The sequence below is a fragment of the Nocardia sp. CA-129566 genome, assembly GCF_050956075.1.
Classification (GTDB): domain Bacteria; phylum Actinomycetota; class Actinomycetes; order Mycobacteriales; family Mycobacteriaceae; genus Nocardia.
In genome coordinates this window covers 8,773,780-8,885,103 of the sequence record NZ_CP192085.1, presented here as the reverse complement: position 1 = coordinate 8,885,103, position 111,324 = coordinate 8,773,780, and the positions used below count along the sequence as shown (strand labels likewise).

Sequence of the window (111,324 nt, the reverse complement as noted above, 5' to 3'; positions counted from 1 at the left end):
TCGAGCGCGCGGTGCGCCGCCTCGAGATCGAAGAGGTCGCACTGGAGAAGGAGACCGACCAGGCCTCCGAACAGCGCCTGGACAAGCTGCGTCAGGAACTCGCCGACGACCGCGAGAAGCTCAACCAGCTGATGACCCGCTGGCAGAACGAGAAAAGCGCCATCGATCAGGTCCGAGTCCTCAAGGAGGAGTTGGAATCGCTGCGCGGTGAGTCCGAGCGTGCCGAACGCGATGGTGATCTCGGCAAGGCCGCCGAACTGCGGTACGGGCGGATCCCGGCACTGGAGAAGCAGCTCGCCGAGGCCGAAAAGGCCTCTGCGACAGCCGGTGACGGCGAGGTGATGCTCAAGGAGGAGGTCGGCCCCGACGATATCGCCGAGGTGGTCTCGTCCTGGACCGGTATTCCGGTCGGCCGCATGATGGAGGGCGAAACCCAGAAGCTGCTGCGGATGGAGCAGGAGTTGGGCAAGCGCGTCGTCGGCCAGACCGAGGCGGTGCAGGCGGTCTCCGATGCGGTGCGCCGGGCCCGTGCCGGAGTCGCGGATCCGAACCGGCCGACGGGTTCGTTCATGTTCGTCGGCCCGACCGGTGTCGGTAAGACCGAGCTGGCAAAGGCGTTGGCGGACTTCCTGTTCGACGACGAACGCGCCATGGTCCGCATCGATATGAGCGAGTACAGCGAAAAGCACGCCGTGGCTCGGCTGGTCGGCGCCCCGCCCGGCTACGTCGGTTACGACCAGGGCGGTCAGCTGACCGAGGCGGTGCGGCGCAGGCCGTACACCGTGGTGCTGTTCGACGAGATCGAGAAGGCGCATCCGGATGTCTTCGACATTCTGCTCGCCGTACTCGACGAGGGTCGCCTGACCGACGGCCAGGGCCGCACGGTGGACTTCCGCAACACCATCCTCATCCTCACCTCGAATCTGGGTGCGGGTGGCGATCGGGACTTCGTCATGTCCGCGGTGCGCGCGGCCTTCAAACCCGAATTCCTGAACCGCCTCGACGATGTGGTCATGTTCCACGCCCTCGACGAGGAGCAGCTGGAATCCATCGTCGACATCCAGCTCGACCAGCTGCAGAAGCGGCTGTCGCAGCGCAGGCTGAAGCTGGACGTCAGCGATTCGGCCCGGTTCTGGCTTGCGGTGCGCGGCTACGACCCGGTCTATGGCGCCCGCCCGCTGCGCCGCCTGATCCAGCAGTCCATCGGCGACACCCTCGCCAAGGAACTGCTCGCCGGTGAGGTCACCGACGGCGACACCGTCGCGGTCAATGTCACCCCGAACGGCGAGGGCCTGATAGTCGGCCGCGGCTGAACCTGCCCTGCGGCCCGGCTCGCGATCAACCCGCGAACACGCCGCGCCGCAGGCGCGGCAAAGTGCCACAGCCTACCCTGGAGGCCATGACGAATCCCAACGATCCTTGGGCACAGCGACCGGAGGATGCGCCGACGGAACATATCGGTCCGCCGGGTAAGCCGGGGTTCGGCCAGTCGTCGCAGACGACGGAGTACACCGAGGCGTACGGACAGGGCGGTGCGACGTCGGTTTACCCGTCCACGGAACAATTCGATCCGTGGGCGCCACCGCCCGCCAACGCCACCAAGGAATTCCCGCCGTACGCGAGCCAGCCGCAGTGGGGCGCGTACGGCGAGCCGTGGGCCGGCGGGCAGGATCCGACCCAGGTCGGTGGGTATGCCCAATCGAGCGCGCAGTACCCGCCGGGTCCGCCGGGCGCGCCACTACCGCCCGACCAACAGCCGCCGCGCAAGCGCAATACCGCCCTGTGGATTGCCCTCGGCCTCGGCGTGGTCCTGTTGATCGGCGCGGTCGCTGTGGTCGCCGGTGTGGTGCTCGGCGGTAAGGATTCCTCGTCGAGCACCGCCGCGAGCACCTCGGCGTTGCCGACCGCGGGCCGCCCAACCGGTACGCCCCCATCGGGTCGGCCGACGCCGACCCAGGTCATCCCGAGCATTCCAGGACTGGGCGGCATCGATAACCTCGGCGCGACCATGGGCACCATTTCCGCCAACTCCGGCGGCCAGCTGACCCTGGACACTCTCGGCGGCTCCAAGGTCACGGTGCGCACCACCGATAAGACCCAGGTGATCTCGCTGAAAGGCGGTAAGGCGGCCGATCTGCCGGTCGGTGACATGGTCATGGTGCAGGGCGATAAGGCCGCCGACGGCTCGATCGACGCGAAGATCATCATCAGCACCGCATTGCCAGGAGGAACGCGGTGAGACGGCAGCGGGGGAAGAATATGGGTGACCCGACAAACCCCGGGCAGCCAGTGACGCACAATCGCTCGATCGGCGAATGCCTCGCGTTCGCTCGGCCCGGCGCGGGGCTTATGGCGGACTTCGTCCGACTGCGCATATTAGGGTAGGCGACGATGACGGCAATGTGGTTCGGGTTGGCGGCGATCGCGCTCGTTGGTGCGATCGTGCTGCTCTATTTCGATCGGGTCCAGCGACGGCGGACCGGTCATGCGCGCCAGGTCTGGGCGAAGGCCCAGGGCTATACGTATGTCTCGGTGGAACCGGCGCTCGCATCGACCTGGCGCCGCGGTGCGCTGGCCAAACTCGGCTATCTGTCCGCGGTGGATGTGGTGTCCGGAATCCGCAAGGGCGAGAAGTTCGTCCTCTTCGATCTCGAGGATGCGGCGACACTGGTCGCGGTGCGCAGGCAGATCGGTTCGGATATCGATGTGGATATGCGGCTCAAGACCGCCTCGCCACCCAAGGACGCCGATCTGGAGCTACTCGGCGCGATCGGCGACCGGGTGGTGTTCGCGACCAATCCGGAGATCGCCAGGCATGCCGTCGACCAGCGCATGGTCGCCTTCATCGAATCGCTGGCCGATACCGTGCAGATGCTGTGGAGTGAAGGCAATTGGACCCTCGGCATGCTGAATGTCGGTACGGCGGCCAAGGATTGGGAGACCGCCATCGACGCGGTGCTGCGGCTGTCGGGTCTGTTGCATGTGCTGCCGCCGGTCAGTGATGCGCGCGGGGTGGATTCGGGTGGTCACGATCCCGGTCGGCCGCATCCGCGCAAGTCGCGCTCGGCCGCCTCGGACCAGGGCGATCCTGCGGCGGGTGCGACCCGGGGCCCCGCGCCCGAGCCGCGCACGGGCGACCGCGACGATCCGGAGTACGCCGACTCGGATTCGTCGTACGACGAATCGTCTTATGACGAATCGTCTTATGAAGACGGCGATTTCGATCAGCCGAAGTATCAGGAGTCGCAGTACTCCGACTACGACGACTACGACGACGAACCGGCCGCCGCGGCTCCCGAACCGCCGCGCCGTCCGAGCCTCGCCGTCGTCCCCGACTCCCGCTCGCGGGCCCGTGATGACCGCTGGGCAGCGGAGTCGGAGGACAACTGGCCGCCGGATGACCGTCCGGCCGCACGCAAACCCGCCCAGCCCGAGTCCATCCGGCCCGAGTCGGACGAGGGCGATTGGCCGTCCGCCGAGCACACACCGGAACAGCCCGGCGGTCCGTTCCACCCTGGATTCCGTCCGTATCAGGGACCCGTGCCGCAGTGATGACCGTAGCGATTGCTTGCAGGTCGCTCGAAAAGATCAGCCGTGGCGTCCCTTCGACTGGATTGTGCAAATGAACTCAGCATCGCATAGCGATTCGATCGGGGGCGGTGGTCGGGTGACGGGCGGGAGTGATAGTCCTGCGCGCCTGCCCGGCGCCATCCGTCCCGTCGCATTGATCACCGGACCGACATCCGGCATCGGGCACGGATTCGCCGAGCGGCTAGCCGCCCTCGGCTACGACATGGTTCTCGTCGCGCGCGACGAGGAGCGGCTGAACGCGCTGGCCGCGGAGTTGGAACGCAAATTCGCCACCCGTTCGGAGGTGCTGGTCGCCGATCTGGCCGAGGCCGCCGATCGGGAGCGGGTGGCGGCGCGCGCCGCCGACGGCATCGAATTCCTGGTCAACAATGCGGGATTCGGGCAGTCGGGGGAGTTCTGGACCCAGTCGCCCGCGGCGGTGCAGGCTCAGCTGGACGTCAATGTCACGTCGGTGGTGCAGCTGACCAGGGCCGCGCTACCCGCGATGATCGCGGCCGCCAAGGGTTCGGTCGTCAATGTCGCCAGCGTCGCCGGTCTGATCCCGGGCCGTGGCTCGACCTATTCGGCATCCAAGGCCTACGTCGTATCCTTCACGGAAGGGTTGGCGGGTGGACTGGCCGGAACCGGTGTTCGAGTACAGGCTCTGTGCCCCGGATTCGTGCACACGGAATTCCATGAGCGGGCCGGCATCGAGATGTCGTCGCTGCCCAAGCAGCTGTGGCTGAGCGTCGACCAAGTGGTCGCCGGTTCGCTGCGTGATCTGGAGAGGGACCGGGTGCTCAGCGTGCCCGGAGTGCAGTACAAAGTGCTCACCACCGCCGCCGGAATGATTCCGCGGACCCTGGCGGCCCGACTGAATCGCGGCATGTTCAACGCACGCGGAAGGACTTGATACAGATGATCGACCAGGCAAGCAATGCGGCCGTCGCGACAGACGACCGCGACAGATTGGCCGCGCTGGTGCGTGAACTCGCCGTCGTACACGGCCGGGTCACCCTGTCCTCGGGCAAGGAGGCCGACTACTACGTCGACCTGCGCCGCGCCACTCTGCACCACGGCGCGGGACCGCTGATCGGCAAGCTGCTGCGCGAACTCGTGGCGGATTGGGATTTCGACGCCGTCGGCGGCCTCACCATGGGCGCGGATCCGGTCGCGCTCGCGGTCATGCACGCGCCGGGCCGCCCGATCGATGCCTTTGTGGTGCGCAAGGCCGCCAAGACCCACGGCATGCAGCGCCAGATCGAGGGCCCGGATATCGTCGGCAAGCGAGTGCTCGTCGTCGAGGACACCACGACCACCGGTAATTCGCCGCTGACCGCCGTGCGCGCGCTGCGCGAGGCGGGTGCCACCGTGGTCGGCGTCGCGACCGTGGTGGATCGGGAGACCGGTGCCGACCAGGTGATCGCGGCCGAGGGGCTGGAGTACCGATCCATCCTCGGATTGAAGGATCTCGCACTCGGCTAAGCTGCGAATGCGGACCCGGGTCGCTATCGCTGGTGGTCGAAGCTTGCGATCAGCTGAAACGCCGGTGGCGGTACGACTCGATAAGGGGACGCATACGCCGAACGCAGTGAGGCGTTCGGAGACAGTGAAGGGTCGTGTGAGTTACCTGTGGTGAGCATTGCAGTCAATAAGAGCCGTGCGAATGTCGCGATGCTCGGAATCGGTGCTTACCGTCCGAAACGCCTGGTCAGCAATGAAGAGGTGTGCGAGGTACTCGACTCGACCCCGGAGTGGATCTACGAGCGCACCGGCGTGCGCAACCGCCGGTGGATCAGCGGTGACGAGACGCTGCAGTCGATCGCGGCGGCCGCCGGTGAGCGCGCGATCGTCAATAGCGGTATCGACCGTTCCAAGATCGGCGCGCTCATCCTGGCCACCTCGAGCTGGCTGACGCTGACCCCGCACGGCGCCCCGAAGGTCGCCAACGACCTGGGGATGAACGGTATCGCCGCCTTCGACCTGACCTCCGGCTGCGGCGGTTTCGGCTATGGCCTCGGTGTCGCCGCGGATCTGATCCGGGCGGGCTCGGCCGATTACGTGCTGCTCATCGGCGCCGAGACGATGACCGTCGGACTCGATCCCACCGATCGCGGCACCGCGATGATCTTCGGTGACGGCGCGGGCGCGGTGGTGGTCGGCCCGAGCGAGGAAAACGGCATCTCCCCGACGGTCTGGGGCAGTGACGGCGAGAACGCCTCGGCGATCGCGCAGGATGTCGACTTCCTCGAGTACATGGAGAAGGCGCAGACGCTGCAGGGCACCGATCCGGCCATCGAGCCCATCGGCCGGATGTCGCTGCGGATGGAGGGTCCGCGGGTATTCCGTTGGGCGGCGGTCACTTTGCCGCGTGCGCTGGCCTCGGCGCTGGAGGTTTCCGGGGTGTCCAAGGAGGACATCGAGGTATTCATTCCGCACCAGGCCAATGCCCGCATCAACGAGCTGATGAAGAAGAACCTGGGGCTGTCCGATGACATCCCGGTGGCCAATGACATCGAGAACACCGGCAATACCTCCGCCGCGTCCATTCCGCTGGCGATGGAGGAGATGTTGGTGACCGGTAAGGCCAAGGGCGGCCAGACGGCGCTGCTGCTCGGCTTCGGCGCTGGCCTGAGCTATGCGGGCCAAGTCGTCACCCTGCCACCCGCCCCGAAAGAGCCGAGCTTCTGATCATGCGTCCTTTTCGCGCCGGCTTTCTAGCAGCGGCGGCGGTGACCGTGTACGGCGCGGTCACCGGCCGCAACACCCTGCAGTGGATCGCCAAACCGCTGATGATGCCGCTATTGGCGGCCGATGTGGCGACCGATCGGGCGGTGCTCGACCCGGTCGACCGGACGGTTCTGCTCGGCGCGCTCGGCGCCGCGACCATCGGCGACGTGCTGCTGATCGAGCCCGATCACGATCGTCGTTTGATCACCGGAGCCACGTCGTTCGCCGTGATGCAGACCGGGTATTCGGCGCTCTGGTGGCGGCGCGGCGGGCGGCCGCGTCCGGAGATCGCGCTGCCACGAGTGGCGGCCTGGCTCGGGGCCGCGGCGCTGATGCGGGTCAAGGCGCCGACCGTGGCGGTCCCGCTGACGGCCTATGGTGCCACCCTGGGCAGCGCGGCGGTGCTCGCCTCCGATCCTGGTTTGGCTCCGGAGGCGAAAAACGTTGCCGGGCTCAATATTCCGGGTGTGGATCCGCGCAGTCGGCTCGGCCTCGGCGCGCTGCTGTTCACCGTCTCCGATGGGTTGATCGTGCTGCGTCGGCTCTTCGCGCGGGGTGAGCGTTCGCGGCGGATCACCGAAGGCGTCATTCTGTCGACCTATGCGGCCGCCCAGTACCTGCTCGCCGATCCACGCGCCCATGCGAAGGCCGACGGCTGAGCGTTCGAATGCACGCGAAAGTTATCGTCCCAGAACGAGAATGATCCGATCGCGATTGGCCGGATCGACCCTGATCGAAATCGTCTCCCCGACCGCGAGCCGCGGTTTGTCGGCCGGGGTGACGTCGAAAACAATGGTGCCATGGTAACTTTCGGATCCCGGCACCACGAGCTCTAGATCGAATTCGGTCAACTCGGTGTGATGATCGGTGCGCTGTAACGTGTGCGCGCCCTCGATGGTCGCCCATCCCTCCAGCCCGTGCCGCCACAGCTGCCGATCCGCGCGCGAGGGCCGGGCGGCCAGCAGCATTCCGATACCGCAGCACGAACCGAACAGACCGACCAGCGCGATGATCTGATAGGGCGCGGTGCCCGGTGGCGTATGCGGTAGCACCCAGCCGAGCCACAATCCGAGCAGCACCAAGTACCCGGCGCTCACCCCGAGCACTGTGCGGAGAATGCGTGCGTGGTCCATACCAGCCTCCACCCCGACTGCCCTGCACCTCCAGGATAGGTCCGCTCGGTCCGGTGTGAATGCGCCTCGACCAGAGCTGTGACCTGCTTGTATCCACTGCACTGTCATCGCGGTGATCGATCGGTGTCCGCTGACCTGACGGCGGTCCCCCCGCGTCGCCATCGGCGGCTCGGGCGACACCCGTCGTCGCCGCCGTGCTGCTTTCGGCGGCGTCGGTGGGCGACTCAGCCCCTCAACCGCAGGACCGCGAGCACCCGGCGGTGATGGGTATCCGAGGGCGGCAGATCGAGTTTGGTGAAGATATTGCCGATGTGCTTCTCGACGGCGCGTTCGGTGACCGTGAGTGCGGACGCGATCGCGTTGTTGGACAGGCCCTGTGCCATGAGTTCGAGGACCTCACGCTCGCGCGGGGTGAGCCGGGCGAGCGAATCCTGTTGGCGCGAAGCACCCATCAGCTGACTCACCACCTCCGGGTCGAGTGCGGTGCCGCCGGTCGCGACCCGGTCGAGTGCGTCGACGAAGTCGCGTACGTCGGCCACCCGGTCCTTGAGCAGATAGCCGACGCCGCTCGCGCCACCGGCGAGAAGTTCGGTGGCATAGCGGGTTTCGATCCACTGCGAGAACACCAGTACGCCGGTGAGCGGATATTTGCGGCGCAGTTCGATCGCGGCGAGCAGCCCCTCGTCGGTGAAGGTCGGCGGCATGCGGACATCGACGACAGCGACGTCGGGGTTGTAGGTGCCGACGACATCGCTGAGGGTGGTGGCATCGCCGACCATGGCGACCACCTCGTGGCCGCGCTCGGTCAGCAGCCCGGCCAGACCGTCGCGCAGGATGGCGCTGTCCTCGGCGATGACCACCCGCAACGGTGTGCTCATCGCGGTCCGGCCATCGGCAGCAGGATGGTCACCACGGTCGGCCCGCCGGTCGGACTCTGCACGGTGAGCGTGCCGTCCACCGCGCGGGCGCGCGCTGCCAGCCCCGAGAGACCGCTGCCCGCGGCATATTCCCCGTCCATCGGCTGCAGCACACCTCCGATTCCGTTGTCGCGCACCGAGACCGCGATGGTATGCGCATCGGTCGGCAGCGCCGACACCCAGGCGCTGGTGGCATTCGCGTGTTTGACCACATTGGTGAGGAGTTCGGCGACCGAGAAATAGGCGATCGCCTCGATCGCCGGATTCGGCCGCTGCGGCAGGTGCACCCGCAGCTGCACCGGAACCGCACACCGCGACGCCAGCGTCTCCAACGCGGGCTCCAAACCCAATTCGAGTGCGGGCGGATGGATTCCGCGCACCAGTTCGCGCAATTCGGTCAATCCCTCCTTGGCGTTGGCGTGCGCGTCGGCGATCAGATCACGGGCATCGTTGCCCGCGGCCAGCCGCTCCTCGGCCCGGCCGAGTGCCATCGCGATGGTGACCAACCGCGCCTGCGTGCCGTCGTGCAGATCCCGCTCCACCCGCCGCAGGGTCGCCGCCGAATCCTCCACCGCCGCACGCCTGCTCGCCCGCAACGCGACCAACTGCCGGTCCCGCGCGGTCGCGGAAAGCAACGCGATGGTGAGCAGCCCGTGGATCCAGCAGACCGCGCGCAGCAGCCACGGCAGGGCGAGGCAGCCGATGATGCCGACCGCCGACATCAGCAGCACCCTCGGCCAGGTTTCGATATAGAAGGAACCGAACTGGGCGAGTGAATGGTGTTCGACGCCGTTGTCATCGACGTTGATCGGATCGAAGAGCACCCATGGAAGGGGCGACAGGGCCGTGAATACGGTTACCGCGACCGTGACGAGCACGAAATAGCCACCGACCACACCGAGTACGGCCTGTGCGCACAGGAACAGGATGGCACGCCAGCTCGCGCGATCGGTGAACGCGCTCTTCAGGAATCCGAGGAAGCCCGGTTGTGAGATGTAGGGCGGCGGTCCGTCCACCGGTGTATCGAGCAGATCCCGGGCCAGCGCGCGATAGACCTTCCCCCAGATGCGTCCGCCGAGAATCACCAGCGCCAGCACCGGGATGCCGACGAGGACGATCGAGGCGTACAGGCCGCCGCCGAAGCCGACGAACAGGTAGCCGATGGCGAGTACGCCGATCACGAAAACCGTGAAGATATAGGCGAGTTGCTTCCAGGTGCGAGCCTGAAACGGTGCCCGCAGTATCGCGCGCAGCACATCGCGCGCGTCGGTACCGGACTTGTCGGTCGGCGCGTCGAGCACGAGGGTTTGTGTCTCGGTCATGGGCTCCATGGTTGTCGCGATCGCGGCGGCGTTCGATGGAGCTGACCGCCGAATCCGAGGTGTAGCCAGCCACACCACCAACTACCATCCTGCGCATGAACTACCCGCCGCCACCACCGTACGGTTCGCCGTACGGCTATCCGGCCTATGGACCACAGGATCACCCGCAGGCCGTCACGATCATGATTCTGGGGATTCTCGGCCTGCTGCTGTGCCAGTTCCTGGGACCGGTCGCGTGGGTGATGGGTAAGAAGGCACTCAACGAGATCGATGCCTCCGGCGGCGCGATCGGCGGTCGCAGCAGCGTCATGGCCGGATATGTCTGCGGCATCATCTCCTCGATGCTGCTGATCCTGACCATTCTGTTCATCATCGGCATGGTGATCCTGGCCGCCGTCGGCGTCCTGGGCAGCTCATCCTCGACCTACTAGCCGCGCCCGGGGAATTAGCATCATCGGCGTGAACCACCCGCCGGATACGGCCGAACAGCCAGGACCCACCGAATGGGGCGAGCACCCGCACGGGGTCGGGCCATGGGCCGACGAGCACGACGGGGCGCCGCCGAGCGATCCCCGCTACGACCCCGAGCTACTGGCGGGCGGCGACCGCCGCAATGTCGTGGACGCCTACCGCTACTGGTCGCGCGATGCGATCATCGCCGATATCGACCGGCGCAGGCACCCGTTCCACGTGGCGATCGAGAACTTCGGGCACGACGCCAATATCGGCACCGTGGTACGCACCGCCAACGCCTTCGCCGCGGCGGCCGTGCACATCGTCGGCAGGCGGCGTTGGAATCGGCGCGGTGCCATGGTGACCGACCGCTATCAGCACATCGAACATCACACCGATATCGGCGAGCTCGTCGCCTTCGCCGAGCGGGAGCGGCTGACCGTGGTCGCCGTGGACAACGTGCCCGGCGCCGTCCCGCTGGAAACCGTCGAGTTGCCACGGCGCTGCCTGCTGCTGTTCGGACAGGAGGGGCCCGGCGTCACCGAACATGCGAAGGGTGCGGCCGCACTGACGGTTTCGATCGCGCAGTTCGGTTCGACCCGCAGTATCAATGCCGGAGTCGCTGCCGGTATAGCCATGCACGCGTGGATCCGGCAACATGCCGATTTGACGTCGGCTTGGTAACGAAAAGATCCCTATGAACCGGGTCGAAGCTGGCACCATTGACCCATGACCTCGCGGAGCCCGGAGACCGGGCGCGACGCTGCACCCCCGTCCGCGCTGTGGTCGCAACGGTCGGATATGGCCGAAGCCGCGATCGTCTCCCGGCACCTGCGTGCCCTATGGGGTTGTCCCGGAACCGAATTGGGTGTGGTGGGCTGGCCCGCGACCCGCCCCGAGCGCGTCTTCGTCACCTGGCACTATTGGTGGCAGGCGCATCTGATCGACTGCGCGGTCGATGCCGCCAACCGGGTGCCGACTCCGCAGCGCCGCAAGCGCATCGCCGCCATCGCGCTGGCGCACCGCATCCGCAATATCACCGGCTGGACCAATAACTACTACGACGATATGGCTTGGCTGGCTATCGCTTTGGAGCGCGCCGAGCGAACCCAGGGCATCACCGAGGTGCGCGGCGGTCTGGTCGCACTCGAGAAGGAGCTGTACGGGGCATGGGATCCGGCGCGCGGCGGTGGCGTGCCGTGGCGCATCGGCTCGGACTACTTCAACGCACCCGCCAATGGACCGGCCGCGATCGCGCTGCTGCGCCTGGGCCGCCACGCCCGCGCGCAGGAGATGGCGGACTGGATCGATGCGACGCTGCGCGATAAGGAATCCGACCTGATCCTCGACGGTATCCATCTGCCCTCCGGTGAGATCGAGAGCTCGACTTTTACCTACTGCCAGGGTGTGGTGCTGGGCCTGGAGACCGAACTCGCGGTGCACACCGGCGAGCCGCGCCATATCGAACGGGTGCACCGGCTGCTCGCCGCGGTCGAGGAGCACATGACCACCGACGGGGTGATCAACGGTGGCGGTGGCGGCGACGGCGGTCTGTTCAACGGCATCCTGGCCCGCTATCTGGCGGTGGTCGCGCTGATGCTGCCCGGCGACGATCAGCAACAGGTGGCCGATCGGCGCGCCGCGGCGGCGATCGTGCGCGCCAGCGCCACGGCGGCCTGGGCCAATCGGCTCGATGTCGAGGGAGAACCGCTGTTCGGGCACGACTGGAACCAGCCCGCCCAGCTACCCGGCGGCCGGTCCGGCGCCGGATATCTCACCGCGGGCGGCTCGGTGACCTCGTCACGGGTGCCCGAACGCGATATGTCGGTACAGCTGTCGGGCTGGCTGCTGATGGAGGCGGCGTTCCAGGTCAGCGCCGCCGGACTATAGGAATCAGCACTCCGACTCGACCACGCCGGTCGGCGCGGCTTCGAGGTCGAAATCCTCGGCGGGCTTGGCGATCTCCTGCCGGTAATGCCGGATGCCCAGCGCCGTTCCGATGATCAGCCCGACCACCAGTGTCGCGATGACCCCCGGCATCAGCCACGGCACGCGCTCCAGGAAACTGCCCGCGTAGTAGCCGATGAGCAGGAGCACCGGCGCCCAGATGATGGCACCGACCGTGCTGGCCACGGTGTATTTGCGGTGGTCCATCCGCGCCGCGCCCGCGACCATCGGGCACAGCGTGCGCACCCACGGGATCCAGCGCGAAATGAGCACCGCGAGGAAACCGTGCCGCTGCAGCAATTCGGTGACCCGCGCCAGATTGCGGGTGTTGATATAGCGGCCGTTCTTTCTGGCCACCAGATGATGGCCGGTGCGGTGGCCGATGACATAACCCACCTGATTGCCCGCGATGGCCGCGATCATCGCGCCCACCGACAGCGCCCAGACATGGGCCTCGCCGGTCGCGTTGGAGGCCATCACGATGCCCGCGGTGATCAGCATCGAGTCACCGGGCAGGAACAGCCCGATGATCAACGCGCATTCGAGGAAGACGAAGGTGAGCACCACCGTCCACACGAGCGCGGGGCCCGCCGAGGTCAGCGGATCGAAACTGCCCACTGCTAGGGGCAACTGCGCCGTGGACACGGGCTCAGTGGGTCGGCTCGTTCGTCGAGGCGGTCAGCGCGGCGTCTTGCTGACCGGCCTCGTCCGCACCGCGGTTCAGGATCTTCTTCGCCACGGCGATGATGCCGGGCAGGATCGAGATCAGGACGATGAGCAGGAAGATCGGCTCGATGTTCTTGCGAATGAATTCGATATTGCCGAGGAAGTAGCCCAGTACGGTGACACCGCCGCCCCACAGGATCGCGCCGACGATGTCGAAGGTGACGAACTTGCGGTAATCCATTTTGGACACACCCGCGAGCACCGGCATGAACGTGCGCACGATCGGCACGAAGCGGGCCAGGATGATCGTCTTCGGACCGTGCTTTTCGAAGAAGGCGTGCGTCTCGGTGACGTAATGCTTCTTGAACAACCGGGTGTCTTCCTTGTGGAACAGCGCGGGCCCGATCGCCCGGCCGATCCAATAGGCGCACTGGTCACCGGCGAAGGCGGTCACCATGACGGCGGGCAAAAGCACCCAGATCGATACCGGAGGATTGTCCGTCGCCGAGAGCAGGCCGCCGGTGAACAGCAACGAGTCGCCGGGCAGGATCGGGAAGAGCAGGCCGGTCTCGATGAAGACGATCACCAGAATCGCCGGGAGCACCGCGTTCTTCAGCCACGTCTCCGTAAGCAGGTGCATCGGGTCCAGCAACTGGGTCAATGCGACGTTGCTCGTCACCGATTCTGTCGCTGCCAGCAGAATCACGCGGCCTCCTGTCCGGGTACGGCTGGCTGCATTGCTTGCCACCGCATCGGAAGCTGCCAGCGCAATTACGCGGCCAACAGTACCGGGTCCAACTGAGAAACCTCTCGCTGTGCGAAAAGTTCGCCTTGCCCGACCGGCCGGTTCGTATGGTCCCGCCGCCGCGCAGGAAGGTCCCCTGACATCGTGCGAAAGCGCGCTGCCCTACTCTGAGGGCTGACAGAATTGTCTTTTTCCGCACAACACGGAGGTCTTCACAGTGCCCATCGCGACTCCGGAGGTCTACGCCGAGATGCTCGGTCGGGCCAAAGCGAACTCCTTTGCCTTCCCGGCCATCAACTGCACCTCCTCGGAAACCGTCAATGCGGCTATCAAGGGCTTCGCCGACGCGGGCAGCGATGGCATCATCCAGTTCTCCACCGGTGGCGCCGAGTTCGGCTCGGGCCAGGGTGTGAAGGACATGGTCGTCGGTGCGGTCGCGCTCGCCGAGTTCGCGCACGTGGTCGCCGCGCGCTACGACGTGACCATCGCGCTGCACACCGACCACTGCCCGAAGGACAAGCTGGACGCCTTCGTGCGTCCGCTCATCGCCATCTCCCAGGAGCGGGTGAACGCGGGGCGCAACCCGCTGTTCCAGTCGCATATGTGGGACGGCTCCGCGATCCCGATCGGTGAGAACCTCGAGATCGCCAAGGAACTGCTCAAGGCGACCAACGCGGCGAACATCATCCTCGAGGTCGAGATCGGCGTCGTCGGCGGTGAAGAGGACGGTGTCGAGGCCGAGATCAACGAGAAGCTCTACACCTCCCCCGAGGATTTCGAGCAGACGATCGACGCGCTCGGCGCTGGCGAGAACGGCAAGTACCTGCTCGCCGCGACCTTCGGCAATGTGCACGGCGTGTACAAGCCCGGCAATGTGGTGCTCAAGCCCGAGGTGCTGGCCGAGGGCCAGCGCGTCGCGGCGGCCAAGCTCGGCCTGGCGGCCGACGCGCAGCCGTTCGATTTCGTCTTCCACGGCGGTTCGGGCTCGCTGAAGTCGGAGATCGAGGATTCGCTGCGTTTCGGCGTGGTGAAGATGAACGTCGACACCGACACCCAGTACGCGTTCACCCGGCCGGTCGCCGGGCACATGTTCACCAACTACGACGGTGTGCTCAAGATCGATGGTGAGGTCGGCAACAAGAAGGCCTACGATCCGCGCAGCTACTTGAAGAAGGCCGAGTCCGCCATGGCGGCACGTGTCGTCGAGGCGTGCAATGATCTGAAGTCCGCGGGTCGCTCGATCAGCGCCTGACCCTTATTACCCTTCGGGGGGCATTGAGCACATGAGTCTGGATGTGCGCGTGCTCGGGCCCGTACGACTGCTGGTCGGTGGTGAACCGGTAGCGGTCGGCGGGCCCAAGCCGCGAGCCTTGCTCGCCGCGCTGACCGTCAATCGACGGCGCGCGGTGGCTTCGGCTGCACTGGCCGATATGGTGTGGAATGAGGATCCGCCCGACTCCTACGCCGCCAGCCTGCAGGTATTCGTCTCGAATATCCGTAAGGCGCTGCGTAATTCGGGTGTGGATCCGGCCATGGTGCTACGCACCGAATCATCCGGCTATCGGCTCGAGATCCCGGAGGATGCCTGCGACCTCGGACGCTTCGAGGCGGCCAGGGATGCGGGTGCGCGCGCCGCCGAAGTCGGCGATCACGTGGGTGCGGCGCAGTTGTTCGGGAATGCGTTGCGTGAGTGGAGCGGTCGGGCCCTGGCCGATCTGGCCGGATTGCAGTTCGCCGACGGTTTCGCCACCGCGATGGACGAGGAGCGGCTGCAGGCCGCCTCGGCCCGCATAGATGCCGAAATCGCCTGTGGGCGTGCCGCATCGGTGGTCGGCGAACTGGTCGCGATGACCAATGAGCATCCGCTGCGCGAGCCGTTGTGGGGTCAGCTGATCACCGCGCTGTATCTGTCCGGTCGGCAGGCCGACGCGTTGGACGCGTGCCGCCGGGTGCGCACGGTGCTCGCGGAGGAACTCGGCATCGATCCGGGGCCGGTGCTGGTCGATCTGGAACAGCGGGTGCTGCGCCAAGAGCCGCTGAGCACAATGGAACTCAAGCGCACCGAGCGGCTGGCCGCGGCGATGACCGAGACCGTCACCGAGATGCCGCGTGCGGTCCGCAGCGGACAGCTGCGCATGCCGGACGGCCGGGTCATGGCAATCGCGCAGGGCGGCATGCGAATCGGCCGGATGACCGATAACGATCTGGTCCTCGACGATCCGAAGGCCAGTCGCTATCACGCGCACATCATGCCGAGCCGGGCCGGACTGCTGATCAAGGATCTGCATTCGGCCAATGGCGTATACGTCAACGACGGCGCGATCGACAGCGGTGCGCTGCTCGCCGACGGCGACATCATCCGCATCGGTGCGACGGTGCTGGTGTTCCAAGCGATTCAGTAGCGAGCTGGGTGGGCAGGCTCGTGTCTGCTCTCAGTCGCAGGCGATACCGTCGCCGTCCGGATCGAGGTACGGTGCGTAACCGGGCTGGCCACGGTAGAGCGGGAGCTTTCCTTCGGCGCGCACCTGATCGCAATCGGTGTAGTACCTCGGCGACTCCTCCTTCGACGTCTCCGGCGGCGGCACATTCGACCCCTTCGGACCCGGCCGATAGCTCGGCACCGGAAGCGAACTATCGGGCCCGGCAACGAATTCGACGGTGGACGAATCGGCGGCGGCGATCGGCGATGCGATCGCGAGGCCGCCGATCACCAGACAGGCGGCACCGAGCGCGGGCACAGCGTGGCGACAGATCAGTGAAGCTTTCACATGCTCCATCCTGCTCCGCTTTGCGCCCCGATGTCAGTGCCCTTTATTCGCAGGCGATTCCGTCGTTGTCGCGGTCCAGGTGGGACGCATGGTCGAATGAGAACCCACCGGAGGCCCTTTGCTCCCCCGGTGGACGGCCACTCACCCCGACTCGAGTTGTCGTGCCGTGGACGCTAGCAGGGCGGTTGCGCTCCGGCCTAGAGAATGGAGCAAGAGTTTCCGGTTAATTTCTCTATGTAGGCGGTGGACGGTGACTCGGTCGGTAATTCGGACGGGCAGAGGGGGCAGGACAGGTAGGGTCGGGCGCTGGGGCACGGCATCGCGCAGGGCTTCGATGCTGCGCGATGGCCGGAGACGGGTGTCCATTTTGCGCGAGATATCGAGGGGTTGCGGATGACTCGGCGGTGGGTGGCGATGCTCGGTGCGGTCGTGTGCGCGGCCGGGGCGTTGACGTACGCGGGTCGACCCGCTGGCGCCACGCCGGAGGAGATCGGCCCGGTGCCCGGTCCCTGTGTGAGCGATCCGCCCGCGAAGCATGAGGGACTGGTGCCCAAGACGCTCGAGGTGCCGGTCCCGTATCCGGTGATCACCGTGCTGCCGCCGGATCGGCCCGAGCCGGCGCCGACGCGGACCGAGATGCGGTTGCCGTCGAATCCGTGCACCAATCCGTGCCCGGATCTGACCGATGCGCCGACACCGCCGCCGAGTCTGGCCAGCCGACTCGGCATTCCGGAAATTCTCTCGAGTCCCAAGCCCTTCCACTTGGCGATCCCCGGACCGGGACCGGATCCGGGTGCGGTGCCGCCGCCCCCGCCGCCGGTCGATCCGCCGACCGAACCCGCCCCACCGTCCGCAACCCGGCCGACGCCGCGCATCGGTTCGGTCACCGAGGTGGCCAAGCAGACCGGCGCGAATTCGGTGAATCGCACCGATAAGCGTTGGCAGGTGGACGGCACCGACCTCGGGATCATGTGGGAGAGCGCGCCAGGTGAGATCGCCACCGCATTCGGTGACACCGTCGGGCGCGGTTTCCATCCACCCGGCGGAATGGGAATGGATTGGCGCAGCAATGTGCTGGCCTTCAGCACCGACCGGGATCTGTCCGACGGTATGACCTACGACCGGATGGTGACCGACGACCGCTGCCACGCGGCGGAAGTGCTCTCCAGCCGCAAACTCGACAATGTCGAGGTCACCACGATTCCGACCTCCGGATTCGCGCTCGGCGGGCGGCAGTACCTGAGCTATATGTCGATTCGCACCTGGAACAGCTTTCCCGGTACGTTCTTCACCAATTACGGTGGCATCGCCTATTCCGATGACCACGGCCAGACCTGGACCAAGGACCCCTACGCGCGCTGGGACAACATCTTCGGACTCGCGAATTTCCAAGTGAGCGCAATGGTTCCGCAGGGTGATTATGTATATATGTTCGGCACGCCCAATACTCGGCTCGCGGCGGTCGGCCTCGCCCGGGTGCCGAAGGATCAGCTGCTCAACACCACGGCCTATCAGTACTGGCGCGACGGAAGCTGGACTCCGGTGGGCGGATTCGGCTCCGCGAGCGCGATCGTCGACGGGCCGGTCGGTGAGCTGTCGGTGCGCTTCGATGCCGCCCGAAATGTTTGGCAGATGAGCTATCTCGATACCGCGATGGCGGCTCTGGTTGTCCGCGAATCGAATTCACCGCAGGGGGTGTGGTCCGATGCCGCGCCGACGGTGCGGGTGTCCGATTACCCGGAGCTGTACGGCGGATTCATCCACCCCTGGTCCTCGGGTTCGGATCTGTACTTCACTATGTCGACCTGGAGTGACTACAACGTGTATCTCATGCACGCGACCATCGAATGAGGTCGCGCCGCTAGGCGAATCGGACCTCGGCGATGGCCCGGCCGAAGAGCTTGCGGCCCTCCGAGGCGCCCGCGAGCAGGATGGTGGCGGTGCGTCTTCGCGGATCGAGCGATTTGATCTTCCCGCTGAACTCGACGGTGCTCGGCGCCTCGGACGTCACCGGGACGAATCCGGAGAACCGCACGCTGAACTTCTCGATGGCCGTCGGATCGCCGAGCCAGGAGGTCAGATAGCCACCCGCCAGACTCATGGTCAGCATGCCGTGCGCCACCACCGTCGGGAGTCCGGCCAGTTGGGCCGCACGCTCGCTGAAGTGAATCGGGTTGGGATCGCCGGAAACTCCCGCATAGTTGGCCAGATCACCACGCGTCACCTGCGCGGTTCCGGCCGGGAGCTGATCGCCGACGGATAGTTGGTCGAAGTCGGGGATGGTGTGCACGAATTCGCTCGCCACCGCGGGCGCTCCGGGGGCCGGGGCATCCGCGGCCAAGGCGACCAGTGGCCCGCTGTCGGGGACGGTGATATCACCGACGGTCACCGGGCGCGAGTGCATCATGATGTTCTCGACGGCGTCGGCGATATTCGGGTCGACCTCGACACCGCGGCGCGCCACGATGGTGGTCGAACCCGACTGCACGATCTCGCCGTACTGGTTGGTCAGCGAGAACGTCACCAGGATGAAGTCGTTATCGCCGAACTGCCGGATCGATTCGATCACGATCTCGGTGCTGAGCCGATCGCCCGCCACGATCGGCCGGGTCAGCTCGAAGACCTGGTCGGTCTGCAGGATCTGGGACAGGTCGTAATCGGCCAGCACCGTTTCGAGTAGTGCCCGGGTCGCACTGATGCCGATGACCGAGGCGAATGTCGGGGGCGCGACGATCGTGTCGTAGCCGAACTCGCGCGCATCGTGTTCGAAATGATGCGCGCCGTGCTGACTCTGCGTTGCGCGGGCGAACTCGCGGACCTTCTCCCGGCCGACCGCATAGTGCTCGCGCACCCGGAACCGGCGCCCCGCCATTGTGTCTGTCTGCACAACTACATCGTTTTCCGGCTGTGCGATTGTCTGCTCCCTGACCATGATCCGGGCCATGCTACTGGCGAACCGGTCCCTTGACCAGGTAAATGTGACGTTCACTACCGGTTAGAGGGCTTGCCTTTTGGTTATGGCGGGGACCGTCTAGGGCGTCCCCGCGGTCGGCGGGTCGCAGACCTTCCAGCCGTCGTCGGTCCGCTCCAGATCGAAGGTCCTGGCCGATCGCTTCGACGGATCCGCGTCGGTGTAAACAGTGGCCTGTGCGATCGCGGTCTTATCGGTGATCCGGATCGCATCGACACTCGCGACCACCGGAATATTCTTGCGATCCAGCGATAGCCGGTGCACGCCCGCGAACTGGTCCTCCGGAATGCCCTGATAGAAGTCGTGCAGCTGCCCGCACGTGGACTTGCGCAGCGCCGCGAGATCGCCGGACTTCAATGCCTCGGTGTAGTCGGTGATGCTGGCGCGCACCTTGGCCTCCGGGGAGTTGTCGCCCCGATTCCCGATCAGTACGACCGCCAGCGCGATCACCGCGATGACGGCGACCGCGGCCGCCCCGAGCACCACGTACAACCGGCGCTTCGACCCGGCCGGTGCTTCGGCAGCGGCGGCCTCGGCCTGTTGGTCGGGCGGCGTGATCCGCTGTGGTTGCGCCATCGGCCGTGGCTGCGGCGGCCGCGGCTGGACGGGCTGTGCGGGCCGGGTCAGTTGGGTATCCGCCGGTGACGGCGCCGACGCGACCTGACGCTGGCGAGCTGGCGGGCGCAGGGGCGACGGCGCGGTCTCCTCGACCCCGGGTCCCTGCGGAGGTCCTTGCGTTCCGGCCTGCTTCGGCCCGGCCGCCGGACGCGGCGTACTCGGCGGCTTGGCGACCGGCCCGGGGCGCGCCGCGGGTGGTACGACCCGATCGGTGGTACCTGCCTTCGCATCGGTCCGCATCCGCTGCGTCGCGTCTTTATCGGCCGGCTGCTGAATCGGCAGTGCCATGGTCTTCTCGGCATCCAGCCTCGAAACCACCGGCATGGCGACGGTCTTGTCATCGGCCCCGGCCAGATCCGGCTCGTCGCCGCCGGTCTCCTCCGGGGATGTCGAAGCGGTGGCCGTGTCCTTGGTACCCGCCGACGGCTTCACCAGTTCGATCCGCGGCATCACCGTGGTCGCCGCATCCGCTCCCGCGTCATCGACCTGATCCGCACTCGCATCGACGGATGCCGCGGACCCGCTCGCCTTCGAATCGCGCCGAATCACAACGGTTTCCGCAGCTCCTGCGGGCGGTGTGGCAGCGGATGCGGCTGCGCCGGATGGCGTGGCGCGGCCGGACGATCCGGCGGCATCGGCCGGGGTCGTGCGGCCCGACGATGCGCCAGCTGGGGTTGCACCGCTGGCCGGAGGCGGTGTGGCACCGGCGGGGGTCGTGCGGCCCGACGATGCGCCAGCTGGGGTTGCACCGCTGGCCGGAGGCGGTGTGGCACCGGCGGGGGTCGTGCGGCCCGACGATGCGCCAGCTGGGGTTGCACCGCTGGCCGGAGGCGGTGTGGCACCGGCGGGGGTCGTGCGGCCCGACGATGCGCCAGCTGGGGTTGCACCGCCGGCCGGAGCAGGTGTGGCACCGGCCGGGGTGGCGGTCCGGCTCGACGCTGCGGTGCCGCCAGCCGGTGCGGCGGTGCTGCCGGACGGTCCCGCCGGGCCTGCCGACTCGGCACCCGCCGTAGCGCCGGGTTTCGTGGCAGCGGTCGCGGTGGGTTCGTTGGGTGAGGATTTGGCGGCGGCCGGGGCGGATCCCTTACCTGCATCGGCCGGTCGACCAGCTGCGGAACCGCCCGTGGCGGCGGATGTCGCTGCCGAGCTTGCGGATTGGACCGCAGGACCGCCCTGCTTGATCGCAACAGTCGGTGCGTCGGGTCCGGTGGCAGCCTTGGTTGGTCCGTCGGTGGTGCCGCCAGCCGTTGGCGTCGATTTGCCGGATGCGGCGGCGGTCGGTGTGTTGGTGGGGCTGCCGGTCGCTGGTGTCGGTTTGCCGGTGGGAGGCGCGGGCGGTGCGGTGGTGCTTGCGGCGGGGGGTGTGCCCGGTCGGGCCGCAGCGTTGGTCGGTCCGCTGGTGGGGCTGCCGGTCGCTGGTGTCGGTTTGCCGGTGGGAGGCGCGGGCTGTGCGGTGGTGCTTGCGGCGGGGGGTGTGCCCGGTCGGGCCGCAATGTTGGTCGGTCCGCTGGTGGGGCTGCCAGCTGCCGGTGTCGGCCTGGCGGAGGGAGTCGCGGTGTCCGGTGCGCCGGGGCGGGCCGCAATGTTGGTCGGTCCGCTGGTGGGGCTGCCAGCTGTTGGTGTGGGCCTGCCGGTGGGAGTCGCGGTGTCCGGTGCGCCGGGGCGGGCCGCAATGTTGGTCGGTCCGCTGGTGGGGCTGCCAGCTGTTGGTGTGGGCCTGCCGGTGGGAGTCGCGGTGTCCGGTGCGCCGGGGCGGGCGGCGGTGTTGGTCGGTCCGCTGGTGGGGCTGCCAGCTGTTGGTGTGGGCCTGCCGGTGGGAGTCGCGGTGTCCGGTGCGCCGGGGCGGGCGGCAGCGGTGGTCGGTGTGTTGGTGGGGCTGCCAGTCGCTGGTGTCGGCTTGCCGGAGGGGTTCGCGGCGGACCCGGCGGTGCTCGCTGCGGTAGCTGCCGTCGTGGTGGGAGCCGATTCCTTGGCGGTCGGCTTGGCCTCGCTGACGCCGCGCGGGATCGCGACGGTCTTCGCTTCGGAAGTCGGCTTCGCAGCCGGGGGACCACTCGGTGTGCTGCTGCCAGTGGACGGCTTCGTGGAACCCGGGGCGGGTCGGCCCGGGCCGCCAGCGGATCGGCCTGCTGCGGAAGGCTTGGTGGTGCCGCCGCTAGCGGATGCGGGCGGCTGTGCACCAGCGGATCGGGCCGGTTGGCCGGGTGCGGCGGCGGAAGGCTGCGCCGTTCGGGGGGCCGCGGCTTCGGCTGGCTTGCCGAGCGCCGCGATATCACCTGTTGAGGCATCCGGGACGCGCGTCGGCGCGGTACCGGCTGGTTGCTTCGGAGCCGGCGGTGTCGCGATCGGCCGGGTCGGCGCGGCGGCCGCGCGTTCCTCGGTGGTTGCGCCAGATTCCCCGGACGTGCCTGGTCCCGGCGATGGCTTCGAACCGGATGGCGTTGATCCCTGCGACGGTGTCGAACCGGTCGATCCCGTCGATCCCGACGACGGCGTCGGACTCGACGGTGGCTTCGAACCGGGCGGGGTCGGAATCGGCCGGGTCGGCGCGGCGGCCGCGCGTTGGTCTGCGGAAGCACCGGGCTGGGATGCGCCGGTCGCCGCGGACGAGTTGGGGTTCGACGCGGGTGTCCGGTCCGCGGGCGCGCCAGGGGGCGCGTTATCGGCCGCTTCGGCGGGTCGGCCGGTATCGCGTGCCGGGCTCTTCTCGTCGTTCGGGTCGGACACCTACTACCCCTCGGTCGGGCGGAACAGTTGAACTCGACGGCCAGCCTAATCAGCAATTCGTCCAACTGTGAGGATTCCCCCGCGCCGCGGTCCGGGCGGTCGGTGCACAATGAACCGCATGACCTCGTTCGGTGACTTGCTCGGACCGCAACCGGTACTCCTGCCCGAAGACTCCGAAGCAGAGGAGGCGCTGCTCGAGAAGGCCGATCCGGTTCAGGTCGCGGCCGCGCATCCGGCTGCCTCGATCGCATGGGCCCATCTAGCCGAGGCCGCGTTGGCGCGTGGTGGGGCCGAGGGCGATGCGCAGGTGGTCAACCACGACATCGTGGCCGCATACGCGTTCGCGCGCACCGGCTACCACCGCGGCCTCGATCTCTTGCGGCGCAATGGCTGGAAGGGTTTCGGCCCGGTGCCGTGGAGCCATGAGCCCAATCGCGGCTTCCTGCGCAGCGTCGCCGCGCTCGCTCGCGCGGCCAGAGCGGTCGGCGAGACCGAGGAGTACGCGCGCTGCCTAGATCTGCTGGAGGACTGCGACCCACGCGCGGCTGCGGAGCTCGGGCTCGACTGAGACACAGTGATAGCAGCATCGCGTAGCGATTCACTGGGGGGCGGCGGTCGGGCGACAGGGGGGTTCGACCCGAATTCCCCGGTTGGCATTGCCCGCGCCAGCAGTATGGAGAAGCTGCGCAGCTCATGGGCGCGGTTGCGGCTGTCCGCGCTGCCGATTCTGCAGTGCGCGGTCGGTGCGGCGCTGGCCTGGTTCATCGCGCACAAGCTGGTCGGGCATACCCAGCCGTTCTTCGCACCGACCGCGGCCGTGGTCTCGATCGGCATTTCATTCGGTGCGCGACTGCGCAGGTCGGTGGAGTTGGTGGTCGGCGTCGCGGTCGGCATCGGCATCGGCGACCTGTTCATCACGCGTGCGGGCACCGGCGTCTGGCAGATCGCCTTCGTGGTCGCGGTGGCCATGGCGCTCGCGGTTTTCCTGGACGGCGGGTCGATCATCACCATGCAGGCCGCCGGTTCGGCCGTGCTGGTGGCCACCCTGCTGCCGCCCTCGGCGGGCGGCGGCTTCTCGCGCATGATCGACGCGCTGGTCGGCGGATTGGTCGGTGTGGTCGTGGTCGCCGCGATACCGCTGCACCCGGTGCGCCGGGCCCGCGAGCAGGCCGCGGAAGTGCTTGCGGTGCTGGGTAAATCGCTGCACGAATGCGCCGACGGACTGCTCGAACAGGACCCGGAGAAGATCCGCCTCGCCCTGACCGCCGCCCGCAAGACCCAGCCGCAGATCGACGGCCTGCGCTCCACCCTGGAGGGCGGTCGTGAGATCAGCCGGATCTCTCCGCTCTACTGGAATTCGCGCGCGCGCCTCGACCGCATCCGCGCCACCGCCGATCCGCTCGATAACGCGGTCCGCAACACCAGGGTGCTGCTGCGCCGTTCTCTGACGCTGGTCCAGGACGACGAAATCCTCGATCCCCGGCTCATCGAGGAACTCGAGCGCCTGGCCCAAGCCGTCGATGTGGTGCGCCGAATGATGCTCGCCGATCCCGGCCAGCAGCCGGATCAGGCCGAGGCCGCCAGGGTGCTGCGCGGCGTCGCCAAGGCCGCGCGGCCCGAACTCGTTGACGGTGCGGGACTTTCGGCGCATGTGGTCTTCGCGCAGATGCGTTCCATGCTGGTCGATCTGATGCAGGTCTGCGGTATGCGGCGCATCTCCGCGATGGCGCTGCTGCCCCCGACCGTCCCGAATCCGCATGTGCCGCCCGAGCAATAGCCCAACTACTCAGCGGATTTCAGCCATTTCCATCGTGCGGTACCGCCTGCGCGACCTCCGGCGCGCGAACCGGCGATCATCGCGTAGTCCGCTACTCGTGTTCGCGCGTCGCCGCGGTCATAGCCTCGAGAGGTAACCGCGGTAACGAGGGGTAGCGCGGTTCGGCGGCTTCGCACGACGGCGAAACGCCCCACCGGCCATATGGTGTGGTGGCCGGGCGGGTAGGGGCGCAGCGTGGTCGAGCGAAGAGGTCGCCCGGTCCGGGAGGCCGGACCGGGCGACCGATACCCGCGATTCAGTCCACCGGGGACAGGCGTTCCGGACTGCCGTGCAAGGTGAAGCGGCGACGATCGAAATCCCACAGCCGATAGATCGGCCATTGCACGGTGTGCCCCAGCCAGGCGAAGCCGGCGTAGACCCGGGTCGCCCTCAGGAGGGGATACCCCCGATTCGTGATGGCGTTGAGTCCGCGCAACTGATAGGTCCAGAATTCACGGGGATTGGTCCGGCGCCGCCGGGCCGAGATCCGCACCCGCTGATCGGGGAGCTGCTGAATGCGCAGCCCTTTTATCGACAGGCACAGCGCCAGATCCAGATCCTCGTGGATATCGGTCCGAGTGGTGGTGTCGCCCTTGACTTCGTCCCATGCGGTGCGGCGGATGGCCATATTCGCGCCGTGCATATTGCCGACCGGGCCGCCGAACATGCCGAGCTTCAGCTTCGCCCACACGCCGATGTTCAGGAAGAACGGGACCGGCGAGTCGTGGTAGGTGAAGATGCCGGTCGTCGCGGCGACATCCGGATGTGCGGCGGCATAGTCGCGGATGGCCGCACCCCAGTACGGTTCGACGAAGGTGTCGGCGTCGATGCGGGCGATGAAATCACCGCGCGCCTTTGCCAGTCCGGTATTGCGTGCCGGGATCAGACCCCGCGTCTCCTCGTAGACGAGTTCGACCTTCGGATGTGCGGCCGCGTATTCGCGCACGATCGTGTCGGTGCCGTCGGTGCTGCCGTTGTCGACGACGATGATTTCGCTGATCGCTTCCTGGTCGACGAGTCGTTCCAGGCACTGCAGTATGAGCGCCGCTTCGTCGAGAACGGGGATGACCACCGACAAGGTGATGGGGGATGGCGTGCCAGTCATGGCATAGCTCCAAAGGGTCGAGCACAGATGGAGATGAAGACCGTCCGGTTTGTTTCGGACGGTCCGAGGCAGGACAGCGCTGTCTACCGGGGGATGCGGGCGAGTCGGAGGGTGCCGTCGCCGTGGTGTTTTGTCGGGCGAGAGTTGAACGCGCCGCTCGTCGCGATCGATCGGTGAGTTCTTTCTCGAAACCTAACCGCTCAAACTTCTCGAGCGAGTGTCCTGGACGATAGTTGGCGAAGATGAACGGCGAGACCCCAATGCTGGGAATAGATCGGACCGACCGGTTCGCAAGTGGCTACGTCCAGAACCGGGTCAGCCAGCTGCCCAACCGCGACCAATCCGCGTCGACCCCGGACAGCTCGTACAGCGAGTAGACCGCGTCGAAGAACACCTTGTTGATCGACGGCGTGAACAGCAGCGCGAACAGGATCAGCATGCCGAAGGGCTTGAACTGATCGAGCGCACGCCGGGTCTGATAACTCAGCGACGGCTCGATCACGCCGTACCCGTCCAACCCGGGCACCGGCAGGATGTTCAAAAGCGTTGCGGTGATTTGCAGAAACGCCAGAAAACTCAGGCCGTACCAGAACGCGCGATGCGAAGTGTCACTGCCGAAGTACCGCACGACCACCAACAGCAGCACCGCGCACACCGCGTTCACCGCGGGTCCCGCACCGCTGATGATGCGCTGCATCCGCGGGCTGACGTTATGCGCGTGCACGTACACCGCACCGCCTGGCAATCCGATACCGCCGAGCGCGATGAACACCATCGGCAACACGATCGACAGCAGCGGATGGCTGTATTTCAGTGGGTTCAGTGTGAGATACCCCCGCAATTCCACCTCGCGATCACCCGCCCGCCAGGCCATGAACGCGTGCGCGAACTCGTGCAGACACAGTGTGACGATCCAGCCGAAGACGACCAGCAGAAATACCCCGAACTTCGCCCGCGTGGACTGCACGTCGGCACTCCAGGCCAGCGCCCCTCCCGCCACGGAGATCGCGATCACCAGCAGGAACACCGGGCTCGGCCGCACGGCCCCGAGTCCGGAGCGGCCCTTCGGGAATGGAATCGTCATCGAACCAGTAGCCAGTTTTCGTGATGCCGATAGAACGACGAGCGCGGCAGAATCCGCTCATTCGCAATCCCGTCGCGGGTCACCACCGCTCCCGGTGTGCCCAGTTGCGCGGCCCGGCCCGGCAGCCAGCGACGTCTGCGCAGGCCCCTGGGCACGGTGGCCCGCACACCGGGCAGTTCGAGCGTCGGGGAGACGAGCATTGCGTCGACCTTGCCGGAGAACAATTGGGCGTCGTCCACATAGGCTTCACCCTCGAGTTTCTCGCCGCCGGGGCCGGTGATCACGGCCCGTCCGACCAGCACCGTTCCGGTGTCGTCACGGATCAGCGGGACTTCGGATGCCCGGCCCTCCACCGCCCGCTTGGCGGCGGCATTGCCGGTGCCGGTCTGGTAGACGCGCGAGCCGTAGGTCTTGTCGACGGGCACGTAGCCGATCTCCAGATGGAGTCGTTCGGTGCGCATCAGATGGGTCAGCACCACGGCCAGCGCGGCGTCGTCGCCGAGCACGATCAGCCGGGGCAGGCTGTCGGCGGCGAGGATGGGCAGCAGCTCATCGATGACACTGGTGTTCGGTATGGCGCTCGTCCGCGAGATCGGCAGTGACGCGAGGGCGATGGGTACCGGTGCGCCGTCGCAACGGAGAACATGGGTACTCAAACTGCGGTACACCCTCCTTGGTTCGGCCGACATCCCGTCGGCCACCCTCGCCACTTTCCCGGTCGGACCCCTGCTCGTCCGCCAGTGCCACGCAACCATAGTCCTGCCCGACTACGGCCACACGGTTGTCGAGCCTACGGTGCGATCCGGTTCGATGCCGCCTCGAACGCTTTGGGTAGACTGTGCTTCCGGCCACCGCCTCAGTACGGCAGGTAGCTGCAGCACAGGTGGTTACCCACCCGGTCGGCCGTGCCGACTGCCATCTCCCGGGTGTTGCGCGTCGAACCGTAGGAGACACGACCATGCCGGCAATCGTCCTGATCGGCGCCCAGTGGGGCGACGAGGGTAAGGGCAAAGCAACCGATCTGCTCGGTGGCAGGTTGCAATGGGTGGTTCGCTACCAAGGCGGCAATAACGCCGGTCACACTGTCGTGCTGCCCAATGGCGATAAGTTCGCGCTGCATCTGATTCCGTCCGGCATCCTCACCCCGGGCGTGACGAATGTCATCGGCAACGGTGTCGTGGTCGATCCCGGCGTCCTGCTCGCGGAGCTGGCCGGACTGGAGGAGCGCGGCGTCGACACCTCGGGCCTGCTGCTCTCGGCCGACGCGCACCTGATCATGCCGTACCACGTGGCCATCGATAAGGTCACCGAACGCTTCCTCGGCAATAAGAAGATCGGCACCACCGGCCGCGGTATCGGTCCGTGCTACCAGGACAAGGTCGCCCGGGTCGGCGTGCGGGTCGCCGATGTGCTCGACGAGAAGATCCTGACCCAGAAGGTCGAAGCGGCCCTGGAGTTCAAGAACCAGGTGCTGGTGAAGATCTACAACCGCCGCGCGCTCGATCCGCAGCAGGTGGTCGACGAGGTGCTCGGGCAGGCGGACAGCTTCAAGCACCGCATCGCCGACACCCGCCTGGAGCTGAATCTGGCGCTGGAGCGCGGCGAGACCGTGCTGCTGGAGGGTTCGCAGGGCACCCTGCTCGATGTGGACCACGGCACGTATCCGTATGTGACATCGTCCAATCCGACCTCGGGCGGTGCGGCGGTCGGCGCTGGCATCGGACCCAACAAGATCAATACGGTGCTCGGCATCCTGAAGTGCTACACCACCCGCGTCGGCTCGGGTCCGTTCCCGACCGAACTATTCGACAACTTCGGTGAATTCCTGGCCAAGCAGGGCGGCGAGGTCGGTGTGACCACCGGCCGGGCTCGCCGGTGCGGCTGGTTCGACGCGGTCATCGCGCGCTACGCGACCCGGGTCAATGGCATCACCGATTACTTCCTCACCAAACTGGACGTGCTGTCGAGTCTGGAGCGGGTGCCGATCTGTGTCGCCTACGAAATCGACGGCAAGCGGGTCGAGCAGATGCCGACCACGCAGACCGAATTCCACCACGCCAAGCCGATTTACGAGGAGATGCCCGGCTGGTGGGAGGACATCTCACAGGTGCAGACCTTCGAGGAACTGCCCGCCAACGCGCAGGCCTATGTGCTGCGTTTGGAGGAACTGTCCGGCGCCCGGATTTCCTGCATCGGCGTCGGACCCGGTCGTGACCAGACGATTGTCCGCCACGACGTACTCGGCTAGGGCCGCAACAGCGGAATCGGTGCGCCCGTTCATCGTTCGTTGTCATCGATCATGATCCGTGACGAACTAAAGTAAGAGCTATGGCTCGGAACTGGCCGATGATCGAGCGCGAGACCGAGTTCGAAGCGATCCGCGCAGCACTCACCGGTACCGAATATGTCGGTGCGGTACTGACCGGAGACGCCGGTGTCGGAAAGACGACACTGGCCAGACAGGCGACGGCCGCCGTAGGCGGCAATATCCGGTGGGTTGCGGGTACGGAATCGGCCCGCAGCATCCCGCTGGGCGTATTCGCCCATATGGTCGGCGTTTACACCGCACACGATCCGGTGACGTTCATGTCCGCGGCGCGCGAGGCACTGCTCGCCGACGGGCACGCGATCATCGGTGTCGATGACGCGCACCTGCTCGACCAGCTCTCGGCGACACTATTGCTGCAGTTGGCGATTGATAAGGCCGCGCATATCGTCGCAACCGTGCGCAGCGGGGTGCAGGTACCCGATGCGGTCACCTCGCTGTGGAAAGACGGCCACCTGCTGCGCACCGACCTCAACCCGTTCACCCAGCAGCAGAGCGTCGATCTGGTCGAGCAGATGCTCGGCGGACAGCTCGAGGGCTTCACCGCCAATCTGATGTGGGAGTCCTCCGGCGGAAATGCCCTGTTCCTCAGGCATTTGGTGGAGGGCGCGCTGGAGGCGGGTTCGCTGCGGCAGGTGAACGGCGTCTGGCAACTGCGTGGCCGGGCCGCGGTGACCTCGGAATTGGCTGCGCTACTCGAGGATCGGGTCGAACAGCTGCCCGACTCGGTGCTGCGGGTGCTGGAACTGCTCACCTTCTGCGAGCCCATCGACCTCGACGTACTCGCCGAAGTGGCGGGTGAGGAGGCCGTGGAGGCCGCCGAAACCCGTGGTCTCATCCGGGTTGTCGAGAACGCCAACCAGTTGATCGTGCGCTACAACCATCCGCTGTTCGGTGAGGTCATCCGGCGCAGGCTCGGCATCGCCTCGGCGCGACGACTGCGCGGTCGGCTGTACTCCTCGCTCAAGGAGCGGCCGATCAATTCCGCGCCGGATCGCATCCGGTTGGCCGAATTGGCCTTGGACAGTGATAAATCCGCCGATCTCGAACTCTTCGAGGCGGCGGCCGCCGATGCGATCGGGCTGGCCAATCTGCCGCTCGGTGAGCGATTCGCCAGGGCCGCGGTGGAACGTCGCGGCGGGGTGGAGGCCGCGGATCTGCTGGCACGCGCATTGCTGTGGCAGGGCCATCGCATCGAGGCCGAGCGCACCCTGGCCAGCTTCGATCCGGATCAGATGAACGAGGTGCAGCTGGCCCGCTGGGGCAGCACCCGGGTGTCGAATCTGTTCTGGGCCATGGGCGATGCCGAGCGCGCCGATGAGGTGCTGGCGATGCTGCGGAACAAGGTGCGGCATCCGAAAATCGTCGCGACCTTCGATGGCCTGGCCTCGGCATGCGCGGTCAATGAGAATCGGCTCGAGGACGCGTTTTCGGCGGCCGAGGCGGTGATGGAGACCAATGGCGCACCGCCGTGGGCGGTTTGGTGGGCCTCCTTCGGCGGTGGACTCGCACTGGCGCTGATGGGCAAGGGTGAAGCGGCGCGGCAGTACGCGGCCCGCGGGCATCAGGTGGAGTCGCATATCGACGGGCTCAACCGGTACATCTCGACTCACGCCGAGGTGCTCGCGCTGACTTTAACCGGTGATCTCGAGGCCGCACGTCGTTGTGCCTCAGGGGATTTCGGCTATTCGTCGGCAGGGCAGTACCTCGCTTGGGGCATGTCGAAGATCCTGCAGGGGACCGTCGACGTGGCACAGGGCCGCTTCCTGGACGGGATCGAACATCTCGAACAGGCCGTGGCCGCGCTCACCGCGGAGGGCGCCGCGGCTTGGCACATTCCGGCGAGAATCCGTTTGGCCGAGGCGTATTCGGCACTCGGCCGGGCGTCGGAGGCCGCCGAATCCATTGCCGAGGCTATCGCGCGCGGCGGCAGGCACAGTGCGGTCTACGATCCGCAATTGGAGATCGCGCGGGCCTGCGTCGCCGCCGCGGAGGGCACCGTCACCCCGGCCATTCGACTGGCCATGGGCGCCGCCGATGCGGCGGCCCGCTCACATCAGCACGCGATCGAGGCCATGGCGCTGCATGCGGCCGCCCGCTTCGGCGACCACTCCGCGGCCGGCCGACTCGCCGATCTGGCGGTTCGGGTCGACGGCGGTTTGGTGCAGGTGCAGGCCAGCCATGCGGTGGCCTTGGCCGCACACGACGGGCCCGGCCTGGATGCGGCCGCCGCCCAATTCGAGCGCATCGGTGCCTTGCTCTCGGCCGCGGACGCCGCCGCCCAAGCGGCATCGGCCCATGAGCGCGCCGGAGACCGCCGCCGCCTGCTGGAATCCGCCGCCACCGCGAACCGCCTGGCCGCGGTGTGCGGCGGCGCCAGCACTCCCGCCCTGCGCCAAGCCGCCCAGCCGTTACCGCTCACCTCCCGTGAACGCGAAATCGCGAATCTCGTTGCGGCGGGGCTGTCCAACCGGCAGATCGCTGACCGTCTGACCGTCTCGGTCCGCACCGTGGAGGGTCACCTCTACCGTGCCTGCATCAAGATGGATGTGACGGACCGGGAATCCCTCGGAGCGCTCATGCGCGGCGAGTCCTCCGGCGGAGCCAGCTGAGGAAGATAAGGGTGGACATCCTCAGCGAGACCATCGCGGCCATCCGCACGGGCAACCCGACCTCCGGGCTGTTCGTCCGGCACGCGCCGTGGGGCCGTGCCTACCCGGTGGTTCCCGGCGCGGGTTTCCATGTGGTGCTGCAGGGTTCGTGCCTGGCGGTGCCGTCCGGCGCAGAACCGATCGCGCTCGGTGTCGGCGATGTCCTGTTCATGCCGCGCGGTGCCGACCATGATCTGGTCGACCGTCTCGACAGTCCGGTCACCGAGCAGGCGCAGCCGGGTGAACCGCGTGAGATCATCGGACCCGGCGCCCGCACCGCATTGCTCTGCGGCGCATATGAACTCGGCAGGCAGCGCAGTCACCCGCTGCTCGACGAACTCCCCGAATTCATCCATCTCCCGGCGCGTCCCGGCCGGCATCCGTCCTTGCGCGCCGCCGTCGACCTGCTCGCCGCCGAGGTCGCCGAACCGAAACAGGGCAGCGATGCCGCTGTTCCCGTCATTCTGGAGACCCTGCTCCTGTTCATCCTGCGCGCCTGGTTCGACGAACAGGCCACCGGGGAACCGGCAACCGGTTGGGCCGGTGCGTTCGCCGATCCGGCGGTCGCCGCCGCCCTGCGCGCCGTGCACGAAGAACCCGCCCGTGCCTGGACCGTTCCCGACCTCAGCGATATCGCGGGCGTATCCCGTGCCACCCTGGCCCGTCGCTTCGCCGCCACCGTCGGCGAACCGCCCCTGGCCTACGTCACCCGCTGGCGCATGCTCACCGCCGCGCGCCTGCTGCGCGATACCGACAGCCCCCTCGGCGCCGTGGCCCGAAAGGTCGGCTACACCTCGGAATTCGCCTTCGCCAAAGCCTTCAAACGCGAATACGGCCTGCCGCCGGGCCAATACCGCCGCGCCGATGACCAGCCACCGCTGATCGCGGTCTGAACTTCAGTCGAGCTGGCTCATCGTCCCGGCGCGCTGGCCGCCGCGCGGGGCTTTTGTCGAGCTGTAGCTATATGAGCTACATCGGGCTACGCTCGCCGCCAACCACGCTGACCATGGCGGCGAAACGTGATCCGAAACCCCGCCGGGTGGACCTGCTGATCGCGGCAATAGCCTCGTCCCGAGGGCTGCCGCTGTACACCAGGAACAGCAAGGATTTCCGTGGTCTCGAGAGCATGCTCGAGATCGTTCCGGTCTGAAGTGGTGGCGCGTCAGCTGAATGGGGTGTGGGGGCGGGGCTGGAGTTCGCCGTCCACGTAGATATCGACCTTCTCGTTGTAGAAGCAGGCCAGGCCCGCGATCTTCTGGCTTTCCGGCAGTGGGGTGCGGTAGCCCCAGACGATGTCCGGGTATTCCTTGTCCGCGATGTGGACGGTCCAGTATTCGGCGGTGCCTTTGTATGGGCAGCTCGTGTGGGTTCGGGAGGGGCTGAGCAGGTCCATGCGGACATCGGTCAGCGGGAGGTAATACCGCGCGGGAAGGCCGGTTTCGAAGAGGATGCGCGGGGCGTGGGAGTCGGCGACGGTGACGCCGTCGATTTCGACGCGGACGTGGCGTGAGCTGGCGAGGATATCGACCCGCGAATACGGATCGCGCGGGTGAACGTAGACCGGCTCGTCTTCCTCGAACCACTCGTCCATCGAATTCCAGTCCAGCCGCACCAGCTCGTCGAGTTCGGGAATCGGCGAATCATGGTGGCGCAGTGCGGCACCCGGCGCGGTCACACCGTCGAGCACCACATCGTATTCGGTCGCTTCACCGCGACTGGGGGAGTGTTTGGTCTTGCCATTGGGCTCGAGCTTCGCGTGCAGATCCGCGACCGGCAGGTAGTAGGTCGGATAGTGCGGTCCTTCCCATACCAGCACCGGCCGTGTGGTGTCGGCGACCAGCTGTCCGCGCAGGTACACCCGCACCCGTTTCTGCCCGGTCTCGACCTTCACCCGGCCCCGCGTCTGATCAGTCATACCTCCCGACCGTACTCCGCCCGGGTTACCGGGCAGGTCAGTCGCCGACGGTGATCGCCTGCGCCTCATCGACGCCGTGCGGCGCTGGGGCGTGGTCATCGAACTGGACCAGCGCGAAACGCCCGGTGAGCAGCATGAGCACCGTCGCCGCGGTGCACGCCGGACCCCCGGAACGGCAGGCCGATGCTGTGTTCGCTGAGCTTGCCCGCCAGTTACGGCCGCAGCGCCGCCAGCGAAGCGGACGAAACTGTACGCGGCGGATGGCGGTCGCGCGTTCCACCAGCGCCGAGATTATGACGGCCTCGGTGATCGGCGTGTCGTTGATGGCGAGGAACAGGCCCGCCAGGACGGTCCCGACGATCAGCACCGGCTTGTTATCGGCGAATAGCGCTATAACAGGCCAGGTCGGCGGCGAACAGTGCTAGCGCGGCATGCGACGCTCATCCCAGATACGGCGTCGAGCGTTGTTCGGCGTGGTGCTGCAACCGGAGCCGAACCGTCTGGTGTACCGGCAGTGTCTCGAGTTCTTCGAGCCGAAGGAATTTCACTTCTGTCGACTCGGAACTGACCGCGATTCGGCCACCGATCACCCTGCCGTAGAACGTGATGTTGAACTCTTGGCGGATCTCGCCGTCCGCGTAAGCGATCACATGCTGAGGGTCGGTATAGATACCGAGTATCCCGGTGATCTCGATATCCAGTCCGGATTCCTCTTTGGTTTCACGGATCACGCACTGTTCGAGCGTTTCTCCGATCTCCATGATTCCTCCGGGGAACGACCAGTTCCCGGAGTCGCTTCGCCGTTGCATGAGGACGGCCCCCCGGTCGTCAACGACCAGTGCCGAACCTCCGGGAACCAAGCTGTTCGGCCTGGGTGCGTTCGGATCTCGGTAGTAGTCACGCCGTGAGCCCATCGGGATTCACCTCTTGCAGGTACGGGGTTACGGTTCCCCAGATCTGTTCGAATTGGTCTTCGAACGATGCGAACAGCCCGTACGGGGAGAGCTTTCGGAGGTAGAGCGCGGGGTGCTGATACCCCCTCGCTCGAACCAGGTACGGCGTCACCAACATCAGGTCATCGAACCTGAACACCGAGTTGTACAAGTGCGTTGTGTGTAGCCCGATTCGGCATCCGGGGGTCTCGGCAAGGGGGCCGATCATGCTCAGCGCGTTTCGTATCCGTCCGGGCAATGTCCCTTGCATCTGTTCGAGCGCGTCACGCTCGGCTACGTGTGCGGACTCCGGGTCTGCGAAGGCTAGGCGGACGCTCGCGCCATTGCGGCATTTGTCGGCGATCAGATCGGCGGCATCGGGCAACAGTTCGAGGACGAACGGGTAGGCGTAGCCGATGATATCTATTCGCTGAGTAGCGCTCAGTAGCAACGATGTCCAAATCTCGTTGGGCACGTCGGCTCGGTGGGCGTAGGCACCGATGACTTCGGCTGTCGCGGGGGCTCCCGCGCTGATGTCCGGACGAGTGGCAGGCCAGAGACTCGACTCCGATTCGCCGAGCGCACTCGCCACAGCGGCGCGAGTTCGTTTGTGCGGCACCCGACCGGCTAGCCATCGGTTCACGGTTTTCACGTCTACGTTGACGGTCGTCGCGAGCGCGGCGGAGTCGATTTGTGCTCGCAACATCGCCGATTGGAGGCGGTGACTCATACCGAAACGATACCGGGACGTTTAGATGCTTTGAAGTGTCCGGCGAAACGTCCTCCGCGAAGTTCAGGTGTCTGCGGATTGTCCATAGCGTTTGATCCGGCCCCCGTGGCATGTGGCGACAACCGGTCACGGGGTGCCTACCAACATTGGACTACAGGAGTCGAGATGGGCAGGCGCACAAGGCTGTTCGTGTTCCCAGGCGGGGTGTTGGAGGTCGCAGACAACGGCGACACAGACGGTTCGCTATACCTGGAGTTGGCTCCAGCCGATCATGCTCTACCGCAACGGGTTCCGGGTGCTGCCATCGTGAATCACGCTGCCAGCCCTGCCGACGCCGAGACGTGCGCCAAGGTGCTTCGATTGCTCCGGGACCTGCCGTGATCGCGCTCGGCTGGGTTGTCGCGATCGGGCTACCGCTGTCGGTGATCGTTGGAGTGATCGTGTGGCCCGAGCGGATGCCGAAGGATCGCACGGTCTGGGGAATTCGGGAGCGGATCGAACGCGAGGACACGGGCCGGATGAAGCCCGATGCGTCACGGGAGTACTGATCGGCTGGTCAGGCTATTGGAATCGAGAAAACCTTGCGGTGCAGAATTTCTCGGCGCAGCGTTGTCTTGCCTGGCGGCACACGTCGCTTACCTCAGGTCGAATAGTGCTGCGGCGCGGCCTTCTTCAGGGCATCCAGCAGTTCTGCCAGATCTGTTTCCATGCGGGCGAGGCGGTCGGTATCGAACTCGGACAGTCGGGTGGCGAGTGCGGTGCCGAAGGCGCGGCGTGCGCGCTGGAGCCGGTCGCGTCCGGCCGGGGTGAGTTCGACGACGACGGCCCGCGAATCCTGCGGATCCTTGCCTCGGGTGGCGAATCCGTCCGCGACGAGTCGCCCGATCAGCGCCGTTGCCGCCGGTTGCGAACATCGATCGATGCGGGCGAATTCACTGACCCGCACGGCGCCGTGTTCATCGAGCACCGCCAGTGCCCGCATAACGGCCCGCGGCAGGTCCTCGCCGCTGATCACCCCGGCCAGCCGGGTCAGCCGACCGGCGGTGACGAGTAGATTGACGACGCTGTCCTCTGCGGATGTCACCGGTGTCTGCTGCACACCGATATTATTACATAATCTAACTATCTATTCCCAGGGCCTGTCACGGCGTCGCTGACCTGGGCAAACGAAAGCGCCCCTCGGAGAAATCCGCGGGGCGCTGCCGCTGTGCCGCATCGGCCTGACGCGATGCCCTTCGGTCGAGGCCGCCTACGCCGGTTGGGGCAGCGGCCGGTGGGGTGTGCCGAACAACTGGGCGTCGCCATGGGCGCGCTTGAAGAACAGATGTGCGTCGTGCTCCCAGGTGATGGCGATGCCGCCGTGCAACTGCACCATCTCGGCGACGATCGTCGTGAACGCCTCGGAACAGTGCAGGCGAGCCGCCCAGACATCCTCGGCCGCCGATGCCGACCGCTCCGCGACGGCGGTGGTCGCCGCGTATGAGGTGGACTTGGCCGATTCCACCAGCACATACATATCCGCCATGCGGTGCTTGAGCGCCTGGAAGCTGCCGATCGCGCGACCGAACTGCACCCGTGACCTGGTGTACTCGACCGTCAGCTCCAGGCAGCGCTCGGCCGCGCCCACCTGCTCGGCCGCGACTGCGGCCCAGGCGATTTCGTGCAGCCGGGCGATAATCGCGGCGGGATCGCCGGTGCCGAGCTGCCGCGCTGGCACATCGGTGAAGGTGATCTCGGCGAGCTTGCGGGTCGGATCCATGGTCGCGACCGCGCGCCGGGTGACACCGTCCGCCGTCGCATCGACCTCGAACAAACCTGATGCGGTCACCACGACGAGGGTGTCGGCATGCAGACCGTCGAGCACGTAATGGGCCGTGCCGGACAGTGTTGCGCCAACGGCGTGCACCCCGGGCTCATCCCATCCGCTCGCACCCGCCCAGCACACCGCAATCGTTCGGGTGCCCTCGGCGACCTCGGGCAGCAACCGCTCGCACGCAGGGGCATCGTCGGACAGCAGCACCGCCTGCGCGCCGAGTACGGCCGAACCGAGCATGGGGACCCCGGCGAGCGTGCGCCCCAATTCGGTGACCACCAGCAGGGATTCGACCAGGCTCGCACCGAACCCGCCGTATTCCTCCGGAATGGCCAGCGCGCAGACGCCGATCTGTTCGCACAACAGCCGCCACAGCGTCTCGTCATAGCCGAGCTCGGTATCCATTGCCGCACGCACCGACGCCGATCCGCCGTGCTTGGCGAGCAGCGCGCGGACCGAGGCGGTGAACTCATGATGTTCGGTGCTGGTCATACGGTTCCTCGTAGGGTTCGAGCCATCGGCACGTCGTGGGCCGGGCATGCCGCCGGTCGAATGCTGTTCGGGCCGGTCCGGCCGCATCCGACCGCCGGCGAGCCGATGCCGATGGTGCGGTGGGCGGTGCCGATCATGCCGAACCTCGCGGCCCCGCATCGCGCAGTGCCTCGGCGATCCGGGCGCGATGCACATCCGGTGTGCCCCAGGCCGACCGAAGCGCCGTCACTCTGGTCAGCCACAGCGACAGGTCGTACTCGGCGGTGTAGCCGATGGCACCGTGCACCTGTAGCGCCGCACGCGCGGCGCGATAGGCCGCGTCACCGCAGGCGACCACCGCCGCCGAAACGTCGCGGCCGCGGGTGGTCTCGCCCATGGTCAGCGCCGCCCGGTAGAGCAGCGGCTCGGCCAGATCCAGCCCGATCAGCACATCGGCCAACCTCTGCTTGACGGCCTGGAATTCACCGATCGGCTTGCCGAACTGCTTGCGCTGCTTGGCATATTCGGTCGCGGCGGCCAAGAGCGCGCGACCCGCGCCCAGCAGTTGCGCCGCAGTGGCAAGCGCCCCGGTATCGAAAGCAGCAGCGATGGCGGGCAGTACCTGATCGCCCTCGGCCACCACCTCGTCTGCTTCTACAGTGAACAGCCGTCGCGCCGGATCTACCGACCGCACCAGCCCCGTCCGGTGCGCGGTGCGCAGCTGATCACCGTCCGCGATCAGTACCACCTCGGCGGCATCCGCGTCCAATGCGACCGTGCCGTGCGCCGGTGACGCGAATGCCAGCGTGCCCAACGCCGCACCGTCGGCGAAGCCGGGCAGCCAGCGTGCGGCCGGCGCGGTATCCGGAAGGGTCTGCAGCAGTGCGGGTATCGCGGCCGCCGTCTCCACCAGGGGGCCGGGCGCGGCGGACCGGCCGATCTCCTGGAATGCGACGACCAGATCGATCGGCTCCGCGCCCATTCCGCCGTGCCGCTCCTCGATGGCGAGGCCGAGCGCTCCCGCACCGGCCAGCTGTCGGATGAGCCCGCGGCCGGGCTGCGGATCCCCGCTGGCCCAGGACCGTACGGCGGCGGGGGTGCGTCCGGCATCGAGCAGCTTGCGCAGGCTGGTGCCGAAGTCGAGTTGTTCCGGGCTGAGCGCGAATCTCATCGGCTGCTCCCTCTCGGTAATCCGAGCAGCCGCTCGGCGATGATATTGCGCTGAATCTCGTTGGTACCGGCGTAGATCGGACCGGACAGCGAGAACAGATAGCCGTCGGTCCACGGCCCGGATCGTTCGGCCGCGCCGCCGAGTACCTCCAGTGCGGTCTCGTGCATGGCGATATCGAGTTCGGACCAGAACACCTTGGTGATCGACGATTCCGCGCCGAGCTTGCCGCCCTCGTTCAGTCGGGTGACCGTGCCGAAGGTGTGCAGTCGGTAGGCCTCGCTGCCGATCCAGGCGTCGACCACCGCATCGCGCTGCGCGGTATTGGTGTGATCGCCGGTATCGAGCCACAGGTCGATCAGCCGCTGCGCGGTCGCGCTGAACCGGCCCGGACTGCGCAGCGACAGCCCGCGCTCATTGCTCGAGGTGCTCATCGCGACCCGCCAGCCGTCACCGGGCTCGCCGATCACATCGCGATCCGGCACGAAGACATCGTCGAGGAAGATCTCCGCGAATCCGGGCTCACCGTCCAACTGCGGAATCGGCCGCACCGAGACACCGTCGGCGGAGAGCGGGAACATCACGTAGGTGAGTCCGCGGTGGCGTCCCTGGCGGCTGCGGTCAGGCCCGGAGGCGGCAGCCTGCGTAACCACGGAGGGCCCCGCATCCGCCGCATCGGGCACAGCCTCGGGATCACTGCGGAACAATCCGAAGGCCCAGTCCGCGAACGACGCTCGCGAACTCCAGGTCTTCTGTCCGCTCAGCAGCCAGCCGCCGGTGGTGCGGCGCGCGGTCGAGCGGATACCGGCCAGATCGCTGCCCGCCTCCGGCTCGGACCAGGCCTGCGCCCAGATATCGTCGCCGCGCGCCATCCGCGGCATGATCCGGTCCAACTGCTCCGGGGTGCCGTGCTCGAAAAGCGTCGGTGCCAAGAGGAAGATGCCATTCTGGCTGACCCGCCCCGGCGCAGCGGCGGCGTAATACTCCTGCTCGAAGAGCACCCACTCCAGCAGCGAGGCGTCGCGTCCGCCGTACTCCCGCTGCCAGGAGACGACCGACAGGCGTGCGTCGGCGAGGGTGCGTTCCCATTCGCGATGTGCCTCGAAACCGGCCTTGGTATCCATGGAGGGCAGCGGTTTCGCGGGTTTATTGGCGGCGAGGAATTCGCGAACTTCCTGTTGGAATTCGCGGGTCGCCTGATCGAGATCCAGATCCACTACGTTGTCCCGTTCTGCTCGGACGTCGACTTGGTGGTCACCGAGGCCGATGCGGAGGCCGAAGCGGTCGCGGTGCTCTTCATCGACTTGGCGTTCATGCCGCCGAGTGAATCCGCGCCGACCTCGGCATTGTGTGCGTGCGCGAAATGGTGCAGGCCGAATGCCGAATCCATGCCCGCGCGCATACCCATCAGATCCTCGGCCTGGTTGACCGCCTTCTTGGTCAGCGCCAGCCCGAATTGCGGCATGGTGGCGATCTTTTCGGCCAGCGCGAGGGTTTCGGTTTCGAGTTCGGCGCGCGGCACGACGCGATTGACCATGCCCCATTCCTTGGCCTGGGCCGCATCGAAGCGGTCCCCGGTGAACAGGAATTCCTTGGCCGCGCGCGGCCCCATCACCCACGGGTGCGCGAAATACTCCACACCCGGAATGCCCATGCGGACAACGGGATCGGAGAAGAACGCGTCATCGGAGGCGATAATGAGATCGCAGACCCAGGCCAGCATGAGCCCGCCTGCGATACACGCGCCCTGCACCATCGCGATGGTCGGCTTGGGGATTTCCCGCCAGCGCCGGCACATCCCCAGGTACACCTCGGTTTCGCGAGCGAAGCGCTGATCGCCGCCGACCCGGTCGACATGGTCCCACCACAGCGTGGCCTTGTTCTGATAGCGCACATGGTGATCGCGCCCCGGCGTGCCGATGTCATGGCCCGCGCTGAAATGTTTTCCGTTGCCCGCCAGGACGATCACCTTGACCTCGGCGTCTTCGACGGCACGCTCGAACGCGGCATCGAGGGCATAGGTCATCACCGAATTCTGCGCGTTGCGGTAGTCCGGCCGGTTCAGCGTGACGATCGCGATCGGGCCGCGCCGCTCATAGATGACGACGTCGCCCTCATCGGGAACACCGTTCTCGTCGGACATTACGACTTCTCCTCACGTAGTTGACGCTTGAGCACTTTCCCGGCCGCGCTATAGGGCAGTTGGTCCCGGAATTCGATGAATCGGGGCACCTTGAAATTGGCCAGCACGGTGCTCGCGTGCGCGCGCACCTGCTCCTCGGTGAGCGCGGCACCCGGCTTGCGCACCACGAATGCCTTGCCCACCTCACCCATTCGGGTATCCGGCACTCCGATGACCGCGGATTCGGCCACGCCGTCGAGCCGGGCCAATGCCTGCTCGATCTCGGCCGGATACACATTGAAACCGCCGGAGATGTACATATCCTTGAGCCGGTCGGTGATCTTCAGGTATCCGCGCTCGTCGAGCGTGCCGATATCGCCGGTGTGCAGCCAGCCCTCGGCATCGATGGTTTCGGCGGTGCTTTCCGGATCGTTGAGGTAGCCGAGCATCACATTCGGCCCGCGCAGCAATACCTCGCCTGCTGGGCTCAGCCGCAATTCGAAATCGGCGATCGGGCGGCCACAGGTGCCCGCGATGGTGGCGGCATCGTCATCGGCGCGGCACATGGTGCCGAATCCGGCCGCCTCGGACAGTCCATAGCCGGTGATGACCACAGTGAAATCGAGTTCCGAGCGCATGCGCTCGACCAGTACCACCGGCACGGTCGCGGCACCGGTCACCGCGACGCGCAAGGTGCTCAGGTCGTAGTTGTCCCGGTCCGGGAAGTCGAGAATGGTCTGGTAGATGGTCGGCGGTCCGGGCAGCACGGTGATCTTCTCGTCGCCGACCAGGCGCATGGTCGCGGGCACATCGAAGGTCGCCTGCGGAATGATCGTCGCGCCGGTCACCAGGCAGGCGAGTATGCCCGCCTTGTAGCCGAAGTTGTGGAAGAACGGGCTGACGACCAGATAGCGATCGGAGCCGGTCAAGGTGGTGCACTCGGCCCACGCCCGCACCACCGACAGCGCCTGCCGATGCGCGACCAGGGTGCCCTTGCTGCGTCCGGTGGTGCCGGAGGTGAACAGGATGTCGGAAATATCCTCGGGGTCGACGCCCTCGGCGCGCCGCACGGCATCGGCCACGGAGACCGATTCGGCGATATCGGCGAGCTGTGACCAGTTGACGGCCGCGGCGTCGGTGGTTTCGGTGCTCGGCTCCACCGGGATGACCACCACCGTGTCGATACGCAATTCCGGTGCGGCGGCGCGCAATTCGGCGAGCCGATCCCGGCCGAGGAAGGTTCCGGCGATGAACAGCGCCTTGGCCTCGACGCGCTCGAGCACATCGGCGGCCTCATCGGCGACATAGCGGGTATTGAGCGGCACCAGGGCCGCGCCCGCGTAGTGCGCGCCCAGCGCGGCGACCACCCAGTGGTAGGTGTTCGGCGCCCACATGGCGACCCGGTCGCCCGACTGCACGCCGCGGGCGATGAGCGCCCGCGCCACCTCCTGCACCGCCGTCAGCAACTGCGTCCAGTCGAGCCGGACCGCGCCGTCGCCGAGGGCGGGCGCGGCGCCGAAGGTGCGCGCGGCATCGTGCAGTGCCATGGGTGTCGTTTGTGCAGGGGTTGTCACGGTTGTCCTCACCGTCGGCGGGGTCTTTTGCTGCCTTTGCTCGATCAAAGTGGTCAGCCTCTAACAAAGCAAGTGCTTGGTAGGTTATCCTACCGGCGTGGGTGCGATCCAGACAGCAGATTCCGACAAGGGGCGCGGGCCCGAAGGGCAGGGGGGTGGGGACAACACTGCCGCACAGGACGCGCGGTTTTCCGCGGAAGTGCGCGAGTGGTTGGCCGAGAACCTCAACGGCGAGTTCCGCGCACTGCGCGGACTCGGCGGGCCCGGTCGCGAGCACGAGGCCTTCGAGGAACGGCTCGCCTGGGACCGGCGCCTGGCCGCGTCCGGGTGGACCTGTCTCGGCTGGCCCAAGGAATGGGGTGGCCGCGAGGCATCGGTGCGCCAGCAGGTGATCTTCCATGAGGAGTACGCCAAAGCGAATGCGCCAGCACGGGTTTCCCATGTCGGTGAGGAACTGCTCGGCCCGACTGTGCTCGCCTTCGGAACCCAGGCGCAGAAACAACGGTTCCTGCCCGGGGTCCGGAATGTGACCGAGCTGTGGTGCCAGGGCTACTCCGAACCCGGCGCTGGCTCGGATCTGGCCGCCATTGCCACCAGCGCCCATCTCGACGGCGACGAATGGTCGATCAACGGCCAGAAGATCTGGACCTCCCTGGCCCATGTGGCCGACTGGTGCTTCGTGGTCGCGCGCACCGAAAAGGGGTCGACCCGGCACAAGGGCCTGTCCTACCTGCTGGTTCCCATGCATCAGCCGGGTATCGAGGTCCGCCCGATCATCCAGTTGACCGGCACCTCGGAATTCAACGAGGTCTTCTTCGACAATGCGCGCACCGCCGCGGACCTGGTCGTCGGCGATCCGGGCGACGGCTGGCGCATCGCCATGGGCACGCTGACCTTCGAGCGCGGCATCTCCACCCTCGGCCAGCAGATCCGGTTCGCCCGCGAACTCGCCGATATCGAGGCGCTGGCCCGCCGCACCGGCGCGGCCGACGACCCGCTCATCGCCGACCGGATCGATAAGGCGTGGGTCGGCCTGCGTGTGCTGCGCGCGCACGCGCTGCGCACCATGGGTGATACGACCGCCGACGACGGCGGACAGGCCTCGGTCTCCAAGCTGCTGTGGGCCAATTGGCATCGCGGCCTCGGCGAACTCGCCATGGCCGTGCTCGGCCCCGCCGGACTGGTCGCCGATGCGGACGATCTCAATGAATGGCAGCGGCTGTATCTGTTCACCCGCGCCGATACGATCTACGGAGGTTCGAACGAAGTGCAGCGCAATATCATCGCCGAGCGCGTGCTCGGGTTGCCGCGGGAGGCTCGCAAATGAGTGCAGCATCGCGAAGCGATTCGATGAGGGGTGGCGGTCGGGTGACGGGTGGGCGTGCAGCATCGCGAAGCGATTCCAGCGGTCCGGAGACGGGTGGGCGAGGACCGCTTTCCGTTGCGCCGCAGCCCATTCCGGGCCACGGTCTGCTGACCGGGCGCACTGCGGTGATCACCGCCGCCGCGGGCACCGGGATCGGGTCGGCCACCGCGCGCAGGCTGCTCGCCGAGGGCGCGGATGTCGTCGTATCCGATTGGCACGAGCGGCGACTGGCCGAAACCGAGGTCGAACTGAAGGCCGAATTCCCGGATCGCCGGGTCGCATCGATCGCCTGTGATGTGCAGAGCACCGAACAGGTCGATGAGCTGATCCGCGGTGCGGCAACGGCATTGGGCCGCATCGACATCATGGTCAACAATGCCGGACTCGGCGGCGAGACCCCGGTCGTGGATATGACCGACGAGCAGTGGGATCGCGTCCTCGACATCACCCTCAACGGCACCTTCCGCTGCACCCGCGCGGCCCTCGGCTACTTCCGCGACGCGGGCCACGGCGGCGTCATCGTGAACAACGCCAGCGTGCTCGGCTGGCGCGCGCAATACGGCCAGGCCCACTACGCCGCCGCCAAGGCGGGCGTGATGGCCCTGACCCGCTGCAGCGCCGTCGAGGCCGCCCAATTCGGTGTCCGGATCAATGCGGTCGCCCCGAGCATCGCCAGGCACGCCTTCCTGGACAAGGTCAGCTCGACCGAACTGCTCGACCGCCTCTCCGAGGGCGAAGCCTTCGGCCGCGCCGCGGAACCATGGGAAGTGGCCGCCACCATCGCCATGCTGGCGAGTGACTACACCTCCTATCTCACAGGCGAAGTGGTCTCGATCAGCAGCCAGCGCGCCTGATCAACCCGGCTGCCACAGAGCGAGTCTTACGAGCGACGTTCGCGGCCCGTCTCGCGTCCGAGTCGTCGAAGCGCATGCGACGAAGTCGCGAGTCTCGACGGCTCGGACGCGAGACAAAAGGGGGCCGCGAACACGCCGCGCGCATGCGCGGCAAATCCAACACAGCGCAGTAGTGCGATCGCCTTTCGGCCACTGCGACCTTGGACCTCTAGTGGGCGTCTGATCAGGTAAAAAAGGTCGGGACGTGGCGCAGCCAGGTGTGCCATGCTGGGTATGGTCGGATCCCGCACTCTCTAAGGGGCGATGGCTATGGGCCCGGATCGCCCACATGCCCGCGAACAACTGGAACTCGAGTTGGTCCGCGAAGTCGTGCTGACCAGGCGACGGCTGGACAGCTTGGTGCTAGCGGCGCTCACCCTCGGCGCCGAACTCATGGACCACACCTCCGAACGCGCGACCGCGACCAGGGCGGCCCAAATTCTCGAACAATATGCCGTCGACGAAACCGCGGTCGCCCGCGATCCGCGCGGCGCGTTGCGTGCCGATATGGCGCGAGATCACGCGCGCGCCAGCCGAATCGGACTCGCCGCCGAATCGGGTGCCGGTTCGGAACAGGACCGTCGACGGCGACGGCAGACGGCATTGTTGTGTGAAGTGCGAGCGGATCTGCTCGACGTTGTTCGCAAATGCCGCAAATTCCGCTTCGATCGCGTCGCATTCGCCGATGAGATCGCGCAGGGCCTGTGCGCCGCCACCGACAAGCTGGTCGTCGGCGCCGATATGGACACCTACCGCGCCTGGCAGCGCGGCATGGTTCTCAAACTCATCGAGGAACCGGCCCAGTTCGGTCCGCCGCGGGTAATGGCCACCGTCGATGCTGGTCCCGATCGCGGCCCGCTTACCGTCGAATGGGACAGCTGTGAGCGCCGACTCGCATTGGTGGCCCGGATGGCGCGTGCGGGGATTTCACCGGTGGTGATCTGCGATCGCCTGCTGGCGGATCTGTCGGTGTCCTCGCCGCTGCGCTATTCCATGCGCTGATACCTCCCGGGTTCCCCAAGCAAATGCTTGGTTGTATTATGGCCCGTGTGACCGCATCAGACGCCTCGAAATCCGCACGGCGCAATGAACTGCTCGCGCTCGCGGCCCAACTGTTCGCCGAGCGTGGACTGCGTGCGACGACCGTGCGCGATATCGCCGATGCGGCCGGGATTCTATCGGGGAGCCTCTATCACCACTTCGATTCCAAGGAGTCGATGGTCGATGAGATTCTGCGCGGCTTCCTCGACGATCTGTTCGGGCGGTACCGGGAGATCGTCGCGTCCGGGCTGAGCTCGCGAGATACCTTGGAAGCCTTGGTGATCGCCTCCTATGAATCCTTCGACCGCTCGCACGCGGCGGTGGCGATCTATCAGGCCGAGGCCAAGCGGCTGCGCGATTCGGAGCGGTTCACCTATATCGCGGACTACAACCGCGAATTCCGTGAGCTGTGGCACCGGGTACTGATCAATGGCGTCGAGGACGGCAGCTTCCGGCCGGAACTCGACGTCGAACTGGCCTACCGATTCCTGCGCGACACGGTGTGGGTTGCGGTGCGGTGGTACGAGCCCGGCGGCTCGATCACCGTCGAGAATCTCGCCAAGCAGTACCTGACCATCGTGCTCGACGGCCTCACCGTGCCGTAAGTCCATTTCGGCGGTCGGTGGTTATCCGAGCACCGCCTCCGGGCCCGTCGCTTCCGGCCGGGCAGCACACCAACTAGGAGTTCTAGATGTCAGCACCATCCGCTCGCCGCCCATACGCCCCGCTGCGGGACGCCTATGTGATCGATGCCGTGCGCACCCCGGTCGGCAAGCGCAATGGCGCGCTGGCCGCGGTGCATCCGGCCGATCTCGGTGCGGCGGCGCTGCGAGGTCTGCTGGACCGCAATCCGATCGACCCGGCGATGGTCGACGATGTGATCGTCGGCTGTGTCGACAATATCGGCCCGCAGGCGGGCAATATCGGCCGCACCATGTGGCTGACCGCCAGTTATCCGGAGGAGGTGCCCGGAGTCACCGTCGACCGGCAGTGCGGATCCTCCCAGCAGGCAATCAATTTCGCCGCGCAGGCCATTATGAGCGGCACGGCCGAGGTGGTCGTCGCGGGCGGTGTGCAGAATATGAGCGCCATTCCGATCTCGGCGGCCATGCTGGCGGGTAAGGAGTACGGGTTCGATTCGCCGTTCGTCGGTGCGCAGGGCTGGGACCATCGCTATGGCACCGGCGAGGTTTCGCAGTTCAACGGCGCGCAGATGATCGCCGACAAGTGGAATATCAGCCGAGAAGAGATGGAGCGCTGGGCATTGCGCAGCCATGAGCGCGCTCGCGATGCCATCAAGAACGGCCGCTTCGATCGGGAGATCGTGCCGGTCGGCGAATTCTGGATCGACCAGTGTCCGCGCGAGACCACGCTGGAGAAGATGGCGTCACTGCCGGTGCTCGCCGAGGGCGGAACGCTGACCGCCGCGGTCGCCAGCCAGATCTCCGACGGTGCGAGCGCGACCCTGCTCGCCTCCGAATGGGCCGTCGAGGCCTACGGATTGCGCCCGCGCGCCCGCATCCACCACGTGAGCGCCCGCGGCGCCGACCCGATCATGATGCTCACCGGCCCCATCCCCGCCACCAAGTGGGCATTGGAGAAGACCGGCCTGACCATCGACGATATCGATGTCATCGAGATCAACGAGGCCTTCGCCCCCGTCGTACTCGCCTGGCTGCGCGAAACCGGCGCCGATCCGGACAAGGTGAACGTCAACGGCGGCGCGATCGCCCTCGGCCACCCCCTCGGCGCCACCGGCGCAAAGCTTTTCGCCACCCTCCTCAACGAACTCGAACGCGTCAACGGCCGCTACGGCCTGCTCACCATCTGCGAAGGCGGCGGCACCGCGAACGCAACAATCATCGAACGCCTCAGCTGAGCGTCATCGTATGTCTTAGCTGAGAGCCCTTCGTCAACTCCGGCTGAGTAACCAAAGGCCGCCTCCTGGAAGCGATTCCAGGGGCGGCCTTTCGGCGTTTCCGTCCCTGTGCGACGGCTGCTCAAACGACCGCACGTCCTTGTAGTAACTGCACCCCTCGTGGAGCCTGTTGCCGAATCAGCGCGGATTGTTGGTGGACCGGCTGTGTTGATCCTGGGACTATTCCGCGTAGCCAGTGGCTAGTTGGCGGGCGGCACAGTTGTGTAGTTGGCGCCGCTCGCGGGGGGTGGAGCTTGCGGTACCCAGTGCTGGGGATAGCCGATCGATCGCCTGTTTGGTGAGATGCTCTCGTGTCGGATCGCCAACATCTGAACGGCAGTGAGGCAGCGGTGCGTGGCGATATCGCCACCTTCGCCCAGCTTGCTGGCGTCTCTTGCGCCACGACAGGCCCCGCGTGTGATTGGGAGCAGTCCCAGTCCGTTTTCGGCGTTGCGCTGCCGGAAGACTACCGAGCCTTTGTCGACGCCTTCGGTGCCGGAACAGTGGGTGATCGACTCACACTGCTGACGCCCTGGCCCGAGCTCGGAACTGGGAAACCGGTCCTGGGAGGCTGGCGGGACGTGGCCGCCGAGATCGGCTCGATCCTGCGCGGACACCGGTCGGAATACCCCGAGTACTTTCCCTATGCCTTCTATCCCGAATCCGGCGGCCTGCTCAACTGGGCTCAGGGTGTCGGCGGCGAGCAGTGCTTCTGGCTGACCGAGGATCCCGATCCCAGTGCCTGGCCGATCGTGATATGGGACAAGGCTGAGTGGTATCGCTATGGTCCCGGGACAGTAGCGTTGCTCATCCGAGCCTTGAGTGGGGACGATCCGTTTCTCACGGAGTTGATCCGATCCGATCCTGACTCTGCGGCCTGGACGCCGAGCGACTGACAAGCGGCCACACGAGCTGCTTTGTGGTTCCCGCCAAGCCCCTTCACTCTGATTCTCCGGGGCCTTCATCGAATCTCGCATCGGCTGCGACCTGCCCGTGAGCCATGGCCCGAGCGGTTGCCTCCGGTCCCCGCGTGACTAGACCGGTTGCCCGCTCCTGGTTTGTGTCACCAGGTGCCCCCTCGACCTGAAGGTCAGCCAGGTGCAGCACAGTCACCGAGCGCGAAAAGTCCACCAGCGCAGACGGATAACTGTCGCGCTACCGTCCATAGTCCAACTTGTTAGTCTTGATGCAAGTCGTATGCCAACGCTCGGCCAGCTGCAACGACCGACTGTGGAAGCAACGGCGACTGGTCGCGATCCCGCTGTCGCAACTCTGCGGCCGTGTACTGCTCGAACCTCCTCCCCTTCTTCGATTGCGGACAGAGCCTGGCCGGTGTCTCCGGCTCAGCGTTCCAGATACAAGCGTTCATTGGGCAACCGAGGCAGTCCCCTTGCGTCGCCAGGGATTACGTTCACGGCGTCGGAATAGTGACGCTTTCGATGATCACGCATAAACTCCAGCGCGGCGGTGAGGCATGCGGCGAAGTCGAACCGCGCACCGTGCAGGAACACCGAGAGGTGAACATCGGGGTCACTCGGTCGCGGAGATACGTTCGCGCTCATGGCATCTCGCGATCTACAACACTGCTGGACGGGGATTGCATCGGCCTTTTCCGATTCGGCGTCCGCGTCGGAGATCCACCAGTCCTCGAGCTGGATCAGTGAGCCGTCCGCGGCTTCGTACACAGGGAAGCTGTCATCAGGGGCGAGCGCGAGTTTCTGACGCGTCTCTTCATTGAACTGCTCGAGTAATGCACTTACGGACGGGGCGATTTCGTTCGGGTGTGACGGAATTACCTCGGACATATCTGGGAACTCCTCACACCCAGCAACGCGGCCCAGTAGTCCGAACGGACCGCATCCCACAGATCAAGATGCCCGGGGAACGCGGCCCGGGCTTCCCACAGGTTCGGCGGTCCGTCGAATATCACCAGACCCCGCTGCGCGGCGGGAAGCTCGGTCCCGCTGGGCCAACGGTGGGCCGCAGACGCGTCGGCCCGGTTCTGCATGGTGATGACTTGGCATTCGCGCTGCACAAGCCGCCAGGTGGCAATCTTGCGGCCGTCCGGTGATTCGGTGGTACGCAACCGATCTCGGTTCATCACGAAACCTCACCGTTGGCGCGCCCGATGCCGGGGGACTCGACACCCCGGCACCGGGACGATTCTTCGGGGTCGGTCTGGCAGTCCAACCGGACGATTGCATCCATCACGAGAGCGATCACTTCGGCGGGTGGCGGCTGCCACCACCCTCGGACCTCGGGCCGAGGCGGGCCGACGAACGGAACTCGTTGCGGTAGTGCGTTGTCCGGCATCGTCCGACCTCCGGGGTACGTCGACTGTGGCTTAGGTGCGCCCGGCCCCTGAAAACTGCTGGAGGGGGAAGCGCTATCGCTCCGGGCGACACATCCAGTAGACGCCCCGTCGTATGCGATTGGGGTACTCCAAACAGAGAATTTGACGACTTTTCCGCGATACTCCAGTTAGCCCGTCGAGTGCGCTCCAGAATGGAGGGCGGAAGTACTCCAGTTCGGAGCATCACCGGTATCGGCGCTAACGAAAGGTCGCCCATGGCAACGGGTTCCACCTTCCCAGCAAGGATGCTTGGCAGGCAGTTACGAAGGCTTCGAAACGAAGCCGGGATTGCCAAGACGGACGCGGAGAAGGCGCTAGGGGTTTCAGCGAACACAATCTGGCGCATCGAGTCTGGCCAGTCCACGCGGCTTTCCAGACCGCAGGTCCGCGAACTTTGCGATCTGTACAACGCAGAGCCGGATATCCGAGATGTCTTGTTCGAACTCGTCGGCGAGCTGGGCAAGCCTGGTTGGTGGCACGCGTACGGGGGCGCATACGAGCGGCGCTTCGACATGTACCTCGCACTCGAAGAAGCGGCCGACCGTTTGACGACCTTCCAGCTAACGCTGCTTCCCGGCCTGGTGCAGACGCGTGACTACCGGCGGGCCGTCATGTGGGCCGCATACCCGCAGATGTCGCAATACGAAGTCGAGCGCCGAGTAGAGCTGGCTGCACGGCGTCAACTTCGGCTACAAGATCCCCGATTGACGATGGAAGTCCTGCTCAGCGAGTCGGCCTTGCTTCACCACGTCGGCGGTCGGGCGGTGATGGCCGATCAGCTCCGCCATCTCGCCCGACTCTCCGAGCAAGTCAACGTGTCGGTTCGGGTTGTACCGCTGACGGTTTGCCACATCGGATTGCAGACCGGCCCATTCGTCTTGCTGGAGTTTCCGAAGCACAAACGTGATGGGTGGTCAGAGCCTCCAGTTGTGTATGTTGAGTCGTACATGGGTGCGCGATACATGGAGACCGACGAAGAGATCGGACAATACCGCATCGGGAGCGACGAGATCCGGCGCGTTGCGTTGGACGCCGAGGCGTCTCGACGCCTGTTTTTGGAAAGAACAGAGGAGTTTGAGTGACCGTCGATCTGTCTGGGGCAGGCTGGTTCAAGAGCAGCCGGAGCGCCAACCAAGATGCGTGTGTGGAGGTTGCACACCTCGACGGGGGCATGGTCGGAGTACGTGACTCGAAGAACCCAACCGGCCCAGCGCTCATGTTCACTCCGGCCGAGTGGGACGCCTTCACAGCTGGTGTGGCTGATGGGGAGTTCGAGCGACCGTAGCTCTGGAAGCGGTATATGGCCGCCCCGAAGGCGGCGGATAGCGGATTTAGGCAGTTGCCTCATACGTCTGCGAGTTTCCCCGACGAACCGTTCGCCGCAAAGGGCTCACGTGTTGTGGCTTCGTGTGGCCCCGCGCCGGGAAGCGGCTGTCTCGTCGAGCAATCGTCGTGACGCTGACAGCGTTTCGGCGATGCGTGGGTCACTCGTCAGGGGCGCTGCTGCTTCCGCGGCTTGCTGGGCGGCCGCCTTCTCGGCTCGTTTCATCGTCTCTACCAATGCTCGCGCCAGCCCGACTTCGCCGAGTCGCAGTGCTTGTGGGGTCAGCCGAATGTCGAGCACATGCCCGCGCGCGTCGACGGTCACTCCCAATTCACCATTGCGCGATGGTACGCGGACGCGGATCTGTTCCAGCGCTGCCTGCACCGAGCGCGTCTTCCGCTCCAGATCCGCGACGACCTCGCGCTGCTGCGCTTCCCATGCGGTGCGCTCGGTCATGTCTACAGTTTTCCCTCTTCACGCATTTTCGCTCTTGTGGCTTCGTTCTCCGCGCGAAGTCTTTTGGTTTCTTCCCGCACTGATCGAGTTCGGTCGAAGACCAACCAAAGCCAGCTCAGGAACGTGTCTCCGAGCCGCTGAATCTCGGGATGCCCTTCCTGATAGACATAAACAGCCGGTGACCCCTTCTCGAAGAAGAAGACCTTATACCCCTGATGATGGCCGAAGAAGAATCTATCGGGCAGTGTCAGATTCTCGTCCGGTTCTTCGGAGATATCTCGTGCGACCTCGATAGCATTCAGAGGCTCGGGGTAGTAGAAGTGTCCGCCTTGGAACAAGGCACCGGCCTTCCGGCCGAGAACCTTCAGGAAGGCGACATAACCATCGGGAAGCGGGAATTCGGCTGCAGCGGCTACTTGTGCAATCTGGTCGTCATCGCAGCCAATCATGTCACTGGCATCGCCGAATTCGGCTTCGATCAGTGCGTCACGAAGCCGCTTGATTTCGGCTAGGCTCGCATCACTTGGGGTTGGTGTAGGTGACATTGAGCCTCACTTCTGGGAACCTTTGCCGGAACTGTTCGATGACGGAATTGCAAGCAGGGCACGGCTCATTCTCGGTGTACAGTTCGACTACACCTTTCGAATCGGGCTTCAACCGCGTTGCGAGATCCTCCAAGATCTTGTACTCCGAGTCTGTTGGTCGGTATGCCACGCCGTACTCGTCTGTTGGGTTGAACACCGGGTTACCGGACGTTCCTACTGTGCCACTCGGTGACGTTTGCCCACTGACCGCCCCGAGTCTGTCGGCTGGAATGAACTGACCGTTGATCTCCGCTTCGGCTACTGCCACGTTCTTACCATTCTTGATGGTTTCGCCGGAGTTCCCCAAGCGGTCGCGCAGGTTCTGGGCAGCTTGTTCGCCGTCGAACTCGCCGACCTGAGAGCCGGTGTGTGCCTGCGTCGGCTGAGGCTCAGCGCCACCGGGACGGGTATTGGCATCGAACTTGGTTGGATGGGCATCCAACAGCGGTTGCACATTGTTGAGGAGGACCCCACCTGCGACGGCGACACCCGCAGCGCGGAGAGCTGCAAGATCGGCCGCCGTGATCAACGCGTCGATGGCAACGGCGATCTCGCCTCCGATCGCCGCGCCTTCGACACCTGCCGCAGCGGCTCCGCCGCCACCACCGAGCGGACCCCCGAGTGCCCACCCCAAACCTTCGATGAGGATGGCGGTTCCGACGAATCCCGCAAGGAGCGCGAGGATCTTGCCATGGGCGTCTTCGAGGGCCTGTGCGTAGTTGTCGCATGCGGATGCGAGGTTGGAATACTGGTCGACGGTGGCCGTGATCCCGTTCGTGACGATGTCGATCTGAGCGAGGATCTGTGGAACCTCTGGCGAGTTCTGCTCCCCGACTATCGTTCGTGCACTGGGGATTCCGTAGCCTGTGCCTTTGACGACTTCGGCGGCTGTCCGCCAGGCCGTCGCCACGGTTCGCAACTTGTCCGAATCCCCATTGGGCCAGACGCGCCCCTGAACCCACCGCCTGATCAAGCTCCAGCCGAACGGTTCGTTGGACGGCCCGCCATAGGCACCCTTGAACTTCGGCGCTGCGAAGACCGTGGTCTCCGGCCGAAGCGGTAGCTCGTCGGCTGGATTCGGATTCGCCGAAGACTGGATTTCGGCGTTGGTGTGATTCACGCTGTTGGCCTGTAGGAGATCGTGCAACTTACCCAGTGCGTTCGCGATCGCCGTACCCATGTTGACCGCTTCGAACGCGGCCGGATCATAAGTGCCACACCACTTCTCGGCACTAGTATCCGAACCGCCGCACCCCCAGTTGGCATCGAGGGTCGTGGTGAGCGCTTTCATGCCAACAGCAGCGGACTCACGACCACCGGAGAAGGTACCGGCGGCTCGAGCGAATGCCGCCGGAACAACGCTGATCGTCGTGGTCACTCCGGCCACATCCGCGTGAGATGTTGGCTGTTGGCGGAATACACGTCATGTGCTCGTTGCACGGCAGCGGTCAACGATCCCAGCGCCTCGTGCATCTCCCGCGCTGCGGCCGACCACTCATCGTGCTTCGCCCGGTGCGCTGCGGCAGCCTCACCGGACCAACCGATATGCAAACCATCGACAGTACGGTCGGTATCAGCAAGGCCCTGGTCGATGCGTTCGCCGATTCGAGTGGCCGCGTCCACCAAATCCTGAATCTCACCCAGGTTGGCGACGTAACCGTCGGTCACGGCAGGTCCAATCCGTTCAAGGCGTTGGCGTTGCTGTCGTCGGTGCTGCCGAAACGGTCGGCGGCCTGATGCAACAGGGAGGCATCCGCGAACAGCGCGGCCACAATCCGGCGAACGTCATCCTCCCAGTCCTGCCACACCGTTTTGTGAGTATCGGCCGCATCGCCCAGCCACTCGGCCCCGATCACCTGACGCGCCCTGCGCATCAGCCCATCGATATCGTCGGCGAAACCCTCCGCCAAACCATGGATTCGGTCCGCCGCAGCATGAATCTCAGTCTTGCTCGCCGACACCCCGCCCGCCATTCGGCAAGCCTAGCAGCGCAGCGGCGGCGCGACCCGAGTCCGAATTCGTTGGCCCGCAATACCGACCGGCCTTGGCCCGCTGAACATGCTCACACGGGCTTCGAGATGTCAGGTTTCTGGGGCCTCATCTCGAGGTGATGCCGTGTGGAGTGTGGTCGACGTCTGATCGGTGAGCCCGGCGATGGTGTCGATCCGCGCGACCGCGTCAGCGACGATGCGGTCGATGAGCTCCTTGCAGGTGGGGAGGTCGTCGATGATGCCGGTGACCTGGCCAGCGGCGAGCACGCCCGCCTGGGTATTGCCCTCGACGAGTCCGGCGCGCAAGAGCATCGGGGTGTTGGCGGCCATGATCACCTGGGACCAGGTGAGGTCCTTGGCCTTTCGCATGGCCAGGCCGTCGCGGACCATGGTCGACCACTTCATGCCGGTCATGCCCTTGAATTTCGCGGCGTTCGATACCGCGGCGGCGAGACCGCGCCAACGCCCCGAATGCTCGAGGCGATCGACGAGTTCGGTGTTCAGCACCCGATGTGGCATACCGTCGACCTTCAGCGAAACCACCGTGTCCTGTAGTTGCCGCTTCAGGTACTCCTGCTTAACCGCCTCGGGGACGGTGCTCTCCTTGGTGAGCAGGAACCGCGTACCCATCGCGACACCCGCCGCGCCATAGGCCAGTGCGGCCGCCAAACCGCGGCCGTCGAAGAATCCGCCCGCCGCGACGACCGGAATATCGACCGCGTCCAGCACCGACGGCAACAGCAGCGTGGTGGCCACCGGACCGGTGTGCCCGCCGCCCTCGCCGCCCTGCACGATCACCGCGTCAGCGCCCCAAGAGGCCACCTTCACCGCGTGCTTGGCCGCGCCGATCGACGGAATCACCACCACGCCGGCATCTTTCAGCTTGGCGATGAGTTCCTGCTTGGGCGCGAGCGCGAACGACGCGACGGCGACCCGCTCGCGGATCAGCAGATCGATCCGTTCGGGTGCGTCCGAGGCGTCCGCGCGGATATTGACGCCGAATGGCTTGTTGGTGTGCGCCTTGGTCTTCGCGATCGCGGCTTCCAATTCGGCGAAGGTCATGGTGGCCGAGGCCAGAATCCCGAGCCCACCCGCCTCGGCGGTGGCCGAGACCAGACTCGGCCCGGCCACCCAGCCCATACCGGTCTGCACAATCGGATGTTCGATGCCGACCAGTTCGGTCAGCGGCGTCCGCAGCACGCTCATGACGGCACCTCCGATTCCCGAACCTTCTTGGGATCGAGCACATCCCGGATCAACCGCAGCTCTTCCGCGGTCGGCAGCCGGGTCTCATCCGCATCGCCGAGGCCCGCGATCTCGAACGAGGTGTTCTCGGCGACCTCGGCGGCGGTGACGCCTGGATGCAGACTGCGCGCTCGCATGGTGTGCTCGGGCCCTTCGAAATCGAATACGCCCAGATTGGTGACCACCCGGTGCAGGTGATGGAACCGGTACGCCGGATTGGCCGGATCGACCTTGTCGTAGCCGACGCCGGAGACGATATCGACCCGATCCACGAAGACCCGCCGGGTATGCCGGGAAACCCAGTAGCTGGTCGGATGATTGATGGTGTTGCCCGGTGCCCCGCGCACACCGAACATCTGCCTGGTGGGCTGCTGCAGCGGGCCGAAGGCCGACAGATTCTGATTGCCGAACCGATCGATCTGGTTGGCCCCCATCACCACATGGCGACGACCGGAGGCCACCACATCGAAGACTCTGCGGAACGGAATCCACCCCTCGACCGGGGCCTTACCGCCCAGCGGGGGAGTGTCGGCGAAGAACAGCGCTTCGCCATCGGAGAGCAGCAGATCGGGTTCGGTGGTCAACTTGGCAAGGCGCGCACCGATGATCGACATCGGCGACATCGGTGATGCCATGATTTCCCCCGCGCCGCTGAAGATCTCGGCACAGGCCACCGCGCAGACCTCGGCCCGGGTAACGCTGTCGGTCGTTGACCCGCCCGTCACTCGGCCGCCATTCTCCACTGAATCGCTACGCGACGCCGTCATTTTTGTACCTCCTGTGCGAACTCGCGAACGGCGGCTTGGTACTCGTCCTCGGAAACCGCGAGATATTTGTCGACGAACCGCTGCCAGGACTCCGGCGTCTTGGCCGCTTCCACATAGTGCTTCTGGAACTTCTCGTCCCGGCCGTAGCTGTCCGCGGCCAGGGTGAAGTGCGCGCCGCCGGGCGCTTCGACCACACCGTCGACCAGCATCCGGTTGAGCAATAGCGACTGCAGCGGAACGGCTTTCACCAGCTCCTCGGTCTCCACCACCCGCTCCACCGAGACGTAGCGCCGCTCGGCGGCCAGGCAGTACAGATCGTCGAAGTACGGATCGACACCGGTGTAGGCGGCATTGCCGTGCTTATCGCCGATATTCAGATGGACGAGCGCCGCATCGAGTTTCAGTGCGGGCATCGCGATGAGCGTTTCGCCGTCCGAATAGGGCGAGGCGACGGTCTTCAGCTCGCCATCCCAGAAATTGACGACATCGGATCCGAGCCCGGCCCGGATCGGCAGGAACGGCAGTCGCGCGGCCGCTGCCTCCAGTCCGCACTTCAACATGCCCTCGTCCATCTCCCGCGCCACCAGCGCGCCGGAGGTGCGGGCCTTGGCGAACCACGGATCGTAGAACGGCGGCGAATCCAGGGATACGAAGCCGTAGTACGCCTTGCGCACCTTGCCCGCCGAGCACAGCAGACCGAGATCCGGTCCGCCGTAGCTGACCACGGTCAGATCCGTGATGTCCGAGCGCAGGATGGCCCGCACCAGCGCCATCGGCTTGCGCCGCGAGCCCCAGCCGCCGATGCCGATGGTCATACCGCTGCGCAGTTCGCCGACGACCTCGTCGAGCGACATTCGCTTGTCCCGCATCAGTTTTCCTTGCTCTCTTCCTTGCGCGCGGCCAGATCGTCGTCGAACCGGGCGCGGATCTCATCCGCCACCCCGGCCAGATTCAGTTCGAAGGTGAATCCCTGCTCGTAGCGGTAGCTGCGGTGCACGTCCTGCACATCGATGCCATTGAGCGCCCGCTTCGCCGCGCGGATCACCCGGCCGTCCTTGGCCGCGATGTTCTTGGCGAGTTCCAGTGCGGCGGCGTCGAGTTCGGCGCGCGGCACCACCTGATAGACCGATCCGTAGTGCTGCAGCTGCTGGGCGGTGATGGTGCTCGCGGTGTAGAACAGCGCGCGCATCAGATGCTGCGGCACCAGGCGGGACAGATGCGTGGCCGCGCCGAGCGCACCGCGGTCGACCTCGGGCAGGCCGAAGGTGGCGTCATCGGAGGCGATCACCACATCGGCATTGCCGACCAGGCCGACGCCGCCGCCGAGGCAGAAGCCCTGCACCGCCGCGATGACCGGCACCGGGCAGTCGTAGACCGCCGCGAACGCCTCGAAACAGCCGTGATTGGCGTCGATCAGCGCCTGATGGCCCGGCGTGCGCTGCATCTCCTTGATATCGACACCGGCATTGAAGCCGCGGTTCTCGGCGCGCAGCACCACGACCTTGGTCTCCGGATCGCGCCCGGCCGCGCGGATCTCATCCGCCAGGGTGAACCAGCCGTCGGACGGTATGGCGTTGACCGGCGGATAGTCGACCGTGACCACGGTGATGCCGGTTGATTCGGAGTGACGGTTGATCCCCATCGCATATCCATTCGTGGTTGGCAAAGCAAGCAGTTGCTTGGTAGGTTAGCACGGTGGCAGTCGAAATCGATCTCACCGGCAGCGTCGTTCTGGTCACCGGTGGTGTGCGCGGGGTGGGTGCGGGCGTCAGCAGGGCATTCCTCGCCGCTGGCGCGACCGTTATCGCCTGCGCACGACGTCCAGCGGACGCGCCCGTGCGCCATGACGGTCGGGAGATCGAATACCTGCCCTGCGATGTGCGTGACGGCGACGCGGTACAGGGGCTGGTCGATGCGATCGTCGCGCGCCACGGCCGCCTCGACCACCTGGTCAATAACGCGGGCGGCGCACCGTTCGCCCTCGCCGCGACCGCGAGCAAGAACTTCCACAGCAAGATCGTCGAACTGAATCTGCTCGCGCCGCTGCTGGTTTCGCAGGCCGCCAATGCGGTGATGCAGCAGCAGCCCGGCGGCGGTTCGATCGTGATGGTGTCCAGCGTCAGCGGTCACCGGCCCTCGCCGGGTACTGCCGCCTACGGCGCGGCCAAGGCAGGCATCGACAGTCTGACTGCCACGCTCGCGGTCGAATGGGCCCCGAAGGTTCGGGTGAATTCGCTGGTCGTCGGCCCGGTCGAGACCGAACAGAGTCAGCTGCACTACGGCGATCAAGACGGTGTCGACGCGGTCGGCGCGACCATTCCGCTCGGTCGGATGGCCCGGCCCGACGATATCGGCGGCTGCGCCGTATTCCTGACCTCACCGCTGGCCGCCTTTGTCAGCGGCGCGACGCTGCTGGTGCACGGCGGGGGTGAGCGTCCGGCATTCCTCGCCGCGTCGAACGCCAATGTCGCCGAGCAGCCCGCCGAGGCCTGAACAACCGAACCCGAAAACGAAGAGGACACAACAGGTTATGGACACCGAGCAGATCTGCGCGGGGCGCGTCGTCATTGTCACCGGCGCTGGCCGCGGTATCGGTCGGGCGCACGCGCTCGCCTTCGCCGCCGCCGGGGCGCGCGTGGTGGTCAACGATCTGGGCTCCGCCCTGGATGGTGCGGCGACCAGCGAGACCCCCGCCGAACAGGTCGTCGCCGAGATCAAGGCGCTCGGCGGGGAGGCCGTGGCCAATGGTGACGACATCGCCGACTGGGACGGTGCGCGCAACCTCATCCGTCAGGCCGTCGACACCTTCGGCGGTCTGGATGTGCTGGTCAACAATGCCGGATTCGTGCGCGACCGGATGCTGGTGAACCTCGGCGAGGACGAGTGGGACGCGGTGATCCGGGTGCACCTCAAGGGCCACTTCGCGACCATGCGCCAAGCCATCGAGTATTGGCGCGGCGAATCCAAGGCCGGTCGTCCGGTCGACGCCCGCATCATCAACACCAGCTCCGGCGCGGGCCTGCAGGGCAGCGTCGGCCAGGGCAACTATGGTGCGGCCAAGGCGGGTATCGCGGGCCTGACCCTCACCGCCGCTGCCGAATTCGCGCGCTACGGCGTCACCGTCAATGCCATCGCTCCCGCCGCCCGCACCCGCATGACCGAGACCGTCTTCGCCGAAACCATGGCCGCCCCCGAGGACGGCTTCGACGCGATGGCTCCGGAAAACGTTTCGCCGATCGTCGTCTGGCTGGGCAGCCCGCGATCGGCGGCCGTCACCGGCCGGATGTTCGAGGTCGAGGGCGGCAAAGTGGCCCTGGCCGATGGCTGGCGCCACGGTACCGCCGTGGATCGCGGCGGGCGCTGGAACCCCGCCGAACTCGGTCCGGTGGTCGCCGACCTGATCGCCAAGTCCGTTCCGCCGGAGCCGGTATACGGCGCCTGAGGGCGCGAAAATCGGCACGCTCGTGCCGTTCTGACCGGCACGTCGTCGGCAATGCGTAGGCGTGCCAGCTTCGACGCATTGCGCGGCCCGCCACCCCGGTCCGCTGCGCCGTGCCATGCGTGAGTCCGCTGCGCCGTGGCGAGTTCGCCTATGCGGTGGCGAGTCCCTGTGCCGTGCACTGTGCAGCGCGTGAGTTCGCGATTGTCGTGCTGAGTCGGCTGTGCGGTGGCGAGTCCGTTGTGTCGTGCGAGTGCGCTGTGCGGTGCGTGAGTTCGCGGTGTCGTGCTGAGTCGGCTGTGCGGTGGCGAGCCCGTTGTGTCGTGAGGGTGCACTGTGCGGTGGTGAGATCGCTATGTCGTGCGCATGCAGTGTGCCGTGTGCGGGTTCGCGGTGTCGTGCTGAGTCTGCCGTGCGGTGGCGAGTCCGCTGTGTCGTGCGAGTGCACTGTGCAGTGCGTGAGTTCGCGGTGTCGTGCTGAGTCCGCTGTGTCGTACTGAGTCCGCTGTGTCGTGCTGAGTCCGCTGTGCGGTGGCGAGCCCGTTGTGTCGTGCGAGTGCACTGTGCGGTGGCGAGATCGCTATGTCGTGCACGTGCGCAATAGTGCGTGAGTTCGCCGTGTCTTGCTGAGTCTGCCGTGCGATGGCGAGCCCGTTGTGTCATGCGAGTGCACTGTGTAGCGCGTGAGTTCGCGGTGTCGTGCTGAGTCTGCCGTGTGGTGGGGAGTCCGCCGTGCCGTGTCGTGCGGAGTCTGCCGTGCGGTGGGGAGTCCGCTGTGCCGTGTCGTGCGCGTGCACTGTGCCGAATGCGAGTTCGTCCAGCCGTCCGAACGGCCGTGACGCCGCGGCGATTCCGCGCCCCGACCAGTCGCTGGGCCGCGTCGGCATACGGACTGGTCCGCTGGTTTTCTTGGGGATGCGCGTAGGGGATTAACGCGGAAGTGTGTTCGGGATTACACCTGAAGTTCCGGAGGCGCGATCTGGGCGTTTGACCGGTTCCGGACCGTAGGCCGGTCGGCGTGTCCTATACCGTGCGTGGCCCGACCGACTGCGCGGATTTGGGCTGCGGTTTACTATGGGCTCCCGTCCGTCAAAGTCCCGGAATTTGTGCGTTGCGACCGGGCAACAGATCTGCGCTATATCGAATCAGGGGAAGGCTGGCGCATGGCCGTTGGTCGCACGTCGCGTGTGGTTGCAGTGCTTGCGACTGCGGCTGGCTCTGCGCTCCTCGGGGGAGTGTCGGCCGAGGCGCAGCCCGGCAGCGCGTGCCCACAGTGTGCGGACCCCAATACCCCTGTGCCGGACGCGACCAGCGATGTTTGGAAGCCACTGGCGATTCCGGGCCAGTCGAGTGTCGGTTCACCACTTGATCCGACCGATGCCGCCGCGGGGGTCAACCCGGTCGCCGGTCCCGGTTCGGCCGCGGGTTCCGCGGCCGCTGGCTCCGCGGGCCTCGGCGCGACGGGTCTGCTCGGCGCACTCCTCGGCGGCGGCTCGGTCGGCGTGGGCACCATTATCGGCACCGGCTCCGCGGGTGTTGGCGCGATCCTCGGCACCGGTTCGGCGGGTGTCGCCACCATTCTCGGCACCGGTTCGGCGGTGGTGGCCGGTTCCGGTTCGGCGGCGCTGGGCACCGGCTCCGCCCTCCTCGGAACGGGTTCCGCGGCAGTCGGTTCCGCCGCTGTTGGCACCGGATCGGCGCTGGGTGGCACCGGATCGGCGCTGGGCGGCACGGGTTCGGCCGCGGTCGGCTCGGCCGGCGTCGGATCCGCAGGTGTCGGTTCGGCCGGAACCGGTTCCGCCGCGGTAGGTTCTGCGGCCGTCGGTTCCGCCGCGGTAGGTTCTGCGGCGGTAGGTTCTGCGGCGGTCGGTTCCGCCGCGGTTGGCTCGGCGTCCCCGCTGCTTTTGCTCCTGATCCCATTGCCAGCGCCGTCCGCTCCGGCGGCACCGCCCGTCCCGATCATCGTCCCGCCCGCGTCGCCCGCGTCGCCCGCACCGACGGCACCGACGGCACCGACGGCACCGCAACTCGCGCCGGTCCGGGTGGCCGCACCGCCCGCACCCGCTCCGGAGCAGGTGCCGCCACCGCCGCCCGCGCCTCCGGCCGCCCCACCCGCGGCTCCGGCCAGGCCGAATCCGGACGTTCGGCCGACCAGTGCCGACGACAGCCTGCCCGAGCCCAATGTGCTCGGCGTGGTCGGCGGCCTGATCGCGCTCGCGCTGGCCGGAACCGGTTCCGGCGCAGTGAGTTTCCAGAGCGCGTCGGCCGCACAGGCCCGCATCGATGCCGCGCGTGCCGAGTTCTTCGGACCGAGGACGTAAGGGGCGTTCGATGAGTCGGAGCAGAACGCAAACCGGACTCCGGGCCTACCGACGGGTTGCGGCGGCGGTCGACGCGGTGTGCGCCGTCGCCGCGGATTCCGATGCGACCACCCTGGACGAGGTCGTCGCCTCTATTGCCAGCGAGCGGCGTCGCGAGATCGAAATCGCCAGTGCGGAACTGGGGCCCGGCGTCTGCGGCCAGCGCCGGTTCTATCCGGACCGCGATGTCATCGTGCTCGCCACTGCACTGCCGAGCCGCGAGCACACCCTCGCACACGAATTGGGGCATATCGTCTTCGATCACGAGGGCGCGCCCGCGCCCGAGGTGACGCTGGAGGCCAGTGACGATCTGATCGCCTACATGCTCAGCCAGCGGGCGCATCAGCAGATCGTCGACGACGGTGCGGACGAACTCGCCGAATGGGAGGCCGAAACCTTCGCCGCCATGCTGATGACCCGACTCCGCGTGTTCAACAGCCGGGGCGCGGGCGTCTCGGTTCTTCGATTCGATGAGGCGCTGGGATGACCCTCTGGTTGACGGCCATGCTGGTCTGGGTTGCGGCCGGTGCGCGTGTCGGTCGGGTAGTGGTGAAGCCCGCGACGACCGCGCGGGTGGCGATCGTCGTCGCGGTCGCGGCGGTCGCACTCGGGGCCACCGTCGCGGTTCCCGAAATCGCCCTCGCCATCGACCATCTGCTACCGCGCGGTCTGCATTCGGGCCTGCTGTCCGACGGCGTTGTGACCTCGGCCTGGATACTGTTCGCGACCGCGACTTCGGTGGTCGCGTCGGCGGCGTGGCCGGTCGTCTCCCGCCGCAATCTGCGTCGGATCGCATTCGCGATCTATGGCATCGGCTCGGTCGCGGCGGCGGTGAATCTGTTCTGGTCCACCACTTTCGGCTGGATCGTGGTCGCGCTCGGTTGTGTTTTCATCGTCATCACCGGTGTGCGCAACCTGGACTGGACAACGCTCGGTCGCGGTATCGCGATCTATACCGCCGGGACCGCGCTCGTGGCGGTGCTCGCCGTGCTGCAGATCCGCCGGGCCTGCATCGACGCGCCGGTCGCGAAACCCGGCGAACCGGACTGGGGTTGGCCCGCCTGGGCGGCGGCGGCCCTGCTCATCGCGTTCGGCGCGGTGTGGATCGTGGTCGAGCTGTGGGTGCGCGCGCGAATCCTGTTGCGGCAGATCAAGGTTCTGCACCGCATCATGATCGGGCGGTTCCCGGAGGTGGTCGCGCACGACCAGCCGGGTACCTCCACACAGCTCGAGGCATCCGATCAGGTCGCGCAGATCATGGATGCGCTATATCTGCAATCCGGCGGCGGCGTCGAGCTGGTCAGCGCGGGTCCGCCACCGCCACTGGTGTCCGCGCGGGCCGACCGGGTCGCGCAGTGGGCGCGAAACCCATTGGGTGAGGTAGTAGTCGACGCGCGGTGGATTGCTCCGCCGGAGGGTATTAGTCCTCGCGGGTGGGTCCAAGCAATCGCGCGCGCCTACCAAGCGGGCACCGCATCGTCGGCCCGGGAATTGATCGAGTGACATCAAAACCGATCGGCTCGAGGCATTCCGAAGGACTCCCTCCCGGTATTCAATAAGGTTGACATAGCAAGGAATCCGGCACCGCTTCCGCAGTGTCGGATTCCTTGTGTCTGCCGACGTATCCGCGCAACTGATTTCGTCAGTAGCGGGTCTCTTAGGGGCGCGCTTTATCGCAACCCTGTACGCGCCACCAAGCCCTCAACTTTAGGGGCACCGCGGGTGCCCCCGTGCTCTGGTGGAGCCATACCCATGACGCAATACGGTGCGACCCTGTGGGTCGCACCGTACTGCGCTGCGGGAGAACCTATTCGGTGCCATCCGGAGGAATTTCGGGCAAGCCTTCACTTGCCCGCAATTTCTCCGCCATGGAGGTGAGGAGGTTCTGTGATTCTTCGGACAGGTCGAACGCCCTACTCGACAGCCGTCGCAGTCCGTAGCCCTGCAGCTGGGACAGCAACTCCAGATCGTGATCGATCTTGGCGGCGTATATGTCGTTGAAGAAGTAGTCCGGTTTGACCTTGAAGAACTTGGCCAGAGCAGCCACCGTTTCGTCCGACGGGTTGGTCCGCTGTCCCGACCGTAACTGCGAGAGGTACGGTTTCGAGATCGGATGCCCGGAGGCCGTAAGCGCAGCCGCAACCTCCGCGTTGGTGTGCGGCTTGCGCCCCGGGGGATGCACGGTTTCGAACAGCTTGTTCAGCCGCGCCGCGAAATCGGCCATTGTGAGCCGCCCAATTCCCTTCGCTGTACTAACAGTCGTTATCTCGGATACGTATCATTGATATTAGCGGCTCAGTAACTGAAAACCTACGCCTGATTCAGGATTTCCTTGAAGCTTCTAGGTGCCGCTCCCGGGAAGGCACTGCGACGGTTGCGTTTGCGGGTCACGCCAACGGCTCTTGGGAAAACGTGGTGTGAACCGGTTCTTGCCCGTCGCGAGCACCTTCCCCGGCAGGCCGATGATAACCCCAAGATAGCTGACGGGTCATCTAGTGCGGCGTCCTGGGGTTTGTGTGGCGTACGACACGTTTTGGGCTGATTGGGATGAACGTTCAACCAAGGCCGGAATTGGTTGAAACTCTTACAATCTCTCGATGATGGTGCCTGTCGCCAGTGCACCACCCGCGCACATGAGCACCATCGCGGTGCTGCCTCCGGTTCGCTCCAGTTCGTGCAAAGCCGTTGTGATGAGCCGGGATCCGGTCGAACCCACCGGATGTCCGAGTGCGATAGCGCCGCCGTTTACATTTACCCGGTCCATGTCCGGCTTGTGTACAGACGCCCATGAAAGTGCCACTGCCGCAAAAGCCTCATTGATCTCGAAAAGATCGATGTCGCCGATATTCATGCCGGACCGTTCGAGCAGTCGGGTGCACGCCTGCACCGGTCCGTCGAGGTGGAACTCGGGCTCCGCGCCGACCAGCACCTGCGTCACGATCCGGGCGCGCGGACGCAAACCCGCTCGCTGCGCGGCCTTTTCGTCCATCAGCAGCACCGCGGCCGCGCCGTCGGAGATCTGCGAGGAGGTGCCCGCGGTGTGGATTCCGCCCGCCAGTACCGGCTCGAGCTTGGCCAGTCCCTCCAGGGTGGTTTCGCGCAGGCCCTGATCCCTTGTCACGTCCAGCTTCTCGCCGGTGAGATTGCCTTCCTTGTCGACCGCTGGCGCGGTCACATGCAGCACCTCGCGGTCGAAGCGGCCCTCGGCCCAGGCCTGGGCGGCCAGGCGCTGCGAACGGACGCCGAGTTCGTCGAGATCGGCGCGAGTGATGCCGCGCCGCTTGGCAATACGCTCGGCCGCCTCGAACTGGTTCGGCAGATCGATATTCCAGGAGGCGGGCCGCCGCGGACCGGCGTGCTCGCCGACGTTGGCGCCCAAGGGAACTCGACTCATCGCCTCCACGCCGCAGGCCATGCCGATCTCGATGGCGTCGGTCGCGATCAGGCCGGCGATGAGGTGGTTGGCCTGCTGCGCCGAACCGCACTGGGCGTCGATGGTGGTGGCGCCGACCTGCCACGGCAGCCCGGCGTGCAGCCAGGCGACGCGGGTCACGTTATTGGACTGCTCGCCGGCCTGGGTGACGCAGCCGCCGATGACCTGATCCACCTGGGCGGGATCCAGGTGAGCCTTATCGAGCAGCCCGCGCTGAGCGAGGCCGAGCAGTTCGGCGGCGTGCAGACCGGCGAGCCAGCCGCCGCGCTTGCCGATGGGGGTGCGAGCGGCCTCGACGATGACGGGTGTGCCCATGTCCAACCTTTCTTCAGGGACAGAAAATTGAAACGTGTGTTCACGCCTGTGACAGGTGAATCTGTCCTGTTCTTCCCTCATTATGCAGCCTATGCTTCAATGATTGTAGAACGTGTTTCAGTTTGTCGAAGGAGACATCTGGTGGTTGACCCGCGGAATGCCCGGCCGAATCTGCCGGATGGGTTCGATGTCACGGACCCGGACATTTACGCCGAGCGTGTTCCGGTGGGGGAGTACGCCGAACTGCGTCGCACCGCACCGATCTGGTGGAATCCGCAGCCCCCCGAAATCGGCGGCTTCCACGACGAGGGCTTCTGGGTGGTGAGCAAGCATGCGGACGTCAAGGAGGTCTCGCGCCGCAGCGATGTGTTCTCCAACTTCGAGAACACCGCGATCCCGCGTTTCAACGACGACATCACCCGCGAGCAGATCGAACTGCAGCGCTTCGTGCTGTTGAACATGGATGCACCGCATCACACCAAGTTGCGCAAGATCATCTCCCGCGGTTTCACCCCGCGCGTGATCAACGGCCTGCGCGCCGAACTCAAGGCGAGGGCCGAGTCCATCGTGAAGGAGGCAGCGGAAAACGGATCCGGCGACTTCGTCACCCAGGTCGCCTCGGAACTGCCGCTGCAGGCCATCGCCGAGCTGATCGGCGTCCCGCAGGAAGACCGCGGAAAGGTCTTCACCTGGTCCAACGATATGACCGGGTATGACGATCCGGAGAACGAGGCCGATCCGGTCGCCGCCTCCGCCGAGGTGCTCGGCTATGCCTACCAAATGGCCGCGGCGCGCAAGGAATGTCCGGCCGATGACATCGTCACCAAGTTGATCGAGGCCGATGTCGACGGCGATGAGCTGACCCCGGAGGAATTCGGCTTCTTCGTCATCATGCTGGCCGTCGCGGGCAATGAGACCACCCGCAATGCGATCACCCACGGTATGGCGGCCTTCCTGGAGCATCCGGACCAATGGGAGCTGTTCAAGAAGGAACGCCCGGCCACCGCCGCCGACGAGATCATCCGGTGGGCGACCCCGGTCACCTCGTTCCAGCGGACCGCGCTGGAGGACACCGAACTCGGGGGTGTGCAGATCAAGAAGGGCCAGCGGGTGATCATGCTCTACCGCTCGGCCAACTTCGACGAGGACGTCTTCGAGAATCCGGAGCAGTTCGATATCACGCGAAAGGACAACCAGCACTTGTCCTTCGGTGGCACCGGTGCGCACTTCTGCATCGGCGCGAATCTGGCCCGGATGGAGGTCGACCTGATCTTCAACGCCATTGCCGACGCCATGCCCGATATCACCAAGCTCGGTGATCCGAAGCGACTGCGCTCGGGCTGGCTCAACGGTGTCAAGGAGTTCCAGGTCGACTACAAGGGCTCGGGCTGCCCGGTCGCGCACTGACACGTCGCGGACCCAGGCTTGTGTCGGCAGCCTGGGTCCACACGAAAGGGCCCTCGTACCGGTAGTCCCCTTGCCGGTACGAGGGCCCCTCTCGTGCTGCCCCGAGGGGGAGGCAGCGTGCTCAGGTAGCGGTCTTCGCGGTCGCCATGGCGCGGTCGACTTCCCAAAATGCCCGCAGCGCAGCGATTTTGCCCGTTTCGTCCACCTTGTAGGTGAAGACGCCCTCGGCGTCGATCTGGTGCCCGCCCATCCTGGTGCGGATCAGGCCGGTGAAGGCGATCTCATTGCCGCAGGCGAACGAGTCGCCGAAGTGGAATTCGATCGAATCGGTCTTCGCGATCGCCATATCCCAGAATGCCGCGATGGCCTCCTTGCCGCGATGGCCCTTGCCCTCCGGATCGAAACCCGAAGGGCCGACGGGATCTTCGACAATGCCGTCGGCCGCGAACAGATCGACCCACGCCTGCTTATCGCGCGCTCGCACCGCAGCCTGCGATGCGAGTCCGGCGGCCCGTGCTGGATGTTCGGTGGTACTCATACTGCTGCCTTCGCGACGATGGGTTCCTCGATATTCTTCGCGGCGAAGCGGCGCAGTGACTCCTGCTTGGCCGCCAGTTCACCGTCGAAGCCGATGCCATCGGCCAGCCACGGGATCACGATCGCATCGGTCACGCCGGCATCGGCCAGATCCTGATATCCGGTGCGTCCGAACTTGTCGACGCACACCGCCTGGATCTCGAACGGCACCTGTTCGCGGCCGAATTCGGCGCGCAGCGCGCCGAGCTTGCCGATGGTGGTGCACAGTTCGGCATAGGTCATCATCGCCGAGGTCCAGCCGTCACCGACCTTGGCCGCCCGGCGCAGTGCGGGTTCGGTGTGGCCGCCGATATAGAACGGGACCGGCTGACTCGGCGCCGGGCTGATCTGCAGCGGATCGAAATCGAAGAATTCCCCGTGGTACTCCACCATGCCGCCGCCGAGGACCAACTTGATGACCTCGATCATCTCGTCGACTCGCGCGCCACGTTTCGCGTAGGGCACCCCGCACCATTCGAATTCCTCTGGTGCCCAACCGATTCCGACGCCGAATCCGAACCGGTTGCCGGACAGATTGGCCACCGAGCCGACCTGCCTGGCCAGCAGCAGCGGATTGCGTGAGCCTAGCTTGAGCACGTTGGTGTAGAAGTGAATTCGGCTGGTCACGGCCGCCATGGCGGTCGCACCGATGAGCGGGTCGACCCACGGTGTCTCCGGTCCCCAGAACCGGCTGCCGTCGGCGGTGTAGGGATACTTCGCCGCCGCCGACTTCATGTAGAACAGCGAGTCGGGGAGTGCGATCGATGAAAATCCGCACTCCTCAGCGGTTTTCGCCAGTTCGGGCAGCTGTTCCAGCGGACTCAGCGCGATGCCGAGGGTGAACTTCAATGTTCCTTGGCTCATATCAGCGGTCCTCTGTGTGTCGATGTGGTCATCGAGTCGGTGTACGTCGACCGGGGAAGCGATGCGTCCCCGGTCGACCTCCGGAGCCGTGGGCTCGGCGACAGCCTCAGTGCGGCTGTTCCGAGCCGACAACCCACATGGAGAAGTACTGCGACCCGCCGCCGTACGCGTGCCCGAGCGCCTTCTTGGCATTGGCGACCTGGTAGTCCCCGGCCCGGCCCATGACCTGTTTGGCGGCCTCGGCGAACCGGATGAGTCCGGAGGCGCCGATCGGATTCGAGGATAGAACGCCGCCGGACGGGTTGACCGGCAGCGTGCCGCCGATCTCGGTCTCGCCCTTATCGGTGAGCTTCCAGCCGTCGCCCTGGGGGACAAAGCCCAGATTCTCCAGCCACATCGGCTCGAACCAGGAGAACGGCACGTAGATCTCGGCCACGTCGATCTCGTTGAGCGGGTCGGTGATTCCGGCGGCCTGCCACAGCGCGGCGGCCGCATCCTGTCCGGCCTGCGGATTGACCTGATCGCGTCCGGCGAAGGTGGTCGGCTCGGTGCGCATGGCGGTGCCGTGCACCCAGGCGACCTTCTTGCCGGTGGCCTCGATGGCCTTGGCGGCTTCCTCGTCACCGATCACCACGGCGCAGGCGCCGTCCGAGGACGGGCAGGTCTCATCGAATCGGATCGGATCCCACAGCATCTGGGAGGAGAGCACCTTCTCCAGCGTGATGTCGGGCTGGTGCAGGTGCGCGAGCGGATTCTTCGCGCCGTTGCGGCGATCCTTCACCGCGACCATCGCACCGATATGGCCCGGCGCGTTCGATCGGCGAATGTAAGAGCGCACATGCGGTGCGAAGTAGCCGCCCGCGCCCGCGCCGACCGGCATGGTGAAGGGCACCGGAAAGGACAACGCCCACATGGCATTCGATTCCGACTGCTTCTCCCAGGCGATGGCGAGTACCCGCTTGTGCACCCCGGCCTGCACCAGATTGGCGGCGACGACGCCGGTGGAGCCGCCGACGGATCCGGCGGTGTGCACGCGCAGCAGTGGTTTTCCGGTGGCGCCCAGGGCATCGGCCAGATACAGCTCGGGCATCATGACGCCCTCGAAGAAGTCCGGTGCCTTACCGACCACCACCGCATCAATATCGGCGATGGTCAGCCCGGCGTCGTCGAGTGCACGATCGATGGCCTCGCGGCACATGCCCGCCATGGACACATCGGTTCGTTTCGTCACGTGATGGGTTTGTCCGGTGCCGAGCACCGCAGCAGGTAAAGTCATCGGCTCGCCTCCGAATCCAAAACGGCAACCAGGTTCTGTTGCAGCGCCGGACCGCTGCTGGCATGGGCGAGCGCCCGATTCGCGGTGCCCGCCATGATCGCCTCGGCCGCGAAGCCGATGCGCTCCAGGCCCGCCGCGAACATCGGATTGGCGGCGAGTGCGCCGCCGGATGGATTCACCTTGGTCTCGGGCCGCAACCCGATGGCCTCGGTGAGGATCAGCTGCTGATGGCTGAACTGCGCGTGCAGTTCGGCGATATCGAAGCCGCTGGTATCGCCGCCGGTAACCGACTGTGCCGCGGCCGAAGTCGACGGGGATACGGTCAGATCGCGGGCGCCGAGGTTGGGTGTGTCCACCCGGTGCGCCATGCCGGTGAGCCAGGCCGGGCGCTCACAGAGTTCCCGGGCCCGATCGCCGACCGCGAGCACAATGGCGGCGGCACCGTCGGTGATCGGCGCGACATCGTGCGCGCGCAGCGGATCGGCGACATACGTTGCGGCGAGCAGGGTTTCGATATCGCCGGAGTCACCGGCGGCGACCGCCGCCATATCGCGTTCGGTCCAGCGCCCCGCGTCCAACCCGGCCCGCGCCTGCAGACCCGCGATCGACCAGGCGTCCGGCCAGAGCGGAGTGACCAGGTAGGGATCGAGCTGCATGGTGAGCACCTGGCGCAGCGTGCCCGCGGAGGACTTGCCGAAGCCGTAGACAAGCGCGGTCTTCGCCTGTCCGGAGCGCAGTTTCACGAATGCCTCGTACAGCGCCCAGGCGGCGTCCATCTCGACATGCGATTCGTTGATCGGCGGTACCGCGCCGATGGCGTCGACCGCCGAGATGAAGGAGAAGGCCCGGCCCGCGAGGTAATCCGAGGAACCGGAGCACCAGAAGTCGATATCGGACTTGGTGATGCCGAGTCGGGTGTAGAGCTGCTGGAAGACGGGCACCAGCATCTCGACACCGTTGGTGGTGCCGAAGGTCTCCGGCACATGCGGTGCGTGGGCGAATCCCACGACCGCGATGTCGGTGGCGTTGTTGGTCAACGTGGCCTCTCAGAGGTGGTGCTTATAAGTGTCGTAGTCGGCATCCGGCTCGCCGGTGGGGCGGAAGTGGTCCACATTGCTGAGCCCGAAGCCCCACTCCTCGCGCGGCTTCCACACCGCCTCCACCCGCATGCCCATGCGCACCTCGCTCGCGTCGCAGCCGAGCACCAGGTGCAGCACCGGGATATCGGCGCCGTCGAGCAGCACATAGGCCGCGACATACGGCGGCTTGATGCGCTGGCCCATGAACGGCACATTGACGATGCAGAAGGTGGTCACAATGCCGCGGTCGGGCAGTTCGACGATCTCGTCGGTCGGCCTGCCGTCGGTCGGATTGGCGCCGCGCGGCGGGAAGTACACCTTGCCCGCGGCGTCGGTGCGCCCACCGAGCAGTTTGCCCTCGGCCAAGCCGCGCAGGTAGACGGTCTCCTGCGGGGACGCGCTGTGCATGTAGTTCAGGTCGACCGGCGTGACCAGTACCGTGACCGGCTCGCCGTCCGAACCGGATGGCGCTGGTGCGGTGGAGGTTTCGCCCGGTTCGAAGCAGACGATGTCCTTGATGCTGCCGGTGGTCTCGCCCGCCCACCGGGCGACGACGCGCTGGCCGGTGTGGATGTCCTCGGGTGCGGCGACGTCGACGGCGTGCAGCATGGTGGTGTCCGCGCCGTCGAGTTGGATCAGCGCCCAGGCGAACGGGCGGTCGAACGGCTGGCCTGGCAGCGGATCGCGGACCCAGGTCCACGATCGGACGGTGCCGGTATCGGCCACGTCGACGAATTCGGTCAACGCCGCGGAGGTGACCGGATCGTATTCCGGCGGCGGTACCAGCACCCGGCCGTCCGAGCCGCGCACGCCGACGATTTTGCGGGCGCGCAGTTCGGTCAGGAAGGTGCCGATGACCGGCCCGACCGACCGCGTGTAGTCGAATTGCACCCGAAGGGGTGCACTGAGTACATCGGGCGGTGTGTTCAATTCCGGCCCTCTGTCATCCGCGATTGTGCCGGATGCGGTATGCCCACCCGTCGCCCGACCACCGCCCCTCATGGAGTCGCTTCGCGACGCTGTATTTTCATCAGCCACGAAATCGAGTAGAACAGGTTCTTATTCTGGTGGCAAGAAGTTGCTGATCCTTTCGAGCGACCTGCAAGCAGTCGCTAGCGATAGAAAGAGGTAGTCCATGAAGTTCGGATTGCAACTCGGGTACTGGATGGCGCAGCCGCCGAAGAATGCGGGCGAGTTGGTGGTCGCCGCCGAGGCGGCGGGTTTCGACGCGGTGTTCGCCGCCGAATCCTGGGGATCGGATGCCTTCGGGCCGCTGATGTGGTGGGGCTCGGCCACGCGGCGGGTGCGGCTGGGCACCTCGGTGGTGCAGATGTCGGCCCGCACCCCCGCCGCGACGGCCATGCACGCGCTGACGCTGGACCATCTCAGCGGCGGCCGGGCCATCCTCGGGCTCGGCGTCTCCGGGCCGCAGGTGGTCGAGGGCTGGTACGGGCAGCCGTTCGCCAAGCCGTTGCAGCGCACCAGGGAGTACGTCGGCATCATTCGCCGCATCCTGGAGCGGCAGGCGCCGGTCACCAATGACGGGCCGCAGTACCCGCTGCCGTACACCGGACCGGGATCGACCGGACTCGGTAAGCCGCTCAAGCCGATCGTGCACCCGCTACGAGCGGATATGCCGATCTGGCTGGGTGCGGAGGGGCCCAAGAATGTCGCGCTGACGGCCGAGATCGCCGACGGCTGGCTCGCGATCTACTACGCGCCGCGGCTGGCCGGGATGTACAACGACTGGCTCGACGAGGGCTTCGCCCGGGCGGGCGCGCGGCGTTCGCGGGACGATTTCGAGATCGCCGCGAGCTGTCAGGTGGTGATCACCGACGATCCGAAGAGCGAACTCGAGCGGATGCGCTGGATCATGGCGCTCTACATCGGCGGCATGGGCGCGCCGGAGCTGAATTTCCACGCGCAGGTCTACCGGCGGATGGGCTACGAGCGCGAGGTCGACGAGATCGGCAGGCTCTTCCGGTCCGGCAAGAAGGCCGAGGCCGCCGCGATGGTGCCGGATGAGCTGATTTTGGATACCGCGATCATCGGCGACGAGGAGCATGTGCGTAAGCAACTCGAGGTCTGGGAAGCCGCCGGGGTCACCGAGATGCTGGTGTCTGTTCCAGATATCGAGCAATTGCATCGGCTCGCACCCCTTGTACAGATGTAGAACACGTTCTAAATTCGTAGGGGTGACTGATTCACCCACCCCGTCGGCTCCGCCTCCGCACCGTCCCCCTGTGCAGGAGTCAGTAGAAATTCTCGGTCTGTGGAACATCGCGAACGCGGAACCCGATCGGATCGCCCTGGTGGATCCATCCGGCCGCGAGGTGAGCTATCGCGAATTGGCCACGCTCGCAAACCGTTACGGCACCGGCCTGCGGGCACTCGGCCTACAGCCCGGTGACGTGCTGGTCAGCATGGTGCACAACTGCGTCGAGGCGGTCGCCGCCTACTTCGCGGCCTACCAGGCCGGGCTGTACATCGTTGCGGTGAACTGGCATCTGACCGGCCCCGAGGTGGCCTACATCCTGGCCGACAGCGAGGCCAAGGCCTTCATCGCGAGCGATCGGTTCGCCGCCGCCGCGATCGCCGCGGCGGATGAGGCCGGACTGCCGGCCACCGCGCGCTTCGCGGTCGGCGAGATCGAGGGCTTCAAGTCCGTGGCCTGGTTGGGTGCCGCCGATACCGGTCGGCCCGATAACCGGACCACCGGTGCGCCGATGCTCTACACCTCGGGAACCACGGGGCGGCCCAAGGGCGTTCGGCGTCCGCTCACCGGCACCGACCCGGATGTCGTTCCGGTGGCTTCGACCGCGTTCTTCGGTCTGTTCGAGCTGAAGCCCTATGACGATCACGTGCACATCTGCGGTTCGCCGCTGTATCACACGGCCGTGCTGAACTTCGCGACCATCTCTATTCAGTTGGGGCACAAGCTCGTTCTGATGGATCGCTGGGACGCCGAGGAAATGCTGCGGCTCATCGACAAATATCGGGTGACCCACAGCCATATGGTGCCGACCCAGTTCCACCGGCTGCTCGCGCTGCCCGCGGACGTGCGCGCGAAGTACGACGTGTCATCGCTGCGCAGCATGGTGCACGGTGCGGCTCCGTGCCCAGCCGAGACCAAGCGGTTGATGCTGGAGTGGTGGGGGCCGACGGTCACCGAGTACTACGCGGCGACCGAGGGCGGCGGCACGGTCATCAACGGCACCGACTGGCTGAAGAAGCCGGGCTCGGTGGGCAAGGCCTGGCCATGGTCGGTCATCAAGGTGCTCAGCGAGGAGGACGGCTCCGAGTTGCCCGCCGGGGAGCCCGGTCTGGTCTATATGAAGATGGGCGCGTCCAGCTTCGAATACCACCACGCCAAGGAGAAGACCGAAGAATCAAGGGTCGGTGACCTTTTCACCGTCGGCGATATCGGCCACCTCGACGAGGACGGCTACCTCTACCTGCACGACCGCCGCTCCGATCTGATCCTGTCCGGTGGTGTGAACATCTACCCGGCCGAGATCGAGAACGTCCTCACCACCCACCCGAAGGTCGAAGACGTCGCGGTCTTCGGTCTGCCGCACCCGGATTGGGGTCAGGAGGTCAAGGCCGTCGTCCAGCCGGTAGCCGGTATCGAGGGCAACGACGAACTCACCACCGAACTACTGGCCTACGCCGCAACCCAATTGGCGAAATACAAAATGCCCCGCTCCATCGACTACCTCGACGAACTCCCCCGCGACCCCAACGGCAAGCTCTACAAGCGCAAACTCCGCGACCGCTACATCCCGGCCTCATAGCGGAATCGCTGTCGCACACCCAGTGCCTATCCCGCAGAACATGCACGGCCTACGAGAAAGTCACTGCTCATACGGGATGTTCACAGGCTGTGCGTGACGGCCGCGCCGGTCACCTGGGGGTCCGGGCTGCGCGTCGCCCGGTTCGGTCTGGGCGATCGCCTGGTCCGGCCTACTTGTCACCAGGGTGACGAACTGCGCCGCGACACCAACCGCAAGCTCCACGAGCGCTACATCCCGAGGAGGGAGTGCTATCGCATGCGTCGCCCGGTCCGGTCTGCTCGTCGCTCGCGTGGCCTGCTGGTCACCTCCCCCGGCGTAGAGACTGCTGTCGCATACCCAGTGAGTGTCGCGCAGGGGGTACACGTTCTGCGCGATAGTCACTGGTTGTGCGGGACGTTCATAGGCTGTGCGTGAGCCCTGCGCGCGGCATCCGGTCTGGTGTGCTCGCCATCGGTGGAATCTCCCCAGTGTGCTTGGCCCTTCGGTCGGCCTGCTCGTTCCGTCCGGCAGCCCTGCCACCCGGACCCGACCTCAGGCGGGTTCGCGCAGCTCCGGTGGCAAACCGAACAGCGGGAACAGCTTCTCCGTGTCGAGGAAGAAGTTGAGTCCGGCGATGGTGTCGCCGTCCAGTTCGAGCACTGTGATCGACCACGGAACCCAAACGCCTGCTTCGGTTTCGTGTGGTTTGTAGTGGCCGAAGGCGGGGTGGCCGTTGGCGCCTGCCAGGCGGACCATGCGGGAATCGCGGCAGCCGCTGCCGGTGCCGAGCATGAAGGCGGCCACATTCTCGGGGCCGGAGATCCACAGTTCGATCGGCGGCATGGACAGTGCCACATCGGCTTTCAGCAGGGTGGTCAGGGTGTCCATATCGTAGGCCTCGAAGGCCTTGACGAAATCGTCAATGAGTTTGCGCTGATCGTCATCGGATTCGTCGTAGCTGTCGGTGTCGGCGGGCTGCACCTTCGACATGGTCGCCCTGGCGCGCTGCAGTGCGCTGTTCACCGATGCGGGGGACATGGTCAGCGCCTCGGCCGTCTCGCTGGCCGAGAATCGCAGCACCTCCCGCATGATCAGGATGGCGCGCTGGGTGGCGGGCAGATGCTGACAGGCGGCGACGAATGCCAGCCGCAGCGTGTCCTTGGCGGAGGCGTGCTCGGCCGGATCCGAGCCGAAGGCAAGCGCATTGGGGATCGGCTCGATCCAGACGTAATCCGGCTGCGGCATGGGCAGCGGCGAATCCGGCCGCGACGGACCGGACAGATCCATCGGCCTGGCCCGCCGCTGTGGGCCGTCGAGCATATCGAGGCAGACATTGGTGGTGATCTTGTACAGCCAGGATCGTAGGCTGGCGCGACCCTCGAACGAGTCATAGGACTTCCACGCGCGGGTGAAGGTCTCCTGGACCGCGTCCTCCGCTTCGAAGGAGGAGCCGAGCATGCGATAGGCGTAAGCGCACAGCTCTCGCCGATGTCCTTCGAAGGACTCGAGGACGTCCGGGGTGAGGCCGACGGTGGAGCCGGACGAGTCGTTCATGGGTGTCACCCTGCCACAGCCCACCGACACATTCGAGATCCAAATGCCCCTTACCTGCGGAATCAAGATCACCACGATGGCGATGTCGGCTTGTGCCCGGGTTCACGGGCACCGCCGCGATGAGTTCGGCGCGGTCGTGGCGTCTATACCTATAAACCGCCGAAGACGACGTAAGGACCACCATGCCCAGCAAGATGATCTTCATCAATCTCCCCGTCGCAGACCTGGGCCGGTCCAAGAATTTCTACGAGGCCATCGGCTGGAAGGTGAACCAGGACTTCACCGATGAGAACGCCGCCTGCATCGTCATCGACGACAATATCTGCGCCATGCTGCTCACCAGGGACTTCTTCACGACCTTCAGCAAGCGCCCGATCGCCGATACCGTCGCGACGGTCGGCGGCGCCTTCGCGTTATCGCTGGCGAGCGCGCGCGAGGTCGACATCCTCACCGAGGCCGCGCTGGCCGCTGGCGCCACCGAGGAGCTCAACGAGGATCGCCGCGCCGAGGAGGCCCAGGTCGGCATGTTCGGCCGCACCTTCATCGACCCCGACGGCCACCAGTGGGAGCCCTTCTGGATGGACTACCCCGGCAATTGATCCGCCGCGGCCGGTCGAATGGTGGCCCGGGTGCCACCATTCGAATCGCCTCGGCGAGAACGTAATTCAGCTGCCGATGAAGGTGGGCTTGCGCTTTTCGGCGAAGGCCCTGGGGCCCTCCTTGGCATCGGCGGTCCGGAACACCGCCATGCCGAGTTCGGCCTCGATCTGGAAGGCGTCCTCTTCCGGCATGGCCTCGGTCTGCCGAATGGTGCGCAGAATCGCCTGCACCGCAACGGGTCCGTTCGCCGCGATCTGCGCGGCGAGTTCGAGTGCCTTGTCCAATGCGGTGCCGTCCGGGACCACATGTCCGATCAGCCCGATCTCCTTGGCCTCGGCGGCGGTGACGTGCCTGCCGGTCAGCAGAATGTCGGCGGCGATGGTGTAGGGAATCTGGCGGACCAGCCGAACGGCCGAGCCGCCGAGCGGGAACAGGCCCCAACGCGCTTCGGACACACCGAATTTCGCGCCTTCCCCGGCCACTCGGATATCGGTGCCCTGCAGGATCTCGGTGCCACCGGCGATGGCAGGACCCTCCACCGCCGCGATCAGCGGTTTGGTGAGTCGGCGGCCCTTGAGCAGCGCCTCCAATTTGGTCGGATCGAAACTGCCCGCGGTCGATGCGTCGCCGGGATGCCGGGCCGACATCGCCTTGAGGTCCATGCCAGCGCAGAATGCGCCGCCCGCGCCGGTCAGGATCGCGACGCGGATATCGGGATCATTGTCCACCTGATCCCAGGCGTCGCGCATGATCGCCATCATCTCGGCCGACAGCGCGTTGCGGGCCTCGGGGCGATTCATGGTGACGATGAGGACGTGATCGCGCTTCTCGACGAGGCAATCTGGCATTACTCGATCTCCTGACACTCAGGGGGCCGGCGGAGTCGGCCGGATGGGCAAATTCAGCCTTGTCAGAAACAGTAACACGTTCTATTTTTAGCTCTGTGAGCTACAACATAGCGGACCTAGTCGAACACGCCATCGATCTGATGCCCGACCGCGTAGCGCTGGCCGACGACGGCCGCGAGGTGACTTACGCGCAGCTGGAGGAGCGGGCCAATAAACTCGCCAACTACCTGCTGCAACAGGGTGTCCAACCGGGTGACAAGGTGGGCATCTATTCACGGAACACGATCGAGGCCGTCGAGGCCATGGTCGCGGTCTTCAAGGCCCGCGCCGTGATGATCAACGTGAACTTCCGATATATCGAGAACGAGTTGCAGTATATCTTCGACAATTCGGATATGGTCGCCCTGATCCACGAGCGCCGCTACAGCGACCGGGTGAGTGGAGTCCGCCCCAAGACACCTCTGTTGAAAACGGTCATCGTCGTGGACGACGATACGACCGACACCATCCCCACCGCAGCGGATTCGGTTGAATACGAGGCGGTGCTCGAGCAGTCCTCGGGTGAGCGGAACTTCGGCGAGCGGTCCGCCGACGATATCTTCATGCTCTACACCGGCGGCACCACCGGCCTGCCCAAGGGCGTGATGTGGCGGCACGAGGATTGGTGGCGTGTACTCGGCGGCGGCATCAACTTCCTCACCGGCGAATACGTCGAGGACGAATGGCATCAGGCCAAGACCGGCGCGGGCAATCCGCAGATGGTCCGGTTCCCGATTCCGCCGATGATCCACGGTGGCTCACAGACGGCGACCTTCCACAGCCTCTTCGACGGCGGCAAGGCCGTGATGATCCCGGAGTTCACCGGGCACGGGGTGTGGCAGCACATCGACCGGCACAAGATCAACCTCATCTTCATCACCGGTGACGCCATGGCCCGGCCGATGGTCGACGCCCTGATCGAGGGCAATCCGGAAACCGGTGCACCGTACGACCTTTCGAGCCTGTACCTGATCGCGAGCAGTGCCGCGCTGTTCTCGCCGACGCTCAAGGACAAGTTCCTGGAACTGCTGCCCAACCGGATGATCACCGATTCCATCGGCTCCTCCGAAACCGGTTTCGGCGGTCTTTCCGTTGTCGCCAAGGGCGCCAACCACACCGGTGGTCCCCGGGTGAAGATCGACGCCGCCACCCAGGTGCTCGACGATGACGGCAATCCGGTGGTGCCGGGCTCCGGGCAGGTCGGTTTCCTCGCGCGCAGCGGCCACATTCCGGTCGGCTACTACAAGGACGAGGCCAAGACCAAGGCAACGTTCAAGGAGTTCAACGGAATTCGCTACTCGATTCCGGGTGACTACGCCCGGGTCGAGGAGGACGGCACCGTCACCATGCTCGGCCGCGGCTCGGTCAGCATCAACAGCGGTGGCGAGAAGATCTACCCGGAGGAGGTCGAGGGCGCGCTCAAGATCCATCCCGAGGTCTTCGACGCGCTGGTGGTCGGTGTTCCCGACGAGCGGTGGGGGCAGCGGGTGGTCGCGGTCGTGCAGTGTCGCGGAGATAAGCGGCCCACCCTGGAGGAACTGCGTCCGGTGCTCACCCAGGAGATCGCGTCCTACAAGCAGCCGCGCAGCCTGTGGTTCGTGGACCAGATCAGGCGCAATCCGGCGGGCAAGCCGGATTACCGCTGGGCCAAGGCGCAGACCGAGGAGCGCCCGGCCGACGAGCACGCCGAGGCGAGCGGCAAGTAAGACGGCAGGGACGACCTGAGACCGGCGGGGCTGCCGCGAAAAGCGCGGCAGCCCTGTGTCGTTCGAGGTCGCTGTGTCGTTCGAGGTCGTCGTGTCCTTCGCGATTGTTTGCGGCTGGCATTGGGATAGGAGATCGAATTGGCAATGCGCTATGGATTTTTCGAGGCCACCGCGAATGGCTTCGCGCCGTTGCCGTTCGCGGCCAGCGCCTGGTCGCCGAAGATGCTCAACGGCCCCGCCATCTGCGGTCTCATGGCCAGAGCGCTGGAGCGGCAGCACTGTTCGGAAGGGTTCACACCGGCCCGGCTGACCGTCGACCTGTTCCGCCCGACACTCAATAAGCCGGTGACCGTGGTGACCGAGCTGGTCCGGGAGGGGCGGCGAATCCTGGTCGCCGATGCCGCGTTGATGCAGGACGGCGCGGATATGGCCAGGGCGACGGCGATATTCCTGAAGCGATCCCACCAGCCGCCGGGCAGCCTGTGGACCCGTGCCCGCGATCCGGAGCCGCCCTCGGTGCCGGTCGCGACGGGCCCGACCGTACCGCTGTGGGGCAGCGACGCACACGCCGACGGCTGGTCGTCCAGCATGGGCGAGCATCAGAACGACAGCCGAAAGCGCATGTGGCAGGTGCCGATGCCGGTAGTGGAGGGGGAGACCCCGTCCGGATTCGTCGGTGCCGTGGTGATCGGTGAGTCGACGAGCCTGATGACGAACTGGGGCAGTGCCGGGATCGGATTCATCAATACCGATATGACGTTGGCACTGGCGCGCACACCCGTCGGACTGGAGATCGGCGTCGAGGCCGACAATCACATCAGCGCGGACGGAATCGCCGTCGGCAGTGCGACATTATTCGATCGATCCGGATCCTTCGGCACCTGTGTGGTGACCGCGCTGTCGAATGCCGAGCGGCAGGTCGACTTCTCCGACGATTCCGTGCTACGGGCGCGAGTCGGGATCTGACCTTCGATCCGGAAGAGGTCGCGATGCCGTTATGCGGCCGTGTGGTCCTCGATCAACCCGACGAACAACTGCCGGATCGGTTCGGGCAGTGTAGTGCGGAATCGTTGGACGTGAATTTCGAACGGCTTGCCGGTCTTGCGATTTCGGAGCTGGATGGTGGGGTCGCGGCGGCCGATGTATACCCGACCGGTGTTCCACAGGCGGTGGAAGTCGGGCTGGGTGCCCAGCTCGCGCAGTAGCACCTGGACATCGGCTCGTTCACCGGCGCGGCCCGCGTAGCCGCGAAAACGCCCGACCATCAGATCGGCCTCGCGTTCCCATTCCTCGATCACCAGCCGCGCCCGCGGATCGGTGAACATCCAGCGCAGCACGTTGCCATTCGACTGCAGGCCGGGAAATGCCTCGTCGAAGGCCGCATTGCAGTCGATGACGTGCCAGCCGTCATCGAGTGCGGCGGCCAGATGCGGTGTCAGGGCATCGAGTGTCCTGCGGACCGCCGGGCCGGGCTGTTGCGGTCCGGAGTCGGTGAACCGTTGCTGTGCAAGGTGATACAGATGCACGCGCTCGTCCGGATCCAGGCCGAAAACCTGGGCCAGGGCGTCGAGTACGGATGGACTCGGATTGAACGCCCCACCCTGTTCGATCTTGGCGAGGTAGCCGACGCTGGAATGGATCGCCTCGGCCAGTTGCTGTCGACTCAGACCGCCCGGATTCGCCGCGGTCGGTCGCAGCCGCCGCGCACGCACGAATTCGGCAAGCGTCGGCACCCGTAGCTCATCCATAGGACCTCAATCTTTTTGCGTCGCACCGCTTTGCGCAACCTCGATCAGCGCCAGCGCCGCACGACTGATCCGCGCGGCGGCATCGTCGAGATCCGGTTGACCGACATCGAGCCAGGCGATCACCGCGTCCAGGATGAAGGCGGGGATGACCTGCGCTGCCCAGTCCTGCCACGGTCCGTCCGCGATCGCGGTGGTGAGATAGCGCTGGGCCAGCAGCGTCGAGTAGCTGCGGACCAGATCGGTGACATCACGGAATTCGGGCTCGCGAACGGCGTGGCGGAACAGCAGGCGAAAGGCCTCCGGATCCGCGGCGGCCGCGGCCAGTAAGGCGGAAATGCTGGTGCCGTCGATATTTTCGGTGCCGACCGCATCGCCGAGTCGGGTGTAGGCCCGTTCGAGTACGGCTGCGTACAGATCGGCCTTCGAGGCGAAGTGCCGGTACAGGATCACATGCGTAATGCCCGCTTCCGCGGCGATGTCATCGAGACCCGTTGCGCTGAAGCCATTTCGGGCCACGGCGCGGGTGGCGGCGGCCAGGATCTGCTCGCGTCGCTCGGCGCGCGGCATGCGTCGCGCGGGCGTCGGGTTCTTCGGCAAGACATCACCTCCTTGTTCAAGTGGAATGATACAAGCGATTATGTTTAAGTTGACTTGTACAAGCTAGCGTGTAGCTCGAGGAGTGAGCCATGACCGCCGATTCGCCGGAACTCGTCTGCCCCTTCACCGGCGGCGATGCCACGCCCACCTCGATCAGCCGGGTCCGCACCGCCACCGGCGACCAAGCCTGGAAGGTCACCGGCTATCGCAAGGTCAAGGAGTTGTTCACCGACGTGCGGCTCGGCCGCTCCCATCCGACGCCGGAAACCGCGGCGCGGTCATCGGAATCGGTGTTCTTCGGTCGGCCGTTCGGCAACTTCGAGACCGAGCCCGCCGATAACGCCCGCATGCGCGGACTGCTGAATCCGATGTTCTCGGCCAAGCGGATGCGCGAACTGACCCCGCGGGTCGCCGCGTTCACCACCCAACTGCTCGACGACATGGCCGAACAGGGCTCGCCCGCCGACCTGCACAAGGCCTTCGCCGAACCGCTGCCCCTGCTGGTCATCAGCGAACTGCTCGGCGTGCCCTACGAGGATCGCGCACAGTTCCGTGCCTGGAGCGAGGCGCTGTTCGACACCAGCGACGGCGCGAAATCGGGACAGGCCGGGGCCGAATGGTTCCTCTATTGCAAGTCGCTGGTCGAACGGCGCCGCCGCGAACCGGGCGAGGGCGTGATCGCGAAGCTGTGCGAGGTGCCGGACCTGCCCGACGATGCCATCGCGACCCTGTCCATGGGGTTGCTCCTGGCCGGGCACGAGACCACGGTCGTCGAAATCGGACTGTGCACCGTGCAATTGCTGCGTAATCCGGCACAGTGGCAGAAGCTGGTCCAGCGGCCGGAGCTGATACCGGGCGCGATCGAGGAACTGCTGCGGGTACACGACTCCACCGCCTTCGCCCGCTATGCGCGCACCGATATGGAGATCGACGGCGTCACCGTCCGGACCGGCGATCTGGTGCTGTTGGATGTCGATTCGGCCAACCACGATCCGGAGATCTTCACCAACGCACGCCAGCTCGACGTGACCCGGGCGGAGGGTCAGCATCTGGCGTTCGGCTATGGCCTGCACTATTGCACCGGTGCCCCGCTGGCCCGCATTGAACTGCAGGTCGCTTTCGGTCAGCTCATATCCCGCTTCCCGACCCTGCATCTGACCGTCGATCCCGACACCCTTCCGGTGCGGGAGAACGTGGTCACCAAGGGCCTGACCGCATTGCCCGTCGCATGGTGACCGCGGTCCGGATCTGCACCGCGATCGCCTCTGTCCTGGTCGGTGTTGCGGCTCCGACTTCCGCTATGGCCGAGCCGGTGTCGTGCGCACCGGCCGTGGTGACCATTGCCGCCGCCGCGGTCGTGCGGGATGAGGACTGGGCCGAGGGCTTGGCCTATGACGCGCACGGCGACCTCTGGGTCTCGCGGGTGCGGCGCAATGAGGTGGTGCGCTACGACCCGTCGGGTCGGGTGAGCGCCACCGTGGCCGTCCCGTATCCCGGTGCGGTGAAACTCGGTCCGGACCAACGGATCTACGTGACGTACGGCAACTTCCTCACCAATCTGGTGCCGGGTGCGACCGGCGGCGGGGTCGTGCGCATCGATCCCGAGGCCGCGACACCGGAGGCCGAGACCTTCGTCTCCGGACTCGGGATGGCCAATGGCGCGGCCTTCGACGCGGCGGGCAACCTCTTCGTCGCCGACACCTCGACCGGCGTCATCCGGATCCGGCCCGACGGGCAGGTCGATACCGAATGGTCGAGCCAGGCAAGGCATTTCGGTGCCGACGGCATTCTGGTCGACGGCAATGCCCTCTACGTCACGCTGTATCTCAGCCCGAACGGCCGCATCCTGCGCATCCCGCTCGACGATCCGGCGCACGCCACCGTCGTCGCGGATCTGGCCGCCGGACCCGGCGCACCACCGCTGCCCGACGATCTGGCCATCGGCCCGGACGGCCTGCTCTACGACGCCGCCACCTCCGGGCGACTGGTGCGTATCAACCCGGCGGACCACTCGATCTGCACCATCCTGACCGGTGAGCCGATGACCTCGATCGTCGTAACACCCGAGCGCGACTTCCTGGTCGGCACCGCGAGCGGAAATCTGCTGCGGGTGCGTCCGACCGATTGAAATCGACTGTCCTGCCCGAGAACTCAGACACAGTAAGGAGTGCGCCATGACCGTGGAATCGACGCATGGCTGTCCGGTCACCGGTTCGGTCGACACCATCCGCCGGACGCGGACCGCGCTGGGCGACGAAGGCTGGCTGGCCACCAGTTACGCGCAGGTCCGGACGCTATTCGCCGATCCACGGCTGGGCCGCGCCCATCCGAGGCCGGAAACCGCGGCGCGGGTATCGGATTCGGTGTTCTTCGGCGGTCCGCTCGGCAATTTCGAGACCGAGCCCGCCGATCAGGCGCGGCTGCGCGAGTTGGTGGTGCCGTTCTTCTCGCCGCGGCGGATGCGCGATCTCGGGCCGCGGGTGGAAGAGCTGACCACGCGGTTGTTCGACGAGATGGCCGCCAAGGGCGCACCCGCGGATCTGCACACCGCGGTGGCACTGCCGCTGCCGCTGCTGGTCATCTGCGAGTTGCTGGGTGTGCCCTATGCGGACCGCGATCAGTTCCGCGCCTGGACCGAAGCGCTCGGCGACCAGCAGGACGGTGCGAAGGTGCAGCAGGGGGTCGCCGGGCTGTTCGAGTACTTCATGGCGTTGGTGCAGCGCAAACGCAGCGATCCCGCCGATGATGTGCTGTCGCATCTGTGCGCCAGGGACGATCTGTCCGATCAGGGCATCGCGACCCTCGGTCTCGGACTGTTGTTCGGCGGCCACGAGACCACGGTGGTGCAGATCGGGGTCGGCGCCAAACGGCTGCTGGAGAATCTGACGCAATGGCAGGCGCTGGTCGACGATCCCGGCCTGGTGCCGACCGCGATCGAGGAACTGTTGCGGGTGGCCGACGCCACCCAGATGCCCCGCTATGCGCGCACCGATATGGAGATCGACGGCAATGCGGTGCACGCGGGCGATCTCGTGCTGCTGGATCTGACCGCGGCCAACCATGATCCGACGGTCTTCGCCGATCCCGACCGCGTCGATGTGACCCGCAAGGACGGCTCCCATGTGACCTTCGGATACGGCGCGCGCCACTGCATCGGCGCACCACTGGCTCGCATCGAACTGCACACCGTATTCACCCAGTTGGTGACCCGCTTCCCGACCATGCGGCTGGCCGTCGATCCGGCCGCGGTGCCGATGCGCACCAACAGCTTCACCGGCGGTGTCGAGGAGTTGCCCGTGAAGTGGTGAAAACCGTTGGCGTAACCGGATCTTGTTAGGCTGCTCCCTTCGGGGGATGCAGGCTGACAGGAGTACGGTTATGCCCTTCGTAACCTCCGCTGGCGCGAAAGTCCACTTCTTCGACAGCGAAGGGACGGGGCCAGCGGTGGTGCTGGGGCACGCCTTTCTCATGGATCACGAGATGTTCGCGAACCAGGTTGCCGCACTGGCACCGAAATACCGTGTCATCTCGATCGATGCGCGCGGGCACGGGCTGACCGAGCACGATGACAGCGCCTTCAGCTTCTGGGATCTGGCCCGCGACGCCTGGGCGGTGCTCGACCGGCTCGGCATCGACCGGGTGGTCGTCGGCGGCGCGGGCCAGGGTGGATTCACCGCGCTGCGCATGGCATTGCTGTGCCCGCCCCGGGTGGACGGGTTGGTCCTGCTCGGCTGCTCGGCGCGGGCGTACAGCGAGGTACAGCACATCGGCTACCGGCAGGTCACCGATGCCTGGACCGGGACCGCGCCGTTGGCGGCGATCGCGAAGATGGTCGCGGGCCTGGTCATCGGCGGCGACCGGGCCGATCATCAACCGTGGCTGGCGAAATGGCTGAGCGGTGATCGCGAACGCGTGGTCGCGGCGGCCGACTGCCTGGTCAATGTGGATGACATCACCGACCTGCTCGGCGATATCGCCTGCCCGGCATTATTGGTTCGCGGTGCCGCCGACCCCGCCTTCGATCACGACACCATGGACGCATTGGCGCAGGGACTCGGCGGCCGGGCGGAATTCCACACCGTCGAGGGTGCGGCGCACACGCCGAATCTGACCCACGCGCACGAAATCGACCGGCTGCTGCTGGAATTCCTCGGTCGAATCGGCCGGTAGTACTACTGGCCGGTGGTACCACTGGCCATGGGGTGACCAACGCCTGGTCCGGCGAAACTCTTGCCCACAGCGCGGCGCACTTGTTGTATTCGATATGGCGGCGCCGCCAATTCCGTTCCGGTCGAACGTGATTCACACAAAACGCACTGGGGGTGTCGCCGTCGTGCGGCCCCGGCGTGGGTAGGAAATGCAATGAGGGTTTCTTTTCTGTTCGGTGGCCAGGTCAGCCTGACGGCGGAGGTCATCGATGAGTTCTGCACGCGGTGTCCGGCCATCGCGCTCGCCTATGACGAGGCCGCCGCGGCGACCGGATTATCGGTGGATCGCCTGCGCGCCAGGGAAATGGCCGAAGAGCTGGCGAGCGCACCGGAGGATCGGCACAGCCTCGGCGCACTGCGTCAGGCGGCCTTCGCGCTGGGGCTGGCCGAGGAGCTGGCCGCACGCGGCTTCGAGCCGGAGGCAGCCGGTGGTTTGAGCCTCGGCGCGCTGATCAGCACCTGTGTGGCCGGAGCCGTGTCGCGATATGAACTGTTCGGCATGCTGCACCACCGTCGGCTGGTACCGGAATCGCCGGAAGGCGTTGCCGCGCATGGGATGGGACTGATGTACGTGCCGATCGAGGACGATCCGGCGAATTACTACGGTGAGCGACGGCCCGGTGTGCACCTCGCGGTGGATACCGGGCCGATCGATCAGGTGCACCGGTCGTTTGTGCTGTCGGGTTATCTCAGCTCGCTGCAGGAGATACTGGCCGAGATCGAGGCGTCGTCCGATACCCGGCAGATGTTCGTCCTCGATGCGTACAAGGGTGCGTTCCATTCGCCGCTGCAGCAGCATGCCGCGGACTTCATGCGCGGGTTCGTCGACGGCATGACCTTCCTCGATCCGAAATTCCCGGTCTGCTCGCCGGTGCGCCAGCGCAGCCTGACTACCGCCGACGATGTCCGAGATTTCGTGCTGCACAACAACTTGCTGTCGGCCAGGTATGAGCCGTTGATCCAGGAGATGGATCGCATCGGCGTGCGCGGCGGCCTGATCCTCGGGCCGGGCCTGCCGCAACCCGCGGTTCGTCCCTTCCCGGTGGAATTGGTAGCCGAGCCGACCGATCTCGACCGGCTGCCGGAATTGGCGGTGCTGCTCGGCGAGCGGGATGTGCAGAGCGTATGAAGCGTTTCGAACAGCGCCGGGTGCTGGTGACGGGAGCGGGTTCCGGAATCGGCCGGGCGATCGCATTGCGGCTGCTCGCGGAGGGCGCGACGGTGGTCGGTATGAGCCGGACCGGCGATGGCCTCACCAAGACCGAACAGATCGCGCTCGATCAGGGCGATGGCGACCGGCTGACCGTTGCGATGCTGGATATTTCGGATGAGGCGGCCGTCACGCATACCGTGCCCGCCGCGATCGCCGGGATCGGCGGTCTGGACGTTCTGGTGAATGCGGCCGGGATCGTGCGGTTGTCGCATACCCACGAGACCGACACCGTGCTGTGGAATACCGTCCTCGGCACCAATCTGACCGGATCGTTCCTGGTCACCAGGACCGCCTTGCCCGCACTGCTGGACTCCGGGCGTGGCGTGGTGGTCAATATCAGCTCGAATGCCGCATCCTATGCCGCGCCGTATCGGGCGGCGTACGCGGCGAGTAAGGGCGGGCTGGAGGCCTTCACGCGGGTGCTGGCATTGGAATACAGCAAGCGGAATCTGCGTGCGGTCTGCGTCTCGCCCGGCGGTATCGAGACGGCCATGACCTACAGCCTGTTGGACGTGCCGCCGGATATCGACCCGGGCCTGCTGAGCAAGATGGCTCCGGCCATCGGCCCGCTGCTGGGTGCACCGGAGATGGTCGCGGGCGTGGTCGCCATGGTCGCCTCCGATGACGGCGAATTCATCACGGGCACAACGATTCACGTCGACGGCGGCGCGCACATCTAAGTGGGCGAGGAAGTCAGATAACGCTGGAGGGTCGGTGCGATGTCGGCGATGATCTGATCGCGGGTCAGGCCGACCACCGGCGGCAGTTCGAGCACGTAGCGGCACAGTGCGAGCCCGAGCATCTGGGTGACGATCAATCCCCCGCGGCGCTGCGCGTCGGCCGGATCGCCGAAGCGCAGCACCGCGGGGAGCACCTGTTCGGTGAAGATCTGCCGAAAGCGTTCGCTCACGGTCTCATCGGTGATCGATGAGCGCAGCAGAATCACCAGCACCTTGTTATCGGGCTGGTCCTCCCAGATCGCCAGGAATCGGCGAACCAGCAACTCGCCGAGGCCGCTCGGCTCGGCCGACGCCAGATCCGGCAGCTCGAGGCGCACATCGACAGCCGCGGCGAACAGTCCGTCCTTGCTGCCGAAGTAGCGCATCACCATCGACGGATCGATGGCGGCGTCGGCGGCGATGGCGCGGATGGTCGCCTTGCGGAACCCCTCCGCGGCGAAGCGGGCGCGGGCGGCTTCCAGGATGGTCGCACGGGTCGCGTCCGAGCGGCGCGCAGGCGGTTGATCAGCGTCGATACTCATGCCAACAAGTGTAGGCCAACAACTGTTGACTTTCCTAGTCGAACAGGGCTACGGTTATGCCAACAAGCGTTGGCCTACAGATGTTGACTTAGGAGTTCCGATGAACACCACCCCGCTGCCGGAGACCACTTCAGTCGTCATCGTCGGGGCCGGTCCGGCCGGATTGACCACCGCGATCACCCTCGCCGACGCCGGAATCGACTTCGTTCTGCTGGACCGGCTCGCCGAGGGCGCAAATACCTCCCGCGCCGCCGTCGTGCACGCCAGGACGCTGGAGGTGCTCCAGGAACTCGGCATCGCCGATGAACTCGTCTCTCGCGGCATCGTGGTGCCGACCTTCACGGTGCGCGACCATGGCCGCACCCTGGCCACCGTCCGGTTCGACGGACTGCCCACCGAGTACCCGTACACGCTGATGGCTCCGCAGGACATCACCGAGGCGGTCCTGCTCGAGCGACTGCGCAAGGCGGGCGGCGAGGTGCGCCGACCCTACGAGATCACTCGCGTCGCCGACGAAAACGATGGCGTCACAGTCGAATACACCGATGACACCGGCGCGAGCGGCCGTATTCGCGCGGACTATGTGGTCGGTGCCGACGGTATGCACAGCGTCGTCCGGGAGCAGGCGGGCATCGGCTTCACCGGCGCGAGCTACCCGGAATCCTTCGTGCTCGCCGATGTCCGGATGGACTGGCCGATCGCGCGCAACGAAGTGGCGCTGCACCTTTCACCCGAGGGCGTGACGGTGGTCGCGCCACTGCCCGATGGCACCGAGCCGAACCGCTACCGTGTCGTCGCCACGGTCGCTGAGGCCCCCGAACACCCGACCGTCGAGGACATCCAGACCATCCTGGACACTCGCGGCCCCGGCGGCACCGTGCAGGTCCGCGAGGTGCAGTGGAGTTCGCGCTTCCGGGTCCACCACCGGGTGGCCGACCACTACGGCGCGGGCCGCGTGCTGCTCGCAGGCGACGCCGCCCATGTGCACAGCCCGGCGGGCGGACAGGGCATGAACACCGGCATCCAGGACGCCGCCTTCCTCGGCCCCTTGTTGGCCCGAGTCATCAACGGCGAGCCCGACACCGTACTGGACACCTACGAAACCACCCGCCGCCCAGTAGCTCTCGGCGTCGTCGCCTTCACCGACCGCATGACCAAGATGGCCACCCTGCGCCCCCTGCCGGCCCGCCTGGCCCGCAACACCGCAATATCGCTGTTGACCAGCATCCCCACCATCCGCACCAAACTCGCCTACCAACTGGCCGAACTCGCCACCCGCTGACCGACACCGAACGCCTCTGCCCGCCAGCGGAGGCGTTCGTCATTCAGGAGTTGGACTACTCACCACGGAGCAGATCCATGATCTCGTCCGTGCTCGTACCTTCGCTGTCTCGGCCGTCCGAGGTTCCGCGCAGCCGTCCGACGATGCGTTGTCCACGAGTGACTTCGGCACAGCGATCGGCCCGCCGGTGGCAGGTCCGGCGGGCCGATTCAGGGGCGGATGCCGACCCTTTCGAGCGATCTGCAAGCAGTCGCCAGCGGATGGGTCAGGCAGGGGTTTCCGCGAGGAGTGAGCCGATGGCTCGCAGGTGGTCGGTGGCCGCGCCGAGCGCGAATTCATTGTGCTTGGCGGCGGTGAAGTAGTTGTGCACGATGTGGTCGCGGTCGATGCCGACGCCGCCGTGCACGTGGACCACGGTGTGCGCCACCCGATGTCCGGCATCGGCGGCCCAGAATTTGGCGGTGTGCACCGCTTCGGCGCTGGCCAGATCCTCCGAGACCCGCCAGGCGGCCTGGGTGACCGCCAGCCGCAGGCCCTGGACGTCGATGTAGGCGTCGGCGAGGCGCTGGGCGACGGCCTGGAAGCTGCCCACCGCCTTGCCGAATTGTTCACGCTCGCGGGCGTATTCGGCGACCAGCTCGAGTGCGCGTTCCAGCGTGCCCAATTGCTGAGCGCTCAGTCCGAGCCAGGCGCGGGTCAGGATCCAGTCCAGGATCTCCGCGCCGGAGGCCACCGTGGCGACCAATTCGGCCGGGGTGTCGTGGAATTCGACGCCGAACTCGGCGCTGAAGTCCACCACGCGCTGGGCGGTCACCTTGACCGTCGTGTCGGCGGGATTCACCAGGAACAGGGCCGGAGTTCCGGAAACGGTGGCGGGGATCAGGATGCGGGCCGCGCGGTCGGCGTAGGGCACCGTGGTCTTGGCGCCGGTGAGCCGCCAGCCGCCATCGGCCTCGTGCGCCACCGTGGTCGGTTTGGTCGGCTCCCAATTGTGTTCCTCGGCCAGCCCGGCGGTGAGGATGATGCTGCCATCGGCCGCCCGGCGTGCCCAATCCTGCTGGGCGTCGGAGCCGAACTGTGCGAGCGTGCCCGCGCCGACCACGATCGACCACAGGTACGGCACCGCCGCGACGTGCCTGCCGAGTTCGCGCAGCACGGCGCTCTGCTCGAGTGCGCCGAAGTCGCCGCCGCCCACCGCTTCGGGCAGTGCGGCGGCCAGCACGCCGGTCTCGGCGAGGGACTGCCACAGCGGCTCGTCGAAGCGGCCCTCGGCGTCGAGTTCGCGGATCCGGTCGGCGGTGACCAATTTGGCGCAGACCTCGGCGGTCAGGCGGGTCAGGTCGAGCTGAGCTTCGGTGGGTGTGAAATCCATGGTGTCTACGTGCTTTCTGCTCAGCGCGCCGCGGCGGGTTGCTCGAGTGCGGTCATGGCGATGATGTCGCGCTGGACCTCGTTGGTGCCGCCGCCGAAGGTCAGGATCAGCGCCGCGCGGTGGAACCGCTCCAAGCGTCCGCGCAGTTCCGCGCCGGGGGAGTCCTGGCGCAGATATGCCTGCGGTCCCAGGATTTCCATCAGCAGGCGGTAGGCCTCGGTGGCCAGTTCGGTGCCGTAGACCTTGCAGGTCGAGGCGTCCCATGGCCGCGGCGCGGCATCGCCGCCCGCATCGGCCCGGCTGGCGATCTCCCAGTTCAGCAGCTTCAGGTACTCGACCTTGGCCTGCACCCTGGCCAGATTGAGCCGCACCCATTCCTGGTCGATCACCCGGGAGCCATCACCGGCCTTGGTATTGCGGGCCCATTCGGTGGTCTGGTTCAGCGCGACGGTGAGCGGACCGGCGGAGGTCAGCGCGACACGTTCGTGGTTGAGCTGATTGGTGATCAGCGCCCAGCCGCCGTTCTCCTGGCCGACCAGCGAGCTGGTGGGAACCCGGACGTCCTGGTAATAGGTGGCGCTGGTGTCCGGTCCGGCCATGGTGTGCACCGGAGTCCAGGAGAAGCCCTCGGCCGTGGTCGGCACGATGAGCATGCTGATGCCCTTGTGCTTCTTGGCATTCGGATCGGTGCGCACCGCCAGCCAGACATAGTCGGCGTAGGCGATCAGGCTGGTCCACATCTTCTGGCCGTTGATCACGTAGTCGTCGCCGTCGCGCACCGCCGTGGTGCGCAGGCTGGCCAGGTCGGTGCCCGCGCCCGGCTCGGAATAGCCGATGGAGAAGTGCAGTTCGCCCGCGGCGATCTTGGGCAGGAAGAACTTCTTCTGCTCCTCGCTGCCGTAATGCATGATCGTCGGCGCCACCGAATTGATGGTCAGGAAAGGCACCGGCGCGCCCGCGATGGCCGCCTCATCGGTGAAGATCAGCTGGTCCATGGTCGGGCGATCCTGCCCGCCGAACTCCTTGGGCCAGGCCAGGGTGAGCCAGCCGTCGCGGCCCATTTCCTGGACCACCTCGCGGTAGACGTTGCCGTGCCCGTACTCGCCGGTGGTCGCGCTCAGCGCGGCTCGGCGCTCCGGGGTGATCAGCCGCGCGAAATAGTCGCGCAGCTCCGCACGGAGCTGTTCCTGCTGCGGCGTGTACGCAATGCGCATGGCAGTACCTCTTGGGGGGTGGTCAGCCGACGGAGCTTGTGGAGTCGGCGGGGTGGGTATAGCGGATGGGGGTGGTCAGCCGACGGAGCTTGTGGAGTCGGCGGGGTGGGTATAGCGGATGGGGTGGTCAGCCGACGGAGCTTGCGGAGTCGGCGGGTGGGTATAGCGGATGGGGGTGGTCAGCCGACGGAGCTTGCGGAGTCGGCGGGGTGGGTATAGCGCAGCCTTCGTTCGATGTCGGATAACCGATCATTGCATATGAACTGAAACATGTTCCAGTATTGCGAGCGAATGTGGTCGATGACGACGCACGACATCAGATCGTGTTGTTAGGCTTCGACTAGAGCATCAGTGAAGGAGTTGCCATGAAGGTCAGTGTCGATCTGGACCAGTGCGAAGCCAATGGAATCTGTGTCGGAATCGCCCCCGACGTGTTTGAACTCGATGATGACGATCAGCTGCACATCTTGGTCGGCGAGGTGGCCGAGGATCGGCTCGATGATGTCCGCGACGCGGTTGCCCAGTGTCCGAAAGCGGCCCTCCGGCTGCAGTGACGGGTGCTTGCCGTAAACAAGAACACGTTCTAGAGTCGGCCCCGTGAGTGAGCGGAGCGAACGAACCAGATCACAGCGTGTATCACACACGGCGGAACCGAGCGCCAGCGAGGTGCAGCCGTGAGTGATGCAGACAACAGCGGTGTGAGCCTCGCGGGCCGGGTAGCCATCGTTACCGGTGGCGGCGCGGGACTGGGACGGGCCGAGGCGCTCGCCCTGGCGGGTGCGGGCGCGTCGGTGGTGGTCAACGATCTGTCGGAATCGGATGCGGTGGCCGAAACCCTCGCCGATATCCGGGCGCTCGGCGCCAAGGCGGAGTTCGTCGCGGGCAGCATTGCCGAACGTGCGACCGCCGATGCGCTCATCAGCACCGCCGAAGAGGCGTTCGGCGGCGTCGACATTGTGGTGAACAATGCGGGCATCACCCGCGACCGAATGCTGTTCAACATGTCCGATGAGGACTTCGACGCGGTGATCGCGGTCCATCTGCGCGGTCATTTCCTGTTGTCGCGCAATGCGGGCGCCTACTGGCGGGCCAAGTCCAAGGCGGCGGGCGCGCCGATCTACGGCAGGCTCGTCAACACCTCCTCCGAGGCCGGACTGCTCGGCCCGGAGGGGCAGGCCAACTACGGTGCCGCCAAGGCCGGTATCACCGCACTGACGCTCTCCGCCGCGCGCGGGCTGTCCCGTTTCGGCGTCCGCGCCAATGCCATTGCGCCGCGGGCGCGCACCGCCATGACCGAGGCGGTCTTCAGTGCTGCACCGGAGGGCGGTATCGATCCGCTCGCGCCGGAGCACGTCGCCCGGTTGGTCGCCTTCCTCGCCTCGCCCGCCGCCGATGCGGTCAACGGGCAGTTGTTCGTGGTCTATGGGCCGATGGTCGCGCTGATGGCCGCACCGGTGGTCGAGCAGCGCTTTGATGCGGCCGGTGACCAATGGAATTCCACTGATCTCGCCGCCACGCTCGGCGGTTACTTCGCGGAGCGCCCCGCCGGGCGTACGTTTTCTGCATCTTCGCTGATCGATCTCGACCGCTAGCAAGTGCTTGCAGGTTGCTTGCTTGGTCGGGTTTGCTTAGTGATGGCAGCCGCCCTCGGGCGGCTGACCAGCTGTTGATCACCCCTCTGGCAGTTGGTAGACATGGGAGTCAAGGTGTGCCCCGCCTCACAAGGGTTAGGTCATCCTGAATTGATACAGGTTGCAAATTCATAGGCCGAACCAAGCAAAAAGAGCTGTTCGAAAGTGTGAAAAAGCTTCCTACGGCAATGTGAACGTGTTCTAATCGTTGCGGCGATGCGGCCGAGGAGGGGCATCGTGCGGTGTGCAGTATTAGCAGGATGAGCAAGGAGGATCGCGCATGAACGAGGTCCTTGCCGTGCCATTGCGTGCTGTTGGCGGGTTTTTCGAACTTGTTGCCGACGTTGCGCGGGCCAGCATTAGACGACCGTTCCAAGGGCGCGAGTTCATTGATCAGGCCTGGTTCATCGCACGCGTTTCGATCATTCCGACATTGCTGGTCGCGATTCCGTTCACCGTATTGGTGAGCTTCACGCTCAACATCCTGTTGCGGGAAATCGGCGCCGCCGATCTCAGCGGCGCGGGTGCGGCATTCGGCGCGGTCACTCAGGTCGGGCCGATTGTCACGGTATTGATCGTCGCCGGCGCCGGCGCCACCGCGATCTGCGCGGATCTCGGTGCCAGAACCATCCGCGAGGAGATCGATGCGATGCGCGTGCTCGGCATCGATCCGATACACCGGCTGGTCGTGCCGCGGGTGCTGGCCTCGATGTTCGTGGCATTGCTGCTGAACGGCCTGGTGTCCACCATCGGCATCGTCGGCGGCTTCCTGTTCTCGGTGCTGCTGCAGGATGTGAATCCCGGTGCGTTCGTCAATGGCATCACCCTGCTCACCCATCTGCCCGAGCTGGTCATCTCCGAAGTGAAGGCCGGTTTGTTCGGGCTGATCGCCGGACTGGTGGCCTGTTATCTCGGCCTGAATGTCAAAGGTGGTCCCAAGAGTGTCGGTGATGCGGTGAATCAGACCGTTGTCTTCGCCTTTATGGCCCTGTTCGTGGTGAACGTCGTGGTCACCGCCGTCGGCATCAAGTTCTCGGCGCGGTGAGGCGATGGCGTTCGTAATCCAGTCCCGGTTCCCGCGTACCGTGCGGCGAGTGCGTCGTTTTTCGGACTCGCTCGATTCGGTGGGTAAACAAGCGGTGTTCTACGCGCAGGCGATCGGTGCCATCCCCCGCGCACTGCTGCACTATCGGACCGAGACGATTCGATTGATCGCCGAGATCAGCATGGGCACAGGCGCTTTGGCCGTGATCGGCGGCACGGTCGTCATCGTCGGATTTCTCACGCTGTTCACCGGCGGCACCATCGCGGTGCAGGGTTACAGTTCGCTCGGCAATATCGGCGTCGAGGCGCTGACGGGCTTCTTCGCGGCCTTCATCAATGTGCGCATCGCGGCGCCGGTGATCTCCGGAATCGGTTTGGCCGCAACGATCGGCGCGGGTTCGACCGCGCAGCTCGGCGCCATGCGGGTGGCCGAGGAGATCGACGCGCTGGAGTCCATGGCGATCCGGCCGGTGCCGTATCTGGTCGGCACCCGGGTGCTGGCGGGCATGATCGCGATCGTGCCGCTGTACGCGCTGGCGGTCATCTGCTCGTTCATCGCGAGTCGCTTTGCCACCGTGGTGATCTACGGGCAGTCCGCGGGCGTCTACGACCACTACTTCTCCACCTTCCTGATCCCCAGCGACATCCTCTGGTCCTTCGCCCAGGCGATCTTCATGGCCTTGGCGGTCATGATGATCCACACCTACTACGGCTACAACGCCGCGGGCGGACCGGTCGGTGTGGGGATCGCGGTCGGCAATGCGGTGCGGGCCTCATTGGTCGCGGTGGTCACGGTGACGCTGCTGATCTCGCTGGCCATCTACGGCACCTCCGGCAACTTCCATCTCTCCGGGTAGAGCGGTATGGCAACGAAGCAATCGGGAAGCGGCCTCGGCGCGGCACTGCGCGGCGGGCTGGGGCTGAAGCTGGCCGGGCTCGGCATGGTGCTCGCGCTGGTCGCGATCGTGTCCGTCGCGATGGTCATGTTCGTCGGCGGGTTCACCAAGACGGTGACCGTCACGGTCGACGCACCGCGCAGTGGTCTGGTGCTCGACCCCGACGCCAAGGTGAAGATTCGCGGTGTGGAGATCGGCCGGGTCGCAAAAATCAAGCAGACCGGCGATGGCGCCAGGCTCACGTTGGCAATGGATCCCGAACTGCTGAAAATGGTTCCGTCCAATGCGGCCGTGGATATCAAGTCCACCACAGTATTCGGCGCCAAATACATCAATTTCATTGTGCCGGAACAAGCCTCGTCCACTTCGCTGAAGCCCGGTGCGACCGTCACGGCCCAGTCGGTGACCGTCGAATTCAATACGCTGTTCCAGCATTTGACCGATGTGCTGCAGAAGATCGAACCGGAAAAGCTCAATGCCACCCTGTCGGCGCTGGGTACCGCGCTGCAGGGGCGCGGCGAGAAGCTCGGTGATCTGCTCGCCCGCAGCGATGCCTACCTGCGCGATATCAACCCGAGTCTGCCTGCGCTGCAACGGGATCTGGTCGCCTCGACCGGCGTCACCAACCTGTACGCCGACACCGTGCCGGATCTGCTGCGCACCACCGATAACGCGACCGTGACGGCCAGGACGATCGTCGAGGAGCAGGAGAACGTCGATGCGATGCTGGCCAACCTCATCGGACTGGCCGACACCACCGGCTCGGTCCTGCGCGAGAACGAACACCCGCTGGTGACGGCGCTGGATCTGCTGCGCCCGACCACCCAGCTGCTCAACGACTACAAGCCCGCGCTGTACTGCCTGGTCGTCGGCCTGGCCAATGTGCTCCCGATCGGTGAGGACATCTTCGGCGGGCGGTTCGAGGCGGTGCCGCTGAATGCGAGTTTCATGCCCGGTGCCGATGCCTACCAGTACCCGCAGGATCTGCCGAAGGTCAACGCCACGGGCGGGCCGCACTGCGACGGCGTCGTCGACCGGGTGCCCGACAGCCACGCGAACTTCGTGGTCACCGATACCTCCGAGGGGCATGTCTGGACGCCGTCGACGACGACACATCTGAACGGTCCCAAGGTGTTCCAGATCCTGTTCGCCGGACTGCCGGGGGTGGGGCAGCCGTGAGCAGTCAGCGCGCGACAACCATCAAGCTGACCATCTTCACCGTGGTGATGGCGCTGGTCCTGGCCGGGCTGGTGGTGGTGTTCAGCCAGATGCGCTTCGCCAGGGAGAGCGGCTATCACGCGGTGTTCACCAGCTCGTCCGGCATGCTGGACGGCGCCAAGGTGCGCATCGCCGGTGTACCGGTCGGTTCCGTGACCGGGGTCCATGTCGGCAAGGACAATCTCGCCCATGTCGATTTCGACGTGGATAGCAAGTATCGGCTCTACACCAGCACCAAGGCGACCATCCGCTACGAAAACCTGGTCGGTGACCGGTATCTCGAACTGATGGAAGGGCCCGGTACCGCTCAGGTGATGTCGAAGGGCGCCACCATCGGACTCGACCGCACCGCACCCGCGCTCGATCTCGATATGCTGCTCGGCGGCTTCCGGCCGCTGCTGCGCGGCTTGGATCCGGCCCAGGTGAACGATCTGACCGAGGCGCTGCTGCAGGTCTTCCAAGGGCAGGGCGGCACGCTGGTCGCGCTGCTGAACAGCTCCGGATCGTTCAGTAAGACCCTGGCCGACCGAGATGCGTTGATCGGCAGTGTGATCGAGAATCTGAAGACCGTGCTCACCACTATCGATGAGCGCGACCAGCAGTTCGGCACCACACTCGACGAATTGCAGCGCCTGGTCAGCGGTTTGGCCGCCGATAAGGATCCGATCGGCGCGGCGCTGCCGCGGATCGCGGGCGCGACGGGGGATCTGACCGATCTGCTGCAACAGGCACGACCGGATCTGAAGACCACCTTCGAGCAGGCCGGCGCCCTCGCCGCCAACCTCGACGACGGATCCGACACCATCCAGTGGGTGCTGGATCGACTGCCGGATACCTATAAGAAGCTGGTCCGGATCGGTGCGTATGGATCGTTTCTGAACATGTACGTATGCGGCACGAACTTCCTGGTCGACGGTCCCGACGGCAAACCGCTGCACATCACCCTGCCCGGTTTGCAGACAACGGGAAGGTGTGCGAAGAACCGATGAAAGAAACCCGATCACGCGCCGCCTCCCTCGGCATCATCGGCATTGTCGTCGCTACCGCGATCTCCCTGTCGGCCCTGCAGGTCGACCGGTTGCCGTTCATCCGCTCCGGCGCGACCTACACCGCGTATTTCGCCGATGCGGGCGGACTGGTGCCCGGTGACCAGGTACAGGTCGCCGGGGTGCGCTCCGGACGGGTCGAGCAGGTGCGGTTGGACGGTGCGAAGGTCTACGTCCGGTTCACCCTGGACGAATCGGTCGTACTGGGCAATAAAACGAGCGCCGCCATCAAGACGAATACGGTGCTCGGCCGCAAGTCCCTCGAGGTGACGCCGTCGGGCAGCGGCTCGACCCGACCGGACGACACGATTCCGCTGGACCGCACCACCTCGCCCTATTCGCTCACCGACGCCCTCGGCGATCTGTCGAATACCGTCAAGGGCCTGGATATGGATCAGGTCAACAAGACCCTCGACGCGCTGTCGGCGACCTTCGCCGATACCCCGGCCCCACTGCGGTCGGCACTCGATGGCGTCACCCAGCTCTCGCGCAGCCTGAATGCCCGTGACAAGGCACTGACCGATCTGCTCGGGCGGGCCCAGAACGTCACCAAGGTGCTGGCCGATCGCAGCAATCAGATCAACGCGCTGCTGGTCGACGGCAATGAGCTACTCGGTGAGTTGGATCGGCGGCGTGGCGCGCTCAGCCAGTTGATCGTGTACGTGAACGGGCTGGCCCAACAGCTGAGCGGATTCGTCAACGATAACGAGGCACAGCTGAAACCCACGCTGGACCGGCTGAATTCGGTGCTGGCACTGCTGCAGTCGAATAAGGACAACCTCTCCAAGGCCCTCGACGGACTCGGTCCGTTCGCGGCCGCGCTCGGCGAACAGGTCGGCAGCGGTCCGTACTTCCAGGCGTATGTCTCGAACGCGAGCACGCGGAGTCTGCAAATGCTGGTCGACGCGCTGGTGTGGCCGCAGCATCTGCCGGACTCTTTTCGCGCCTACCTCACCGACCCCGCGCCGCCGTCGATCGAGCCTGCGATTCAGGAGCCGCCGCGATGAACGCCCTACGCACCATTCGTACCGCGCCGCGGTGGGCGCGGGTGCTCGCTCTCGTCATCATCGCCGCGCTGGTCGTCGTCGGGGGATGGACTCTGGTGTCGCGGATCGGAAAGACCTCGGTCACCGCGTATTTCCCGTCCACGAACGGTTTGTACGCCGGTGACGACGTGCGCGTGCTGGGGGTCAAGGTCGGCCGGATCGATTCGATCGATCCGGGCAAGGACAAGGTTCGGGTCGAGATGACGCTGGACCGCGGTATCGATATTCCCGCCGATGCCAGGGCGGTCCTTATTTCGCCGTCGCTGGTGTCGGCACGGTTCATCCAGTTGGCGCCCGCCTACACCGGCGGGCCGAAGTTGGGTGACGGCGGCGTGATTCCGATCGAGCACACCGCAGTTCCGGTCGAATGGGATGACATCAAGACCGAATTGTCCAAGCTGGCAACGACGCTCGGTCCGGTCGGGGATGACAAGCAGGGATCGTTCGGGCGGTTCGTGAACACCGCCGCAGACAATCTCGGCAATGGCAACGCGCAGGCGTTGCGCGATACCCTGCGCGAGCTGTCGCACACGCTGAGTACGTTGTCGGACGGGCGCACCGATCTGTTCGGCACCATCCGCAATCTGCAGCAGTTCGTGGATGTGCTGTCCAAGAGCAACAATCAGATCGTGCAATTCGGCGGGCGGCTGGCCTCGGTATCGTCGGTGCTCGCCAATGTTTCCGGTGATCTCGGCGCCGGGCTGGACAATCTGGATATCGCCGTCGGTGATGTCAAGCGGTTCATCGACGAGCGCGGCGGCGCGCTGACCGAGGGGGTGCAGCGGCTGGCCGAGGTCACCCAGAACCTCGCGGATAAGCGGCCCCAGCTCGAGCAGGTATTGCATTCCGGGCCGACGTCTCTGGTGAACTTCTATCAGATCTACGATCCGGCCCAGGGCAGTCTCACCGGCGCGGTCGTCGCGCCGAACTTCGCCAATCCGTTCGCCTTCCTCTGTGGCGCGGTCGAGGCGAACGAGGCCAATGGATCCGACCAGAGCGCCGCGCTGTGCAGGCAGTACCTGGCACCGGTGATCCAGCAGCTCATGATGAATTACCCGCCGCTGCTGGCCAATCCGGTCTCCAACCAGACCGCGTTCCCGCACCAGCTGGTCTACAGTCCGCCGAGTCTGGCCGCGAGCGGGCCCAGTGCTGACCCGGTCGCGGAGTCGAATCCGGTCACTGTGCCGAACGGTATCGCCGGACTGGCCATTCCGGGAGGAGGGCGATGATGCGATTGCGACGCCGAGGGATGCGGCTGGCCGGTGCGGCGATCGGCGTGGCCGTCGTGCTGGGAGTGAGTGGCTGTCAATGGGACGGGCTCAACTCGCTGCCCCTGCCGGGTGTGGCCGGAAATGATCCGAACGCCTATGAGGTCAAGATCCAGATGCCCAATGTCACCACGCTGACCCGGAATTCGCCGGTCCGCGTCAATGACGTGACGGTCGGCACGGTATCGAAGATCGATGTGGAGGGCTGGCACGCACTGGTCACCGTCAGGCTGAACCACGATGTGAAGCTGCCGGCCAACGCGACCGCCAAGATCGGGCAGACCAGTCTGCTCGGCAGCAATCACCTCGAACTCGCCGCGCCGAAAGGTATTCCCCCGCAGGGTGAGCTGAAGGCCGGCGATGTGATCCCACTGGACCGAGCCGGTGTCTATCCGACCACCGAGCAGACACTGTCCTCGCTGTCGGTGGTGCTCAACGGCGGCGGTATCAGCCAGCTCGAAACCATCACCCATGAACTCAACGCGGCGTTCACCGGCCGTCAGGATGCGATCCGGGACCTGCTGCCCCAGCTGACCCAGCTGACCACCACGCTGGACACCCAGACCAAGGACATCATCGACGCGCTGGGCGGACTCGACCGGTTCGCGGGCACGCTGGCCCAGCAGAAGGATCGGGTGGCCGCGGCCATCGAGCAGATCCACCCGGCGCTGACCGTGCTCGCCGATCGCCGCCAGAACATCACGAATACCATTACCGCCCTTGGTGATCTGAGCGATGTGGTGCAGCGGATCGTGACCCAGGGCGGGGACGATCTGAAGGCGAATCTGCGGAATCTGGCACCGGTGCTGGAGACCCTGGCCAGAACCGGGAACAGCCTCGTCGAGGTCACGAAGCTGATATTCACCTTCCCGTTCCCGATGAAGAATCTCGACAACGCGGTCAAGGGCGATTACATGAACCTGCTCATGACCGTTGATCTCACGGGTAAGCGACTGGATTCGAACTTCCTGACCGGCACCCCGCTCGGCGGTCGGTTCGGCGGGGTCGAGGGCGCACTCGGTGGGATGGCCGGTACCGCGGAGGGCAATAGCGATCCGGCGACGGCGCCGCTGCAGCCATCGCCCGCGACACCCGCGCCGATGCCGAGCATCCCTGGGCTGCCACCGATTCCGGGTCTGCCCGCGATTCCCGGTCTCACCGTTCCGCCCGCCGGACAGGCAGGTGCGGGCCGATGAAACTGACGCGCTTCGTCCGGATCCAGTTGACCATCTTCTCGGTGCTGACGGTGATCGGCCTGGTGGTGATGGCCGGTGTCTATGTGGGACTGCCCGCCATGTTCGGCATCGGCCGCTATGAGGTGACGGTCAAGCTGCTCGCCACCGGGGGGCTGTATCCGACGGCCAATGTCGCCTACCGCGGCACGAATGTCGGCAAGGTGAAAGAGGTTCGGCTCACCCCGGAGGGTGTGGACGCGAAGCTGTCCATCGATAGCGATTACAAGATTCCCGCCGACGTCGACGCGTGGGTGCGCAGCGTCTCGGCCATCGGCGAACAGTACGTCGATCTGGTTCCGGTCTCGAATCCCAAGGGCGGCAACCTGTCCGACGGTTCGGTGGTTCCGGTGGATCGCACCAGGCTGCCGGAGGACATCGGTTCGGTGCTCGATCGCTCCGACCGCCTGCTGGCCAGCATCGCCGATACCAAGCTGCGGCAGGTGATCGACGATGCGTTCACGGCGTTCAACGGCGCCGGACCGGATCTGCAGAAATTCATCGACTCCGCATCGCTGCTGGTGCAGGAGGCGCAGGCCAATGTGGAGCCGACCAAGGATCTGCTGGACAAGATCGGCCCGCTGCTGGACACGCAGAACCGGTCCGATGCCGCCATCCGGTCCTGGACCCGTGACCTGGCAACGGTCACCGACCAACTGCGCGCCCATGATCCGTCGCTGCGCAATCTCATCGAGAAGACTCCCGGTGCCGCGCAGCAGGTGAGTTCGCTGTTCCAGGATCTGCGGCCGACGCTGCCGATCCTGCTGTCGAACCTGGTCAGCATCGGTCAGGTCGCGGTGACCTACCACGCCGGTCTGGAACAGATCCTGGTGGTCTATCCGCCGCTGACCGCCGCCTTTTTGACCGTCATCCGCGGACCGGTCGAATACGGCGCGATCGTGGACTTCCACCTGGAACTCAACGATCCACCCGGCTGCACCACCGGCTTCCTGACCCCGGAGCAGCGCCGGTCACCGGCTCAGCTCGACTTCCCGGATACCCCGCCCGGCCTGTACTGCAAGGTGGCGCAGAACGCCAAGGAAGCGGTGCGCGGTATCCGCAATACGCCGTGTATGGAGGTGCCGGGCAAGCGGGCGCCGTCACCGGAGCTGTGCCGCGACCCGGTCGGCTATGTGCCGGAAGGCAATAACCCGCCGTTCGGCCCGCCGCAGCCGGTGACGCCGTCCGGCGACCCGATCGGTGACCAGGGCTCGACCCACCCGGCGGCGCACAGTACAACATTGGATCCCGGCAGCGGGACGTTCATGGGACCGGACGGACGCACGTACCGTCAGGGGGATATCGGAAAGGACGGATCCGGCACGATACCGTCGAGTTGGCAGGCGATGCTTCAGGAGCAGCAACAATGAGTGAGCGCAGCGAGCGAATCATCGACACAGCGTGCTTCGCTCATGGCGGAGCCGAGCGTAGCGAGGTGCAGCCATGAGTGAATCCAGTGTGGTCAGGGGTCGGATCCGACGACGTGCGGTGCGTTCGGCGGGCCCGCCGCCGGATGACACCCTCGAACTCGAGGCCGAAGACGGCGCGGACGCCCCCGAGCGGGTCGAGCTGTCCAAGGCGGCCGCGGTCGATGTGACGGTCGAGGCCGAAAAGACCGCGCCGGTCGCCGACAGTGCGCACGAGTCCACGGAAAGCGCGAGCGAGGCCGCGGATTCCGAGCCCGTGAACACACTGGAGATTCCCAGCGTGGCCGATGCCGTCGAGGCCGAGCCGAAGTCCGGCCCGCCGCGGTGGTTGCTGGTCGCCGGGGCCGCGGCGGCCGCGCTCATCGCGATCGCGCTGGTGGTGTCCACCGGATTCTTCACCTACCAGCTGCATAGCGCCACCGAGCGCGATGCGCGGCGCGCGGACTATACGCAAACCGCCAAGCAGGCGATCCTCAATCTCACCACCATCAAGGACGACACCGCCAAGGCCGATATCGATCGCGTCCTCTCGGTGGCCTCCGGCGAACTCAAGGCCGAATACTCGCAGCGCAAGGATGCCTACGCGAGCGTGGTCGAGCAGGCCAAGGTGAAGGCCACCGGCGAGATCATCGAATCCGCCATCGAGAGCGAGGACGGGGATTCGGCGCGCGTGCTGGTCGCCGCCAAGCAGACCCTGACCAATGCGGGCATGGCGGATCCGCAGACGCGGTTCTACCGATTCCGGGTCACCGTCACTCGCGGCGATAACGGGATCACCGCCTCACAGGTGGAGTTCGTAGCATGAATGCAGCATCGAGCAGCGATTCGGTGCGGGGTGGCGGTCGGGTGATCGCTGGGCGCAGGCGAGTAGTTGTTGTGGCGTCGGCCGTCGCCCTCGTCGTTGTTGCGTTGGCGGCGATCTGCGGAGTCACCGGATACACGTACTGGAACGATCGCAAGAGCGAACAGGCGCGCACCCAGGTGGTGCCCGCCGCCCAGCGCACCGTCGAGGCGATGTTCACCTACAACTTCAAGACGGTGGACGCCGAATTGCCCAAGGCGGCGGACAATCTCACCGGTAGCTTTCGCGACGACTACCTGAAGCTGATCAGGGAGGCCATCGCACCGGGCGCCAAGGACAAGGAACTCAACGTTCAGGCCACCACCCAGGCCACCGGTGTCGTCTCCGCCGAATCCGCGCATGCGGTGGTGCTGCTGTACCTGAATCAGGTGACCACGAGCAAGGATGCGCCGCAGGCCAATATCAGCACCAGCCGGGTGAAGGTGAGCCTGGACAAGGACGGCGGGCACTGGCTCGTCTCGGCGGTCACGCCGATCTGATTCGCGCTCAGTTGGTTTCGCGATCTCTTCGATGCCACGCACGCCTCGCCGGGGACGCGCGACAGATGCTGTCGGAGACGTTGCTCGCTCACCGCGCCGAGCGCGGAATGCGCACGGTAAAAGTAGTGCCCGTGCCAGGAGTGCTGGCGGCGGTGACCGAACCGCCATGCGCGGTTACCAGGGCCTGCACTATCGATAGGCCGAGGCCGCTGCCGCCGCTGCCGCGGGTGCGGGAGGTGTCGGTGCGGTAGAAGCGTTCGAAGATGCGTTCGGCCTCGTCGGCGGGCAGCCCTTGGCCGGTGTCGGCGACCTCGACCAGGACCTCGTCCTCGGCGGGTGTCAGCCGCACCGTAACCGAGGCGTCCTGCGGTGTATGGATGAGGGCGTTGTTGAGCAGATTCGCCAGCACCTGGCGTAGCCGCGCGGCATCACCGATGACTTCCAATGTGCCTTCGCCGGGGTTGATTTCGAGCTCTATGCGGCGCGGCGGGCCCTGCTGCGCTGTTGCTGCCGCGACCGCACGGGCGCTGTGCACGGCATCGCTGGCGACGGCGAGAAGGTCGACAGGGTCCTGCTCCAGCGGGCGTTGCGCATCCAGGCGCGCCAACATCAGCAGGTCCTCGACGAGTATGCCCATCCGCTGCGACTCGCGCTCTATCCGGTCCATGAACATCGCCGGATCCGCGGTCGCGCCTTGGCGATACAGTTCGGCGAAGCCGCGAATGGTGGTCAGCGGAGTGCGCAGTTCGTGGCTGGCGTCGGCGACGAAGCGGCGCATCTTCGATTCGGAGTGCCGCGCCGCCGCCTCGGAGGCTTCCGTCGCGGCGAAGGCCCGCTGGATCTGCGCCAGCATGCCGTTGAGCGATTGGGACAGCCGGTCCACCTCGGTATTGGTGCCGCGCACCGGAACTCGGCGATGCAGATCACCGGCGGCAATGGCGGCGGCGGTCTTCTCGACGGCGCGCAGTCGGCGCAGGCTGCGGCGGATCACGAAGTAGGCGAGCACGGCCAGCGCGGCGAGTACCGCTGCGCCGACGACCAACTGCAACATGATCAATCGGTTGACGGTGTCGATGTTCTCGGTGAGCGGCATCGCCACCGTTGTCGTCGTATCGGCCGACACCGCCGTCATGGTCCGCCATTTGACCGTCGCGCCGTCCTTGGAACCGACGGTTATCGGTTTGCTGAGGACCCGGCTCCCCGGTGGGTCGGTGGTCGGCCGCACATCGGGTAGACGCGGCAACTCCGGATCGGCCTCGACATTGAACGGCCTGGTCTCGAGGTAGGCGGTGCCGTTACCGCCCGGCGTCGGTTCGATGTGCACGTAGAAGGTGCTCGACGGATGCGGCGGATTCGCCGGGCTCGGCGGTCGAGGCCGTGACCACGCCATGACCGCATCGCGAAGCTGCTGATCGGTGCGATGCAGCAGTGAGTTCTCCAATGCGGAGGTGACCACCATGCCGGAGGCCAATAGTCCGAGCGCGGACAGCAGTACGAGTGCGAGCACCAGGGTCACCCGCAGCGGTACCGCCGATGATGCGCGTGACAGTGTGCGGCGGATCCGATTGATGCGGGCGGTGGTCATTTCTCGGACGGGCGGCGATTCGGCGCGCGCATCACGTAGCCGACGCCACGCAGGGTGTGGATCAGTCGCTGATCGCCGGTGTCGACCTTCTTGCGCAGATAGGACACATAGGTCTCGACCACCCCCACCTCACCGCCGAAGTCATAGCGCCACACATGATCCAGGATGCGCGGCTTGCTCAGCACCGTGCCGGCGTTGACCATGAAATACCGCAGCAGGGTGAATTCGGTGGGGGACAACGCGACCGGCTCGCCCGCCTTCCACACCTCGTGGGTGTCGTCGTCGAGTTCGATGTCCTCGAACCGAATTCGCGAACTCTCGCGCTGCGGGGCGGTATGACCGAAGCGGCGCAGCACGACTCGCAGCCGGGCCACCACTTCCTCGAGGCTGAACGGTTTGGTGATGTAGTCGTCGGCGCCGAGGGTGAGTCCGGCGACCTTGTCCTGTACGTCATCGCGGGCGGTGAGGAACAGCACCGGCGCGTCGATGCCGTCGGCGCGCAGGCGGCGCAGCAGCCCGAAGCCGTCCATGCCCGGCATCATCACATCGACGATCAGCGCCTGCGGCCGGAAACTGCGCGCCTTGTCCAAGGCCTGTGCTCCGTCGACGGCGGTATCCACCGCGAACCCCTGATAGCGCAGACTCACCGACAGGAGCTCCACGATCATCGGCTCGTCGTCCACCACCAGCACCCGAGCCTCGGGCGTGGTCTCCGCAGGCACACCACTCATTGCTTCATACTGCGGCAATCGACTGGGAACTGCCTGGACCTTGGCTGGGTGATTCCTGTGAGCGCTCGGGTGCGGTGCGAAACTCGCTCCGTCGTGGCCGGGTCAGCGTCGGGGCGCGCGCTCTTCCGGGTACACATCGTCGTCGGTGAGCAGGGCGCTGCCCGCGACCTGGTCCTGAGCGAGTGCTTCCAGAAATGCCCGCGCCCAGCGGTCCACATCGTGGGCGAGCACCTGGCGGCGCAGCGAGCGCATCCGGCGGCGGCGGGTGTCGCGATCGTCCTCCAGCGCGGAGACCACGGCGTCCTTGACGCTGTTGAGGTCGTGTGGATTGCACAGGTAGGCCTGTCGCAATTCCGCTGCGGCGCCGGTGAATTCGCTCAGCACCAGGGCGCCGTTGAGGCCGCTGTGACAGGCCACGTACTCCTTGGCGACCAGATTCATGCCATCGCGCAGCGGCGTCACCAGCATGACGTCGGCGGCCACGAAGAAGGCGATGAGTTCGTCGCGGGGGATCGGGCGGTGCAGATAGTGCACGACCGGATAGCCGACCCTGGCGAATTCGCCATTGATCCGGCCGACCTGACGCTCGATATCGCCGCGCATCTGGATATAGCTGTCCACCCGCTCGCGGCTCGGGGTGGCCAACTGCACCATGACGGTGTCGGCCGGATCCAGCCTGCCCTCCAGCAGCAGTTCCTCCAGCGCGGCGAGGCGGATATCGATGCCCTTGGTGTAGTCCAGGCGGTCGACGCCGAGCAGAATATTCTTCGGATTGCCGAGTTCGGCACGGATCTTCGCGGCGCGCTCGCGCACCGATCGGCGGCGCGAATGCTCGTCGAGTTCGGCCGATGCGATGGAGATCGGGAATGCGCCGACCCGAACGGTCCGGAAGCCGACCTGCACGACGCCGAGTTTGGAGCGCACGCCGACGGTACCGCGCGAGGTGGGCTGTCCGGCCAGCCGGCGCGCCAGGTAGAGGAAGTTCTGCGCGCCGCCGGGCAGATGGAAGCCGATCAGGTCGGCGCCGAGCAGGCCCTCGATGATCTCGGTCCGCCACGGCATCTGCATGAACAGTTCGACCGGCGGGAACGGAATGTGCAGGAAGAATCCGATGGTGAGATCGGGCCGCAGCATTCGCAGCATCTTCGGCACCAGCTGCAGCTGATAGTCCTGCACCCAGACGGTGGCGCCCTCGGCGGCCACCTTCGCCGTAGCCTCGGCGAAGCGCCGGTTCACGGTGACGTAGGCGGCCCACCACGCGCGGTCGTAGACCGGGCGCACGATCACATCGTGGTACAGCGGCCACAGCGTGCCGTTGGAGAAGCCCTCGTAGTAGTCGGCGACCTCGGTCGCCGACAGCGGCACCGGATGCAGTTCCAGGCCGTCCTCGATGATCGGGTCGATATCCACATCCGGAACACCGGCCCAGCCGACCCAGGCCCCCTTGTTATTGCGGAGCACCGGCTCCAGCGCGGTGACCAGACCGCCCGGGCTGCGCTTCCATCGGGAGGAGCCGTCGGGTAGCCGCTCGAGGTCGACCGGGAGCCGATTGGCGACGACGACGAAGCCGGAGCCCGCCCCGTTCGCTTCGGCGACCGGCGAGGGGACCACCGTGGTGTCGGGTTCGGATGGTGGCTCTGGAATGGCGAGTTCGGAGTCGTCGGACGGCTGTTGGGTCATCTGGTCCACTCACGCATCCTTTGCGCGTCGCTGTTCCCGCTTGAAGTTATCGGATAGTCGACGGCTTCATTGACGTCGCGTCGTGGCTACTCGCCCCGTGAGTTGGGTCCTATGCCGAGCATCGACAGCAGCATCCGGCATTCGTCGGCGTCCTCCGCGTAGGCCGCGACAACGCGCTGCGCCTGACGCGCGGTCTCGTCGGCGAGTGGTTCCAGATCGTCGTCCGCGATGTCGTTCGCGCTGCTCTTCGCGGCCATCTTCTTGTCCTCCCGGCTCAGTACGCTCGTACGTGCGAATAGTCAATGTTATCCGGACCCGGCACCAGTGCGCCGCACCCGGATGCCGGTGACCTAGGACACGTCCGCGCTCGCACCCGTCGCCCGCGCGGCGGAAATCGGGCCCTACTACCGTGGACGCGCAGCACCAACTCCACGAAAGGGACGATATGCCGCTGGCCACGGTGAACGGAATTTCGCTCAACTACCAGGTCAAGGGCGACCGGGCCGCAGGCACGGAGGTGCGGGGCGCTGGGCCGCTCGTCGTCATGATCATGGGTACCGGCAGCCCGGGCCGGGTCTGGGAGCTGCATCAGGTTCCGGCGCTGGTCAAGGCCGGATATCGGGTCTGCACCTTCGACAACCGCGGCATCAAACCGTCCTTCGAGGCGGCCGCTGGCATGACACTCGAGCAGTTGGTCGGCGATACCGCCGGACTCATCGAACTGCTCGACGAGGGCCCCGCGCTGGTGGTCGGCACCTCGATGGGCGCGCGGGTGGCCCAGGAACTCGCACTGGCGCGTCCGGAGCTGGTGCGCAAGGCGGTATTCATGGCCGCGCACGGCCGTCTCGACCAGTTCCAGAAGACGCTTTCGCTCGGTGAGCACGAACTCGACGCCAGCGGGGTTCAGTTGCCCGCGAAGTACGAGGCCGCGGTGACCGCGGTAATGAATATGTCGCCAGCGACCATGGCCGATCCGAACGCCGCCCGCGACTGGCTGGACCTGTTCGAATTCACCGGCGGTCCGGTGACGCCGGGTATCCGCGCACAGCGCCGGATGGACCACGATTTCGACCGGGTGCAGGCCTACCGCGGCATCAAGGTGCCGTGCCTGGCCGTAGGTTTCGCCGATGATCGAATGATTCCGCCCTATCTGTCCAGGGAGGTTGCCGAGGCCATTCCCGGTGCGCGCTACCTGGAAGTTCCTGACGCGGGGCACTATGGTTATCTCGAGCGTCCGGAAGCCGTGAACAAGATCCTGCTCGATTTTTTCGCGGCCTGAGGTAACCGCCTACGCGTAACGTCTGCCTTGCTAGGGTCGACACAACGCTCTAGGAGCTTCCGGCGCTCTAACAGCGCTTGGATGCGCCAAGGGTTATCCCGTACACGCGCCAGTATCCAGTGAGGTGAAATGAGCACCAACCCCTTCGATGACGAAGACGGCCGCTTCTTCGTTCTGGTCAACGATGAGGAACAGCATTCGCTGTGGCCCGCCTTTGCGGAGGTTCCGGCCGGATGGCGAGTCGTTTTCGGTGAGGACAGCCGCGCCGCGTGCGTCGAGTACGTCGAGAAGAACTGGACCGACATGCGTCCGAAGAGCCTGCGTGACGCGATGGCCGCCGATGACGCGGCCCGGCAGGGCGCCCAATCCTGATCCGCAGTATTCGATACTGCGCCGGGGCCGAATGCTGAACCGTCACTGCGTGACACCGCAAGCCGGTGTCACGCAGCTGGCGTGCCCGGTTTATGATTGGCACCGTTTTGTGAGTCAGATACCGTCCGCCTCCTTAGCTCAGTGGTAGAGCACTCGCCTTGTAAGCGAAAGGTCGTCAGTTCAATCCTGACAGGGGGCTCCGATACGGGCGCGCCGTTGACGGCGCGCCCGTTTCCGTAGCTCGGACTTCACGCCGCGCATCGAAGGCCGCCTACTGTGGCCGGATGGCAGTGGCGAGAGTGTGGTCGGTTACCTCCACGACCCCGACCGAGGACGACGCGAGAGCCATCGCGAGGGCGGTGGTCGAGGAACGACTCGCCGCGGGCGCCGAGGTCACCGGCCCGGCCCTGTCCGTGTTCTGGCATCTCGGCAAGCTTGGCGAGGGCCAGGAATGGCGCGTGAGCTTCAAGACGTCGGTGACGGCGCGCGACCGTCTCGCCGCCCGAGTGCGCGAGTTGCATCCGTGGGACAGCCCGGAAGTCACGGCGACCCCGGTCGACTGGTGCGTCGACAGCTATGCCGAGTGGGTCGAACGGGCAACTGCCGCACCGGAATAGGGCCGCGGTCGACGGGCTGTTTGGGTTCGACTGCGCTCAGTCGGGGACGTTGGCTCCGTAGCCGAGTTCGCGGAGCGCTTTTTTGATCTTGGCCTGGGCCTCGTCGAGGGATTCCGGGGTGGGGTTGTGTTGCGCGCCGGAGATGTCGAAGTTGCCCATGGTGAAGGCCGGGAAGACGTGGACGTGCAGGTGGGGGACTTCGAGACCGGCGATGAGCAGGCCCGCGCGCGGGGCGTCCCAGGCCTCGCGAACGGCCTGACCGATCTTCTGCGCGACACCATTGAGGCGGGCGAAGGTGTCGGGGTCGATGTCCTGCCACTGGTCGATTTCCTTGCGGGGAACCACGAGGGTGTGGCCCTGGGTGACCGGGGCGATGGTGAGGAATGCGACGAATTCGTCATCCTCCCAGACGAATCGACCCGGCAGCTGGCCCGCGATGATCGCGCTGAAAACGGAAGGCATGCACCGGAGGCTACTCGGGTCGCTGTTCGGTGTTGACGCGGTCTCCGCCGCACCCGCGGGTCTGCTCGCCCAC

114 protein-coding genes, 1 tRNA gene and 1 pseudogene (2 of these 116 cut by a window edge) are annotated in these 111,324 nt (G+C 66.1%); 64 read left to right on the top strand and 52 right to left on the bottom strand.

Annotation, left to right across the window (positions count from 1 at the left end):
- From clpB to ACQP0C_RS39520, 7 genes are all read left to right on the top strand, one after another.
- On the top strand, positions 1-1,313 hold the 3' portion of the coding sequence (gene clpB / locus ACQP0C_RS39550; RefSeq protein WP_433728656.1) for an ATP-dependent chaperone ClpB. The gene continues 1,246 nt to the left of window position 1, outside the view; only the last 1,313 of its 2,559 coding nucleotides appear in the window; the start codon falls outside the window, past its left edge; the stop codon is at positions 1,311-1,313.
- An 86-nt stretch (positions 1,314-1,399) separates the two neighbouring features.
- Positions 1,400-2,239, top strand: a complete 840-nt coding sequence (locus tag ACQP0C_RS39545; RefSeq protein WP_433728654.1) for a DUF5666 domain-containing protein — start codon at positions 1,400-1,402, stop codon at positions 2,237-2,239.
- A gap of 152 nt (positions 2,240-2,391) precedes the next feature.
- The gene (locus ACQP0C_RS39540; protein WP_433728652.1) at positions 2,392-3,552 is read left to right on the top strand and encodes a hypothetical protein; all 1,161 of its coding nucleotides are present in this window, start codon (positions 2,392-2,394) and stop codon (positions 3,550-3,552) included.
- A 115-nt stretch (positions 3,553-3,667) separates the two neighbouring features.
- A complete protein-coding gene (locus ACQP0C_RS39535; protein ID WP_433728650.1) occupies positions 3,668-4,483 on the top strand; it encodes an SDR family NAD(P)-dependent oxidoreductase in 816 nt (271 codons plus the stop codon).
- 5 nt (positions 4,484-4,488) lie between these two features.
- Positions 4,489-5,055, top strand: coding sequence for an orotate phosphoribosyltransferase (gene pyrE / locus ACQP0C_RS39530; RefSeq protein WP_433728648.1), 567 nt, complete (start codon positions 4,489-4,491; stop codon positions 5,053-5,055).
- Between the two features lie 147 nt (positions 5,056-5,202).
- The gene (locus ACQP0C_RS39525; RefSeq protein ID WP_433728646.1) at positions 5,203-6,261 is read left to right on the top strand and encodes a beta-ketoacyl-ACP synthase 3; all 1,059 of its coding nucleotides are present in this window, start codon (positions 5,203-5,205) and stop codon (positions 6,259-6,261) included.
- A 2-nt stretch (positions 6,262-6,263) separates the two neighbouring features.
- Positions 6,264-6,959: a lysoplasmalogenase gene (locus tag ACQP0C_RS39520; RefSeq protein ID WP_433728644.1), complete on the top strand. Its 696-nt coding sequence runs from the start codon at positions 6,264-6,266 to the stop codon at positions 6,957-6,959.
- 21 nt (positions 6,960-6,980) lie between these two features.
- Here ACQP0C_RS39520 and ACQP0C_RS39515 read toward each other — a convergent pair whose 3' ends face one another.
- The 3 genes from ACQP0C_RS39515 to ACQP0C_RS39505 form a co-directional block, all read right to left on the bottom strand.
- Positions 6,981-7,433, bottom strand: coding sequence for a hypothetical protein (locus ACQP0C_RS39515; protein WP_433728642.1), 453 nt, complete (start codon positions 7,431-7,433; stop codon positions 6,981-6,983).
- A 224-nt stretch (positions 7,434-7,657) separates the two neighbouring features.
- The gene (locus ACQP0C_RS39510; protein WP_433728640.1) at positions 7,658-8,311 is read right to left on the bottom strand and encodes a LuxR C-terminal-related transcriptional regulator; all 654 of its coding nucleotides are present in this window, start codon (positions 8,309-8,311) and stop codon (positions 7,658-7,660) included.
- Entirely contained in the window at positions 8,308-9,672 is a 1,365-nt protein-coding gene (locus ACQP0C_RS39505; RefSeq protein ID WP_433728638.1) for a sensor histidine kinase, read from the bottom strand. Before ACQP0C_RS39505 ends, ACQP0C_RS39510 begins: the two co-directional genes overlap by 4 nt.
- 95 nt (positions 9,673-9,767) lie before the next feature.
- Between ACQP0C_RS39505 and ACQP0C_RS39500 the strand changes: the two genes are divergently transcribed.
- Genes ACQP0C_RS39500 through ACQP0C_RS39490 form a run of 3 tightly spaced genes read left to right on the top strand, consistent with a single transcriptional unit; the run spans position 9,768 to position 12,015 of the window.
- The gene (locus tag ACQP0C_RS39500) at positions 9,768-10,103 is read left to right on the top strand and encodes a DUF4190 domain-containing protein (RefSeq protein WP_433728636.1); all 336 of its coding nucleotides are present in this window, start codon (positions 9,768-9,770) and stop codon (positions 10,101-10,103) included.
- A 28-nt stretch (positions 10,104-10,131) separates the two neighbouring features.
- The gene (locus ACQP0C_RS39495; RefSeq protein ID WP_433728634.1) at positions 10,132-10,809 is read left to right on the top strand and encodes a TrmH family RNA methyltransferase; all 678 of its coding nucleotides are present in this window, start codon (positions 10,132-10,134) and stop codon (positions 10,807-10,809) included.
- A gap of 45 nt (positions 10,810-10,854) precedes the next feature.
- Complete coding sequence (locus ACQP0C_RS39490) at positions 10,855-12,015, top strand: glycoside hydrolase family 76 protein (RefSeq protein ID WP_433728631.1); 1,161 nt, start codon at positions 10,855-10,857, stop codon at positions 12,013-12,015.
- 3 nt (positions 12,016-12,018) lie between these two features.
- Here ACQP0C_RS39490 and ACQP0C_RS39485 read toward each other — a convergent pair whose 3' ends face one another.
- Positions 12,019-12,702 (bottom strand): DedA family protein, encoded by a 684-nt coding sequence (locus ACQP0C_RS39485; RefSeq protein WP_433734788.1) that lies wholly within the window; start codon positions 12,700-12,702, stop codon positions 12,019-12,021.
- Positions 12,703-12,721: 19 nt separating this feature from the next.
- The gene (locus ACQP0C_RS39480; protein WP_433734787.1) at positions 12,722-13,378 is read right to left on the bottom strand and encodes a DedA family protein; all 657 of its coding nucleotides are present in this window, start codon (positions 13,376-13,378) and stop codon (positions 12,722-12,724) included.
- 322 nt (positions 13,379-13,700) lie between these two features.
- On the opposite strand from ACQP0C_RS39480, the gene fbaA reads away from it, so the two are divergent.
- Both fbaA and ACQP0C_RS39470 read left to right on the top strand, forming a co-directional pair.
- Positions 13,701-14,735 (top strand): class II fructose-bisphosphate aldolase, encoded by a 1,035-nt coding sequence (fbaA, locus tag ACQP0C_RS39475; protein WP_433728629.1) that lies wholly within the window; start codon positions 13,701-13,703, stop codon positions 14,733-14,735.
- Between the two features lie 31 nt (positions 14,736-14,766).
- Positions 14,767-15,885 carry a BTAD domain-containing putative transcriptional regulator gene (locus ACQP0C_RS39470; protein WP_433728626.1) on the top strand — a complete coding sequence of 373 codons (1,119 nt, stop codon included), beginning with the start codon at positions 14,767-14,769 and terminating at the stop codon, positions 15,883-15,885.
- 30 nt (positions 15,886-15,915) lie between these two features.
- Here the strand turns inward: ACQP0C_RS39470 and ACQP0C_RS39465 are convergent, their stop codons facing one another.
- Together ACQP0C_RS39465 and ACQP0C_RS39460 are read right to left on the bottom strand one after the other, a co-directional pair.
- Complete coding sequence (locus ACQP0C_RS39465) at positions 15,916-16,251, bottom strand: excalibur calcium-binding domain-containing protein (protein ID WP_433728623.1); 336 nt, start codon at positions 16,249-16,251, stop codon at positions 15,916-15,918.
- Positions 16,252-16,294: 43 nt separating this feature from the next.
- The gene (locus ACQP0C_RS39460) at positions 16,295-16,396 is read right to left on the bottom strand and encodes an excalibur calcium-binding domain-containing protein (RefSeq protein ID WP_433728621.1); all 102 of its coding nucleotides are present in this window, start codon (positions 16,394-16,396) and stop codon (positions 16,295-16,297) included.
- Between the two features lie 248 nt (positions 16,397-16,644).
- Here ACQP0C_RS39460 and ACQP0C_RS39455 point away from each other — a divergent pair, with 248 nt between their 5' ends.
- Positions 16,645-18,102, top strand: a complete 1,458-nt coding sequence (locus tag ACQP0C_RS39455) for a DUF4185 domain-containing protein (protein WP_433728618.1) — start codon at positions 16,645-16,647, stop codon at positions 18,100-18,102.
- Positions 18,103-18,112: 10 nt separating this feature from the next.
- Here the strand turns inward: ACQP0C_RS39455 and ACQP0C_RS39450 are convergent, their stop codons facing one another.
- Both ACQP0C_RS39450 and ACQP0C_RS39445 read right to left on the bottom strand, forming a co-directional pair.
- The gene (locus tag ACQP0C_RS39450; RefSeq protein WP_433728616.1) at positions 18,113-19,183 is read right to left on the bottom strand and encodes a fused (3R)-hydroxyacyl-ACP dehydratase subunits HadA/HadB; all 1,071 of its coding nucleotides are present in this window, start codon (positions 19,181-19,183) and stop codon (positions 18,113-18,115) included.
- A gap of 99 nt (positions 19,184-19,282) precedes the next feature.
- Positions 19,283-20,389, bottom strand: coding sequence for an Rv0361 family membrane protein (locus tag ACQP0C_RS39445; RefSeq protein WP_433728614.1), 1,107 nt, complete (start codon positions 20,387-20,389; stop codon positions 19,283-19,285).
- Between the two features lie 28 nt (positions 20,390-20,417).
- On the opposite strand from ACQP0C_RS39445, the gene ACQP0C_RS39440 reads away from it, so the two are divergent.
- The 3 genes from ACQP0C_RS39440 to ACQP0C_RS39430 all read left to right on the top strand — a co-directional run bounded on the left by ACQP0C_RS39440 (position 20,418) and on the right by ACQP0C_RS39430 (position 24,344).
- Positions 20,418-22,598, top strand: a complete 2,181-nt coding sequence (locus ACQP0C_RS39440) for a hypothetical protein (protein ID WP_433728612.1) — start codon at positions 20,418-20,420, stop codon at positions 22,596-22,598.
- Between the two features lie 87 nt (positions 22,599-22,685).
- Positions 22,686-23,135: a DUF3151 domain-containing protein gene (locus ACQP0C_RS39435; RefSeq protein ID WP_433728610.1), complete on the top strand. Its 450-nt coding sequence runs from the start codon at positions 22,686-22,688 to the stop codon at positions 23,133-23,135.
- A gap of 105 nt (positions 23,136-23,240) precedes the next feature.
- Complete coding sequence (locus tag ACQP0C_RS39430) at positions 23,241-24,344, top strand: FUSC family protein (RefSeq protein ID WP_433728608.1); 1,104 nt, start codon at positions 23,241-23,243, stop codon at positions 24,342-24,344.
- 295 nt (positions 24,345-24,639) lie between these two features.
- Here the strand turns inward: ACQP0C_RS39430 and ACQP0C_RS39425 are convergent, their stop codons facing one another.
- From ACQP0C_RS39425 to ACQP0C_RS39415, 3 genes are all read right to left on the bottom strand, one after another.
- The gene (locus ACQP0C_RS39425) at positions 24,640-25,488 is read right to left on the bottom strand and encodes a glycosyltransferase family 2 protein (protein WP_433728606.1); all 849 of its coding nucleotides are present in this window, start codon (positions 25,486-25,488) and stop codon (positions 24,640-24,642) included.
- A gap of 298 nt (positions 25,489-25,786) precedes the next feature.
- Complete coding sequence (locus tag ACQP0C_RS39420) at positions 25,787-26,572, bottom strand: site-2 protease family protein (protein ID WP_433728604.1); 786 nt, start codon at positions 26,570-26,572, stop codon at positions 25,787-25,789.
- On the bottom strand, positions 26,569-27,228 hold the full coding sequence (locus ACQP0C_RS39415; protein WP_433728602.1) for a hypothetical protein: 660 nt from the start codon (positions 27,226-27,228) through the stop codon (positions 26,569-26,571). The genes ACQP0C_RS39420 and ACQP0C_RS39415 overlap by 4 nt, the downstream gene beginning before the upstream one ends.
- 302 nt (positions 27,229-27,530) lie before the next feature.
- Between ACQP0C_RS39415 and ACQP0C_RS39410 the strand changes: the two genes are divergently transcribed.
- The 4 genes from ACQP0C_RS39410 to ACQP0C_RS39395 all read left to right on the top strand — a co-directional run bounded on the left by ACQP0C_RS39410 (position 27,531) and on the right by ACQP0C_RS39395 (position 32,699).
- Complete coding sequence (locus ACQP0C_RS39410; RefSeq protein ID WP_433728600.1) at positions 27,531-28,820, top strand: adenylosuccinate synthase; 1,290 nt, start codon at positions 27,531-27,533, stop codon at positions 28,818-28,820.
- 80 nt (positions 28,821-28,900) lie between these two features.
- The gene (locus ACQP0C_RS39405; protein ID WP_433728598.1) at positions 28,901-31,510 is read left to right on the top strand and encodes a LuxR C-terminal-related transcriptional regulator; all 2,610 of its coding nucleotides are present in this window, start codon (positions 28,901-28,903) and stop codon (positions 31,508-31,510) included.
- A gap of 11 nt (positions 31,511-31,521) precedes the next feature.
- A complete protein-coding gene (locus ACQP0C_RS39400; protein ID WP_433728596.1) occupies positions 31,522-32,442 on the top strand; it encodes an AraC family transcriptional regulator in 921 nt (306 codons plus the stop codon).
- Between the two features lie 71 nt (positions 32,443-32,513).
- Positions 32,514-32,699 carry a hypothetical protein gene (locus ACQP0C_RS39395; protein WP_433728594.1) on the top strand — a complete coding sequence of 62 codons (186 nt, stop codon included), beginning with the start codon at positions 32,514-32,516 and terminating at the stop codon, positions 32,697-32,699.
- A 12-nt stretch (positions 32,700-32,711) separates the two neighbouring features.
- On the opposite strand, the gene ACQP0C_RS39390 is transcribed toward ACQP0C_RS39395, so the two are convergent.
- From ACQP0C_RS39390 to ACQP0C_RS39375, 4 genes and pseudogenes are all read right to left on the bottom strand, one after another.
- Complete coding sequence (locus ACQP0C_RS39390) at positions 32,712-33,464, bottom strand: DUF427 domain-containing protein (RefSeq protein WP_433728592.1); 753 nt, start codon at positions 33,462-33,464, stop codon at positions 32,712-32,714.
- Positions 33,465-33,501: 37 nt separating this feature from the next.
- Positions 33,502-33,892: pseudogene (locus ACQP0C_RS39385) on the bottom strand (MFS transporter); the annotation flags it as partial.
- Positions 33,893-33,904: 12 nt separating this feature from the next.
- A complete protein-coding gene (locus tag ACQP0C_RS39380; protein WP_433728590.1) occupies positions 33,905-34,378 on the bottom strand; it encodes an NUDIX domain-containing protein in 474 nt (157 codons plus the stop codon).
- Positions 34,362-35,126 (bottom strand): hypothetical protein, encoded by a 765-nt coding sequence (locus tag ACQP0C_RS39375; RefSeq protein ID WP_433728588.1) that lies wholly within the window; start codon positions 35,124-35,126, stop codon positions 34,362-34,364. The genes ACQP0C_RS39380 and ACQP0C_RS39375 overlap by 17 nt, the downstream gene beginning before the upstream one ends.
- Positions 35,127-35,503: 377 nt before the next feature.
- On the opposite strand from ACQP0C_RS39375, the gene ACQP0C_RS39370 reads away from it, so the two are divergent.
- Complete coding sequence (locus tag ACQP0C_RS39370; RefSeq protein ID WP_433728586.1) at positions 35,504-35,674, top strand: hypothetical protein; 171 nt, start codon at positions 35,504-35,506, stop codon at positions 35,672-35,674.
- Between the two features lie 92 nt (positions 35,675-35,766).
- Here ACQP0C_RS39370 and ACQP0C_RS39365 read toward each other — a convergent pair whose 3' ends face one another.
- The 6 genes from ACQP0C_RS39365 to ACQP0C_RS39340 all read right to left on the bottom strand — a co-directional run bounded on the left by ACQP0C_RS39365 (position 35,767) and on the right by ACQP0C_RS39340 (position 42,274).
- Positions 35,767-36,225: a MarR family winged helix-turn-helix transcriptional regulator gene (locus ACQP0C_RS39365; protein ID WP_433728584.1), complete on the bottom strand. Its 459-nt coding sequence runs from the start codon at positions 36,223-36,225 to the stop codon at positions 35,767-35,769.
- 150 nt (positions 36,226-36,375) lie between these two features.
- A complete protein-coding gene (locus ACQP0C_RS39360) occupies positions 36,376-37,431 on the bottom strand; it encodes an acyl-CoA dehydrogenase family protein (RefSeq protein WP_433728582.1) in 1,056 nt (351 codons plus the stop codon).
- 133 nt (positions 37,432-37,564) lie between these two features.
- The gene (locus ACQP0C_RS39355) at positions 37,565-38,581 is read right to left on the bottom strand and encodes an acyl-CoA dehydrogenase family protein (RefSeq protein WP_433728580.1); all 1,017 of its coding nucleotides are present in this window, start codon (positions 38,579-38,581) and stop codon (positions 37,565-37,567) included.
- Positions 38,578-39,795 carry an acyl-CoA dehydrogenase family protein gene (locus ACQP0C_RS39350; protein WP_433728578.1) on the bottom strand — a complete coding sequence of 406 codons (1,218 nt, stop codon included), beginning with the start codon at positions 39,793-39,795 and terminating at the stop codon, positions 38,578-38,580. The genes ACQP0C_RS39355 and ACQP0C_RS39350 overlap by 4 nt, the downstream gene beginning before the upstream one ends.
- Positions 39,795-40,721 (bottom strand): enoyl-CoA hydratase, encoded by a 927-nt coding sequence (locus tag ACQP0C_RS39345; RefSeq protein WP_433728576.1) that lies wholly within the window; start codon positions 40,719-40,721, stop codon positions 39,795-39,797. The genes ACQP0C_RS39350 and ACQP0C_RS39345 overlap by 1 nt, the downstream gene beginning before the upstream one ends.
- Positions 40,721-42,274, bottom strand: coding sequence for a FadD3 family acyl-CoA ligase (locus ACQP0C_RS39340; protein ID WP_433728574.1), 1,554 nt, complete (start codon positions 42,272-42,274; stop codon positions 40,721-40,723). The genes ACQP0C_RS39345 and ACQP0C_RS39340 overlap by 1 nt, the downstream gene beginning before the upstream one ends.
- Positions 42,275-42,473: 199 nt before the next feature.
- Here ACQP0C_RS39340 and ACQP0C_RS39335 point away from each other — a divergent pair, with 199 nt between their 5' ends.
- From ACQP0C_RS39335 to ACQP0C_RS39310, 6 genes are all read left to right on the top strand, one after another.
- Entirely contained in the window at positions 42,474-43,601 is a 1,128-nt protein-coding gene (locus ACQP0C_RS39335; RefSeq protein ID WP_433734786.1) for an acyl-CoA dehydrogenase family protein, read from the top strand.
- The gene (locus ACQP0C_RS39330) at positions 43,598-44,494 is read left to right on the top strand and encodes an SDR family oxidoreductase (protein WP_433728572.1); all 897 of its coding nucleotides are present in this window, start codon (positions 43,598-43,600) and stop codon (positions 44,492-44,494) included. Before ACQP0C_RS39335 ends, ACQP0C_RS39330 begins: the two co-directional genes overlap by 4 nt.
- A 309-nt stretch (positions 44,495-44,803) precedes the next feature.
- Positions 44,804-45,535, top strand: a complete 732-nt coding sequence (locus ACQP0C_RS39325) for a hypothetical protein (RefSeq protein ID WP_433728570.1) — start codon at positions 44,804-44,806, stop codon at positions 45,533-45,535.
- A gap of 38 nt (positions 45,536-45,573) precedes the next feature.
- On the top strand, positions 45,574-46,179 hold the full coding sequence (locus ACQP0C_RS39320; protein WP_433681327.1) for a TetR/AcrR family transcriptional regulator: 606 nt from the start codon (positions 45,574-45,576) through the stop codon (positions 46,177-46,179).
- Positions 46,180-46,265: 86 nt separating this feature from the next.
- Positions 46,266-47,453, top strand: a complete 1,188-nt coding sequence (locus ACQP0C_RS39315; protein WP_433728568.1) for an acetyl-CoA C-acetyltransferase — start codon at positions 46,266-46,268, stop codon at positions 47,451-47,453.
- Between the two features lie 350 nt (positions 47,454-47,803).
- Positions 47,804-48,388, top strand: a complete 585-nt coding sequence (locus tag ACQP0C_RS39310; RefSeq protein ID WP_433728566.1) for a hypothetical protein — start codon at positions 47,804-47,806, stop codon at positions 48,386-48,388.
- 447 nt (positions 48,389-48,835) lie between these two features.
- On the opposite strand, the gene ACQP0C_RS39305 is transcribed toward ACQP0C_RS39310, so the two are convergent.
- Together ACQP0C_RS39305 and ACQP0C_RS39300 are read right to left on the bottom strand one after the other, a co-directional pair.
- Positions 48,836-49,297: a hypothetical protein gene (locus tag ACQP0C_RS39305; RefSeq protein WP_433728564.1), complete on the bottom strand. Its 462-nt coding sequence runs from the start codon at positions 49,295-49,297 to the stop codon at positions 48,836-48,838.
- Positions 49,285-49,593, bottom strand: coding sequence for a hypothetical protein (locus ACQP0C_RS39300; protein WP_433728561.1), 309 nt, complete (start codon positions 49,591-49,593; stop codon positions 49,285-49,287). Before ACQP0C_RS39300 ends, ACQP0C_RS39305 begins: the two co-directional genes overlap by 13 nt.
- Positions 49,594-50,060: 467 nt before the next feature.
- Here ACQP0C_RS39300 and ACQP0C_RS39295 point away from each other — a divergent pair, with 467 nt between their 5' ends.
- Entirely contained in the window at positions 50,061-50,927 is an 867-nt protein-coding gene (locus tag ACQP0C_RS39295; protein WP_433728559.1) for a helix-turn-helix domain-containing protein, read from the top strand.
- The gene (locus ACQP0C_RS39290) at positions 50,924-51,130 is read left to right on the top strand and encodes a DUF397 domain-containing protein (protein WP_433728556.1); all 207 of its coding nucleotides are present in this window, start codon (positions 50,924-50,926) and stop codon (positions 51,128-51,130) included. The genes ACQP0C_RS39295 and ACQP0C_RS39290 overlap by 4 nt, the downstream gene beginning before the upstream one ends.
- A gap of 105 nt (positions 51,131-51,235) precedes the next feature.
- Here ACQP0C_RS39290 and ACQP0C_RS39285 read toward each other — a convergent pair whose 3' ends face one another.
- From ACQP0C_RS39285 to ACQP0C_RS39245, 9 genes are all read right to left on the bottom strand, one after another.
- Positions 51,236-51,625, bottom strand: coding sequence for a YbaB/EbfC family nucleoid-associated protein (locus ACQP0C_RS39285; RefSeq protein WP_433728554.1), 390 nt, complete (start codon positions 51,623-51,625; stop codon positions 51,236-51,238).
- Between the two features lie 2 nt (positions 51,626-51,627).
- Positions 51,628-52,170 (bottom strand): SMI1/KNR4 family protein, encoded by a 543-nt coding sequence (locus ACQP0C_RS39280; protein WP_433728552.1) that lies wholly within the window; start codon positions 52,168-52,170, stop codon positions 51,628-51,630.
- Positions 52,145-53,587, bottom strand: a complete 1,443-nt coding sequence (locus ACQP0C_RS39275; RefSeq protein WP_433728549.1) for a deaminase domain-containing protein — start codon at positions 53,585-53,587, stop codon at positions 52,145-52,147. Before ACQP0C_RS39275 ends, ACQP0C_RS39280 begins: the two co-directional genes overlap by 26 nt.
- Positions 53,584-53,877 (bottom strand): WXG100 family type VII secretion target, encoded by a 294-nt coding sequence (locus ACQP0C_RS39270; protein WP_433728546.1) that lies wholly within the window; start codon positions 53,875-53,877, stop codon positions 53,584-53,586. Before ACQP0C_RS39270 ends, ACQP0C_RS39275 begins: the two co-directional genes overlap by 4 nt.
- Positions 53,874-54,182, bottom strand: a complete 309-nt coding sequence (locus ACQP0C_RS39265) for a WXG100 family type VII secretion target (RefSeq protein ID WP_433728543.1) — start codon at positions 54,180-54,182, stop codon at positions 53,874-53,876. The genes ACQP0C_RS39270 and ACQP0C_RS39265 overlap by 4 nt, the downstream gene beginning before the upstream one ends.
- Before the next feature lie 108 nt (positions 54,183-54,290).
- Positions 54,291-55,406: an NAD(P)H-dependent flavin oxidoreductase gene (locus ACQP0C_RS39260; RefSeq protein ID WP_433728541.1), complete on the bottom strand. Its 1,116-nt coding sequence runs from the start codon at positions 55,404-55,406 to the stop codon at positions 54,291-54,293.
- A complete protein-coding gene (locus tag ACQP0C_RS39255; RefSeq protein WP_433728539.1) occupies positions 55,403-56,212 on the bottom strand; it encodes a CoA-transferase subunit beta in 810 nt (269 codons plus the stop codon). The genes ACQP0C_RS39260 and ACQP0C_RS39255 overlap by 4 nt, the downstream gene beginning before the upstream one ends.
- Positions 56,209-57,081 carry a CoA transferase subunit A gene (locus ACQP0C_RS39250; protein WP_433728537.1) on the bottom strand — a complete coding sequence of 291 codons (873 nt, stop codon included), beginning with the start codon at positions 57,079-57,081 and terminating at the stop codon, positions 56,209-56,211. Before ACQP0C_RS39250 ends, ACQP0C_RS39255 begins: the two co-directional genes overlap by 4 nt.
- Positions 57,081-57,854 (bottom strand): enoyl-CoA hydratase family protein, encoded by a 774-nt coding sequence (locus tag ACQP0C_RS39245; protein ID WP_433728535.1) that lies wholly within the window; start codon positions 57,852-57,854, stop codon positions 57,081-57,083. Before ACQP0C_RS39245 ends, ACQP0C_RS39250 begins: the two co-directional genes overlap by 1 nt.
- 53 nt (positions 57,855-57,907) lie before the next feature.
- Between ACQP0C_RS39245 and ACQP0C_RS39240 the strand changes: the two genes are divergently transcribed.
- The 5 genes from ACQP0C_RS39240 (at position 57,908) to ACQP0C_RS39220 (ending at position 63,514) form a co-directional block, all read left to right on the top strand.
- Positions 57,908-58,705 carry an SDR family oxidoreductase gene (locus ACQP0C_RS39240; protein ID WP_433728533.1) on the top strand — a complete coding sequence of 266 codons (798 nt, stop codon included), beginning with the start codon at positions 57,908-57,910 and terminating at the stop codon, positions 58,703-58,705.
- A 37-nt stretch (positions 58,706-58,742) separates the two neighbouring features.
- Positions 58,743-59,654, top strand: coding sequence for an SDR family oxidoreductase (locus ACQP0C_RS39235; protein ID WP_433728530.1), 912 nt, complete (start codon positions 58,743-58,745; stop codon positions 59,652-59,654).
- A gap of 1,292 nt (positions 59,655-60,946) precedes the next feature.
- Complete coding sequence (locus ACQP0C_RS39230) at positions 60,947-61,972, top strand: hypothetical protein (protein WP_433728528.1); 1,026 nt, start codon at positions 60,947-60,949, stop codon at positions 61,970-61,972.
- A 10-nt stretch (positions 61,973-61,982) separates the two neighbouring features.
- Positions 61,983-62,498 carry an ImmA/IrrE family metallo-endopeptidase gene (locus ACQP0C_RS39225; RefSeq protein WP_433728525.1) on the top strand — a complete coding sequence of 172 codons (516 nt, stop codon included), beginning with the start codon at positions 61,983-61,985 and terminating at the stop codon, positions 62,496-62,498.
- Positions 62,495-63,514 carry a hypothetical protein gene (locus tag ACQP0C_RS39220; protein ID WP_433728522.1) on the top strand — a complete coding sequence of 340 codons (1,020 nt, stop codon included), beginning with the start codon at positions 62,495-62,497 and terminating at the stop codon, positions 63,512-63,514. The genes ACQP0C_RS39225 and ACQP0C_RS39220 overlap by 4 nt, the downstream gene beginning before the upstream one ends.
- A 304-nt stretch (positions 63,515-63,818) precedes the next feature.
- Here the strand turns inward: ACQP0C_RS39220 and ACQP0C_RS39215 are convergent, their stop codons facing one another.
- Positions 63,819-64,235: a helix-turn-helix domain-containing protein gene (locus tag ACQP0C_RS39215; protein WP_011207048.1), complete on the bottom strand. Its 417-nt coding sequence runs from the start codon at positions 64,233-64,235 to the stop codon at positions 63,819-63,821.
- A 360-nt stretch (positions 64,236-64,595) separates the two neighbouring features.
- On the bottom strand, positions 64,596-65,759 hold the full coding sequence (locus tag ACQP0C_RS39210; RefSeq protein ID WP_433728519.1) for a steroid 3-ketoacyl-CoA thiolase: 1,164 nt from the start codon (positions 65,757-65,759) through the stop codon (positions 64,596-64,598).
- A 99-nt stretch (positions 65,760-65,858) separates the two neighbouring features.
- Between ACQP0C_RS39210 and ACQP0C_RS39205 the strand changes: the two genes are divergently transcribed.
- Positions 65,859-67,166, top strand: a complete 1,308-nt coding sequence (locus ACQP0C_RS39205) for a cytochrome P450 (protein ID WP_433728517.1) — start codon at positions 65,859-65,861, stop codon at positions 67,164-67,166.
- 121 nt (positions 67,167-67,287) lie between these two features.
- Here ACQP0C_RS39205 and ACQP0C_RS39200 read toward each other — a convergent pair whose 3' ends face one another.
- The 5 genes from ACQP0C_RS39200 to ACQP0C_RS39180 all read right to left on the bottom strand — a co-directional run bounded on the left by ACQP0C_RS39200 (position 67,288) and on the right by ACQP0C_RS39180 (position 71,891).
- Positions 67,288-67,704 carry a nuclear transport factor 2 family protein gene (locus ACQP0C_RS39200; RefSeq protein WP_433728515.1) on the bottom strand — a complete coding sequence of 139 codons (417 nt, stop codon included), beginning with the start codon at positions 67,702-67,704 and terminating at the stop codon, positions 67,288-67,290.
- The gene (locus ACQP0C_RS39195; RefSeq protein ID WP_433734785.1) at positions 67,701-68,591 is read right to left on the bottom strand and encodes a TIGR03619 family F420-dependent LLM class oxidoreductase; all 891 of its coding nucleotides are present in this window, start codon (positions 68,589-68,591) and stop codon (positions 67,701-67,703) included. Before ACQP0C_RS39195 ends, ACQP0C_RS39200 begins: the two co-directional genes overlap by 4 nt.
- Positions 68,592-68,712: 121 nt before the next feature.
- Positions 68,713-69,882 carry a thiolase domain-containing protein gene (locus tag ACQP0C_RS39190; RefSeq protein WP_433728513.1) on the bottom strand — a complete coding sequence of 390 codons (1,170 nt, stop codon included), beginning with the start codon at positions 69,880-69,882 and terminating at the stop codon, positions 68,713-68,715.
- On the bottom strand, positions 69,879-70,919 hold the full coding sequence (locus ACQP0C_RS39185) for a thiolase domain-containing protein (RefSeq protein ID WP_433728511.1): 1,041 nt from the start codon (positions 70,917-70,919) through the stop codon (positions 69,879-69,881). Before ACQP0C_RS39185 ends, ACQP0C_RS39190 begins: the two co-directional genes overlap by 4 nt.
- A gap of 9 nt (positions 70,920-70,928) precedes the next feature.
- Positions 70,929-71,891, bottom strand: a complete 963-nt coding sequence (locus ACQP0C_RS39180; protein ID WP_433728509.1) for a Zn-ribbon domain-containing OB-fold protein — start codon at positions 71,889-71,891, stop codon at positions 70,929-70,931.
- 205 nt (positions 71,892-72,096) lie between these two features.
- On the opposite strand from ACQP0C_RS39180, the gene ACQP0C_RS39175 reads away from it, so the two are divergent.
- Together ACQP0C_RS39175 and ACQP0C_RS39170 are read left to right on the top strand one after the other, a co-directional pair.
- Positions 72,097-73,134 carry an LLM class F420-dependent oxidoreductase gene (locus tag ACQP0C_RS39175; protein ID WP_433728507.1) on the top strand — a complete coding sequence of 346 codons (1,038 nt, stop codon included), beginning with the start codon at positions 72,097-72,099 and terminating at the stop codon, positions 73,132-73,134.
- A gap of 70 nt (positions 73,135-73,204) precedes the next feature.
- Positions 73,205-74,755, top strand: coding sequence for an acyl-CoA synthetase (locus ACQP0C_RS39170; protein WP_433728505.1), 1,551 nt, complete (start codon positions 73,205-73,207; stop codon positions 74,753-74,755).
- A 531-nt stretch (positions 74,756-75,286) separates the two neighbouring features.
- On the opposite strand, the gene ACQP0C_RS39165 is transcribed toward ACQP0C_RS39170, so the two are convergent.
- Positions 75,287-76,288, bottom strand: a complete 1,002-nt coding sequence (locus tag ACQP0C_RS39165; RefSeq protein WP_433728503.1) for a sigma-70 family RNA polymerase sigma factor — start codon at positions 76,286-76,288, stop codon at positions 75,287-75,289.
- A 182-nt stretch (positions 76,289-76,470) separates the two neighbouring features.
- On the opposite strand from ACQP0C_RS39165, the gene ACQP0C_RS39160 reads away from it, so the two are divergent.
- Positions 76,471-76,887: a VOC family protein gene (locus ACQP0C_RS39160; protein ID WP_433728501.1), complete on the top strand. Its 417-nt coding sequence runs from the start codon at positions 76,471-76,473 to the stop codon at positions 76,885-76,887.
- A gap of 66 nt (positions 76,888-76,953) precedes the next feature.
- Here the strand turns inward: ACQP0C_RS39160 and ACQP0C_RS39155 are convergent, their stop codons facing one another.
- Positions 76,954-77,736, bottom strand: a complete 783-nt coding sequence (locus ACQP0C_RS39155) for a crotonase/enoyl-CoA hydratase family protein (RefSeq protein ID WP_433728499.1) — start codon at positions 77,734-77,736, stop codon at positions 76,954-76,956.
- 95 nt (positions 77,737-77,831) lie between these two features.
- Between ACQP0C_RS39155 and ACQP0C_RS39150 the strand changes: the two genes are divergently transcribed.
- A complete protein-coding gene (locus tag ACQP0C_RS39150) occupies positions 77,832-79,481 on the top strand; it encodes an acyl-CoA synthetase (RefSeq protein ID WP_433728497.1) in 1,650 nt (549 codons plus the stop codon).
- Positions 79,482-79,625: 144 nt separating this feature from the next.
- Positions 79,626-80,447 (top strand): acyl-CoA thioesterase domain-containing protein, encoded by an 822-nt coding sequence (locus ACQP0C_RS39145; RefSeq protein ID WP_433734784.1) that lies wholly within the window; start codon positions 79,626-79,628, stop codon positions 80,445-80,447.
- A 29-nt stretch (positions 80,448-80,476) separates the two neighbouring features.
- On the opposite strand, the gene ACQP0C_RS39140 is transcribed toward ACQP0C_RS39145, so the two are convergent.
- Complete coding sequence (locus ACQP0C_RS39140) at positions 80,477-81,229, bottom strand: helix-turn-helix domain-containing protein (protein ID WP_433728495.1); 753 nt, start codon at positions 81,227-81,229, stop codon at positions 80,477-80,479.
- A gap of 6 nt (positions 81,230-81,235) precedes the next feature.
- Positions 81,236-81,826 carry a TetR/AcrR family transcriptional regulator gene (locus ACQP0C_RS39135; protein WP_433728492.1) on the bottom strand — a complete coding sequence of 197 codons (591 nt, stop codon included), beginning with the start codon at positions 81,824-81,826 and terminating at the stop codon, positions 81,236-81,238.
- Between the two features lie 89 nt (positions 81,827-81,915).
- Here ACQP0C_RS39135 and ACQP0C_RS39130 point away from each other — a divergent pair, with 89 nt between their 5' ends.
- From ACQP0C_RS39130 to ACQP0C_RS39105, 6 genes are all read left to right on the top strand, one after another.
- Positions 81,916-83,061 carry a cytochrome P450 gene (locus ACQP0C_RS39130; RefSeq protein ID WP_433728490.1) on the top strand — a complete coding sequence of 382 codons (1,146 nt, stop codon included), beginning with the start codon at positions 81,916-81,918 and terminating at the stop codon, positions 83,059-83,061.
- The gene (locus ACQP0C_RS39125; RefSeq protein WP_433728488.1) at positions 83,055-83,954 is read left to right on the top strand and encodes an SMP-30/gluconolactonase/LRE family protein; all 900 of its coding nucleotides are present in this window, start codon (positions 83,055-83,057) and stop codon (positions 83,952-83,954) included. Before ACQP0C_RS39130 ends, ACQP0C_RS39125 begins: the two co-directional genes overlap by 7 nt.
- Before the next feature lie 46 nt (positions 83,955-84,000).
- Complete coding sequence (locus ACQP0C_RS39120) at positions 84,001-85,134, top strand: cytochrome P450 (RefSeq protein ID WP_433728486.1); 1,134 nt, start codon at positions 84,001-84,003, stop codon at positions 85,132-85,134.
- Between the two features lie 70 nt (positions 85,135-85,204).
- On the top strand, positions 85,205-85,996 hold the full coding sequence (locus ACQP0C_RS39115) for an alpha/beta fold hydrolase (RefSeq protein ID WP_433728484.1): 792 nt from the start codon (positions 85,205-85,207) through the stop codon (positions 85,994-85,996).
- A 192-nt stretch (positions 85,997-86,188) separates the two neighbouring features.
- Positions 86,189-87,163, top strand: a complete 975-nt coding sequence (locus ACQP0C_RS39110; RefSeq protein ID WP_433728482.1) for a hypothetical protein — start codon at positions 86,189-86,191, stop codon at positions 87,161-87,163.
- On the top strand, positions 87,160-87,927 hold the full coding sequence (locus ACQP0C_RS39105) for an SDR family NAD(P)-dependent oxidoreductase (protein ID WP_433728480.1): 768 nt from the start codon (positions 87,160-87,162) through the stop codon (positions 87,925-87,927). Before ACQP0C_RS39110 ends, ACQP0C_RS39105 begins: the two co-directional genes overlap by 4 nt.
- Here the strand turns inward: ACQP0C_RS39105 and ACQP0C_RS39100 are convergent.
- Positions 87,924-88,508 carry a TetR/AcrR family transcriptional regulator gene (locus ACQP0C_RS39100; protein WP_433728477.1) on the bottom strand — a complete coding sequence of 195 codons (585 nt, stop codon included), beginning with the start codon at positions 88,506-88,508 and terminating at the stop codon, positions 87,924-87,926. The two genes, ACQP0C_RS39105 and ACQP0C_RS39100, sit on opposite strands and share 4 nt — an antisense overlap.
- A gap of 100 nt (positions 88,509-88,608) precedes the next feature.
- Between ACQP0C_RS39100 and ACQP0C_RS39095 the strand changes: the two genes are divergently transcribed.
- The gene (locus ACQP0C_RS39095) at positions 88,609-89,790 is read left to right on the top strand and encodes an FAD-dependent oxidoreductase (protein WP_433728475.1); all 1,182 of its coding nucleotides are present in this window, start codon (positions 88,609-88,611) and stop codon (positions 89,788-89,790) included.
- A gap of 265 nt (positions 89,791-90,055) precedes the next feature.
- On the opposite strand, the gene ACQP0C_RS39090 is transcribed toward ACQP0C_RS39095, so the two are convergent.
- Both ACQP0C_RS39090 and ACQP0C_RS39085 read right to left on the bottom strand, forming a co-directional pair.
- Entirely contained in the window at positions 90,056-91,162 is a 1,107-nt protein-coding gene (locus ACQP0C_RS39090) for an acyl-CoA dehydrogenase family protein (protein WP_433728472.1), read from the bottom strand.
- Positions 91,163-91,182: 20 nt separating this feature from the next.
- Positions 91,183-92,376, bottom strand: a complete 1,194-nt coding sequence (locus tag ACQP0C_RS39085) for an acyl-CoA dehydrogenase family protein (protein ID WP_433728470.1) — start codon at positions 92,374-92,376, stop codon at positions 91,183-91,185.
- Between the two features lie 365 nt (positions 92,377-92,741).
- On the opposite strand from ACQP0C_RS39085, the gene ACQP0C_RS39080 reads away from it, so the two are divergent.
- The 12 genes from ACQP0C_RS39080 to ACQP0C_RS39025 all read left to right on the top strand — a co-directional run bounded on the left by ACQP0C_RS39080 (position 92,742) and on the right by ACQP0C_RS39025 (position 104,525).
- Positions 92,742-92,930: a ferredoxin gene (locus tag ACQP0C_RS39080; RefSeq protein ID WP_354959653.1), complete on the top strand. Its 189-nt coding sequence runs from the start codon at positions 92,742-92,744 to the stop codon at positions 92,928-92,930.
- A gap of 120 nt (positions 92,931-93,050) precedes the next feature.
- A complete protein-coding gene (locus ACQP0C_RS39075) occupies positions 93,051-93,968 on the top strand; it encodes a 3-oxoacyl-ACP reductase (RefSeq protein ID WP_433728468.1) in 918 nt (305 codons plus the stop codon).
- A gap of 319 nt (positions 93,969-94,287) precedes the next feature.
- A complete protein-coding gene (locus tag ACQP0C_RS39070; RefSeq protein WP_433681287.1) occupies positions 94,288-95,052 on the top strand; it encodes an MlaE family ABC transporter permease in 765 nt (254 codons plus the stop codon).
- A gap of 4 nt (positions 95,053-95,056) precedes the next feature.
- Positions 95,057-95,908 carry an MlaE family ABC transporter permease gene (locus ACQP0C_RS39065; protein ID WP_433728466.1) on the top strand — a complete coding sequence of 284 codons (852 nt, stop codon included), beginning with the start codon at positions 95,057-95,059 and terminating at the stop codon, positions 95,906-95,908.
- 6 nt (positions 95,909-95,914) lie between these two features.
- A complete protein-coding gene (locus ACQP0C_RS39060; RefSeq protein WP_433728464.1) occupies positions 95,915-97,126 on the top strand; it encodes an MCE family protein in 1,212 nt (403 codons plus the stop codon).
- Entirely contained in the window at positions 97,123-98,154 is a 1,032-nt protein-coding gene (locus ACQP0C_RS39055; protein ID WP_433728462.1) for an MCE family protein, read from the top strand. Before ACQP0C_RS39060 ends, ACQP0C_RS39055 begins: the two co-directional genes overlap by 4 nt.
- Positions 98,151-99,218, top strand: coding sequence for an MCE family protein (locus tag ACQP0C_RS39050; protein ID WP_433728460.1), 1,068 nt, complete (start codon positions 98,151-98,153; stop codon positions 99,216-99,218). The genes ACQP0C_RS39055 and ACQP0C_RS39050 overlap by 4 nt, the downstream gene beginning before the upstream one ends.
- Positions 99,215-100,486 (top strand): MCE family protein, encoded by a 1,272-nt coding sequence (locus ACQP0C_RS39045; RefSeq protein ID WP_433728458.1) that lies wholly within the window; start codon positions 99,215-99,217, stop codon positions 100,484-100,486. The genes ACQP0C_RS39050 and ACQP0C_RS39045 overlap by 4 nt, the downstream gene beginning before the upstream one ends.
- Positions 100,486-101,721, top strand: coding sequence for an MCE family protein (locus ACQP0C_RS39040; RefSeq protein WP_433734783.1), 1,236 nt, complete (start codon positions 100,486-100,488; stop codon positions 101,719-101,721). The genes ACQP0C_RS39045 and ACQP0C_RS39040 overlap by 1 nt, the downstream gene beginning before the upstream one ends.
- Positions 101,718-103,127: an MCE family protein gene (locus tag ACQP0C_RS39035; RefSeq protein ID WP_433728455.1), complete on the top strand. Its 1,410-nt coding sequence runs from the start codon at positions 101,718-101,720 to the stop codon at positions 103,125-103,127. Before ACQP0C_RS39040 ends, ACQP0C_RS39035 begins: the two co-directional genes overlap by 4 nt.
- Before the next feature lie 73 nt (positions 103,128-103,200).
- A complete protein-coding gene (locus ACQP0C_RS39030; protein ID WP_433728453.1) occupies positions 103,201-103,989 on the top strand; it encodes a hypothetical protein in 789 nt (262 codons plus the stop codon).
- Entirely contained in the window at positions 103,986-104,525 is a 540-nt protein-coding gene (locus ACQP0C_RS39025) for a h domain protein (protein ID WP_433728451.1), read from the top strand. Before ACQP0C_RS39030 ends, ACQP0C_RS39025 begins: the two co-directional genes overlap by 4 nt.
- Before the next feature lie 88 nt (positions 104,526-104,613).
- Here ACQP0C_RS39025 and ACQP0C_RS39020 read toward each other — a convergent pair whose 3' ends face one another.
- From ACQP0C_RS39020 to ACQP0C_RS39005, 4 genes are all read right to left on the bottom strand, one after another.
- A complete protein-coding gene (locus tag ACQP0C_RS39020) occupies positions 104,614-106,110 on the bottom strand; it encodes a sensor histidine kinase (protein ID WP_433728448.1) in 1,497 nt (498 codons plus the stop codon).
- Complete coding sequence (locus tag ACQP0C_RS39015) at positions 106,107-106,841, bottom strand: response regulator transcription factor (protein WP_354959639.1); 735 nt, start codon at positions 106,839-106,841, stop codon at positions 106,107-106,109. The genes ACQP0C_RS39020 and ACQP0C_RS39015 overlap by 4 nt, the downstream gene beginning before the upstream one ends.
- A 102-nt stretch (positions 106,842-106,943) precedes the next feature.
- Complete coding sequence (locus ACQP0C_RS39010) at positions 106,944-108,521, bottom strand: alpha,alpha-trehalose-phosphate synthase (UDP-forming) (protein ID WP_433734782.1); 1,578 nt, start codon at positions 108,519-108,521, stop codon at positions 106,944-106,946.
- An 86-nt stretch (positions 108,522-108,607) separates the two neighbouring features.
- Positions 108,608-108,778: a hypothetical protein gene (locus ACQP0C_RS39005; RefSeq protein ID WP_169338030.1), complete on the bottom strand. Its 171-nt coding sequence runs from the start codon at positions 108,776-108,778 to the stop codon at positions 108,608-108,610.
- A 188-nt stretch (positions 108,779-108,966) separates the two neighbouring features.
- Between ACQP0C_RS39005 and ACQP0C_RS39000 the strand changes: the two genes are divergently transcribed.
- From ACQP0C_RS39000 to cutA, 4 genes are all read left to right on the top strand, one after another.
- Positions 108,967-109,800, top strand: a complete 834-nt coding sequence (locus ACQP0C_RS39000; RefSeq protein ID WP_433734781.1) for an alpha/beta fold hydrolase — start codon at positions 108,967-108,969, stop codon at positions 109,798-109,800.
- A gap of 129 nt (positions 109,801-109,929) precedes the next feature.
- On the top strand, positions 109,930-110,172 hold the full coding sequence (locus ACQP0C_RS38995; protein WP_011207082.1) for an MbtH family protein: 243 nt from the start codon (positions 109,930-109,932) through the stop codon (positions 110,170-110,172).
- 127 nt (positions 110,173-110,299) lie between these two features.
- Positions 110,300-110,371, top strand: a tRNA-Thr gene (locus tag ACQP0C_RS38990).
- An 85-nt stretch (positions 110,372-110,456) separates the two neighbouring features.
- A complete protein-coding gene (gene cutA / locus ACQP0C_RS38985; protein WP_433728445.1) occupies positions 110,457-110,789 on the top strand; it encodes a divalent-cation tolerance protein CutA in 333 nt (110 codons plus the stop codon).
- Positions 110,790-110,825: 36 nt separating this feature from the next.
- Here cutA and ACQP0C_RS38980 read toward each other — a convergent pair whose 3' ends face one another.
- A complete protein-coding gene (locus tag ACQP0C_RS38980) occupies positions 110,826-111,251 on the bottom strand; it encodes an HIT family protein (RefSeq protein ID WP_433681274.1) in 426 nt (141 codons plus the stop codon).
- Between ACQP0C_RS38980 and ACQP0C_RS38975 the strand changes: the two genes are divergently transcribed.
- Positions 111,250-111,324, top strand: the 5' portion of a protein-coding gene (locus tag ACQP0C_RS38975; protein ID WP_433728443.1) for a hypothetical protein. The gene runs 282 nt beyond the window's last position; only the first 75 of its 357 coding nucleotides appear in the window; its start codon is at positions 111,250-111,252; the stop codon falls past the right edge of the window. The genes ACQP0C_RS38980 and ACQP0C_RS38975 overlap by 2 nt on opposite strands.

Bases quoted from the DNA above. Each gene is read 5' to 3' on its own strand.
- ACQP0C_RS39325 (WP_433728570.1), top strand. From the start codon at position 44,804: ATGGGCCCGGATCGCCCACATGCCCGCGAACAACTGGAACTCGAGTTG.
- ACQP0C_RS39355 (WP_433728580.1), bottom strand. From the start codon at position 38,581: ATGAGATTCGCGCTCAGCCCGGAACAACTCGACTTCGGCACCAGCCTG.
- ACQP0C_RS39430 (WP_433728608.1), top strand. From the start codon at position 23,241: ATGGAGAAGCTGCGCAGCTCATGGGCGCGGTTGCGGCTGTCCGCGCTG.
- cutA (WP_433728445.1), top strand. From the start codon at position 110,457: ATGGCAGTGGCGAGAGTGTGGTCGGTTACCTCCACGACCCCGACCGAG.
- ACQP0C_RS39305 (WP_433728564.1), bottom strand. From the start codon at position 49,297: ATGTCCGAGGTAATTCCGTCACACCCGAACGAAATCGCCCCGTCCGTA.
- ACQP0C_RS39280 (WP_433728552.1), bottom strand. From the start codon at position 52,170: ATGTCACCTACACCAACCCCAAGTGATGCGAGCCTAGCCGAAATCAAG.
- ACQP0C_RS39330 (WP_433728572.1), top strand. From the start codon at position 43,598: ATGAGTGCAGCATCGCGAAGCGATTCGATGAGGGGTGGCGGTCGGGTG.
- ACQP0C_RS39100 (WP_433728477.1), bottom strand. From the start codon at position 88,508: ATGAGTATCGACGCTGATCAACCGCCTGCGCGCCGCTCGGACGCGACC.
- ACQP0C_RS39360 (WP_433728582.1), bottom strand. From the start codon at position 37,431: ATGACCAGCACCGAACATCATGAGTTCACCGCCTCGGTCCGCGCGCTG.
- ACQP0C_RS39390 (WP_433728592.1), bottom strand. From the start codon at position 33,464: ATGACTGATCAGACGCGGGGCCGGGTGAAGGTCGAGACCGGGCAGAAA.
- ACQP0C_RS39040 (WP_433734783.1), top strand. From the start codon at position 100,486: ATGCGATTGCGACGCCGAGGGATGCGGCTGGCCGGTGCGGCGATCGGC.
- ACQP0C_RS39515 (WP_433728642.1), bottom strand. From the start codon at position 7,433: ATGGACCACGCACGCATTCTCCGCACAGTGCTCGGGGTGAGCGCCGGG.
- ACQP0C_RS39250 (WP_433728537.1), bottom strand. From the start codon at position 57,081: ATGCGGGACAAGCGAATGTCGCTCGACGAGGTCGTCGGCGAACTGCGC.
- ACQP0C_RS39015 (WP_354959639.1), bottom strand. From the start codon at position 106,841: ATGAGTGGTGTGCCTGCGGAGACCACGCCCGAGGCTCGGGTGCTGGTG.
- ACQP0C_RS39395 (WP_433728594.1), top strand. From the start codon at position 32,514: ATGAGCTACATCGGGCTACGCTCGCCGCCAACCACGCTGACCATGGCG.
- ACQP0C_RS39110 (WP_433728482.1), top strand. From the start codon at position 86,189: ATGAGGGTTTCTTTTCTGTTCGGTGGCCAGGTCAGCCTGACGGCGGAG.
- ACQP0C_RS39245 (WP_433728535.1), bottom strand. From the start codon at position 57,854: ATGGGGATCAACCGTCACTCCGAATCAACCGGCATCACCGTGGTCACG.
- ACQP0C_RS39090 (WP_433728472.1), bottom strand. From the start codon at position 91,162: ATGGATTTCACACCCACCGAAGCTCAGCTCGACCTGACCCGCCTGACC.
- ACQP0C_RS39490 (WP_433728631.1), top strand. From the start codon at position 10,855: ATGACCTCGCGGAGCCCGGAGACCGGGCGCGACGCTGCACCCCCGTCC.
- ACQP0C_RS39200 (WP_433728515.1), bottom strand. From the start codon at position 67,704: ATGAGTACCACCGAACATCCAGCACGGGCCGCCGGACTCGCATCGCAG.
- ACQP0C_RS39120 (WP_433728486.1), top strand. From the start codon at position 84,001: ATGACCGTGGAATCGACGCATGGCTGTCCGGTCACCGGTTCGGTCGAC.
- ACQP0C_RS39060 (WP_433728464.1), top strand. From the start codon at position 95,915: ATGGCAACGAAGCAATCGGGAAGCGGCCTCGGCGCGGCACTGCGCGGC.
- ACQP0C_RS38995 (WP_011207082.1), top strand. From the start codon at position 109,930: ATGAGCACCAACCCCTTCGATGACGAAGACGGCCGCTTCTTCGTTCTG.
- ACQP0C_RS39265 (WP_433728543.1), bottom strand. From the start codon at position 54,182: ATGGCGGGCGGGGTGTCGGCGAGCAAGACTGAGATTCATGCTGCGGCG.
- ACQP0C_RS39190 (WP_433728513.1), bottom strand. From the start codon at position 69,882: ATGACTTTACCTGCTGCGGTGCTCGGCACCGGACAAACCCATCACGTG.
- ACQP0C_RS39070 (WP_433681287.1), top strand. From the start codon at position 94,288: ATGAACGAGGTCCTTGCCGTGCCATTGCGTGCTGTTGGCGGGTTTTTC.
- ACQP0C_RS39145 (WP_433734784.1), top strand. From the start codon at position 79,626: ATGCGCTATGGATTTTTCGAGGCCACCGCGAATGGCTTCGCGCCGTTG.
- ACQP0C_RS39410 (WP_433728600.1), top strand. From the start codon at position 27,531: ATGCCGGCAATCGTCCTGATCGGCGCCCAGTGGGGCGACGAGGGTAAG.
- ACQP0C_RS39115 (WP_433728484.1), top strand. From the start codon at position 85,205: ATGCCCTTCGTAACCTCCGCTGGCGCGAAAGTCCACTTCTTCGACAGC.
- ACQP0C_RS39295 (WP_433728559.1), top strand. From the start codon at position 50,061: ATGGCAACGGGTTCCACCTTCCCAGCAAGGATGCTTGGCAGGCAGTTA.
- ACQP0C_RS39030 (WP_433728453.1), top strand. From the start codon at position 103,201: ATGAGTGAATCCAGTGTGGTCAGGGGTCGGATCCGACGACGTGCGGTG.
- ACQP0C_RS39045 (WP_433728458.1), top strand. From the start codon at position 99,215: ATGAACGCCCTACGCACCATTCGTACCGCGCCGCGGTGGGCGCGGGTG.
- ACQP0C_RS39065 (WP_433728466.1), top strand. From the start codon at position 95,057: ATGGCGTTCGTAATCCAGTCCCGGTTCCCGCGTACCGTGCGGCGAGTG.
- ACQP0C_RS38980 (WP_433681274.1), bottom strand. From the start codon at position 111,251: ATGCCTTCCGTTTTCAGCGCGATCATCGCGGGCCAGCTGCCGGGTCGA.
- ACQP0C_RS39095 (WP_433728475.1), top strand. From the start codon at position 88,609: ATGAACACCACCCCGCTGCCGGAGACCACTTCAGTCGTCATCGTCGGG.
- ACQP0C_RS39540 (WP_433728652.1), top strand. From the start codon at position 2,392: ATGACGGCAATGTGGTTCGGGTTGGCGGCGATCGCGCTCGTTGGTGCG.
- ACQP0C_RS39450 (WP_433728616.1), bottom strand. From the start codon at position 19,183: ATGGTCAGGGAGCAGACAATCGCACAGCCGGAAAACGATGTAGTTGTG.
- ACQP0C_RS39205 (WP_433728517.1), top strand. From the start codon at position 65,859: ATGATTGTAGAACGTGTTTCAGTTTGTCGAAGGAGACATCTGGTGGTT.
- pyrE (WP_433728648.1), top strand. From the start codon at position 4,489: ATGATCGACCAGGCAAGCAATGCGGCCGTCGCGACAGACGACCGCGAC.
- ACQP0C_RS39210 (WP_433728519.1), bottom strand. From the start codon at position 65,759: ATGGGCACACCCGTCATCGTCGAGGCCGCTCGCACCCCCATCGGCAAG.
- ACQP0C_RS39500 (WP_433728636.1), top strand. From the start codon at position 9,768: ATGAACTACCCGCCGCCACCACCGTACGGTTCGCCGTACGGCTATCCG.
- ACQP0C_RS39510 (WP_433728640.1), bottom strand. From the start codon at position 8,311: ATGAGCACACCGTTGCGGGTGGTCATCGCCGAGGACAGCGCCATCCTG.
- ACQP0C_RS39235 (WP_433728530.1), top strand. From the start codon at position 58,743: ATGGACACCGAGCAGATCTGCGCGGGGCGCGTCGTCATTGTCACCGGC.
- ACQP0C_RS39160 (WP_433728501.1), top strand. From the start codon at position 76,471: ATGCCCAGCAAGATGATCTTCATCAATCTCCCCGTCGCAGACCTGGGC.
- ACQP0C_RS39175 (WP_433728507.1), top strand. From the start codon at position 72,097: ATGAAGTTCGGATTGCAACTCGGGTACTGGATGGCGCAGCCGCCGAAG.
- ACQP0C_RS39225 (WP_433728525.1), top strand. From the start codon at position 61,983: ATGAGTCGGAGCAGAACGCAAACCGGACTCCGGGCCTACCGACGGGTT.
- ACQP0C_RS39080 (WP_354959653.1), top strand. From the start codon at position 92,742: ATGAAGGTCAGTGTCGATCTGGACCAGTGCGAAGCCAATGGAATCTGT.
- ACQP0C_RS39455 (WP_433728618.1), top strand. From the start codon at position 16,645: ATGACTCGGCGGTGGGTGGCGATGCTCGGTGCGGTCGTGTGCGCGGCC.
- ACQP0C_RS39260 (WP_433728541.1), bottom strand. From the start codon at position 55,406: ATGAGCGTGCTGCGGACGCCGCTGACCGAACTGGTCGGCATCGAACAT.
- ACQP0C_RS39005 (WP_169338030.1), bottom strand. From the start codon at position 108,778: ATGGCCGCGAAGAGCAGCGCGAACGACATCGCGGACGACGATCTGGAA.
- ACQP0C_RS39215 (WP_011207048.1), bottom strand. From the start codon at position 64,235: ATGGCCGATTTCGCGGCGCGGCTGAACAAGCTGTTCGAAACCGTGCAT.
- ACQP0C_RS39505 (WP_433728638.1), bottom strand. From the start codon at position 9,672: ATGACCGAGACACAAACCCTCGTGCTCGACGCGCCGACCGACAAGTCC.
- ACQP0C_RS39405 (WP_433728598.1), top strand. From the start codon at position 28,901: ATGGCTCGGAACTGGCCGATGATCGAGCGCGAGACCGAGTTCGAAGCG.
- ACQP0C_RS39545 (WP_433728654.1), top strand. From the start codon at position 1,400: ATGACGAATCCCAACGATCCTTGGGCACAGCGACCGGAGGATGCGCCG.
- ACQP0C_RS39345 (WP_433728576.1), bottom strand. From the start codon at position 40,721: ATGTCCGACGAGAACGGTGTTCCCGATGAGGGCGACGTCGTCATCTAT.
- ACQP0C_RS39480 (WP_433734787.1), bottom strand. From the start codon at position 13,378: ATGCACCTGCTTACGGAGACGTGGCTGAAGAACGCGGTGCTCCCGGCG.
- ACQP0C_RS39020 (WP_433728448.1), bottom strand. From the start codon at position 106,110: ATGACCACCGCCCGCATCAATCGGATCCGCCGCACACTGTCACGCGCA.
- ACQP0C_RS39220 (WP_433728522.1), top strand. From the start codon at position 62,495: ATGACCCTCTGGTTGACGGCCATGCTGGTCTGGGTTGCGGCCGGTGCG.
- ACQP0C_RS39435 (WP_433728610.1), top strand. From the start codon at position 22,686: ATGACCTCGTTCGGTGACTTGCTCGGACCGCAACCGGTACTCCTGCCC.
- ACQP0C_RS39375 (WP_433728588.1), bottom strand. From the start codon at position 35,126: ATGAGTCACCGCCTCCAATCGGCGATGTTGCGAGCACAAATCGACTCC.
- ACQP0C_RS39320 (WP_433681327.1), top strand. From the start codon at position 45,574: ATGGCCCGTGTGACCGCATCAGACGCCTCGAAATCCGCACGGCGCAAT.
- ACQP0C_RS39035 (WP_433728455.1), top strand. From the start codon at position 101,718: ATGAAACTGACGCGCTTCGTCCGGATCCAGTTGACCATCTTCTCGGTG.
- ACQP0C_RS39140 (WP_433728495.1), bottom strand. From the start codon at position 81,229: ATGGATGAGCTACGGGTGCCGACGCTTGCCGAATTCGTGCGTGCGCGG.
- ACQP0C_RS39315 (WP_433728568.1), top strand. From the start codon at position 46,266: ATGTCAGCACCATCCGCTCGCCGCCCATACGCCCCGCTGCGGGACGCC.
- ACQP0C_RS39155 (WP_433728499.1), bottom strand. From the start codon at position 77,736: ATGCCAGATTGCCTCGTCGAGAAGCGCGATCACGTCCTCATCGTCACC.
- ACQP0C_RS39050 (WP_433728460.1), top strand. From the start codon at position 98,151: ATGAAAGAAACCCGATCACGCGCCGCCTCCCTCGGCATCATCGGCATT.
- ACQP0C_RS39165 (WP_433728503.1), bottom strand. From the start codon at position 76,288: ATGAACGACTCGTCCGGCTCCACCGTCGGCCTCACCCCGGACGTCCTC.
- ACQP0C_RS39420 (WP_433728604.1), bottom strand. From the start codon at position 26,572: ATGACGATTCCATTCCCGAAGGGCCGCTCCGGACTCGGGGCCGTGCGG.
- ACQP0C_RS39285 (WP_433728554.1), bottom strand. From the start codon at position 51,625: ATGACCGAGCGCACCGCATGGGAAGCGCAGCAGCGCGAGGTCGTCGCG.
- ACQP0C_RS39255 (WP_433728539.1), bottom strand. From the start codon at position 56,212: ATGACGGCGTCGCGTAGCGATTCAGTGGAGAATGGCGGCCGAGTGACG.
- ACQP0C_RS39300 (WP_433728561.1), bottom strand. From the start codon at position 49,593: ATGAACCGAGATCGGTTGCGTACCACCGAATCACCGGACGGCCGCAAG.
- ACQP0C_RS39380 (WP_433728590.1), bottom strand. From the start codon at position 34,378: ATGGGCTCACGGCGTGACTACTACCGAGATCCGAACGCACCCAGGCCG.
- ACQP0C_RS39025 (WP_433728451.1), top strand. From the start codon at position 103,986: ATGAATGCAGCATCGAGCAGCGATTCGGTGCGGGGTGGCGGTCGGGTG.
- ACQP0C_RS39425 (WP_433728606.1), bottom strand. From the start codon at position 25,488: ATGACTGGCACGCCATCCCCCATCACCTTGTCGGTGGTCATCCCCGTT.
- ACQP0C_RS39000 (WP_433734781.1), top strand. From the start codon at position 108,967: ATGCCGCTGGCCACGGTGAACGGAATTTCGCTCAACTACCAGGTCAAG.
- ACQP0C_RS39470 (WP_433728626.1), top strand. From the start codon at position 14,767: ATGAGTCTGGATGTGCGCGTGCTCGGGCCCGTACGACTGCTGGTCGGT.
- ACQP0C_RS39085 (WP_433728470.1), bottom strand. From the start codon at position 92,376: ATGCGCATTGCGTACACGCCGCAGCAGGAACAGCTCCGTGCGGAGCTG.
- ACQP0C_RS39010 (WP_433734782.1), bottom strand. From the start codon at position 108,521: ATGACCCAACAGCCGTCCGACGACTCCGAACTCGCCATTCCAGAGCCA.
- ACQP0C_RS39130 (WP_433728490.1), top strand. From the start codon at position 81,916: ATGACCGCCGATTCGCCGGAACTCGTCTGCCCCTTCACCGGCGGCGAT.
- ACQP0C_RS39125 (WP_433728488.1), top strand. From the start codon at position 83,055: ATGGTGACCGCGGTCCGGATCTGCACCGCGATCGCCTCTGTCCTGGTC.
- ACQP0C_RS39520 (WP_433728644.1), top strand. From the start codon at position 6,264: ATGCGTCCTTTTCGCGCCGGCTTTCTAGCAGCGGCGGCGGTGACCGTG.
- ACQP0C_RS39105 (WP_433728480.1), top strand. From the start codon at position 87,160: ATGAAGCGTTTCGAACAGCGCCGGGTGCTGGTGACGGGAGCGGGTTCC.